This window comes from Xanthomonas hyacinthi, from assembly GCF_009769165.1.
Classification (GTDB): domain Bacteria; phylum Pseudomonadota; class Gammaproteobacteria; order Xanthomonadales; family Xanthomonadaceae; genus Xanthomonas_A; species Xanthomonas_A hyacinthi.
In genome coordinates this window covers 4,772,603-4,887,945 of sequence record NZ_CP043476.1, presented here as the reverse complement: position 1 = coordinate 4,887,945, position 115,343 = coordinate 4,772,603, and the positions used below count along the sequence as shown (strand labels likewise).

Genomic DNA, 115,343 nt, shown 5'->3' with positions numbered 1-115,343 from the left:
GCGGGGTGTCCATCCAGTAGAAGTGGAAGACGTCGTCGTCGTTTTCCGGCACCCGCTGCATCGCGCCGACGGCGTAGTAGGAGAAGCGCAGCAGGTCGGTCGGTGCGGTGGCGCGCTGCTCGCCTTCGCCGACGCTCCACACGCCGCGCGCGCCGGCCGGCAGTGCGCTCAGGTCCCAGCGCAGGTGGATCTGGCGCGGGGCCTCGCCCGGCGGCAGCGCCATGAAGTAGACGCCGGCGCCCATCAGGCCGCCGTCCTGCGCGCGCAGGTCGAACAACGGGCCGTTGCGGGTGTCGGCATCGACCTTGCGCGGCGGCGTGGCGTAGTCCACGTCGACATCGCCGACGCTGGCGCGGGTGGCGAGGTAGTTGCGGTAGGTGCCGGACGGGTCCGGTGCTTCGTCGATGGCGCGCAGCGGCAGGGCGCCGCGCGCGTCGCGCACCTGGATCTGCTCGGCGCGGTAGGCGGCGGTCGGCGTGGACACCAGTTCCACCGGCATGCGCAGCAATGGCGCGCCGGCAGCGACCCTGGGCGCGGGCAGGTGCAGGTGCACCTGCAGCGCGCCGATCCGGCCGGCGTCGGCCTTGGGCGTGAGCACCACGTCCAGCGGGATTGGGGCTTTTGGCGATTCGGCGGCGAGCGCGGCGCAGGCCGGCGCCAGGAGCAGGGCGAGGGGGAGCCAGCGGGAGGTGGGTGCGGTCATGGTTTGGCCTGGGGCAGGTAGGCGATGCATTCGATTTCCACCTTGGCGCCCAGCGCCAGGGCATTGGCGCCGATGGCGCTGCGTGCGGGCAGGTGGCCGGGTTTGAAGCGGCGCACGTACAGGGCGTTGAACGCGGGCCATTGCGCCATGTCGGTCAGCATCACCGTGCACTTGGCGATGTCGTCCATGCCGGCGCCGGCCAGGGCCAGGGCGCTGGCGACGTTGTCCAGCGCGTTGTTGGCCTGGGCGCTGAACTCCTCGGGCAATCCGCCCTGCGCGGCGCTGCCGATCTGGCCGGAGACGTAGAGCGTGTCGCCGGCACGCACCGCGGCCGAGAACGGCGCGCCGGGCGTGTTGCCGTAGTGGTGCAGCGTTGCCGGCGCGGCCTGTGCGGTCCACGGCAGCAGCGCGCACAGCAACAACGGGAGTCGCTTCATGACAGGGCCTCGATCAGGCGTTCGACATCGTCGCTGCCGTTGTAGAACGACGGCGACACGCGGAAGTAATTGCGGTACAGGGTGACTTCGACCCCGGCCGCCTTCAGCTTCGGCGCCAGCCGCTTGCCGACGTCGCGCTGGGCGAAGGACAGCAGCGCGGAGCTGGAGTTGGGCGGCGTCATCGGTTCGAAGCCGAGCCGCGGGATCGCCTCGTGCAGGCGCGCCAGCCGCGGTTGCCGCCATTGGCGGATGGCATCCACGCCGATGCGCTCGATCAGTTCCAGCGAGGTGGCCAGCGCGGCTGCGGCGGAATTGTTGAGTGTGCCGACCTCGATCTTGCCGGCCAGGCCGCCGATCGCCTGCGTCTGCAGCGGCGGCTCGCCAGGCGGGTCGAACGGCAGGAGGTGCGAGACCGTCTCGCCTTCCTGGCGATAACCCCACACGATCTGCTGCAAGGCTTCCTGGCTGGTGCGGCGCGCGTACAGCACGCCCAGGCCGAAGTCGCCCATCAGCCACTTGTAGGTGGCGCTGGCGGCGAAATCCACGCCGCTGCCGTGCAGGTCGATCGGGGTGTTGCCGGCGGCCTGGATCAGGTCGGCGTAGACCAGCGCACCGCGGCTGTGGGCCAGGTCGCAGACCGCCTTGAGGTCGTGCTGGAAGCCGTTGACGCTGGACACCAGGGTCAGCGCGACCAGGCGCGTGCCGGGGGTGATCGCCTTGTCCAGGTCCTCCAGGCGGATGCGGTTGTCGTGCGGGCGCACCACCTGCACGTCGAGGCCGCGCTTGGCCAGTTCCATATACATGAACAGCGAGCCGTTGAAGTGGTAGGCGTCGGTGACCACGCGCTGGCGGCTGTGCGGGATGCCAAGGCCGTTCAACACCAGGTTCTCGCCGAACATGGTGCTGGGAATCCACGCCAGTTCGTCGCGGTCGGCATGCAGCAGCCGGCCCAGCGCGGCCATCGCGCGCTCGCGGTCGCCGCCCATGTCGACCTTGTCGGCACCGGCGTTCATCAGCCGCGCGTCGAGGAAGCCGCGTTGCGCCTGCGCCGCGGCGCGGCTGACCGGATGCATGTAGGCGCCGTTGAGATAGCAGCCGGCGATCTCGAAGGCGCTGCCGAGGTCTTGCAGGCCGCGTGCGGGCATGGACGCGGCGGCCGTGGTCGCGTTGGTGGCGCCAGCGATGCTGGACAGCGCGGCGGACAGCGGCAGCGCGCCGGCGGCCGCCAGCAATTGCCGGCGGGTGAGGTCAAAACGGGGCGAGCGCGTGTCCATGGTGGCGTTCCGGCAGGCGAGGGTCAGTGCAGTTCGGCTTCGGCTTCGATCTCGACCGGGATGCCGAACGGAAGCTCGGCCATGCCGACCGCGCTGCGTGCATGTTGGCCCAGTTCCGGCCCCCACAGCGCCAGCAGCAGGTCCGAGCAGCCGTTGATCACGCTGGGCTGGCGCTGGAAGCCGGGCGCGCAGCGGACCATGCCGAATACGCGCACCCAGCGCTTGATCCGCTCCAGGCTGCCCAGGCTGCGCTCCAGGCTGGCCAGCATCGACAGCGCGGTGGCGCGCGCAGCGGCATAGCCCTGGGCTTCGTCCAGCTCGTCGCCGACGCGGCCGACGCCGCCGGCCATGCTGCCGTCGGCGTGTTGCGGGCCGTGGCCGGAGATCAGCACGCGGGTGCCGATCACGTGCACCGGCGCGAACGGCAGGATCACCCCGTCGGGCACGCGCAGCGGTGGCGGCAAGGTCATGCCGAGCGCACGCAGGCGCGCGCTCACGGTGTCGGATGGGGGGGCGTGCGGGGTTTGCATGGGATGGGGGATCGGGTTCATTGAAGTTTCTTTGGGGCCGGCGCGAACGGTGCCACGCCCAGGGCGCGGTAGATTTCGGCGGGCAGGTACAGGGACTGGTCCTTCACCACCAGCGCGGGCTGGCGGATCGCGGAGATATCGGTGGTCGGATCGCCGGACAGCAGCACGAAGTCGGCCTGTTTGCCCGGATGCACGCTGCCGAGCCGGTCCGTGCGGCCGAAATGCAGCTCGCTCTGCCAGGTGCCGGCGCGCAGCGCCTGCTGCGGGGTCAGTCCGGCGGCGACGTACAGCTCCAGTTCGCGGTGCACGGTGAAGCCGGTGCTGTCGTCGGTGCCGGGCAGCAGCACGGTGCCCTGCCGGTGCAGGCGGCCGATCAGTTGCAGGGTCTTGTCCAGCGCCTGGCGGTACTGCGCGTCGGTCTGCGCGTCGAGGTCGGGGACGAAGGTGCGCTGGCGGTAGCGCTGGTAGGCGATCGGCATGTGCGACAGGTACGGCGCATCGGCGGGCAGCACGCGGCCGGCGCGGCTCAGCATCAGCCGTTCCAGGATCACCTCGGTAGTGTCCAGGGCGATGTCGCGCTGGCGCATCAATTCCAGCGTATGGCGCACGTTCGGCGCATCGAGGTCGAGCGTGGCCACCCGCTGCATCGCGGTCAGCCGCAGCGGCGTGCGCGTGTCTTCCTCGGGGGACAGCACCCAGCCCAGCATCAGCTGGTTGATGTGGGTGATCTCGTCGTAGCCGGCGGCGATCATCGCGTCGGCGTTGGTGAAGGCCGGGATGTGGCCGGTGACGCTCATGCCCAGCGCATGCGCGCGTTCGGCGATCGGCGCCACCCAGGCCGGGTTCATCGAGTTGTAGAGCTTGATCTGCCAGTAGCCGTGGTCCTTGTACCAGGCGACGTCCTTCAGCGCGTCGGCCAGCGTGTCGACGACGAAGCCGTTGCGCGCCGAATACGGGCTGCGGCCTTCCAGGAAGCCATTGCGCACGATGCGCGGGCCGGCGATCTCGCCGCGTTCGATGCGCGCGGTCAGGTCGAGCAGGAAGGCGTTGTCGTTGCCCATGTCGCGGGTGTTGGTGACGCCCGCGGCGAGGTACCACAGCCCGGAGGACAGGGTGCTGTGCGAATGCATGTCGTGCAGGCCGGGGATCACCGTGCCGCCGTTGCCGTCATAGACGCTGTCGCCGGGCGCCGGCTGCCAGCGCGCGTCCATCGAGACGATGTGCCCGTCGGCGACGTGGAGGTTCAGCGCGTCGCTGCGCAGTCCGTTGACCGGATCGAACACATGCACGTTGCGCAGCCACAGAGCGTGCGCCAGCGGATGCGCGAGCTGGCGCTGCAATGCCTGCGCATGCGCGAACTGCTGCGCCTTCACTGCGTCGGCGATGGTCGCCAGCTGCGCCTGGTAGCCGTCGCGGATCGCCACGGCGTCGTCGTCGATATCCGCCAGCAGGGCGTCGTTGGCATCGACGGCGAGGTAGTGCGGTTCCAGGTCCAGGCCGGACAGCCGCAGCAGCCGTGCCTGCACGGGCGGCGCCCCGGCCTGGCCTTGCAGTGCGAGCGTGCCGACCAGCTCCAGTTGCATGCGGCCGGCGGGCAGCACGTCCAGGGCGTGCTCGGGCGCGGCCAGCAAGGCCTTGGCGTAGGTCCACATCGCCCAGGGGCTGCTGTCGTTGGTGATGTACAGCGCCGGTCGCGGCTGAGGGGTGCGGCCGCTGTCGGCCTGGCTGTTCCATTCGGCGATGCCGTCGCGCCATCGGTAGCGCTCGGCGACCTGGCCGCCCATCAGCGAGGTGCCGGCGATCGACCACGCCAGCGGCAGCGCATGCTCGCCGAGCACGATGGTCTCGTGGTGCTTGGGACCGCGGCCATTGTTGTCGACGTGGTAATCGACTTCGTAGGTGTTGCCGTCGGCCGTCGCCTTCAGGTAGCCGACGTTCTCGCCGTTGGCGATCAGCACCAGCGATTGCGGCGGGTTCGCGGCGCTGGCGGTGTGGCCGGCGCACGTGCAGGCAGCGGCGAGGGCGGCGGCCAGCAGCAGCGTGCGGGTCATCGCAGGAACTCCTTCAGCAGGTTGTGCAGTTGCGGGCGCAGCGCGTCTTCCGCGAACACGGCATGGCCGCCGGGCAGCAGGCGGAAATCGATGCGTGCCGGATCCAGGGCGCTGTGGTGCAGCGCGTACCAGGGGCCGAGCGCGGGTACGGCCAGGTCGTAATAGCCGTTGAGCGCGAGCACATGGAAGTCGGGGTTGGCCTGCGCCAGGCGCGCCAGGTTCGGGGTGGGATTGAAGCGCAGCGCGGTGCCGAACGGGCGCGCGCCGGCGCCATCGTCGGCGCTGAAGCGCCAGGCCATGGCGATATCGATGTCCAGGCTGACGTAGTTGCGCGGCAACGCAGTGCCGAACAGGCCATGCAGGTAGTCGGCCATCGCCGCGGAGGTGATCCGGTTGCTGCGGCCCAGGCCGAGCGCCGGATCGTTGGCGGCCGAGGGCCGGCCGTTGTCCGCCGCGTGCAGCGCCGGCAGCGGCGCGGCGACGCGGCTGTCGAGCCGGCCGATCTGCCGGCCGTCGGCGGCGAGCACGCCGAGGCGGAAGGTTTCCACGTCCGGACGCAGGTCGGCCGCCAGCAGCGCTTGCGGCGGCAGGCCCAGCAGCGCGGCCAGGCGCGCGGCCATGCGGCTGCGTGCGTCGGCCGGCAAGGCGCTGCCCTGCAGCAGCGCCTGCGCATAGTCGCCGAGCGCGAACGCACGCGCCTGCGCATAGACGTTTTCGACCGCTTGCCCGGCCAGGTCGCCCTTGCCGTGGGCGGCGGCGGCGACGACCAGCGAGGGCAGGTCGAACACCGCGCGCAGGTCGTTGCCGGGGCTGTCGTCGCCGCTGCTGGCGTCGAGCAGCGGCGAGACCAGCAGCACCCCGGCCGGGCGCAGGTCGGCGATGCCGGCGGCGAGCAGGGCGAGCCGGTAGCCGCCATAGCTTTCGCCGGCGATGTACAGCGGCGCGCGTTCGCGTCCGTGCGTCTTGAGCCAATGCCGGATCATCGATTCCACGGCCTTGGCGTCGCCATGGTCGGACCAGTAGCGTGCGCGCGCGGCGGCATCGGTCGGGGCCTGGCTGAAGCCGGTGCCGGGCGGATCGATGAACACCAGGTCGGCGACATCGAGAATGCTGTGCGGATTGGCGATCAGTGTCTGCCGTTTGCCGTCGCGCACGCGCAGCCGCGGACCGAGGCCTTCGACCTGCAATACCGACGATGCGCCTGGCCCGCCGTTGAAGGCGAACAGCACGGGTCGCGCGCTGGCGTCGGCGCGCTCGGCCAGGTAGCCGATGGCGCCGATCGAGGCGACACGGGCGCCGTTCGCGCCGACGAAATCGAGCTGGTCGAAGCTGACCCGATAGCGCAGCCGCTGCTCGCCGATGCGGGTCTGCTGCGGAGCGGACAGCAGGGTCGGGTGCGCGACCGGCGCCGCTGCGCCGTCGGCGGCAGCATCGTCGGCAACGGCGGCGAACGGCAACGCCGCACACAGCAGCAGCGCCAGGCCGTGGATCCATTTCATCGTGAAGTTCCGCAACTGGAATGAGGGCCGGCCGTCGCGTGGCGGCCGGCAATGCGCATCAATAGTCCCAGGCCAGGGTCAGGCCGAGCGTGCGCGGCTGGATCATCGTCGCGCCGAGCGTCGAGCTGGCCAGCGAGCCGCGGCGGTTGGCGTTGATGTAGCCGACCTCGTCGGTGAGGTTGCGCACGTACAACGTGGCGCTCCAGGCCTGGCCCTGCACGCCGGCGTTGAGGCCGAGCGTGGTGTAGCTGGGCAGGTGGATGCGCGGGATGCTGGCCGAGGTGGTGAACTCCATGTCGCGATCGCCCATGTAGGCCACGTCGGCGCCGGCGAAGCCCTCCAGGTTGTCGCCCAGCGCGAAGTAGCGCTTGAGCGAGGCCGAGGCGCTGTTGCGCGCCGAGTACGGCAGGCGATTGCCGTCCTTGCCGTAGGCGGAGGACCCCTCGGTGTAGCCGGGGATGTCCTGGGCCAGCGTGGCATCGGTGTAGGCGTAGCTGGCGCTGACCTTCCAGTCGGCCGACGGCACCCAGTTGACCGACAGTTCCAGGCCCTGGCTGGTGGCCTTGCCGGCATTGGTGGTGTAGCTGCTGCCCAGGGTCGGCTCGACCTGCGAGATCTGCAGGTCGCTCCAGTCGATGTGGAACAGCGCCGCATCCAGGCTCAGCGAGTGGTCCAGCAGCTGCGTCTTCAGGCCCAGCTCGTAGCTCCACAGGCTGTCGGAGTCGTAGGAGAACGGGACGTTGGCCACCAGCGTGCCGTTGCTGCCGCCGGCACGGTAGCCGGAGGCCACGCGCAGGTAGGTCATCAGCTCGTCGTTGAAGCGGTAGCGCGGCGAGAACAGGTAGGTGGTGGCGCTGTCCTTGTTGCTGTCGAAGCTCTGGTTCGGGTCCTGCAGCAGGCCGCCGGTGTCGCTGTTCTCGCGCAGGCTGTTGCGCGCGTAGCGGGCGCCGACCTGGATGTCGAACTGCGGGGTGAAATGGTAGGTGCCGTCGGCGTACACCGCCTTCTCGCGGTAGGTGCTGTCGCCCAGCGAGACCAGCAGCGGGAAGTCGCGGTAGATGGTGCCGCTGGACTTGTCGGCGATGTAGAAGTTCTGCGTGCTCTTGGCCTCCTCGTCGCTGTAGAACGCGCCGACCTGCCAGTCCAGCGCGCGCTCGCCTTGCGAGACCAGCCGCACCTCCTGGGTGGTGCGGTTGGTGTTGTAGCGGTTGTCGATCAGCGAACTGGGGTTGCTGCTGTCCAGGCCGAAGATGCCGGCGAACACCGGTGCGAGCCGGCCGATGGTGGTGTAACCCACATCCTGGTAGGCCATGCTGCGGTGCTGCGCATAGCCGCTGATGCTGTCCAGCGTGGCCCAGCCCAGATCCCAGCTGACCTTGGTGGTGTAGAAGCGCACCTGGCCCTTGAAGGTGTCGCCGCCGCTGATGCGGTCGTGGTTGTAATGGCCGTACAGCGGATGCAGCTCGGGGTCGGTATCGACCACCGAACTGGAGCCGGTCTCGGTGTCCTGGAACAGCGCCGAGGAGCGGATGGTCAACGTGTCGGTGACGTTCCACAGCGCCGAGACGCGGCCGCCGCGCACCTGGCTGTCGTTCTTGTCGTCGCTGTTGGTGTTGTGCACGAAGTCCGGGTCCTGGCGCTGGAACAGGCTGACCCGCAGCGCGAAGCGGTCGGAGAACGGCAGGTTCACCGAGGTGCGCGCGTTGTAGCCGGAGCCGCCGTGCGCGGCGCTGGAGCCGCCGGCCTCGACGCGGCCGAAGGTCGCGCTGGTGTCCGGATCGGTCATCACGTACTTGATCAGCCCGCCCATGCTGCTGGCGCCGTACAGCGTGCCTTGCGGGCCGCGCAGCACTTCGATCTGCTGCAGGTCGGAGGGGTCCAGGTCGGGGATCGCGCCGGTGCTCAGCGCCGAACCGTAGGGCACGTCGTCGATGACGATGCCCGAGGTCGGGCGGCTGCCGAGGCCGGAGTCGGTGGCGATGCCGCGCAGCACGATGTTGCTGCTCATCGGCGACTGGATGTAGGACAGGCCGGGCAGCTGCGCGAAATAGTCGGCCAGCTTGTAGCTGCCTTCGCTGCTCATCTTCTCGGTGTTGAGCACCTGCACCGACATCGGCACGTCCTGCAGCCGCTCGCTGCGCTTCTGCGCGGTCACGGTGATGGTGTCCAGCTGCTTGGCTGCGGCCGTGCCGTCGTCCTGCTGGGCGAGCGCGATGGACGGCAGCAGCAGGAGCGCGCTGGCCGGGCAGCACAGTGCGCACGAAATGACCTGGGAAAGACGGTTGCGGGCTACGGATGACATGGGCGGGACTCGTCTGGCGGGCGGTGGGCGGGATGGGTGGAGCGCGAACCACGGGTGCTGCGGGGACTGCGGAATGTCAGGTCACCAGGTGCGGCGGACCATCTGCCGGATGTCGTCGGCGAGGTCGGCGGCGCTGCGCTCGACCGTGTACATCATGTGTCCGCCGTTGTAGTAGCGCGTGCGCACCTGGTCCATCGGGAACCCCGATTGCGCGGCGAGATAATCCATCGCGCCGATCGTGGTCTGGCTGTCGTAGTAGCCGTTGCCGACCAGCAGCCGCATGCGCGGGTTCGACACCAGCAGCTCGCGCAGTTGCCCGACCCACGGGTAGTCGCCGAACGGCGATGTGTTCGCGTCCCAATCCCAGGCGTTGAAGTCGCTGGAGGTCGGCATCGCGGTGGAGTAGTGGCCCGCCTGCGCGGGCACTTTCAGCACCTGCCGGTAATAGCGCTCGGCGACGGCGTTGTAGTCGGGCACGCTGCTGGAATTGCCCTGCGCATCGAGCAGGTAGCGACCGTCGCTGGACGCCAGGATCTGGCCCGGAAACAGCTGGCGCGCGTAGGCGACCTTGGACAGCTTCAGATCGGCTTTCAGCCAGGCGTCCGCCGACAGGCCGGTGAACGATTGCAGCGCCTGCGCCACCTCTTCGCGTTGTTGCGCGCTGGCGCGGTTGCCGAGGAACAGGGTGCTCAGGTAGCGCTCGCGGCCGTAGGCGGAGGCGGCATCGACGAACTGCGCGAAGCTGTGTCCGCGGCGGTCGACCTTGCCGTGGTACCAGCCGAGCGCGGCCAGGGTCGGCAGCGACACCGCGTAGCTGATGATGTTGTCGCGGCGCTGGGCGTATTCGAGGATGTTGTCGGCCTGGCCAAGCAGGATGATGCCGTCCACCGCGGTGCCGGCGGCCTTCAGTTGCGTGGCTGCCTCCGGCGCGCGCAAGGTGCCGTAGCTTTCGCCCAGCAGGTACACCGGCGCGCCGCGCCGGCCGTGCCGGTCCAGCCACGCCGTCACCAGTTGCGCGAGCTGGCGCGCGTCGGCGCGGGTGGAGAACTGGCTAGCCGGCGCCACGCCGTCGGCGACGCGGCTGTAGCCGGTGCTGGCCGGATCGAAGATGACGATGTCGGCCACGTCCAGCGGCGCATGGCGGTTGTCCACCAGTTTGAAGCCGGTGGCATCGGCATGCAGGTCGTCGGGCACGGCCAGCCGCTGCGGGCCGAGCAGGCCGAAATGCAGCGGCGTGCTGGCGGCGATCGGGCCGCCGTTGAAGGCGAAGATCAGCGGCCGCGCGTTGTCGGCGGACGTGGCGATGTAGGCGGTGGAGACCAGGCGTGCGGCCGGGTGCCCGTCGGCGCCAGTGGTGGCATAGGTTTCCACCGTCGCGGCGTAGTCGATGCGCTGGCCGTTGAATACGCCGTGGTGCTGCGTGGTCACCGGCGTGGGCAGCGATACCTGGTCCAGCGTGGCCGGATCGACGAAGCCCGGCTCGGTGGCATGCACGCGGCCGGCGGGCAGTGCCATCGCCAGGGCCAGTGCCAGCAGCGGCTGCAGCAATCGGGTCTTCGGCGGCATAGGGCCGGGGCGTGCGGTCGCGGAGCGCATGGGCTAGTCCGTGCTGGGAAGAGAGGACGCGGCGGCGAGGGAGATCTCGAACGCGCGGCGGCGCTGGGCACGGCTGACGCGTTCGGAGTACCCCATGTGTCCGCCCTGCAGGCACAGGAGTGCCGCCGCGATCCCGAACGGGCGCAGCCAGGCAGTGGCGCGACAGCACGATCTGACGGACGGCATGGACGTCGACATGGTCTGCTTGGTTGTCCCCGGCGAAACGTGGCGTTGCGCCCGATGCGAGGGCGCGCTTGCGGCTGGCTGGCCCGCGGCACCCCCTTGGCGCCGCGGGCGTCGATGTTGCTTCAACAGTTTGTTGATATACAAAAATAATTTTCATGTCAAGACCGCGTCACATCTTCCTGTGCGGACCTGCGCCGGTGCGCTGCCGTCTCGACGCCCGCGGGCGCAGCCGGCAAGATGGCCGGTGCGCATGCGCCGGGCACGCCTCAGGACGGAACGATTCGATGGCAACAGCGAAACAGGGCGGGGTGCCGCAAAAGGGCGGGGCGGCCGCGGCCAAGCGCAAACGCGGGCAGTCGGTACCTGCGCCTGCGCCTGCGCAAGGGCTGGGGGCGGGGGTGCAGGTGCGCGACCTGTTCGAACTGCTCAAGCCAGTGGTGGCGCTGCTCGGCGGGGTGATCGGCGAGAACATCGAAGTGGTGTTGCACGACCTGTCCGCGCCCGGGGCCTCGGTGCTGGCGATCGCCAATGGCCACGTGTCCGGGCGCAACCTCGGCGACCCGATCCTCAGCGGCCCGCGCGAGGACGTCGGTTTCAGCGAGCTCTACCGCGACGTCGCGGGCACCGGCGCGATCAGCTGGGCGATCGTCGACGAGTACCAGACCACCAATGCCGCCGGCCGCCAGCTGCGCTCGGCCACGCTGCTGTTCCGCGACGGTGCCGGCCTGCCGATGGCCGCGCTATGCCTCAATGCCGACATGACCGTGTTCGAGATGGCGCATGGCTGGCTGGAGCAGATGCTGCACCGCAAGCCCAGGCCGCCGCGCAGCGAGGCGCGCACCGGCGAAGTCGGGCTGGAGGCGATGATGCAGGAGATCATCGACGACGCGGTCAAGCGCTTCATGAAACCGCCGGCGCTGATGAACAAGGAAGAGAAGATGTACGCGGTGGAGGCGATGATGCACCGCGGCCTGTTCCTGATCCGCAACAGCGTGGAGCAGGTGGCGGCGGCGCTGGGCGTCAGCCGCTTCACCATCTACAACTACATCGAGCAGATCAAGCAGAAGAAGGCGGCGACGCGGCCCTAGCGGCGCGCGCCGGGCTGGCCGGGCGCCTGCGCGCGCAAGGCGGTCGCCGCTGCGGCCGCGTGTTCTGGGATCGGGCCGGGTGGCGTTTCGGCGCGGACTGGCCGGGCTTGCGTTTCATCTCAAATCTTGGCGAGACGACGCCGCCCGGCGCGTGCCGCAGGCAGGCGCCGGCACCATGTCGCATGCAGGTGCGGCAATGTGTCGCACGCAAAAACACGCCTGTGCGCACCCTCGGCCTTGTCAATGGCTTTCGGAGATGCCGCAGGGCAGCATAAAATGCGTGGTCGATCGCGCATGCCGGCCAGGATGCCGCAGGAAGCGTGGAAACGCCCGTCCGGGCCGCTCCCGTTCGCCACTGCGCGGTCCGCATCCCCCAACGCAATTGGATCGTTCGATGATTCCGTTGAAACAACTCCGGCGCTCGCTGCGCTCCGCTCTGTCGCTCCTGCCCGCGCTGCTGCTGGCCGGGTGCGACGCGGCCATCCTCAACCCCAAGGGACAGATCGGCCACGACGAAAAGACGTTGCTGATCACCTCGGTGGTGCTGATGCTGCTGGTGGTGATCCCGGTCATCGTGATGACCCTGGCCTTCGCCTGGCGCTACCGCGCCTCCAACACCAAGGCCCGCTACGAGCCGAACTGGTCGCACTCCACCGCGATCGAGGTGGTGGTGTGGTCGATCCCGTGCATGATCATCCTGGTGCTGGCGGTGCTGACCTGGCGCTCCTCGCATGCGCTGGATCCGTACAAGCCGCTGGACTCCAAGGTCAAGCCGATCACCATCGAGGCGGTGGCGCTGGACTGGAAGTGGATGTTCATCTACCCGGAGCAGGGCATCGCCACGGTCAACGAGATCGCGTTCCCGGTGGATACGCCGCTGAACTTCAGGATCACCTCCGACACGGTGATGAACTCGTTCTTCATCCCGCATCTGGGCACGCAGATCTATGCGATGGCCGGCATGGAGACCAAGTTGCACCTGATCGCCAACGAGCCGGGCGACTACTTCGGCCTGTCGGCGAACTACAGCGGCCACGGCTTCTCGAAGATGGGCTTCACCGCCCGCGCCACCGACCAGGCCGGGTTCGACGCCTGGGTGGCCAAGGTCAAGGCCGCGCCGAAGGCGCTGGACCAGGCCGAGTTCCAGATCCTGGCGGCCAACCGCAACGACAAGGCGCAGTACCCGGTGACCTACTACGCGTCGGTGCAGGACGGCATGTTCAAGTCGTTGCTTGACAAATACATGATGGGCAAGGGCCACCACATGGAAGGCCACCACGACCATCCGGCATCGGCTGCTGAGCCGGTCGCCATGTGCACTTCTGGAGACAAGTGATGCTAGGCAAACTCACGCTCGAGGCGATTCCGTACCACGAGCCGATCATCATGGGCGCCCTCGGCGGCGCCGGCCTGCTCATCCTGCTGGTCCTGGCGGCGATCACCAAGTACAGGCAGTGGGGCTACCTGTGGCGCGAGTGGCTGACCTCGGTCGACCACAAGCGCATCGGCGTGATGTACATCGTGGTGGCGCTGGTCATGCTGCTGCGCGGCTTCGCCGACGCGGCGATGATGCGCACCCAGCAGGCGATCGCGCACGGCGGCAACGAAGGCATCTTCCCGCCGCACCACTACGACCAGATCTTCACCGCGCACGGCGTGATCATGATCTTCTTCATGGCCATGCCGTTCATGACCGGCCTGCTGAACCTGATCGTGCCGCTGCAGATCGGCGCGCGCGACGTGGCCTTCCCGTTCCTGAACTCGCTGAGCTTCTGGCTGTTCGTGGCCGGCGCGGCGCTGGTCAACATCTCGCTGGGCGTGGGCGAGTTCGCCCAGACCGGCTGGCTGGCGTACCCGCCGCTGTCCGGGCTGGAATACAGTCCAGGGGTCGGCGTGGACTACTACGTATGGGCGCTGCAGATCTCCGGCCTGGGGACGTTGCTGACCGGCATCAACTTCTTCGTGACGATCATGCGCATGCGCACGCCGGGCATGACCCTGATGCGCATGCCGATCTTCACCTGGACCGCGCTGATCACCAACATCCTGATCATCGCCGCGTTCCCGATCCTGACCGTGGCGCTGGCGCTGCTGGGCGCCGACCGCTACCTGGGCACGCACTTCTTCACCAACGACGGCGGCGGCAACGCCATGATGTACGTCAACCTGATCTGGATCTGGGGCCACCCGGAGGTCTACATCCTGATCCTGCCGGCGTTCGGCATCTTCTCCGAGCTGATCGCCACCTTCAGCAGCAAGCGCCTGTTCGGCTACACCTCGATGGTCTACGCCACCTCGTGCATCGGCGTGCTGTCGTTCATCGTGTGGCTGCACCACTTCTTCACCATGGGCTCGGGCGCCAACGTCAACGCCTTCTTCGGCATCACCACCATGATCATCTCCATCCCCACCGGGGTGAAGATCTTCAACTGGCTGTTCACCATGTTCCGCGGCCGCGTGCGCATGACCGCGCCGGTGCTGTGGACGATCGGCTTCATGATCACCTTCACCATCGGCGGCATGACCGGGGTGATGCTGGCGATCCCGGCGGTGGACTTCGTGCTGCACAACAGCCTGTTCCTGATCGCGCACTTCCATAACGTGATCATCGGCGGCGTGGTGTTCGGCTACCTGGCCGGCCTGACCTACTGGTTCCCGAAGGCGTTCGGCTTCAAGCTCAACGAGACCCTGGGCAAGGCCTCGTTCTGGTGCTGGATCGTCGGCTTCTTCGTCGCCTTCATGCCGCTGTACGTGCTCGGCTTCATGGGCATGACCCGGCGCATGAACAGCTACAACCACCCGGAGTGGGCGCCGTGGCTGATGGTGGCCGCGGCCGGCGCGGCGATCATCGGCATCGGCATCTTCCTGAACCTGGTGCAGATCGGCTACAGCCTGTGGAAGCGCAAGGACAACCTGGACCTGACCGGCGACCCGTGGGACGGGCGCACGCTGGAGTGGGCCACGTCCTCGCCGCCGCCGTTCTACAACTTCGCCGTGCTGCCGCACATCGACGACCGCGACCAGTTCTGGGAAGACAAGCGCAAGGGCAAGGGCTGGACGCGTCCGGCCAAGTACGAACCGATCCACATGCCGCGCAACACCGCGGCCGGGGTCTGGATCGGCGCCTTCAGCGTGGTCATGGGCTTCGGCTTGATCTGGCACATCTGGTGGATGGCGATCATCGGCCTGGTCGGCATGATCGGCAGCTTCATCGCGCGCAGCTTCGACGACGACGTCGACTACTGGGTCCCGGCGGAGGAAGTGGAACGCATCGAGAACGCGCGTTTCGCCCTGCTGGAGCAGCAACAGGCGGCGCATGCCGCAAAGGCGGTCTGAACCATGTCCTCCACGACGCTCGACAACCACCACGCCGTCCACGCCGACGGCCACGACGACCACGCCCACCACGACAGCGGCGGCAACACCGTGTTCGGGTTCTGGGTCTACCTGATGAGCGACTGCCTCATCTTCGCCGGCCTGTTCGCGACCTACGCGGTGCTGTCCGGCGCGACGGTGGACGGCCCCACCGCCAAGGAACTGTTCGACCTGAAGTTCGTGCTGGTGGAAACCTTCCTGCTGCTGTTCAGCAGCCTGAGCTTCGGCCTGGCGATGATCTCCGCGCACAAGCGCAGCCTGGGCGGCCTGTACGCCTGGCTGGCAGTCACCGCGGCGCTGGGCCTGGGCTTCCTGGGCATGGAAATCTACGAGTTCAACCACCTGATCCATGAAGGTGCCGGTCCCGGCCGCAGCGCGTTCCTGTCCGCGTTCTTCACCCTGGTCGGCACCCACGGCCTGCACGTGGCCTCGGGCCTGCTGTGGATGGCGGTGCTGGTGATCCAGATCGCCAAGAACGGCCTGACCCCGCGCAACACCACGCGCCTGGCGTGCCTGAGCCTGTTCTGGCACTTCCTGGACGTGATCTGGATCGGCGTGTTCACCATCGTCTACCTGCTGGGAGCGCTGTAATGGCCAACCACCCTTCCTCCGACGCACACGCCGAGCCGTCGCACAGCGGCGGTTTGAAGTCCTACCTGATCGGCTTCGCGATGGCGGTGGTCCTCACCGTGATCCCGTTCGGCATGGTCATGAGCGGCGCCTTCCCGAAGGGCGCGACCGTCATCGTCATCGCGCTGCTGGCCGCGGTGCAGATGCTGGTGCACCTGATCTACTTCCTGCACATGGACCGCTCCGCCGAGCATCGCTCCAACGTGCACGTGGGCCTGTTCTCGCTGCTGATCATCGGCATCGTGGTGGTCGGCTCGCTGTGGGTCATGCACAACCTCAACGTGAACATGATGCATTGAGGCGCGCACTGCCGCGCGCGCGAAGGCCGCCTCCGGGCGGCCTTTTGCGTTGCGGCGCTCGTATCGGCGCGAATGTTGGCCGCTGTCGCCGGCGTTGGCGTCGACGCATGACCAATGGCATGCAACGCCACGCGACGGCCGGCATAGGATCGAGGCTCGCTCGTCCGCCGTAGCCACTGGAGACCCATGACCAAGTCCACCGCCTGGATGGCGCCGCTGCTGCTGGCCGCCACCGCCGCCTTCCAGGCCACGGCGCAGACCGCGCCGCCGCAGGACGTGCCGTTCGCCGGCACGCTGAAGATCGATGTCGATGCCACCGACCTGGCGCACCGCATCTTCCGCGTGCGCACCACGATCCCGGCCACGCCGGGGCCGCTGATCCTGCTGTACCCGCAGTGGATCCCGGGCAACCATTCGCCGACCGGGCCGATCGACAAGCTGGCCGGGCTGGTGGTCAAGGCCAACGGCCAGGTGCTGCCGTGGAAGCGCGACCAGTTCGACGTGTACGCGTTCAAGGTCGAGGTGCCGCAGGGCGCCAGCGAGATCGTCGCCGAGTTCAAGTTCCTGTCCTCGCAGGGCGAGGGCCAGGGCCGGGTGATGATGACCCTGGAGCTGCTCAACCTGCAGTGGAACACCACCGCGCTGTACCCGGCCGGCGTCTATGCGCGCAACATCAAGGCGCAGGCCAGCGTGACCCTGCCGCCGGGCTGGAGCTACGCCACCGCGCTGGAGACCGCCGAGCGGGTCGGCGACACGGTGACGTTCAAGCCGATCGACTTCGACGACCTGGTCGATTCGCCGATGTTCGCCGGCAAGTACTACAAGCGCATCGCGCTGGATGCCGGCGCCAAGGCGCCGGTGTACCTGAACCTGTTCGCCGACGAGGCCAAGTCGCTGGAGGCCAAGCCCGAGCAGATCAAGGCGCACGCGGCGCTGGTGCAGCAGATGGACAAGCTGTACGGCGCGCGCCATTTCGACCACTACGAGTTCCTGCTGGCCTTGACCGAAAAGCTCGGCGGCATCGGCCTGGAGCATCACCGCTCCAGCGAGAACAGCGGCCCGCTCAACTACTTCACCGAGTGGGACAAGAGCTGGGCAGGGCGCGACCTGCTCGCGCACGAGTTCAACCATTCCTGGAACGGCAAGTACCGCCGCGGCGCCGACCTGGCCACACCGAGCTTCAACGTGCCGATGGGCGACAGCCTGCTGTGGCTGTACGAGGGCCAGACCCAGTTCTTCGGCGAGGTGCTGGCCGCGCGCTCGGGCCTGTGGACGCAGGCGCAGGCGCGCGACATGCTCGCCGACGTCGCCGCCAGCTACCAGCGCGGTCGCCCCGGCCTGGCCTGGCGCGCGCTGCAGGACACCACCAACGACCCGACCATGTCGCTGCGCCGGCCGCGCGCCTACCGCAGCTACCAGATGAGCGAGGACTACTATTCCGGCGGGCAGATGCTGTGGCTGGAGACCGATGCCAAGCTGCGCGAACTCAGCGGCAACAAGCGCTCCATCGACGACTTCGCCAAGGCCTTCTTCGGCATGCACGACGGCGCCTGGGAGGTGAATCCGTATACCTTCGAGGACATCGTCGCCACGCTCGACGGCGTGGCCAGGTACGACTGGGCGAGGTTCCTGCGCAGCCGCATCGACGGCCATGGCCCGCTGGTCGGCGGCATTGAGGCCAGCGGCTGGAAGCTGGTCTACAGCGACCAGCCGAACGAGGCGGTCAAGACCTACGAGGCAACCAAGAAGGGCATCGGCCTGACCTATTCGCTGGGCCTGAGCCTGGACGAGAAGGGCAGCGTGCAGGACGTGCTGTGGGACGGCCCGGCGTTCGACGCCGGCATCATCGCCGGCAACGGCATCGTCGCGGTCAACGGCCGCGAGTACAGCGCCGACACGATCAAGGACGCGATCACCGCGGCCAAGGGCGGCACCGCGCCGATCGAGCTGCTGGTCAAGCGCGGCAACCGCTACGACACGCTGCGCATCGCCTATCACGGCGGCCTGCAGTATCCGCACCTGGAACGCATCGCCGGCAAGCCGGACCGGCTGAGCGAGCTGTACAAGGCGCGTTGATCCAGGCGGCGGTCCGCCGCGTCGCGTCGGTCTCGTCCGCCGCGACGCGTTGCGTCTATCCTGCGCATTCCCCGCATTGAGAACCAACCCGATGGCCAAGGCCAAGACTGCCTATGTCTGCGGCGACTGTGGCGCCGAATACAGCAAGTGGCAGGGCCAGTGCGCCGAGTGCGGGGCGTGGAATTCGCTGAGCGAGATCGTGCTGGAAAGCGCGTCGGCGGCGAAGGCGCCGGCCGCGGCGCGGCGCAGCGGCTGGGCCGGCAAGACCGAGGCGCCGAAGATCACCGCGCTCAAGGACGTGGAGCATCGCGACCAGGCGCGCGTGTCCACCGGCATCGGCGAGTTCGACCGGGTGCTCGGCGGTGGCCTGGTCGAAGGCGCGGTGGTGCTGATCGGCGGCGACCCGGGCATCGGCAAGTCGACGCTGCTGCTGCAGGCGCTGGCGAAGATGGCCGGCACGCTGCCGGTGCTGTACGTGACCGGCGAGGAATCGCTGGCCCAGGTCGCCGGCCGCGCGGTGCGCCTGGATCTGCCGCTGGACGGCCTCAACGCGCTGGCCGAGACCGGCATCGAGCAGATCCTGCAGCACGCCAGTGCGGCGCGGCCCAAGCTGATCGTGGCCGATTCGGTGCAGACCCTGTGGACCGAGTCGCTGACCGCCGCGCCAGGTTCGGTCAGCCAGGTGCGCGAGAGCGCGGCGCGGCTGGTGCGCTACGCCAAGGAGACCGGCACCGCGGTGTTCCTGGTCGGCCATGTCACCAAGGAAGGCGGCATCGCCGGGCCGCGCGTGCTCGAGCACATGGTCGATGCGGTGCTGTATTTCGAGGGCGAGAGCGGCAGCCGCTTCCGCCTGCTGCGCGCGTTCAAGAACCGCTTCGGCGCGGTCAACGAGCTGGGCGTGTTCGCGATGGGCGAGAAGGGGCTGAAGGAGGTCTCCAACCCGTCGGCGATCTTCCTGTCCGGTAGCAGCGCCAACCAGCCCGGCAGTTGCGTGATGGTGACGCGCGAAGGCACGCGGCCGCTGATGGTGGAAGTGCAGGCGCTGGTCGATGCCTCGCCGCTGTCCAATCCGCGGCGGGTGGCGGTGGGCCTGGAGCAGAACCGGCTGGCGATGCTGCTGGCGGTGCTGCACCGCCACGGCGGCATCGTGGTCGGCGACCAGGACGTGTTCGTCAACGTGGTCGGCGGCATCCGCGTGCAGGAGACCGCGGCCGATCTGCCGGTGCTGCTGGCGGTGCTGTCCTCGCTGCGCGACCGGCCGCTGGCGGAGAAGACCATCGCCTTCGGCGAGGTCGGCCTGTCCGGGGAGATCCGCCCGGTGCCCAACGGCGAGGACCGGTTGCGCGAAGCGGCCACGCACGGCTTCAAGCGCGCCATCGTGCCCAAGGCCAATGCGCCCAAGACCGGCGTGGTCAAGGGCATGGAAGTGATCGCAGTGGAGCGCCTGGCGCAGGCGCTGGAGGCGGCGAGCGCGTAGCTGGAGGTGTTTCCATGCGGCAGGGTTTATGCCACCATGCCGCCCGCTGCAGTGAGGCAGCGGTTCGAAAAAAAGGAAACACAATGGATTGGATGTTGATGCCGCTCAAGCGCTACGCGGATTTTTCCGGGCGTTCGCGGCGCAAGGAATATTGGATGTTCACGCTGTTGAACATCGTGGTGATCACGGTGCTGATGGTGTTGATCGGTATCGGCGGCGGCTTCGGTGGCCAGAACGGCACCAGTGCGCTGTCGATGGCCGCGTTCGTGCTGGTGTGCCTGTATTCGCTCGCAGTGCTGGTGCCGTCGCTGGCGGTGCAGGTGCGCCGCTTCCACGACCAGGGCAAGTCCGGCTGGTACGTGCTGCTGGGCCTGATCCCCTACCTGGGCGGCGTGGTGGTGCTGGTCTTCATGTTCATGGAAGGCGCCAAGGGCGCCAATGCCTACGGTCCGGATCCGAAGCAGGCCTGACCCGCGATCCGATCCTGCAACGGCCGGGTCCTGCGGCCCGGCCGCCGTCGCTGCCGCACGGCGGTGGCCGCAGTGGTTATATGGCTCAGAAGCGCGCGCAGGCCGGCCTGGGGCCCTCCGTGGGCAGCGTGGGCGACTCCTGCGCCAATGCGCTGGCCGAGACCAGCAACGGCCCTACAAGGCCGAAGCGATCCATCGGAAATCGTCCTGGCGCACGCGCGACGAGGCCGAGTGGGCCATGCTCAACGGGGTCGACGGGTTCAACCACTGCCGACAGCTGGGGGCGATCGGAAACATCCCGCCGGCCGAGGCCGACTACGCTGCGCAAGTCCCGGAGTCCGCCATGTCGGCGCGACTCAACCCAAGCAGCCTTCGGGAACGCCGGGGTGGTTTCAGTCGCAGCCGGCACGCCTGGCACCAGCAGCGCCATGCAGTGCCGGTGGCCGCAGCCGCGCCGGGCGAGGAGCCATGAGCGTCGCTGCACGCGCACGCACGGCCGGCCGGCGTAGACTGCGGCCCCGCCGCTGTCGCGCTGCCTGCACGATGCCCACGCCGATGCCCACGCCGATGCCCATGTCGTTCCGCCTGCTGCCCGCACTGCTGTGCGCCGTCGTGTTTGCGGCGCTGGCGCAGACTGCACCGACGCCGCCTGCGACCACTCAGCCTGCGACTCCACCCGCAGCGCCCAAGCCGGTCGCCGCCAAGCCTGCCGCGTCCAAGCATGCGGACCCTGCCGCGCCGGGGCCGCTGTCCAAGCAGGACGCGCAGATGGCGCAGGCCGGCTTGCGCGCCGCGCAGCTGGTCGATGCCGGACGCAGCGGCGAACTGTGGGATGGCGCATCGGCGGTGGCGAAGAAGGCGGTCGCGCGCGAGGCGTTCGTGCGTCAGGTCGATGCCGACCGCGCGCTGCTCGGCGCGCTGCTCGGCCGCGGCGTCGCCAGCGTGGCGCGGGTGCAGTACGCGGCCGGTTCGCAGGTGCCGCCGGGGGTCTACGTCAACATCAGTTTCCCCAGCCGTTTCGCCAATGCGCCGCAGCCGGTGCGCGAGCTGGTCTCGCTGCGCCTGGACGAGGACACGACCTGGCGCCTGGTCGGCTACCACGTCGGTCCACCGAACTGACCCTGGCGCGCGCGTCGCGCTTCGTTTTCCACACTTGCCCGAGGTCCTGATGAGTATCGAAATCCGCATGCTGGCCTGGGCGATCCTGCTCGGGATCGTGCAGTTGCTGTTGGCCGCCGCGTTCGTCACCGCGCAGCGCGGCCTGAAGTGGAATGCCGGCGCGCGCGACGCGCCGCAGGCGCCGCCCGCCGGCGTGGCCGGGCGCCTGGAGCGCGCGCTGCGCAACTTTCTGGAGACCTTCCCGTTCTTTGCCGCCGCGGCGCTGGCGGTGGTGGCGATGGGCAAGGGCAGTGCGCATACCGCGCTGGCCGCGCAGCTGTATTTCTGGGCGCGGCTGGCCTACGTGCCGCTGTATGCGGCCGGCGTGCCCTACCTGCGCAGCCTGGTGTGGGTGGTGTCGCTGTGGTCGATCCTGCAGTTGGTGTGGGCGTTGTTCTGAAGCTGCATGGGCAGCCTTGCGCGATGGCGCGCGGCGCGGCGGCAGCGGCTGCCTGACGCACCGCGCTGCGACCCGTTGCCGCAGCGCTGATCCAGATCAATGCCGCACGCCGCGGCGGGTTTATGCTGGCCGCGTCTGATACGGGAAGCGCAGCAATGCATGTGGATATCGCCATCGTCGGTGCCGGTCCGGCGGGCCTGTGTTTCGCGCGTTCGCTGGCCGGCAGCGGGCTGTCGCTGGCGCTGATCGAGCCGCAACCGCGCACCGCCCTGGCCGAGGCCGCCTTCGATGGCCGCGAGATCGCGCTGACCCACGCCTCGCGCACGCTGCTGGAGCAATTGGACCTGTGGTCGCGGATCGATCCGGACGCGATCGCGCCGCTGCGCGATGCGCGGGTGATGAACGGCTCCTCGCCGTTCGCGTTGACCTTCGCCGCGAGCCAGGATCGCCGCGGCGACCTGGGCTGGCTGGTGCCCAACCACCTGCTCCGTCGCGCCGCGTTCGCCGCGGTGCAGGCGCAACCGGGCCTGCGCCTGCTCGACGGGGTGTCGGTGCAGGCGCTGCGCTGCGACGACAGCCAGGCGCAGTTGAGCCTGTCCAATGGCGACACCTTGCGCGCGCGTCTGGTGGTGGCGGCCGACAGCCGCTTCTCCAGTACCCGGCGCATGCGCGGCATCGGCGCGCAGATGCGCGATTTCGGCCGCAGCATGCTGGTGTGCCGGGTGCGCCACGAACGCCCGCACCACCACACCGCCTGGGAGTGGTTCGGCTACGGCCAGACCCTGGCGCTGCTGCCGCTGCACGGCAACCAGGCCTCGGCGGTGCTGACCCTGCCGCCGGATCGCGCGCAGGCGCTGCTGGACATGGACGCCGCCGCACTGGGCGCGGAGATCAGCGCCCGCTTCGAGCACCGGCTTGGCGCGATGACCCCGATCGTGCGGCCGCAGGCGTATCCGCTGGTGGCGGTGTACGCGCAGCGCTTCGTCGGCAAGCGCTACGCGCTGATCGGCGACGCCGCGGTAGGCATGCATCCGGTGACCGCGCACGGCTTCAATTTCGGCCTGCAGAGCCAGGCGCGGCTGGCGCGCGCGCTGCACGCGGCAGCCGCGCAGGGCCGCGATATCGCCGCGCCGGCGCTGCTGGCCGGCTACGAGCGCGGCCACCGCCTGGCCACGCGTGCGCTGTACGAGGCAACCAATGCGATCGCCGCGCTGTACACCGACGACCGCCTGCCGGCACGCGTGCTGCGCAACGCGGCATTGCGCGTGGCCGACCGGGTGGCGCCGTTCAAGCGCGCGATCGCCGCGCACCTGACCCAGCGCGGTGCGCTGCTGGGCGCGCGCTGAGACCGGAACGCACGCAGGATCCAGGAGGACGTATCTCGCTGCCCGGCGAGCCACAGCGGCAGCCGAGCCGCCGGGCCGGCGCCGCCACGTGCGCTCTTTCGCTCATCAGGCCTTACCGAGAAAGCCCGTCACGGAGTCCCCCCGGCTGTGCCGGGGAGGCAGTAGCCTCATGGGGTGGAAACAGCGCGAGGCTGCGTCCGGACCCTCACCCCCACCCCTCTCCCGGGGGGGAGAGGGGCTAGCCGGCGGTTCCTTCTCCCCGCGGGAGAAGGTGCCCCGCAGGGGCGGATGAGGGTGTGGGCGAAGCCTCATGGGATCGACACAGCGCGAAGCTTCGCTCCGTACCCTCACCCCAACCCCTCTCCCGGTGGGAGAGGGGCTGACCGTCGGCAGCCGAGGCGCCGCTGCATTTGCCAATCCCCAATCCCCAATCCCCGCCTCCCAGACATATGCCACGAGCTGGGCGCCGCGATGCTGGACTTGCCTGGGTCCAGACGCTAGCTTGGAAAACGTTTTTGCCGTTTCAGGGGTCACCATGAACAACGCTGCTGCGCCGCGTCAGCTCACTTTCCGCGCGGTCGTGCTGGCGATCGTGCTGGCCGTCGTGCTGTCGGCCGCCAATGCCTACCTGGGGCTGTTCGCCGGCCTGACCATCGCCACCGCGATCCCGGCGGCGGTGGTGTCGATGGGCGTGCTGCGCCTGCTCGGCGGCGGCACCATCCTGGAGAACAACATCGTGCAGACCGGCGCCTCGGCCGGTTCGTCGATCGCCGCGGGGGTGATCTTCACCATCCCGGCGCTGGTGATCATGGGCTACTGGCCGGACTTCAGGTACTGGTGGGTGCTCGGCATCGCCGGCATGGGCGGCCTGCTCGGGGTGCTGTTCTCGGTGCCGCTGCGGCGCTCGATGATCGTCGAGGACCCGCTGCCGTTCCCCGAAGGAAAGGCCGCCGCCGAGGTGCTCAAGGCCGGCGACAATCCGGGGCCGGGGCTGAAGATCCTGGCGCTGTCGGCGACCATCGGCGGGCTGGTCAAGCTCGCCGCGGCCAGCGGCCTGCGGGTGATTCCCGATACCTGGGCGCAGGCCACCTACCTGGGCAGCAGCAAGCTGGTCGGCTACGTCGGCACCAACCTGTCGCCGGCGCTGCTTGGCGTGGGCTACATCGTCGGGCTCAACGTCGGCATCGTGGTGCTGTCCGGTTCGATCCTGTCCTGGCACATCGCCATTCCGCTGTACCAGCAGTTCTTCATGGGCTCGGACCCGGCGCTGGCGCAGAGCCTGGCCAGTGCGCCGGCGGCCGCGGCCGCATTCGGCATCTGGGCTGCGAAGGTGCGCTACCTGGGCGTGGGCGCGATGCTGGTCGGTGGCGTGTGGACGCTGTTCTCGCTGCGCAAGTCGCTGCTGTCCGGGGTCAGGAGCGGCTTCGCCGCCGCGCGCAAGAGCACCGCCGGCACGGTGGTCGCCGAGACCGACCGCGACCTGCCGATGAAGTGGATGCTGGTGGCGCTGCTGCTGTGCACGCTGCCGCTGCTGGGCCTGTACCAGGCCATCGTCGGCCAGTGGCATGTCAGCATCCCGATGACCATCATCATGATCGTCGCCGGCTTCCTGTTCGTGTCGGTGTCCGGCTACCTGGCCGGCCTGATCGGCTCGTCGAACAATCCGGTCTCGGGCATCACCATCTCCACCATCCTGTTCGCCTCGGCGGTGCTGGTGCTGCTGCTGGGCAAGAGCGGGCTGGCACCGGTGGGCATCGGCGGTGCGCCGATCGGCGCGGTCGCGGCGATCATGATCGGCGCAGTGGTGTGCTGCGCTGCAGCGGTGGGCGGCGACAACCTGCAGGATCTGAAGACGGGTTACCTGGTCGGCGCCACGCCGTGGAAACAGCAGTTGATGCTGGCCATTGGCGCGTTCTCCTGCGCGCTCATCATGGCACCTGTGCTGAACCTGCTGGCAGAGGCCTATGGCATCGGCAGCAAGACCCTGCCGGCGCCGCAAGCGATGCTGATGGCTTCTGTCGCCAAGGGCTTGTTCGGCGGCGATCTGCCCTGGACGATGATTGCCATCGGCGGCGGCGTCGGCGCAGCGATCATCGCTTTTGACGAGTGGCTGAAAAAGTCGGGCAAGCGCTTCCGCGTGCCGGTGCTGGCCGCGGCGATCGGTATCTACCTGCCGCTGGAACTGATGGTGCCGATCTTCCTGGGAGGCCTGATCAGCCATCTGGTCGAGCGCTTCCACAAGATCCGTGCTGACGACGAAGACGGCCGCGACCGCGTGCACCGTCCCGGCGTGTTGTTCGCCGCCGGACTGATCACCGGCGAGGCATTGATGGGCATCGGCATCGCGCTTCCGATCGTGATTACCAATAACAAGGACGTGCTTGCGCTCCCTGAGGCCTACCATCTGAATCAGTGGTATGGCCTGGTGCTGCTCGCCTTCGTCGGCTGGCTGCTGTACCGCACCGGCAAGAAGGGCGAACCCACCGCGCCGCTGCCGCCGTCGGCGTAAGCGCCAACACACTCGGTAAGACACGAAGCCCGGCCTGCGCCGGGCTTCGTGTTTATGGTCGATCGCCCACAAGCGCAACACGCAGCCCGCTCCTGCGAATCCCCAATCCCGAATCCCAACTCCCGGCCCCTCCATGACTTCATGCCTTTGCACCGCGCCCACCCAGCCGCCTACCATCGACGTTTTGCCGTATTCCGGAGACGCCCGATGACCTTGCGCTACGCCTTGCTGCCCCTGTGCCTGCTGACCGCGCTGCCTGCGCTGGCGGCGACCCGCGGTTTCGATGTCCGCGACATGGTGGCGCTGGAGCGGGTGTCCTCGCCGTTGCTGACTCCGGATGGCGGCAGCGTGATCTTCGCCAAGCGGCAACTGGACAAGGCCAGCGACAAGGCCAGCACCGGGCTGTGGCTGCGCGACCTGCGCACCCGCGATGCGGCGCCGCCGAAGCGGCTGACCCCGGACGGCTGGAACGTCAATTCGCCGGAGCTGTCGGCCGACGGCAAGACCGTGTACTTCCTCAGCGCCAAGTCCGGCCGCCAGCAGTTGTACGCGCTGCCGCTGGCCGGCGGCGCGCCGCGCCAGCTCACCGACTTCGCGCTGGACGTGGACAGCTACCACGTCGCCCCGCAGGGCGACCGCGTCGCCTTCAGCGCCGGCGTGTTCCAGGACTGCGGCTCGGACCTGGGTTGCACGCAGAAGCGGCTGGATGCGAAGAAGAACGCCAAGGCCAGCGGCGTGGTGTTCGACCAGTTGTTCGTGCGCCACTGGGACACCTGGAACGACGGCCGCCGCAACAGCCTGTTCGTCGCGCCGCTGCCCGGCGACGCCAAGGCCAAGCCGGTGCTCGGCGCCTCGGCGATCAGCGTGACCCTGGCCGGCGACATTGCGTCCAAGCCGTTCGGCGGCAGCGAGGACTACACCTGGGCGCCGGACGGGCAATCGCTGGTCGCCAGCGTGCGTGTGGCCGGGCGCGAGGAGCCGTGGTCGACCAACTTCGACCTGTACCGGCTGGATGCGGCGGGCAAGGCGGCGCCGATCAACCTGACCGCGGCCAACCTCGCATGGGACGCCGGCCCGGTATTCTCCGCCGACGGCAAGACCCTGTACTACCGCGCGATGCAGCGTCCGGGTTTCGAGGCCGACCGCTTCGGGCTGATGGCGATGGATGTGGCCAGCGGCAAGACCCGCGAGATCGCGCCGCAGTGGGACCGCTCGGCCGGCGAGATCGTGCTTTCGCACGACGGCGCCACGCTGTACACCACCGCCGACGACCTCGGCCAGCATCCGCTGTTCGTGGTGGACGTGGCCAGCGGCAAGGTCGCGGCCGTCGTCGCCGACGGCCATGTCGGCGCGCCGGCGCTCGCCGGCAGCACCTTGGCCTACACCCGCAACAGCCTCAAGAGCGGCGACCAGGTGTTCGTCGCCGATGCCGATGGCCAGCATCCGCGTGCGATCACCGCCAGCGCCGGCGAACAGCTGCCGGACGTGGCCTTCGGCGACTACGCGCAGTTCCAGTTCAAGGGCTGGAACGACGAGACCGTGCACGGCTACGTGGTCAAGCCGTGGAACTACCAGGAAGGCAAGACCTATCCGGTGGCGTTCCTGATCCATGGCGGTCCGCAGGGCAGTTTCGGCAACGGCTGGAGCAACCGCTGGAATCCGCAGACCTATGCGGGGCAGGGCTACGCGGTGGTGATGGTCGATTTCCACGGCTCCACCGGCTACGGCCAGGCGTTCACCGATGCGATCAGCCAGCACTGGGGCGACCGCCCGCTGGAAGACCTGCAGAAGGGCTGGGCCGCGGCGCAGCAGCAGTACACATTCCTGGACGGCGACAAGGCCTGCGCGCTCGGCGCCAGCTACGGCGGCTACATGGTGTACTGGATGGCCGGCAACTGGAACCAGCCGTGGAAGTGCCTGGTCGACCACGATGGCGTGTTCGACAATCGCACGATGGGCTACGCCACCGAGGAACTGTGGTTCAGCGAGTGGGAGAACGGCGGCACGCCGTGGCAGAACCCGGCCGGCTACGAGAAGTTCAACCCGGTGCTGCACGTGGACAAGTGGAAGGTGCCGATGCTGGTGATCCACGGCCAGCAGGATTTCCGCATCCCGGTGGAGCAGGGCCTGGCCGCGTTCAGTGCGCTGCAGCGCAAGGGCATCGAATCCAAGTTCCTGTACTTCCCGGACGAGAACCACTGGGTGCTGAAGCCGCAGAACAGCATCCTGTGGCACGACACGGTGAATGGCTGGTTGAAGCAGCATATCGGGCAGTGATGCCGGGATTGGGGATTCGGGATTCGGGATTTGGACTCAGGACTCGGGACTGGTCTCACGGATGAGTGACCCATTCCATCCGCTGCGTCGATCGATGGCGCGGCGCTCGCGTTCGCGCCGTCCGGCTTTGCTCTTGCGAGTCCCGATTCCCCTGTCCCGAGTCCCGGCTTCCCAATGATCCACAACGACATCGTCATCTTCGGCCTGATCGCCGCCACGCTCGGCGCGGTGTTCTGGACCGCGGCGCGGCCGCGCGGATTCTGGAAGCGCTTCTACGGCGTGGTGCCCGCGTTGCTGCTGTGCTACCTGATTCCCGGCATCTACAACACCGTCGGCCTGATCGACGGGCAGCACAACCGCCTGTACGACCCGGTCGCGCGCGACGTGCTGCTGCCGGCGGCACTGGTGCTGCTGACCCTCACCATCGACCTGAAAGGCATCCTGCGCCTGGGTCCCAAGCTGGTGGCGATGTATCTGGGCGCCTCCTTCAGCATCATGCTCGGTGCGGTGGTCGCGTTCCAGCTGATGCAGTGGCTGCATCCGGCCACGGTGGCCGGCGATACCTGGGCGGGCATGGCCGCACTGGCCGGCAGCTGGATCGGCGGCGGCGCCAACATGCTGGCGATGCGCGAGGTGTTCAACGTCGATGCCACCACCTTCGGCCAGTTCGCGGTGGTCGATGTCGGCGTCGGTTACGTGTGGATGGCCTTGCTGATCTTCCTCGCCCCGCGCGCGGCGGCGATCGATGCGCGCAGCGGCGCCGACACCCGCGGCATCGACGATCTGAAACAGCGCATCGCGCAGTTCCAGGCGCAGCACGAGCGCGTCGCCAGCCTGACCGACCTGATGCTGATCGTCGGCCTCGCGTTCGGCGCGGTCGGCCTGGCGCACGCGATCGCGGCGCCGACCGCGGCGTGGTTCGCGGCCAACGTGGTCTGGGCCAAGCAGTTCAGCCTCGGCTCGCCGTTCGTGTGGGTGGTGGTGCTGTCCACCACGATCGGCCTGCTGCTGAGCTTCACCCGCGCGCGCACCCTGGAAGGCGCCGGCGCCTCGCGCATCGGCTCGCTGCTGCTGTATTTCCTGATCGCCTGCATCGGCATGCAGATGGACCTGCTGGCGCTGTTCGACCGGCCGTGGATCTTCCTGCTCGGGCTGATCTGGCTGTGCGTGCACATCCTGCTGTTGCTGGCGCTGGGCAAGCTGCTGCGGGTGCCGTTCTTCTATTTCGCGATCGGCTCGCAGAGCAACGTCGGCGGTCCGGCCTCGGCGCCGGTGGTGGCCGCGGCGTTCCATCCAGCGCTGGCGCCGGTCGGCGTGCTGCTGGGCACGATGGGCTATGCCACCGGCACCTATCTGGCGTATCTGGTCGGGATCGCCTTGCGCGCGATGGCGGGAGCGCCGTAGCGCACCGTCATGCCCCTGTAGGAGCGGCTTCAGCCGCGACGGGCGTTGCCGATACGTTCTGTCGCGGCTGAAGCCGCTCCTACAGGGGATTCGCCGCGGTCTATTGCTGAAGCGCGACCCGGCGCTGCTGCTCTTCCTGCTGCGGCGCGTTCGCCTGCAGGTTCTGCTGCTGCAACTGGCCGACATTGGCCTGTGCCGGTTCGCTCGCCGCCGCCGCGGTGTGCACCTGGCTGCGCAGATGCGCCGGGTCGTCGGCGCGGCCCTGCACCGCGAACAGGCGGTCGCCGTCGCGGCTGGGCATCAGCTGGTCGATCTGTTTCAGGCCATCGTGGCCGGCCTGCGCGGCGACGCTGGCGGCGGTGTTGAGAAACTGCGCATCGTCGCGCAGGCCGAGCCGCGCGCGCTGCCCGTCCAGCTGCACCACCGCATCGTTGAACAGGCGGCTACCGGTCGGCATCGCCCGTTCCTGGGTCTGCGTGTGGCTCTGCGATTCCAGTTCCTGCGCCTTGATCACCGAATCGATGCCGTGCAGGTCCAGGCGATGCTTGAGCATCATCCCCGGCACCAGACGCTGGCCGAACGACAGCGGATCCGGGTCGGGCAGCTGGATCTGCTGGCCGGCGGCGTCGGGCATCGCCCACTTCAGCGGGATGCTGTCTTCCTGCAGGTGGGTCAGCAGTTCGTTCTTGACGTGGTAGCCGCGGATCAGGCCGTCGGCGGCATAGGCCTTGGCCGCCGACGCATCCAGGCCTTCGCGCTCCAGGGTGCGGTCGTTGACCCCGGCGGCGTTGTAGGTGACCGCCGGCACGTCGTTGAGCATCGCCGCGGCCGCGGCCAGGCCGCCGCCGAGCGAATGCCCGGAGATCATCAGATCCTGGCCGAAGGCCTGCCTGGCCTGGCTGCCGAGCTGGATCGCCGAGGCGTATTGCGCGTCGGCAAAGCCCAGGCCCTGGCCGATGTTGTGCTTCCAGTCCTTGCCTTCGTCGGTGCCGCAGAACGCCAGCACCACGTTGCCCTGCGCGTTGCGGTAGAACGCCGCGTCGAAGCCGCTCTTGGCGTCGTGCAGCATGCTCGGGTCGATGCCGGCGCGCTGCACCGCGCCATCGTCCAGGCGGGTCCAGCCGTCGGGCAGCGTGGCGAAGCTTTCCGCGCCGCCGGCGCGGCGCTGGGCGGCGGTGCTGTAGAGGTCCTGCAGCAAGGTCGGAAGTTGCGTGTCCACCGGCTGCGGCTGCTGGCTGCGGACGGCCTCGGCAAAGGGGGCGGAGGCGGCGGTGTCGGGAAGATCGTTCGTGCTCATGCGCGGCTCCTTGCGTGTGCTGCGAACGCCCGCCTCAGCGGGCCGCTTCCAGGGGAATGGCGTGGGCGCTCAACCACTCGCGCACTGCCGTGCGGGTCTGCTGCGCAGTGCTGTTGAGCAGGCGCTCGGGCGTGGCGAAGAAATACGCCTGGAAGGTCTTCTGCTGCGCGTTGCGCAGGCCCGGATCGACCCCGGCCTGCAGCAGTTTCAGCACCCACGGATTGCCGGCGCTGCTCTGCGCGGCCAGGTGCAGCAGCGAGTTGCCGCTGGCATCGACCCGATGCGGATCGGCGCCGGCCTGCAGCAGCAATTGAATCTGTTCGTCGCGCTTGCTCTGCACCGCGCGGAACAGCGGCGTCCAGTTGCCGCGCGCGCTGACCGGATCGACCGGCGCACCGTGCTGCAGCAGGATCCTCAGGTAGTGCGGGTCCTTGGCCATCGCCGCCATGTGCACCACGGTTTCCTGGTCCATGCCCGGTTCGGCCGGGTTGGCGCCGGCGTCCAGCAGCGCGCCAAGCGCGCGCGGCTGTTCGTTCCAGATCGCGTATTCGAGCAGGGTGACGTTCTGATCGCCGTGCGCGGACAGGTCCACGCCCGGGGCCAGTGCGGCGATACGGGCGGCGTCGCCGCGCGCGACGGCGGCGGCGATGTCGGCGAGGTGGGGATCGCGGAACGCGACCGAGTGATCCTGCAGCGTGGCTGACATGGCAGATTGCTCCTTGGCGCCGGGCGGGGCGGCGCATGAGACCGAGATGGACATCGAGGTCGCAAGCGCGATCAGGACGGGGAACTGCTTGCGCATGGAGGGCTCCTTTTCCTGTTCGCGTTCCTGTTGCCGGTGACGACGATCCTTGCCACCGTGACCCATGCTAGCAGCTGTCCGACACCGGTTCGGTAAGGTTTTGTTACAGCGTTCGCGCGATCCGCGCACGGGCCAGGTGCGGTGGAGCGCCGATTCACTGGAAGCGAAGGTTTGCGCCGGGAGCGGGCGGCCGCCTGATTGCTGCGCAGCCCACGCGGCGCATGGCGTGCGCCGGCGCGCGTGGGCGCTGCCGCACGCAGGCGGCGTACATGCGCAGCTTGGCATAATGCGGGTTTCACCGAGGCCCCTGCGATGACCGCGACCACCCCCTTCGACCTGTTGATCAGCGACTGCGACGGCGTGCTCGTCGACAGCGAGGTGCTGGCCGACCGGGTCATGCTCGAGGCGCTGGGCGCGTACGTGCCGCGGGCCGCGTTGGAGGCCTTCCTGGCCGGCAGCTTCGGCCAGACCGCGCACGAGATCGTGGAGCGGGTACAGCGGCATTTCGCGGTGCGCTTGCCGCCTGGCCTGTTCGACCAGATCCGGCAGCGTTCCGAAGCGTTGATCGCCGCCGAGGTGCAGCCGATCGAGGGCGTCCGCGAGGCCTTGCTGGCGCTACCGCTACCGCTGGCGGTCGCCTCCAACAGCCAGCGCCACAGCGTGGTGGCCTCGGTGGCGCGCGCCGGACTCGCCGAGCGGGTGGGCGGCAATATCTTCAGCGCCGACATGGTGGCGCGGCCGAAGCCGGCGCCGGATGTGTACCTGCTGGCCGCGCACACGCTGGGCGCGGCGCCGTCGCGGTGCCTGGTGATCGAGGACAGCGCCACCGGCGCCAGCGCGGCGCTGGCCGCGGGCATGACCGTGATCGGCTTCACCGGCGCCGCGCACATCCCGTCGGGCCATGCCGAGACCCTGCGCCAACTCGGCGTGTCGGCGGTGATGGAGCAGATGCGGCAGCTGCCGGACACTTACGCTGCACTGGTGCGCGCGGCGGCGGCGTAGCGATCAGTCGCGACAAGCGTTACCGGTAACGCGCGTCGCGACTGAAGTCGCTCCCACAAAGGTTGTCGTCCGCGCCGAAACTGTGCGCGGCCGCGCTGCCACCAATCCCGAATCCCCACTCCCGGCCTTTCAACAACAGCGAAACCCGCTCTTGCCGCCATAGCGCGCTTCCTGGCGCTCGCGGAAGAAGGTCGTGTAGTCCATCGGCTGCCGGTCGGGATGCTTTTCCAGCACGTGGCGCACGTAGTTGTCGTAGTCGGGGATGCCGCAGCACAGCCGCGCGGTCTGCACCAGGCGCCGCCACAGCCGGCGGTGCGCCTGGTACTGGCCGACCGGAACCAGGTCGTTGCTCATCACAGGTCCGCCATCTGCTGCGGCTGCAGCGCCACGTACGCGGTTTCCTTGTCGCTGCGCTGCGGGTTGCGGCGCGCGGCGAGGATGGTCTTGACCGCGTAGATCAGGATCGAGAGCACCACGAACAGGAACAACGCGGTCAGCCCGGTGTTGACGTAGGCGTTGGTGACGATCTGCTGCATCTGCGCCACCGTCTTGGCCGGCGCGGTGATGCTGCCGCTGGCGATCGCGTCCTGGAACTTGTGCGCCTGCGCCAGGAAGCCCTGCGCCGGATTCGGATCGAAGATCTTGATCAGCCCGGCGTAGGTGGTGCAGATCAGCAGCCAGGTCGCCGGCACGATGGTGACCCAGGCGTAGCGGTCGCGCTTCATCTTGAACAGCGCCACCGTGCCCAGCATCAGCGCGATGCCGGCGAGCATCTGGTTGGAGATGCCGAACAGCGGCCACAGCGTGCGGATGCCGCCGTACGGATCCTTGACCCCGGTGTACAGCAGGTAGCCCCACAGCGCCACGCAGCCGCCGGTGGCGACGATGTTGGCGCCCCACGACTCGGTCCTCTTCAGCGCCGGCACGAAGTTGCCGAGCAGGTCCTGCAGCATGAAGCGCCCGGCGCGGGTGCCGGCGTCGACCGCGGTGAGGATGAACAGCGCCTCGAACAGGATCGCGAAGTGGTACCAGAACGCCATCATGTTCTCGCCCGGCAGCAGCTGGTGCAGGACCTGCGCGATGCCCACCGCCAGGGTCGGCGCGCCCCCGGCGCGGGCCAGGATGGTGGTCTCGCCGATGTCGCGGGCGGTGGCCTCGAGCAGCTCGGGGGTGATCGCGAACCCCCATTCGCTGACCTTGGCCGCAACCGCGACGACGTCGCTGCCGACCATCGACGCCGGTGCGTTCATCGCGAAATACACGCCCGGCTCGATGATCGAGGCGGCGACCAGCGCCATCACCGCGACGAAGGATTCCATCAGCATGCCGCCGTAGCCGATGTAGCGCATGTGGCCTTCGTTGGCCAGCAGCTTGGGCGTGGTGCCGGAGGCGATCAGCGCATGGAAGCCGGACACCGCGCCGCAGGCGATGGTGATGAACAGGAACGGGAAGATGCCGCCGGTCCATACCGGGCCCATGCCGTTGTGCGCGTATTGGGTCAGCGCCGGCATCTTCAGGTCCGGCATGACCACCAGGATGCCGATCGCCAGGGCGATGATGGTGCCGATCTTGAGGAAGGTGGACAGGTAGTCGCGCGGCGCCAGCAGCAGCCACACCGGCAGCACCGAGGCGACGAAGCCGTAGCCGATCAGCATCCAGGTGATCTGCACGTCGGTGAAGGTGAAGGCCGGGCCCCAGGTCGGATCGGCGGCGACCTTGCCGCCGAACCAGATCGCGGCCAGCAGCAGGATCAGGCCGACGATCGAGATCTCGCCGATCTTGCCGGGGCGGATGTAGCGCATGTACACGCCCATCAGCAGCGCGATCGGCATCGTCGCGATCACCGTGAACATGCCCCACGGACTCTCCGCCAGCGCCTTGACCACCACCATCGCCAGCACCGCCAGGATGATGATCATGATCAGGAACGCGCCGAACAGGGCGATGGTGCCGGGCACCTGGCCCATCTCCTCGCGCACCAGGTCGCCGAGCGAGCGGCCGTTGCGGCGGCTGGACAGGAACAGCACCACGAAGTCCTGCACCGCGCCGGCGAACACCACGCCGACCACCAGCCACAGTAGCCCGGGCAGGTAGCCCATCTGCGCGGCGAGCACCGGCCCGACCAGCGGCCCGGCGCCGGCGATGGCGGCGAAGTGGTGGCCGAACAGCACGTGCTTGTTGGTCGGCACGTAGTCCAGGCCGTCGTTGTTGAGCACCGCCGGGGTGGCCCGGGTGGGGTCCAGCTGCATCACCTTGGTGGCGATGAACAGGCTGTAGAAGCGATAGGCGATCAGGTAGATCGAGACCGCGGCGACCACGATCCACAGCGCGTTGATGTGTTCGCCGCGGCGCAGGGCGATGGTGCCCAGGCAGAACGCCGCCAGCACCGCGAGCGCGGCCCAGGCCAGTTTGGAAAACCCTTTCATGCAGATCGCTCCCCCACGAGATTCCTGCAAGGGTCGCCCCGATGGCCTTGGGGGTCAATGCCGGGACAGGTCTCGGTCCTAGTACTTTGGTCGTAGGCCGCGGCGTATTCGACGATCACGCGGGTCGCGGGGACGCATGCCTGGCCGTGGCGATGGGGTAGGCGGCGCGTCGAGACGGACTTTGCCTGATCGTTAGGTATCGCGCGGGGCGTCGGATGCGAGAGCGCGGCGGCGGGATCGTCGGGCCTGGTTGCAGTCGGGACTGAAGTCTCTCCCACAAGAGCGAGTATCGCCGGCAGGTGCACGTGTACCGGCATCGACACCTGCATCGCGCCACGCCGTGCCACGCCACGCCAGCGCACCCGGCGCACGGCCGGTCGGCGGCGCCGCGATGGAACGATGGGTTGCGCTGATCGCGATTGGCCGCCGGCAGCGGCACGCCCATATTCGGTGCTTCACCAGGAGATCGCCTGCCATGACCGACACTCTTACCGCCACCCCCGCGCGCATCGCGCGCACGATCCGTGGCCGCGCCACCGCCGACGGCGATGGGGTCAGGCTGACCCGCGTCATCGGCGGCGCCGAACTGCCCGAGCTGGATCCGTTCCTGCTGCTCGATGAATTCGGCACCGACCGCGCCGAGGACTACATCGGCGGTTTCCCCAGCCATCCGCACCGCGGCTTCGAAACCGTCACCTACATGCTCGACGGGCGCATGCGGCACAAGGACAACCACGGCAACGAAGGCCTGCTGACCCCCGGCAGCGTGCAATGGATGACTGCCGGCCGCGGCCTGGTGCATTCGGAGATGCCGGAGCAGGAGTCCGGGCGCATGCGCGGCTTCCAGCTGTGGGTGAACCTGCCGGCGCGCGACAAGATGACCGCGCCGCGCTACCAGGAGTTCGCGCCCGAGCGCATTCCGCTGGCGCAGCCGGCGCCGGGGGTGACGGTCAAGGTGATCGCCGGCCAGGTCGGCGATGTGCACGGGCCGATCGCGCAGCCGGCCACCGATCCGCTGTACCTGGACATCGTGCTCGATGCCGACGCGCGCTGGGACTACCTGCTGCCGGACGGGCACAACGTGTTCGCCTACGCCTACGAGGGCGCCGCGACGCTGGGCGAGGGCGAGGCCGCGCGCGCTGCCGGCGCAGACCCTGGCCGTGCTCGGCGGCGGCGATCTGCTGCAACTGCGGGCCGGCAACGCCGGCGCGCGGCTGATCCTGGTCGCCGGCCGGCCGTTGCGCGAGCCGGTGGCGCGGCACGGGCCGTTCGTGATGAACACCCGCGAGGAACTGATGCAGGCCTTCGTCGATTTCCAGGAAGGGCGGTTCTAGCGTTTTTCTGAGCTGCGGGTCTTCCCGGTAAAGCCCGTCGCGACTGAAGTCGCTCCCACAAGGGTTCATGCGCCGAAAGCCAGCCAGCCTCAGCGATCCAGCGCCACGCTGGTCGGGCGCATGTCCAGGCCCTGCACCAGCGACTGCAGCGATTGCAGTTCCTGCACGTCGCCGGCATCGATCCAGACCTGCGCGTAGCGGTTCTTGCTCAGCTCGACCACGGTGACCCGGCGCGAGGCCAGGCCCGGCGCATCGACCCCACCCAGATCGGGCCGGTACCAGTGCACGCTCTCGCCGGCGATGCTGCCTTTCTCTTCGCGTAGATTGCGCGCCAGCGGGATGTTCGGGTCGCGCGAGGTCAGCATCATGCCCAGCACCTGGCGGCCGTCGGCGGCCGTCGCGCGGCACACGATGAAGCCCTTGTCGCTGCGCTGGTTCCACTGCAGGTTGGCCTGCGGCGGCAGCGACGGGCAGTTCTGCGCCTGCTGCGCCATGGCCATGGCCGCCGCCAGCATGGCGGGCAGGAGCGACAGGCCGGTGAGCCGGTGTGCAACCCTCATTCGCGATGTCCCCATGCGCCGCCGCAACGCGGCGGCATCGATCTTCAGCGCACGCCGACGCAGGCCGGCACGGCACGTCACCCTCATTCCATTGCGGGATCCGCGTGCAGTGCATGCCCCTGCGCAATGCGTGTCCCGGTGTGCGGCTGCGTTGCCCGGCCGCTGTCGGAACCATAGCCCAGCGGGCGGCACTTGACAATTGGAATGCGGATCGAGGTGCGGCCGATCCGGCGCCCGTGCAGCAGGGGTTTGCCTGGATGCGATGCGGGCAGCGGCCCCGCGCGCCCAGCGGCATCGCGCCGGCGGGGCCTATTTGCCCGGCTCGGGCAGCGGGATGAATTCCTGGTCGTCGCCGGGGATCAGCCCGAAGCGGCCTTCGCGCCAGTCCTGCTTGGCCTGCTCGATGCGCTCGGTGGAGCTGGACACGAAGTTCCACCACAGGTGGCGCGGCCCGTCCAGCGGCTCGCCGCCCATCAGCATCGCCTTCAGCGGGGTCTTGGCGCGCAGCCGGCCGCGTGCGCCGGGTTCGGGCAGTACCAGGTAGCGTGCGGGGATGTCCACGCCGTCCAGCTGCGCCTCGCCTTCCAGCACATACAGCGAGCGCTGCACGTGGCCGCTGTCCAGGTCGATCTGCGCATCCGCGTCCAGGTCCAGCGCCACGTTCAGCGTGTCGGCGAACACCTTGACCGGCGATTCCTCGCCGTAGGCGCGGCCGGCGATCACCCGCAGCCACACGCCGTCGCGGCGCTGCTGCGGCAGGCTGGCGGCGGCGTGGTGGTAGAACGCCGGGGCGGTTTCCTCGGCCGATTTCGGCAGCGCCACCCAGGTCTGCATGCCGTGCAGCGGGTGCGGCTGCGCGCGCAGCGGCGTGGGCGTGCGCTCGGAATGGGCGATGCCGCGGCCGGCGGTCATCCAGTTGACGTCGCCGGCGCGGATCACCTGGTCCGAGCCGAGCGTATCGCGGTGGCCGATCTCGCCGGACCACAGGAAGGTCACCGTGGCCAGGCCGATATGCGGATGCGGGCGCACGTCCACGCCGCGGCCGGGTGCGAAGATCGCCGGGCCCATGTGGTCGACGAACACGAACGGGCCGACGCTGCGCGCCTGCAGGCTGGGCACCGCGCGGCGCACTTCGAAGCCGCCGATGTCGTGGACGCGGGGAGCGATCAGGGTGGGCATGCGCGGCCTCGCGGAGCGGGGAACAGGTGCACGAGCTTCGCATGCGCGGCCGTCGCGGTGGGAGCGCGGCGGCAAGACGGATTGTCCCGGACCGTGGCGTTTTCTTCTGTGAGACGGCGTGCTGCTGCGTGGTCCCGCAGCGCGCTGCGGGTCGCCACGGCGTCGGTGGTGGCATGCGATGCGCAAACGGCATGCGTGGCCGGCATGCAGGAGCGAAATCGCATAGTGCCGAAGAGCGCTCCTTTCTTGTCTGCAGTTTTGTAACTTTTGAATTCAATGATCGTCGGCGTATGGCAATAATCGAGCGCTGCGGCAAGGCCGGCACCGGCCTTGCCGCAGCATCGCAGCGCGTTCGCTGCATCCATCCCCTTGAAATGGAAAACATCCAGATGAACCACTCGTCGAAGCATGGCAACACCGTCAAGGCCATACTGTGGATCGTGCTGCCGCTGGCGTCGTTTGCTGCCGCGTTGGCACATGCGGAAAAAAATCCTGTTGACCATAGGGAATTGTTCCTCGTTGTCGACAATACCCTGTGGAATGCAGAAGCGCTGATGCTGGAGCATGAAGGGTCCAGGGATTGCTATGCCGCCAAATATGGAGTACCAACTTATTTCATATTACCGCCGCCGCCGCTGCCGCTTAACAATACGGATTATCTGGCGATCGGCATGTCGTCCAGAGATTGCGCCGAAGGAACCGGCATACCTGGCGTCAGCCTCCAGTTCACGATGAAGGCCAACGAGCCCGATAATGTAGCGGATATCACGATCGCCGCTGACGGCATCCAGGTCGCATACGCACACTTCATAGGCAACTAGAGTAAAAGCCGTGATCGACCGATGATACCGGCGGCCTGCACCGCCACCTCGCCGCGGCGCGAGGCCAGCCGGTCGGCCAGGCGGGTCGGCTCCGGCAGCCGGTAGCCGCGCAGGTAGCGCAGGGTCCAGTGCAGCGCGCTGTCCACCGCGACGCGGTGGCCGGGCGAGACGATCAACGGATTGCAGCGCGGCTTGCTGCGCAGCGCCCAGCCGACGGTCTCGCCGCGGTGCACGATCGGGCTGCGTTCGCCGGCCTGCGGCCCGGGTTCGTCATAGCGCCCGGCCAGCAACTTCTTGGCCACGCCGATGCTGGGCAGGCCGCTGACCACGCCGAAGTGCGCGGCGATGCCGAGCCGGCGCGGATGGGCGATGCCCTGGCCGTCGACGAACACCAGGTCCGGGCGCTGCCGCAGCAAGCCCAGCGCGGCCAGCAGCGCCGGCAGTTCGCGAAAGCTCAGCAGGCCCGGCACGTAGGGCATCGAGGTCGGCACGCGGGCGATCTCGGCCTGCTGCGGCTGCAAGGTTTCGGCGTCGATCAGCACCGCCGCGGCGCGGGTGATGCGGCCTTCGTCCTCGAAACCGACATCGAACCCGGCCAGCCAGCGCGGCGGGTCCGCCACTTCGTCCTGCAGCCGTACCTGCCTGGCCAGCGTGGCCTGCAGCGCCCGCGCCTGCATGAGGCTGCCGTCCCAGTCGCCGAAGACCTTGTGCGAAGGAGTGTCCATGTGGCGATGATCGCGCGGTGGTCGTGGCTGTGGCGTGGAGGAGCTGGGAATGGGGAAACGGGAATGGGGAATCGTTGAAGCAGGTTCCTGATCGATGCCTGGCGACGAGAGGTCGCGGTCTCGACAAGAGGGTGACGGTCGTCAGCGCCGATCCGCTTGCGTTCCGGCGTAGCGCCAGCCCGGCCCGCCTTTTAGGAGCGGCTTCAGCCGCGACAGATCGCCAGACGGCAAGGCGCGCTGGAACGCCAGGCCGTTTCCCATTCCCCATTCCCATTTCCCCATTCCCAGCCGTCACATCCCGCTACAATCCAGGGCCGCACGACCCACGCATTCCCCCCAACGGAGACCGTCGCAGTGACCCGCAAACTCGTACTGTTGCGCCATGGCCAGAGCCAGTGGAACCTGGATAACCGCTTCACCGGCTGGGTGGACGTGGATCTCACCGAGCAGGGCCGCCAGGAAGCCGCCGCCGCCGGCCGCCTGCTGCGCGAGGAGGGGCTGCAGTTCGACGTGGCGCATACCTCGGTGCTCAAGCGCGCCATCCACACCCTGCAGGGCGCATTGAAGGAACTGGACCAGGACTGGCTGCCGGTGCACAAGAGCTGGCGCCTCAACGAGCGCCACTACGGCGGCCTGCAGGGCCTGGACAAGGCCGAGACCGCGGCCAGGCACGGCGAGGAGCAGGTCAAGATCTGGCGCCGTTCCTACGACATTCCGCCGCCGCCGATGGACGCCGCCGATCCGGGCCATCCGCTGCACGATCGCCGCTACGCCACCCTCGACCGCAACGCGCTGCCGGCCACCGAGTCGCTGGCGACCACGCTCGAGCGCGTGCTGCCGTACTGGCACGATGCGATCGCGCCGCAGCTGAAGGCCGGGCAGACCGTGCTGGTCACCGCGCACGGCAACTCGCTGCGCGCGCTGTACAAGTATTTGAACGGCGTCTCGCGCGAGGAAATCCTGGAGCTCAACATCCCCACCGGCATCCCGCTGTTGTTCGAACTGGACGACGAATTGAAGGTGCAGTCCTACCGCTATCTCGGCGATCCGGAAGCGGCGAAGAAGGCGGCCGAGGCCGTGGCCAACCAGGGCAAGGCCAGGTAGCACGCCAGCAGATCCTGCCGGAGCCGTGAGCGCGCAAGGCGCCGTCAACCGTCGCCGCCCGCGTCCACCCACACCCGCATCTCGCCTTCGCCGCGGTTGGCCGCGGCGAAGCAGCGCACGAAGGCCAGGGTCTGCGCCTGCCGCGACGGCGGCGGCGCGTCGTCGCGGTACAGCGGCAAGGCGTCGGCCTGTGCCTCGTCGCGGCCGTGCAGGCGTTCGCCTTCGGCCTGCAGCAGCGCGGCCGCCGCAGACCTGGGAGCGCGAGCCGGAAGCGGGGATCTGGCGGCGTGCCGCGGCGCCAGATCGGCTGGTAGCCGGTGGAGTCGCAGGTGTAGCGGTGCAAGCTGCGCCAAGCTGCGCATTGTGCGACTTCAGTCGCGACGGGCCTTACCGATAAAGCCCGTCGCGACTGAAGTCGCACAAGTAACGGCAGCCTAACCCGAAACCGCGCTAGCCGAGCTACTGCACGATTTCGCGCGCCATCGATCCCAGCGGCAGGATCTTCTCCGCGCCGCCGCGCTTGATCGCTTCCTTGGGCATGCCGAACACCACGCTGCTCTGTTCGTCCTGGGCCACGGTGCGCGCGCCGGCCTGGCGCATCTCCAGCAGGCCGACCGCGCCGTCGTCGCCCATGCCGGTCATGATGATGCCCAGCGCATTGGCGCCGGCGGCGCGCGCGGCGGAGCGGAACAGCACGTCCACCGACGGCCGGTGCCGGTTCACCGGCGGCCCGTCCACCACCTCGACGAAATACTGCGCGCCGCTGCGGCGCAGCAGCATGTGCTTGCCGCCGGGCGCGATCAGCGCGCGGCCCGGGACCACGCGGTCGTTGTTGGCCGCTTCCTTCACCGAAATGTGGCACAGCGTGTCCAGCCGCGCGGCGAACGCGGCGGTGAACTTCTCCGGCATGTGCTGGACGATGACGATGCCGGGGCTGACCCGCGGCAGTGCGGTCAGCACTTCCTCCAGCGCCTGGGTGCCGCCGGTGGAGGTGCCGATCGCGATCACCCGTTCGGTGGTCTGCGCCAGCGGGCGTCCGCCCTGCGCCGGCAGGATCACGTCGGCGCTGTGCTTGACCTCCGCTTCCACCGGCGGCGCGGCGTTGCGTGCGGCCAGGCGCTTGACGTTGGCGCGCGCGGCGCTGCGCACCGTGGCCACCAGTTCCTCGGCCGAGTCGGTGAGGAACTGCTTCAGGCCGAGCTTGGGCTTGGTCACCACCGCCACCGCGCCGGCGGCCAGCGCGTCCATGGTCACCCGCGCGCCCTTCTCGGTGAGCGTGGAGCAGATCACCACCGGGGTGGGGCGCTCGCTCATGATCTTGCGCAGGAAGGTGATGCCGTCCATCTTCGGCATTTCCACGTCCAGCACGATCACGTCCGGCCATTGCTGGCGCATCTTGTCCATCGCCAGCAGCGGATCGGCGGCCGCGGCGATCACCTCGATGCCGGGCGCTTCGTTGAGCACCGCCACCAGCACCTGGCGCACCACCGCCGAATCGTCGACCACCATGGCCTTGATCGTCGTCGTCATCGGTCGTTCCTTTGAGTAGCGGCAGCGGTGCTCATGGCTTGCGGTACACCGCCGGCGCCACCTGCACGACCTCGTTGTTGACCTCGTTCAGGCTTTCCGAATGGCCGATGCAGAAGATGCCGCCGCGCTTGAGCGTGGACAGCACCCGCGCGACCACTTCGCGCTTGGTCTGGCCGTTGAAGTAGATCATCACGTTGCGCAGGAAGATCACGTCGAACTGGCCGAGGTTGGGCAGCGCGGTATTGAGGTTGGCATGCAGGAAGCGCACGTTGTCGCGCAGCTTGCGGTCGATCAGCAGGCTGCCTTCGTACTCGCCGCGGCCCTTCAGGCAGTAGCGCTTGAGCAGCGCCGGCGGCATGTGTTCGATGCGCTGCAGCGGATAGTGGCCGCTGCGCGCCTTGGCCAGCACGCGGGTGCTGATGTCGGTGCCGACCACTTCGTAGGGGCGGCCCTGCAGCGCGTCGTCCAGCACCATCGCCATGCTGTAGGCCTCCTCGCCGGTGGAACTGGCCGCGCTCCAGATGCGGAACGGCGCATTGCCCTTGTGCTCGCCGGCCAGCTTGCGCAGCAGGTCGAAGTGCTTGGGTTCGCGGAAGAAATAGGTTTCGTTGGTGGTCAGCAGGTCGATCGCGGTCTGCACCTCGGCGCCGCCTTCGCGGCTTTCCAGCAGCTTCAGGTACTGGGTGTAGGTCTGCAGCGAATGCGCCTTCAGGCGCTTGCCCAGGCGCCCGCACAGCATCGCCTTCTTGGCCGGGGAAATGGTGATGCCGGCGGCGTCGAAGATGAAGCGCTGGAACTTGCCGAATTCCTGCTCGGTGATGGTGTCGGTGCTGGTCATGGTGGTCCGGGAGTCAGTGATGCGGCGCTTGCGCCGCGGTGGGGCCGTGTTCGTGCAGCCGGGCCTGGTGCTCGAGCAGCCAGGTGGTCAGCGCGCCGCCGCCCATCGGCCGCGCCAGCAGATAGCCCTGGCCCAGGTCGCAGCCCAGTTCCTGCAGCAGTTGCCAGTCCTCCACCGTTTCGATGCCTTCGGCAACGGTGCTCAGGCCCAGCCGCTGGGCCATGCCCAGCGCCGATTCCAGCACGGTGCGCAGGTTGCGGCTGCGGTGCGCGTCGTGCACGAAGATGCGGTCGATCTTCAGTTCGGTGAAGGGGATGCGGGTCAGCTGTTGCAGCGAGGAAAAGCCGGTGCCGTAGTCGTCCAGCGACAGGCCGAAGCCCTGCAGCCGCAGCCGCGCCAGCATGCCCAGCGCGCTGGCCTGGACCAGCGAGCTTTCGGTGATCTCCAGGATCACGTCGGCCGGCACCAGCCCGTGGCGGCGCAGTTGGCTGTGCAGTTCGTCGAGCAGTCCCGGGTCCTGCAACAGGCACGGCGACAGGTTGATCGCCAGGGTCAGGCGGAAGCCGGACTGCTTCCAGGTCGCCAGCCGCGCCATCGCCTGGTCGGCGACGCTGGCGGTCAGCGCGTGGATCAAGCCTTCGCGTTCGGCCAGGGCGATGAAGCGGTCCGGTGCGATCTGCCCGTTCTGCGGATGCCGCCAGCGCGCCAGCGCTTCCACGCCGCTGACCTGGCCGCTGCGCATGTCCACCTTGGGCTGGTACGCCACTTCGATGTCGCCGCGGCGCAGCGCCTCGTGCAGCATCGCCGCGTCGGTCGCATCGCCCAGGCTGGCGTCGTTGCGCGCGGCCGGCGCGAGTTGCGGCGGGTGCGCCTGCAAGGCCGCGTCGAGTTCGGCCGCGCGCAGCGGTTTCTCCAGGCCGGCCAGCACCTGCAGGCCGCTGGCGCGGCCGACCTGCAGCACCGAGTCGATCAGCGCCGCGCCGCGCTGCGAGGCGACCACGATCGGCACCCGCAGGTTGCAGCGGGCCAGGGCGTCGAGCAACTGCACGCCGTCCATGCCGGGCATTTCCAGGTCCACGATCAGCAGCCCCGGCGGCGGCCCCTGGGCGATCCGCGCCAGCGCGGCATGGCCGTCGGCCACGCCTTCGACCGCCACCGCGCCCAGCCGCAGGCACAACGCCAGCGCGTGTTCGCGCTGGACCTGGCTGTCGTCGACGACCAGGACCGTGTCGAACTGGCGGAGCGTGGCGATTTCGTGGACGAGCGGCATGCGGATTCCGTCGGTGGACAAGGGCGGGCGCGGCGCGATGCGCCACGCCGTGCGGGGAACTCAGGCGGCCATGCCTTTCTCGACCCCCGACGCGATGCCGGCCATGGCGACGAACTCCTGGGTGGACAGCGCTGCATCGGCATCGAGCAGGATCACGAAGCGCTCGCCGACCTTGCCCATGCCGTGGATGAAGTCGCGGCGGATGCCGGCGCCGAAGGCCGGGGCCGGGGCGATGTCGGCGGCGGCGATCTCCAGCACTTCGCTGACCGCGTCCACCAGCAGCCCCAGCACCTGGCGCTCGCTGCCGTTGGCGACTTCGACGATGACGATGCAGGTGCGCTTGGTGATGTCGCTGGCGGCGCGGCCGAAGCGCTGCTGCAGGTCCACCACCGGTACCACCGCGCCGCGCAGATTGATCACCCCGCGCAGCGCCGGCGGCATCATCGGCACGTCGGTCGGCGTGCGGTACTCGATGATTTCCTTGATGCCGAGGATGCCGACGCCGAACATCTCCTTGCCGAGCAGGAAGGTCAGGAACTGGTCGGGGGCGAGATCGGCGGCGCCGAACGGTGCGGTCGATGGGTGAGCGGTCATGGCCTGTCCTCAGAAGCTGTCGAAGTGGAGTTCGTCCGGCGCCGCCACCAGCGCCAGTCCGGCCTCGCCGTAGCTGCGTGCCCGCGCGGGCGCCGCCTTCCTGCCGGCGCGCGGCACCGCGACCGGGCGCCGCGCCGTCGCCGCCTGGTTGGTGCGGAAGAAGCTCATCAGCTGCTGCAGCTGCTCGGCCTGGCCGCTCATTTCCTCGGCGGTGGCGGCCAGTTCCTCGGAGTTGGACGCGGCCTGCTGGGTGGTCTGGTTGAGCTGGCCGACCGCGGCATTGATCTGGCCGACGCCGGAGGTCTGTTCCTCGGAGGCGGCGGTGATCTCCTGCACCAGGTCGGAGGTGCGTTTGATCGAGGGCACCATCTGGTCGAGCAGCTTGCCGGCGTTCTCGGCCAGTTCCACGCTGGAGCTGGCGACGTCGCCGATCTCCTGCGCGGCGATCTGGCTGCGCTCGGCCAGCTTGCGCACTTCCGCGGCGACCACCGCGAAGCCCTTGCCGTGTTCGCCGGCGCGCGCGGCCTCGATCGCCGCGTTCAGCGCGAGCAGATTGGTCTGGTAGGCGATGTCGTCGATGATGCCGATCTTGTGCGCGATCTGCTTCATCGCCGCGACCGTGGAGCGCACCGCTGCGCCGCCCTCGATCGCTTCGCGCGCGGCCTTGCCGGCCATGCCGTCGGTGATCTTGGCGTTCTCGGTGTTCTGCGCGATGGAGGCGGTCATCTGCTCCAGCGAGGCGCTGGTTTCCTCCACGCCCGCGGCTTGTTCGCTGGCCGCCTGGCTCAGCGACTGCGCGGTGGCGCTGACTTCTTCCGAGGCGCTGGCCAGCGCCTCGGCATTGACGTTGACCTCGCCCACCACCTGCGCCAGGCGCGCGACGGTGGCGTTGATGCTGTCGCACAGTTCCTTCAGCTGGCCCTGGCAGGCGACGCCGGCGGTGCGGGTCAGGTCGCCGTCCTCGATCGCCTTGAGCACCTGGCGCGCTTCGTCGAGCGGACCGATCACCGCGTCCAGGGTCTGGTTGATGCCGTCGACGATGCGGCGGAAATCGCCGTGGTGCAGGCCGGCGTCGGCGCGCACGTCCAGGCGCCCGGCGCCGGCGGCGGTGGCCAGCAGGTTGGTGTCGCGGATCAGCGCGCGCAGATTGGCGCGCACCTGCTCGATGGTGTCGTTGATGAACGCCTTCTTGCCCGGGAAGCTGTCCAGCGGCGCATCGAAGTTGCCGCGGCCGAATTCGGCGATGCAGGCCATGGCCTTCTTCTTGACCGCGATATGGCCGCTGACCATGCGGTTGATGCCCTCGGCCATGCTGCGGAAATCGCCTTCGAAGCGCTGGCTGTCGATGGTCACGTCGATGTCGCCGGCGTCGTGTTCGGCGGACATGTGGTTCATCTGCGCGATCAGCCCGAGCAGGTTGCGACGCACCTGTTCGATGGTGTCGTTGATGAACGCCTTCTTGCCGGGGAAGCTGTCCAGCGGCGCCTGGAAGTTGCCGCGGCCGAACTCGGCGATGCAGGCCATGGCCTTCTTCTTGACCGCGATATGGCCGCTGACCATGCGGTTGATGCCCTCGGCCATGCTGCGGAAATCGCCTTCGAGGCGCTGGCCGTCGATGACCGCATCGATATCGCCGGCATCGTGCTCGCGCGACATGCGCTGGATCTCGTCGCCGACCTGGCGCACGCCGGTCTGCACCTGGCGCAGCGCCAGCAGGACCTCGCAGGCCTGGTCGTTGCGTAGCGTGGGCAGCACCACCTCGAAATTGCCGTGGGCGAAGCGGGTCAGGGTGGTGGTGGCGATCCGCAGCGAGCGGGCGGTGGCGAAGGCCGCGTAGCCGAGCACCGCGGTACCGACCGCCGCCGCGGCGATCGCCAGCGCCAGCACCTGGCCCGACGGCAGCGCCAGCGCGAAGCCGGTTGCGCTGGCCGCCAGTGGCAGCAGCACGGCGACGGCGGAGCCGATCCATAGCTTGGAAGAGAGCGAGAGAGAGTTGGACATGCCGGCGTACCTGTGCGTGGTTGAGTGGCGGGCACCCGGCGTCTGGCGACCGGTGCCGGGTGGAGTGGCGTTGGCTCAGACCGTGTCGAACATGGCCCGGACGATCCGTGCCGCCGCTGCCGGCGTGGTCGACGATGTGCGCTGGGACATGGCGGCGGTTGGTTCCTGGTTGGCGTCTGGGAGCGATGCGGTCGCCGAGCGGGGTCAGGCCGCCAGCGAATCGGTCGTGGGTTCGACTTGCGACAACAGCGAGGGCACGTCCAGGATCAGGGCGACGCCGCCGCTGCCGAGGATGCTCGAGCCGCTGATGCCCTTGACCCCGGCGAACACCTTGGCCAACGGCTTGATCACGGTCTGCCATTCGCCCAGCAGCGTGTCCACGACCAGGCCGAAGCGCTGCGCGCCCTGGCGGATCACCACGATGCTCTCGCGCGCCGGCGGCGCGCCGGCGATGCCGAACAGCGCGCGCAGGCGCACGTACGGCAGCACCCCGCCGCGCAGGTCGATGTAGTCGCTCTGGTAGTTCGGGGCGAATTCCACGCATTCCTCGACCACGTCCAGCGGCACCACGAACACCGACTTGCCGACCCCGACCTGGAAGCCGTTGATGATCGCCAGGGTCAGCGGCAGCCGCACCGAGATGGTGGTGCCGACGTCCTGCTGGCTGCCGATGTCCACGCTGCCGCGCAGCGCGGTGATGTTGCGCTTGACCACGTCCATGCCGACGCCGCGCCCGGACAGGTTGGTGACCGTCTCGGCGGTGGAGAAGCCCGGCTCGAAGATCAGCGCGAACACCTCGCGATCGGACAGGCTGCGGCCGGGCTCGATCAGCCCGCGTTCCAGCGCCTTGGCCAGGATCCGCTCGCGGTTCAGGCCGCCACCGTCGTCGCTGATCTGGATGACCACGCTGCCCGAATCGTGGAACGCATTCAGCCGCACCGTGCCGCGCACCGGCTTGCCGCGCGCCTGGCGCAGCTCGGCCGGTTCGATGCCGTGGTCCATCGCGTTGCGCACCAGGTGGGTCAGCGGATCGGCGATCTTCTCCACCACCGACTTGTCCAGCTCGGTGTCCTCGCCGTTGACCACCAGCACGATGTCCTTGCCCAGTTCGCGCGCCACGTCGTGGACCACGCGGTGGAAGCGGCTGAAGGTGCCGCCGATCTTGACCATGCGCAGCTGCAGCGCGCTTTCGCGCACGTCCTCGACCAGTCCGGCCAGGATCGAGGTGGATTCGAGCAGTTGCGCATCGCCGGTGCGCTGGGCATTGGCGCCGGTGCTGGCGACGGCGATGATCAGCTCGCCGACCAGGTCGATCATGCGGTCGAGCTTGTCGGCATCGACGCGGATCGAGCCGCCGTCCTGCGCGCGTGCGGCGGCCGCCGCCGCGGCAGCGGCAGGAGCGGTCGTGGCCTTGGCCGGCGCAGCGGGTGCCGGCGCGGCGGCCGGCGCCGGGCTGTCGAAGCCGGCGAAGTCGTCGGCGTGCGCATGGCTGCCGGCCTCGGCCACCAGCAGCGGCAGTTCCAGATTGGCGGCATCGCCGTGCGGGTCCACCGCGACCACCTGCAGGTCGCAGTCGTCGCGCACGAATTCGAAGATGTCCTCGATCGCAGCCTGCTGCGCGTTCGAGCGCAGCAGGATGTCGAAGCCCAGGTAGCAGGCTTCCGGGTCCAGTTCCGGCAGCGCCGGCACGCGTTCGTGGTCGGTGCGCACCGCCTCCAGCGTGCCCAGGCTGCGCAGGCAGCGGATCAGGTGCAGCGGCGAGTTGCCGAAGCGCAGCGCATCGCTGCACAGCTGCAGCGAGATCCGCCAGTAGCCGGTCTGCGCCGGGTCGGCGACGACGGCGGCAGCGGCAGCGGCGGCGGCCGGCGCGGCGGTCGGGTGCAGGTAGGTGTGCAGGCGCGCCAGCAGCGGCGCGCCGTCGGCGGCGAGCACCGCTTCGTCGGCCTCGGCACCGGCCGCCGCTTCCACCAGTGCGCGGATGTGGTCGCAGCAGGCCAGCATCAACTGGATCAGCTCCGAGTCCAGCGCCACCGCGTGCTCGCGCACCAGGTCGAGCACGCTCTCCACCACGTGGGTGAAGCCCACCAGTTGCGCCAGGTCGAACAGCCCACCGGAGCCCTTGATGGTGTGCGCGGCGCGGAAGATGGCGTTGACCGCGTCCGGGCCGGCTTCGCCGCGTTCGGCTTCCAGCAGGTTGCGTTCCATGTCCTCGAGCAGGTCGTGGCTCTCGGCGATGAAGGTCTGCAGCAGTTGCGCGAGATTCATGAGCTGGCGCCGCTCAGTGGACGGTGTCGCTGGCGCCGGGCGCGAGCGTGTCGCGCAGGCCGAGCAGGTCGAGCGCGTCGTTGACCGGCGCGCTGCAGCCGTCGAGCTGGAATGGCCGCCCCAGCGCACGCAGCGCGGCCTGGGTGGCGAGCAGCAGCTGCACCCCGGTGGCATCGATTTCGGTGACCGCCTGCAGCTGCAGCTGCAGGCCGCCGGGGTGCTCCAGCGCCGGCAGCAGCAGCGGCTTGAGTTCGCCGGCGCGGCGGATGGTCATGTCGCCGTCCAGGCTCAGTTGCAGCGGCAGGGGCGGGGAGTCCGGGAATTTCGAGCGCATGGCGTGTCTCCGATTCGGGCGGTGGGTACGTCGAAATCCCGGGCCGCGGCGCGGGTGCCGACCAGCCGGTTGGGACTGGCTGTAAGCAGATATCGGCGCCTTTTCGGAATATTTAGGCCGAACGGCGCATTTGTCTCGCAAATCCTTGAGCAGGATGAGCGGTTCAGGCCAGTGCGCGGCAACCCATCCCAATTGCGAACGGCGCCGCTCTTGGCCAGGAACCAGAGGCATGCGCCGTGCCAACGCCGTGCGGGCGCCGCCGCCGCAACAGAAAACGGCCGGGGACACCGGCCGTTTTCGGCAAGCCCGCGCTGGCGCGCAAGCCGCAGTGCGTGACCAACGGGATGGCGTGCCGCTGCGCGCAGGCGTCCTGCGCGTCGCTCGGGGCCTGGGTGTCAGCGCGGCGACAGCGCCGCCAGCAGGCCGCGGGCGGCGTTGAAGCGGTCCGCCGCTTGCGGCAGCGGCAGCTTCACCTTCAGCTTGTCCGGCCCGTCCATCGCATACAGCCTGGGCTGCTTCTGGATCATCTGGATGATGGTCATCGGATCGACGTCGGGCTTGGCCTCGAACACGATGCGCCCGCCGTTCTCGCCCAGTTCCAGCTTGCGGATGCCGAGTGTGATGGCCTGCAGCTTGAGTTCGGCGATCGCGAACAGGTGCTTGACCGCATCCGGCAGCAGGCCGAAGCGGTCGATCATCTCCACCTGCAGCTCGCGCAGCTGCTCGCTGTCGCGGGCGCTGGAGATGCGCTTGTACAGGGTCAGGCGGGTGTGCACGTCGGGCAGGTAGTCGTCCGGGATCAGCGCCGGCACGTGCAGCTCCACTTCGGCGCCGCGCGCGCCCTCGCCGGCGTCCAGGTCCGGCAGCTTGCCCTGGCGGATGCTGCGCACCGCGCGTTCCAGCAGCTCGGTGTACAGGCTGAAGCCGACCTCGGCCATCTGCCCGCTCTGGTCCTCGCCGAGCAGTTCGCCGGCGCCGCGGATCTCCAGATCGTGGGTGGCCAGGGTGAAGCCGGCGCCGAGCTCGTCCATCGAGGCGATCGCGTCCAGCCGCTTCTGCGCATCGCCGGTGATGCTGCGCCGGTCCGGTACCAGCAGGTAGGCGTAGGCGCGGTGGTGCGAGCGGCCGACGCGGCCGCGCAGCTGGTGCAGCTGGGCCAGGCCGAAGCGGTCGGCGCGGTTGATGACGATGGTGTTGGCGTTGGGGATGTCGATGCCCGATTCGATGATCGTGGTCGACAGCAGCACGTTGAAGCGCTGCTTCTGGAAATCCAGCATCACCCGTTCCAGCTCGCGCTCGGGCATCTGCCCGTGGGCGATGCCGATGCGCGCTTCGGGCACCAGCTCGCTCAGCTCGCGCTGCATGCGGCCGATGCTTTCCACGTCGTTGTGCAGGAAGTACAGCTGGCCGCCGCGCGCCAGCTCGCGCTGGAACGCCTCGCGCAGCAGCGCGTTGTCCCAGGCGGTGACGAAGGTCTGTACCGCCAGCCGGTTCGGCGGCGCGGTGGCGATGATCGACAGGTCGCGCAGCCCGGCCATGGCCATGTTCAGCGTGCGCGGGATCGGCGTGGCGGTGAGCGTGAGCAGGTGCACGTTGGCGCGCAGTGCCTTCAGCGCTTCCTTCTGGCGCACGCCGAAGCGCTGTTCCTCGTCGACCACGACCAGGCCCAGGTCCTTGAACTTCACGTCCGCCTGCAGCAGGCGGTGGGTGCCGATGATCACGTCGATGGTGCCGTCGGCGACCTTCTCCAGCTCGGCCTTGATCTCCTTGGCGCTCTTGAAGCGCGACAGCACCTCCACCCGTAGCGGCCAGTCGGCGAAGCGGTCGCGGAAGTTGCGGTAGTGCTGTTCGGCCAGCAGCGTGGTCGGCACCAGCACCGCCACCTGCTTGCCGGCGCTGGCCGCGGCGAACGCGGCGCGCACCGCGACCTCGGTCTTGCCGAAGCCCACATCGCCGCAGACCACGCGGTCCATCGGCTGGCTGCTGCCCAGGTCGCGCAGGGTGGCGTCGATGGCGGCGAGCTGGTCGGGGGTTTCCTCGAACGGGAAGCCGGCCGCGAACGGTTCGTACATGGCCCGGTCCACCTGCAGCGCCAGGCCGGCGCGGGCGCGGCGCCGCGCCTGGATCTCGAGCAGCTCGGCGGCCACGTCACGCACTTTCTCGGCGGCGCGGCGCTTGGCCTTGCTCCACTGCTCGCCGCCCAGCGAATGCAGCGGCGCGGTCTCGGCCGAGGCGCCGGAGTAGCGGCTGATCAGGTGCAGTTGCGCGACCGGCACGTACAGGCGGTCGCCCTTGGCGTATTCGATCTCCAGGAACTCGCCGGGCATGCCGCCGGCATCGAGCACGATCAGTCCGCGGTAGCGGCCGACGCCGTGGTCCTCGTGCACGATCGGCGCGCCTTCGGTCAGCTCGCCGAGGTCGCGGATGATCGCCTCCGGCTCGCGCCCGGCGCGGCGCGTGCGCCGCGGCTGGCCGGCGCGCTCGGGGAACAGCTGGCGCTCGGTGAGCACCGCGATCTGTGGATCGTCGAGCGCGAAGCCGTCGTCAAGCGGCGCTACCGCGATGGCGAAGCGTGCAGGCGCTACATCGGAGTCGAGCCCCTCTCCCCCCGGCGACCGAAGGGAGTCCCCGTGGGAGAGAGGGGTTGGGGTGAGGGTACGACCGCTCGCGACCTGCTTTTTCTGCGCAGCTGTGGCGGATGCGGACGAAGCAGCAGTCTTCTTCGATGAAGATGGCGCGAGCGCCGTACCCTCATCCGGCGCTTCGCGCCACCTTCTCCCGGAGGGAGAAGGGAGGAAGGCTGCGAAATTCGGGATCACCTCGGGCTTCAGCCCGGCTGCGGCCAGCACTTCCAGCAGCGCTTCGCGGCGGCCCGGCGAGTCGGCGGCGATCAGCACGCGGCCCGGGTAGCTGCCGAGGAAGCGCTTCAGCGCCTCCGCCGGCGCCGCGTCCTTGGCCGCCACCGGCAACGGCGGCAGCGGCTGGTCGCCCAGCGCTTGCGCTTCGCCGATGCGCGCGTGGTCGGCGGCCCACACCTCGATGCGCGGCAGCCCGTTGAGCTTCTCGCGCAGCGTGTCCGGCGCCTGGTACAGCTCCTCGGGCGCCAGCAGCGGGCGTTCCACGTCGTGGCGGCGCTGCTCGTAGCGGTTCTGGGTCTGCGCCCAGAACGCATCGGCAGCCGCGCCCACGCCCGGCGCGAGCAGCGGCAGCACCGCCTCGCCCAGATAGTCGAACAAGGTGGCGGTGGCATCGCGTGCCGGCGTGCCGGCGCCGCGCGCTTCCTGGAAGAACAGCGGCAGGTAGTACTCGATGCCCGCCGGCGCCAGCCGCGCCTTCAGGTCCTGGTACAGCGCGCTGCGCCGCGTGTCCACGTCGAAACGCTCGCGCAGCGTGGCCAGTACCCGCTCCACGCTGGCATCGTCCATCGGCACTTCGCGGCCGGGCAGCATCTTCACCGCCTGCACGTGGTCCAGCGAGCGCTGCGATTCCGGATCGAAGGCGCGGATCGAGTCGATGTCCTCGTCCAGCAGCTCGATCCGCAACGGCGTGTCCGCGCCCATCGGGTACACGTCGAGCAGGCCGCCGCGCACCGCGAAATCGCCCGGGTCCATCACCTGCGGCACGTTGCGGTAGCCAGCGCTTTCCAGGCGGCGCTTTTCCGCCTCCAGGTCCAGGCGCTGGCCCACGTGCAGGTCGAAACTGCCGCCGACGATGTAGCGCAGCGGCGCCACGCGCTGCAGCAGCGTCTGCACCGGCACCACCACGATGCCTTGCTGCAGCGTCGGCAGCCGGTGCAGCGCCGACAGGCGCTGGCTGACGATGTCCGGGTGCGGACTGAACTGGTCGTAGGGCAGGGTTTCCCAATCCGGGAACGGCACCACCGGCAGGCGCGCGTCGCCGGCCAGCAGCGTGTGCAGGTCGGCCTCGATCTGGTGCGCGCTCTGGTTGTCGCGTGCGACCACCAGCAGCGGCCCGCGATGCGCCGCGGCGGCGCAGGCGATATGCCAGGCCAGTGCGGTCGAGGACGCAGGGGCGCGCCAGAAGGCGCGGAGCTGGCCGGATTTGGGCAGCGGCGGAACGGGGAAGGAAAGAGGCGCCATGGACCGACTAGTCTAGCAAGCTCGGGACCTGGGACTCGGGACTCGGGAGAAGCGCAGTGCGGCGGGCGCGAGGGGTGGCGCCTGGTGAAGAGGCGTGTGGACTCAGTTGCCCAGTTCCAGCACCACGCGGACCAGCCCCGGGGTGTCCGGGTGCGGCATCGGCCGGAAGCCCAGCGATTCGGCCAGCTGCAGCATCGGCAGGTTGCTTTCCAGCACGTCGCCGTAGAGCCGGTCCAGGTACTTGCGCCGCGCCCACTTGACGAGCTTGCGCATCAGCTGCCGGCCCAGGCCCTGGCCGGCGACGAAGCTGCTGACCAGGATCGCGTACTCGGCCTCGCGGGTGCCGGGGGTGATCGCCGCGCGCGCCACCGCACCGACCACCGCTTCGCCCGGCGGCAGCGGTTCGGCCGCGACCAGGGTCAATTCCGTCTTCGGATTGGGATGGGTCAGCCGCTGCGCCATGTCCTCGGTCAGTTCCTGCACCGAATGCAGGAAACGCTCGCGGATCTCGGTCGGCCCGAGCAGGCTGAAGGCGCCTTGCAGCGGCGCGCTGTCTTCCGGCCGGATCGGCCGGATCAGCAGCTCGCGGCCGCTGGGGAGGGTGAAGTTTTCATGCCACGGAGGCATGCGGTTGCGGGTAGCCATGGCCGGATGCTCCTCGACGAAGCCTGGATTCTCGCATTACCCGGGGCCGCGGCCGTGAACGCTGCGCTGCGCTGCGCGTGGAGGGTTGCCGTTGTCCCGGAACAACCGCGGCCCTCGCCGCCGGCGTCGCCGTGCGGCGTGCTTCGCTCGCGCAACGCCATTGCTACGGTGGCGCCCGATCCACAGGCGCTGCCGGCAATGAAGACGTCTTGCGCGGTCGCCTTCTCCACCTTGCGCACCGTGCTGTTGGTCGCGTTGCTGGCAGCGCCGGTGGTGACGGGGCGTGGTGGCTGAAGCAACGGCAGCCGTCGCGCGCCGAGACGGGGCCGTTCGATCCGGCGCATCCGCGCGCGCTGCGTTTCGCTGGCGACAGCGGGACGCTCGGTGCCGACGCTGGCGCTCAGTCCTCGCGTTTCAGCCACTCCAGGCGGCTGGAGGCGCCGGCCTCGCCCAGATACTGCTTCAGCGCCGGCAGCGCGCTCGCCAGCGCCTGCTCGAACCGCCATGGCGGATTGAGCAGCAGCATGCCGCTGCCGTTGAGCCGCAGCGGCGAATCGTCGGGGCGCACCTGCAGCTCGGCCAGCAGCACCGACGTGGCCGGCATCGCCGCGGCCTTGCGCAAGAACGGCTGCAGGCTGCGGCGCTGCTTGATCGGATACCACACCGCGCACATCGCCTGCGGCCAGCGGGTCAGGGTCTCGCGCAGGGCCGCGGCGATCAGCGGGTATTCGGCGTCCTGCGCTTCGTAGGGCGGATCGATCAGGACCAGGCCGCGGCCGATCCTGGCCGCGCCGGTCTTCGGCGGCACGAATGCCTTGATCGCCGCATAGCCGTCGCCGGCATGCACCTGCACGCGGCGGTCGTTGGCGAACAGCGCCTTCAGCTCGGCCGCCTCCTCGGGCTGCAGCTCGCAGGCGGCGAGCCGGTCCTGCTCGCGCAGCGCCTGCGCGACCAGCAGCGGCGAGCCCGGGTAGTGCTTCAATTGAATCCCCGCACATGGACGTGCGGGCTTTTGCGCGGGACTGGCATCCTTCGCACCGACCGGGTTGTCGGCCTGCACCGCGCGCAAGTAGCGCTCCAGCACTTCCGGCAACGTGGGCTGGCCCATCAGCTTCAATACCCCGGCCGCGGCCTCGCCGGTCTTGCGGCTCTCGCTGGCGGCGAACAGGTAGCGGCCGCGTCCGGCGTGGGTGTCGAGCACGAAGAACGGGCTGTCCTTGCGCTTGAGCGCGTCGATCAGCGCAAGCAGCACGGTGTGCTTGAGGACGTCGGCATGGTTGCCGGCGTGGTAGGCGTGGCGATAGTTCATCGCGGCAGTGTACGGGCGGGCGCGGGTTGCGGCTATGCTGCGCGCCACGTCCGCGCCCGCCGCCCCTTGCGTCCTCGTCGTGGAGGACGAAACCGCCATCGCCGATACGGTGCTGTCCGCGTTGCGCAGCGACGCAGCGAGGGCTATCGGGCGCGGCACAACCTGCTCGACAACGCGGTCGCGTTCTCGCCCGCCGGCGGCGCCATCGTCCTGCGCGCCGGCAGCGCGCGGCGACTGTCCGAGAACGCTGCGGCGAGGCTGGATCGCCGCAGCGCGCAGGCTAGTAAGCGATCACCGCCTGTTTCACATCCTTGTTCACCACCCGCCAGGAGAGCTTGGCCATGCCATTTTTGCCCCACTCAGGGCCCCAGCTGTTCTCGATCAGCAGGCCCTCTTCGTCGTAACCGAGGGCGATGACTTCGTGACCTCCGATGATCGGGCTCTTGTCGTCGTAATCCACCGCGTTTTTGGGGCTGAGGTCACGGAAGCCCTGGCGCGGGTAGAAGCCGATGGCAACCGGCGTGTAATTGGCGATCGCAGCCTTGATCTGTTCGATCAGCGCCCGGCCGCCGCCCTTGCCGTTCCAGTTGGAGTAGATCACCCGATACTCGTAAGGCTGCCTGTGCTTGGCGGCGCTCTCGCGTTCCGCTTTGGTCGGCGGGGTCATGAAATCGTAGTTGCCCTGGACGTAACTTTTTTCTGTAGCGATGCCCTGGGCCAGCGCCACGTCCAACGGTGCTTCCATGGTGGAACCGTTGTCGCCTCCGCCGTTGACCTGCGTGTACAGGTACATCGGCGCGAACTTGGTGACATTGCTTCCCAGAAACTTCGCATACCAGCCGGACAGCGTATGCGCGGTCGCCCACGATGCGCAGGAGGAAACCTGTTTCTGGTCGCCTGCTTCAATCGCCCACCGGGTCAGGGAGAAGCGTTGGGGGAGTGGCTCGGCACGTTCCTGATCGGTGGCGAACAGCGGCTGCACCTCCTGCACCGTGGCAGAAGGCTTCAGGCCCATGCCATGCGACGACTGGGCGTGAGCGAGCGTAAACGCGGACAGGGTAAGCAGACCGAAAATGCCGGAAGCGATTGGGCGATGCAGGGACATGGGGTTTTCCTGGTAGTGGACCGGGGAGTGGAGTCGCGCGGTCTGCAGGCACGTACCGCCGCATCGACGCGCGCTGGGCGCTGGCGATGAGCCGGCAAAACCGCGTGAAATCGCTGGTGGAATGCAGCCTGAATGAGGTCGCATCCCGATCACAGCATCCATTGGCCGGCGGCGGCGGCGATAGCGCGAGCGTGAAAACGCGACATCGAATCGGAAGCGGCGAGTGGGCGCCTATCCCAGATCCGACTACGCCGCCGGCGAAGTGCCGACTTCGCCTTCGCTTCAAATTCGCCTCAAACCCCGCACACGCGGGCGCGGCACCCTGGAACAATAGGATCGGGCCGGGACGCCCACCGCCAGGGACGGCGACAGGCGCACACCGAGCAGGGCATCGCCAAGCCGGCAGCGGCACGGAAACGCCTGCGGTAGAGTTCACGGATGGACGCTCCGCTTCCCATCCAGCGCCTGCGCGGCGCGCAGATCGCCCCGTTCCTGGACGATGTCGCGCGGCTGCGCATCGCCGTGTTCCGCGACTGGCCGTATCTATACGCCGGCGACCTGGACTACGAGCGCGACTACCTGTCCGCCTACGCCGCCTCGCCCGACAGCGTGTTCGTGCTGGCGCGCGACGGCGAGCGCGTGGTCGGCGCCTCCACCGGGCTGCCGCTCGGCGACGATGCCGAGGCGTTCGGCGCGGCCTTCGCCGGCAGCGCCATCGCGGTAGCGGACGTGTTCTATTTCGGCGAATCGGTGCTGTTGCCGGCCTATCGCGGCCGCGGCGTCGGCCACGCCTTCTTCGATCATCGCCAGGCGCATGCGCGCGCGCTCGGCCGCTTCGCCCTGACCGCGTTCTGCGCGGTGGACCGCGCCCCCGACGATCCGCGGCGCCCGCCCGGCTACCGCGGCAACGACGCGTTCTGGCACAAGCGCGGCTACGTCCGCCAGCCGTCGTTGCGCATGCAACTGGCGTGGGACGAGATCGACCTCGGCGAGATCCTGCATACCCTGAGTTTCTGGACCCGTCCGCTGGAGCCTGCCGCATGAAGATCGCCGTGGCCAAGTACCCGATCGGCGCGCCGGCCGATTTCGCCGCCTTCGCCGACAAGCAGGCGGCCTTGATCGGCCAGGCCGCGCAGGCCGGCGCGCAGCTGGCGGTGCTGCCCGAATACCTGTCGCTGGAACTGGCCGCGAGCTTCGCTCCGGCCGTGGCCGAAGACCTGCCCGCCTCGCTGGCGGCGCTCCAGGCGCTGCACCCGCCGTATCTGGCGCTGTTCGCGCAGCTGGCGCAGCGGCATCGCCTGCATCTGCTCGCCGGCAGTTTCCTGCTGGCCAGCGGGGAAGGGCGCTATCGCAACCGCGCCTACTGGTTCGCGCCCGACGGCGGCCATGGCTGGCAGGACAAGCTGCAACTGACCGGTTTCGAGAAGGCCAGCGGCCTGATCGACGGCGGCGACGCGCTGAAGGTATTCGCCGCCGACGGCGTGCGCGCCGGCGTGGCGGTCTGCTACGACAGCGAATTCCCGCTGCCGGTGCGCGCCCAGTACGAGGCCGGCGCGCGCCTGCTGGTGGTGCCCAGCTGCACCGACACCGAGGCCGGCGCCAGCCGCGTGCGCATCGGCTGCCTGGCGCGCGCGCTGGAGAACCGCATCTTCGTCGCCCAGTCGGTGACCGCCGGGCTGGCCGAATGGAGCCCGGCGCTGGACGTGAACACCGGCGAGGCGGCGATCTACGCGCCGATGGACGCCGGTTTCCCGGCCGATGGCATCGTCGCGCAGACCCAGGGCGAGCAGGTCTGGGCGGTCGCCGAGCTGGACTTCGCCGCGTTCGAGGCCAGCCGCGCCCGTGCCCAGGTCGCCAACGACCGCGACTGGCGCGGCCAGCTGGCCCCGGCCATCGTGCGCGCGGAGCTGGCCGGCTTCGATTAGGGCGGCCGCACGCCTGGCGCCGCACGCGCGCGGCGCTGGCTGCCAATCGCGCACCGGTGCGCTTCCGGCGCGAGCTGGTCAAATCGCTGGTGCTGCCGCATGGCGAGGACAGCGACCGCGCCGAAGCGCTGTGCAAGCTGCCGCCGGCGGTGTGCCGAGCTGGCTGGTGCTGTACGACGCGCCGGGGCCGGCGCGCAGCGATGGCGAGTGCATCGTCCATGGCGACCTGCTGCGCTAGGTGCAGATCACGGGCATCCATGCTCTTTTGTGCGACTTCAGTCGCGACGGGGCGTTCCCGGTAACGCCCGTCGCGACTGAAGTCGCCCACATTGGAAACCGCCCGCCCCCGGCACCGCGCCGCCTCCGGGCAACGCACGGCAGGGCGGGGTAAAATCGCCCGATTCCCGTTTGCTCCGAGCGTTCCATGGCCTGCCGCACCCGTTTCGCCCCCAGTCCCACCGGTTACCTGCACATCGGCGGCGCGCGTACCGCGCTGTACTGCTGGCTGGAGGCGCGCCACCGCGGCGGCGCGTTCGTGCTGCGCATCGAGGACACCGACCGCGAGCGCAGCACCCAGGCGGCGATCGACGCCATTCTGGAGGCGATGGACTGGCTCGGCCTGGACTACGACGAAGGCCCGGTCTACCAGACCCAACGCATCGCCCGCTACCAGGACGTGGCCGAGCAGCTGCTCGCCGCCGGCAAGGCCTACTACGCCTACGAGACCCGCGAGGAGCTCGACGCGATGCGCGAGGCGGCCATGGCCAAGCAGGAAAAGCCGCGCTACAACGGCGCCGCGCGCGAGCAGAACCTGGCCTACCGCGACGACCCGAACCGGGTGATCCGCTTCAAGAACCCGGTCGGCGGCAGCGTGGTGTTCGACGACCTGATCAAGGGCCGCATCGAGATCGCCAACAGCGAGCTCGACGACATGGTGATCTTCCGCCCCGACGGCTACCCCACCTACAACTTCGCGGTGGTGGTGGACGACTGGGACATGGGCATCAGCGAGGTCATCCGCGGCGACGACCACATCAACAACACCCCGCGCCAGATCAACATCTACGAAGCGCTGGGCGCGCCGGTGCCGAAGTTCGCGCACATGCCGATGATCCTGGACGAGCAGGGCGCCAAGCTGTCCAAGCGCACCGGCGCGGCCGACGTGATGCAGTACAAGGACGCCGGCTACCTGCCGCACGCGCTGATCAACTATCTGGCGCGGCTGGGCTGGTCGCACGGCGACCAGGAACTGTTCGGCCGCCAGGAGCTGATCGACCTGTTCGATGTCAAGGACGTGAACTCCAAGGCCGCGCGGCTGGACATGGCCAAGCTCGGCTGGGTCAACCAGCACTACCTGAAGAGCGACGATCCGGCCACGATCGCCCCGCAGCTGGAGTACCAGCTGGCCAAGCTCGGCATCGACCCGGCCGCCGGCCCGGCCGCGGCCGACGTGGTGGTGGCGCTACGCGAGCGCGTGCAGACCTTGAAGGAAATGGCCGAGAAGGCGGTGGTCTGGTACCGGCCACTGGAGGCCTACGACGAGGCCGCGGTGGCCAAGCACCTCAAGCCGGGCGCCGAACTGGCGCTGGGCAAGGCGCGCGAGCTGCTGGCCGCGCTGGGGCAGTGGAGCGTGGACGCCGTCGCCGCCGCGCTGCACGCCGCCGCCGCCGCGCTGGAGATCGGCATGGGCAAGGTGGCGCAGCCGCTGCGCGTGGCCATCACCGGCACCCAGGTCAGCCCGGACATCTCGCATACGGTGTACCTGGCCGGCCGCGAGCAGGCCTTGAAACGCATCGACGCCGCGCTCATCAAGATCCCAGCGGGAAGCTGATTCCCCGGAGAAGCCCATGTCCAGCAAGAAGACCGCCTGCACCGAGCCGCACCACCACGTCCGCGACGCCGACGACTTCGTCAAGGTGGTGGAGCGGGTGAGCCGCGAACGTGGGCTGCGGCTGACCCCGATCCGCGCCAACGTGCTGCGCCTGATCGCCGAGGCGGGGCGGCCGGTGAAGGCCTACGACCTGCTGGAATGGGTGCGCGAGGGCAGGAGCGTGGGCGCCGACGCGCCGCCCACCGTGTACCGCGCGCTGGATTTCCTGATGGCCAACGGCTTCGTGCACAAGCTCGAGTCGGTCAATGCCTTCGTCGCCTGCCACCATCCCAGCAGTGCGCAGCACTCGGTGCCGTTCCTGATCTGCGACCGCTGCCACAGCGCGGTCGAACTGGAGGACCGCGACGTGGTCGCGCAGCTGGAGCAGCGCGCCAAGGCGCTGGGCTTCCAGCCGCAGGCGCAGACCCTGGAAGTGCACGGCCTGTGCGCCAGGTGCGCCGGCTAGCGACGCCGCCTGTCGGTGCGGACGCGGCTGCATCCTGTGCGCTGCGCGCGCTCGCAGCCGCGGCTGCCGCATGTCGCGGCCAAGCCGCTGGCCGGCGCAATCCGGCGCGCGAACGCGGCCCGGATCCAGCCCCGGGTCAGCCGGAATACGCCTTGTAGCCAACCCGATCGGCGCCGCTGGCCTGGTTTGCGCTGGGTACCAGCGCCTCGTACGGGGCATCCGCGGCCACGTCCTGGAAGGAAACCGTGGCGCCGGGCGCATCGGTGCGGAACACCGCTTCCTTCACGTTCTTGAAGCTGGAGTCGCAAATCTGCACGTGTGAATCCACCTCGCGGTGGTTGCCATTGGTGCGGAAGACCTTCCCCGCGCCATCCACGCAGACGCCCTTGAGCGTGACATCGGCCGCGCCGTTGTCCTGGATGACCTTGTCGTGCGCCTTATCGAAGGTGCAATTGTCGATCTCCAGCTTAGCCCGTGCCGGAAGCGCGGATACGGGGTAACCGGCGATCTTGGCATCGTGTGCGCGATTGCGCGCGTCGTCGATCGTCACCGCGTCTTCGCTTACGTCCTCGTTGATGCAATTGTGCATGCTTCCGTCTCCCAGGAAATGCACGCCGTCGCCGCCGCCGGTCATGCGCACGTTCTCGAGCCGGCCGCCGTTCTGGACGATGAACATCGGCTGCTGATGTTCGTTCTGGGAGCCGTCGCCCAGGCCGGGACCCCCTCGATACAGCTGGTTCCTGCCGTCGAAGACCTTGCCGGCGGGAACGATGATCGGCGCATTGACGATGATCGCATTGCCGTTGCCCGAAGGCGCCAGGTTGGCGCCGATGCCATGGCGGGTGGATGCATCGGCAGCAATGCCCCCCGCCGCGGCGGCGCCGTGGAAGTTCGCGCCAGTGCCGCCCGACGGCTTGCCGGCATCGGCGCCAGGCCCGATGGTGCCGGTGCCCGGGCCGCAGGAGGTTGCCGGAACGCCCGCGTTGGCTTGGTCTGCGCTCAGGCGCTGGCGCAGCAGCTGTTCGAACATCTGCATGAACATCGTCATCATCATCGGAGCGAAAGCAGGGCCGCCGACCTCGCTGCGTTCAATGAACGCTTCGGGTTGATGCGTGGTCAGATTTGAGCCGATGGAGATCGTCATGGCGTCGAACCCTTGCGGAAATTGGTGGTTGGTTCTGGCTGGACAAGTTTCCGGCGGCAGCGGCGCAGCAGGCGGCGGCATCGCGAAGAAGCGAGCGGCAAGGCGAAACCGTGCGGTTGGACGCCTGCCAGGCGCGTTGCGCGAAGCTGGTCTTTGTGCTTCAGCGCGCATCGAACAAACAGCATGTACAGCTCGCAGGCAGCGCTCAGCGGCAGTGCCGGCTTTCCCGCTGGCGCAGGTGGCGGTGCAGGACGTGGATGGCAGCGCGGCCGGCCAGCGCAGACCTGCGCGGTACGGTGCGCGGTGCGGTGCGACTCCCACACGATGCGCTCATTGGCTGCAAATACGCCGGTCGAGCGTGCTGCAACGGCCCAGCTAAATCCCATAACCCCCGAAGAACACCTGCAGCGCGCGGCGGGTCGCCTCGCGCAGGTAGTCCGGCGACGGGTTCCTCAGCGCGCCGAACAGGCAGGGCATCAGCGTTTCGGCTTCGAGCAGCCCGGCCAGGTGGCGGGCGGCGGTGGTCGGGTCGGCGCGGCGCAAGCGGCCCTGCTCCATCTGTGCCTGCAGGAACGTGCCCAGGCGGCTCATGCCCTCGTCGGGGCCGCTCTCGAAGAACAGCAGGCCGATGTCCGAGCGGCCGGAGACGCCGATGATGGTCTGCCACACCTGCACCGAATGCGCCGAACACAGGAACGTCAGGGTGTCTTCGCCCATGCGTTGCAACGCGGTCGGCAGGTCGTCCCTGGACTGGGTCAGCGTGGCCAGGATCGGATCCATGAACTGGACCGCGACGCTGTGCGCCACCGCCACGAACAGCGCTTCCTTGGAGGGGAAATAGCCGTACAGGGTGCGCTTGGAGCTGCCGGCGCGGGTGGCGATCTGGGTCATCGAGGCGCCCTCGAAGCCGGCTTCCAGGAACACCCCGGCAGCCGCTTCGACGATCGCTTCGCGCTTGGCTTCGGTCCTGACGCGCATCGCTTTGCCATGGGGAAAGGAACTTAAGTATACCGGGAGGGCAGAAATGATTGACGGCGCCGGATTGTGCGAATAGTATACCGAACCGTACCGTTTACATTCTTCCAGCCTACCTGCATTCCCTCCGGAGATTCCCTCGTGCGCCCTGTCCTGTCGTCCTCTCGTCTATCGCTGGCCATGGTCCTGGCCGTGGCGGCCACCTTGTTGCTGAGCGCGTGCGGTTCGCCCCCGGGCGGTCCGCCGCCGCAGGAGGGCACGCCGGAGATGGGCGTGGTCACCGTCGCCACGCGGCCGGTCGCCCTGACCACCGAATTGCCGGGGCGCACGCTGCCGTACCTGATCGCCGATGTGCGGCCGCAGGTGAACGGCATCATCCAGGTGCGCAAGTTCCGCGAAGGCGGCGAGGTCAAGGCCGGGCAGACGCTGTACCAGATCGATCCGGCCACCTATCGCGCCACCTACGACAGTTACGTCGCCGCGCTGGGCAAGGCCCAGGCCACGCTGCGCACGGCGCGGCTGAAGGCCGAGCGCTACCGCGAACTGGTCAAGGTGTCGGCGATCAGCAAGCAGGACAACGACGATGCCGACGCCGCGCTGGGCCAGGCCGAGGCCGACGTCGCCGCGGCCAAGGCCAACGTGGAAAGCGCGCGCATCAACCTGGCCTATGCGCGGGTGGATGCGCCGATTTCCGGGCGTATCGGCAAGTCCAGCGTGACCGCCGGCGCGCTGGTCACCGCCAGTCAGTCCACCGCGCTGGCCACGATCCAGCAACTGGATCCGATCTATGTCGATGTCACCCAGCCCAGCGCCTCGCTGCTGCGGCTCAAGCGGGCGCTGGCCAGCGGCGAGCTGGAAAAGGCCGATGCGAATGCGGCCAAGGTGTCGCTGCTGCTGGAGGACGGCAGCCCGTATCCGTTGCAGGGGCGGCTGGAGTTCTCCGACGTCACCGTCGATCAGAACACCGGCTCGATCACCGTGCGCGCGGTGTTCCCCAATCCGAACGCGGACCTGCTGCCCGGCATGTATGTGCGTGCGGTGCTGCAGGAGGGGGTGAAGGACGCTGGCCTGCTGGTGCCGCAGCGGGCGGTGTCGCGCAACGGCGCGGGCAAGCCGACCGCGTACGTGGTCGGCCGCGACCACAAGCTGCAGCTGCGCGTGCTGGAAACCGATCGCACGGTCGGCGACCAGTGGCTGGTGCGCAGCGGGCTCAAGCCCGGCGAGCAGCTGGTGGTCGAGGGCCTGTCGCGGGCGCAGCCCGGGGCGACGGTCAAGACCGTGCCGTGGCCGCCGAAGCCGGCGGCCGCGAGCGCGGCTCCTGCGGCCGCCGCCGCGTCCGCGCTGCGCGCGAACTGAGGCGCTAGACCGTCATGGCACGTTTCTTCATCGATCGTCCGATCTTCGCCTGGGTGCTGGCCATCATCGTGATGCTGGCCGGCATCCTCTCCGTCGTCACCTTGCCCATCGCGCAATACCCGAGCATCGCGCCGCCCGCCGTGGCGATCACCGCCAACTATCCCGGCGCCTCGGCCAAGACCCTCGAGGACACCGTCACCCAGGTCATCGAGCAGAAGATGAAGGGCCTGGACCACCTGAGCTACATGGCCTCCACCAGCGAGTCCAGCGGCCAGGTCACCATCACCCTGACCTTCGACAACGGCACCGACCCGGACACCGCGCAGGTGCAGGTGCAGAACAAGCTGTCGCTGGCCACGCCATTGCTGCCGCAGGAAGTGCAGCAGCAGGGCGTGACCGTGACCAAGTCGGCGACCAACTTCCTCAACGTGCTGGCGTTCACTTCCGAAGACGGCAGCATGAGCGATTCGGACCTGTCCGACTACGTTGCGGCCAACGTGCAGGAAACGATCAGCCGCGTCGAGGGCGTCGGCGACACCACCCTGTTCGGTTCGCAGTATTCGATGCGGATCTGGCTGGACCCCAACAAGCTGAGCAACTTCAGCCTGACCCCGCTGGACGTGAAGACCGCGGTCCAGGCGCAGAACGCGCAGGTCTCGGCCGGCCAGCTCGGCGCGCTGCCGGCCGCCGCCAACCAGCAGCTCAACGCCACCATCACCGCGCAGACGCGGCTGAAGACCGCCGCGGAGTTCGAGGACATTCTGCTGCGCACGCAGTCCGATGGCTCGCAGGTGCGGTTGCGCGACGTGGCCCGGATCGAGCTGGGCAGCGAGAGCTACAACAGCGTCGGCCGCTACAACGGCAAGCCCGCCGCCGGCCTGGCGATCAAGCTCGCCACCGGCGCCAACGCGCTGGACACGGTGAAGGCGATCGACGCCAGCATCGCCGAGCAGGAGAAGTTCTTCCCGCCCGGCATGAAGGTGCAAAAGCCGTACGACACCACGCCGTTCGTGCGCATCTCGATCGAAGAGGTGGTGCGCACCTTGATCGAGGCGGTGGTGCTGGTGTTCCTGGTGATGTACCTGTTCCTGCAGAACTTCCGCGCCACGCTGATCCCGACCATCGCCGTGCCGGTGGTGCTGCTGGGCACCTTCGGCGTGCTGGCCGTGTTCGGCTTCACCATCAACACGCTGACCATGTTCGCGATGGTGCTGGCGATCGGCCTGCTGGTGGACGACGCGATCGTGGTGGTGGAGAACGTCGAGCGGGTGATGAACGAGGAGCGGTTGCCGCCCAAGGAGGCCACGCGCAAGTCGATGGGCCAGATCACCGGCGCGCTGGTCGGCGTGGCCCTGGTGCTGGCGGCGGTGTTCGTGCCGATGGCGTTCTTCGGCGGCTCCACCGGGGTGATCTACCGGCAGTTCTCGATCACCATCGTGGCGGCGATGACCCTGTCGGTGCTGGTGGCGATGGTGCTGACCCCGGCGCTGTGCGCCACCTTGCTCAAGCCGGCCAAGCAGCACGGCATGGCCACGACCGGTTTCTTCGGCTGGTTCAACCGCATGTTCGATCGCGGCAACGGCCGCTACCAGGGCATCGTGCGGCACATGCTGGGCAAGGGCTGGCGCTACATGCTGGCCTACGCGGTGGTGCTGGCGCTGGTGGTGGTCGGCTTCATGAAGCTGCCGGTCGGGTTCCTGCCGGACGAGGACCAGGGCACGCTGTTCGTGCTGATGCAGTTGCCGCCGGGCGCCACTGCGGCGCGCACCGATGCGGTGATCCGCCAGGTCGAGCAGCATTTCCTGGTCGAGCAGAAGGACTCGGTGGCCGGCGTGTTCGCTGTGTCCGGCTTCAGTTTCGCCGGCAGCGGGCAGAACCTGGGCCTGGCCTTCGTCAAGCTGCGGCCGTGGGACGAGCGCACCGGCAAGGGCCAGAGCGTGACCGCGGTGGCGGCCAGGGCGGGCGCGTTCTTCGCCGCCATCCGCGACGCCAAGGTGTTCGCGTTCGCGCCGCCGGCGGTGTCGGAACTGGGCAACGCCACCGGCTTCGACTTGATGCTGCAGGATCGCGCCAATCTCGGCCACGCCGCGCTGATGCAGGCGCGCAACCAGTTGCTGGCCGAGCTGTCGCAGGACAAGCGGCTGGTGGCGGTGCGCCCGAACGGGCAGGAGGACACGCCCGAGTTCAAGCTGGACATCGATGCGCACAAGGCCGAAACGCTCGGCCTGTCGATCGCCGACATCAACGGCACGTTCTCCAGCGCCTGGGGCAGCACCTACGTCAACGACTTCATCGACAAGGGCCGGGTCAAGAAGGTGATGCTGCAGGCCGATGCGCCGTACCGCATGCTGCCGGACGACATCGACCGCTGGTACGTGCGCAACAGCGCCGGCACCATGGTTGCGTTCAGTTCCTTCGCCAAGGCCAGCTGGACCAACGGTTCGCCGCGGCTGGAGCGCTACAACAGCGTGCCGTCGGTGGAGATCCTGGGCATGGCGCTGCCGGGTGCGGCCTCCAGCGGGCAGGCGCTGGCCATCGTCGAGGCCGCGGCAGCCAAGCTGCCGCCGGGCATCGGCTTCGAGTGGACCGGGCTGTCGCGGCAGGAGAAGGCGTCCAGCGGCCAGACCGGCATGCTGTACGGGCTGTCGATCCTGATCGTGTTCCTGTGTCTTGCCGCCCTGTACGAGAGCTGGGCGATTCCGTTCGCGGTGATCCTGGTGGTGCCGCTGGGCGTGTTCGGCGCGCTGCTCGGTGCGGTGCTGACCTGGAAGATGAACGATGTGTACTTCCAGGTCGGTCTGCTGACCACGATCGGTCTGGCCTGCAAGAACGCGATCCTGATCGTGGAGTTCGCCCGCGAACTGCACGAGAGCGGCAAGAGCCTGCTGGAGGCGGCGCTGGAAGCGGCGCGCATGCGCCTGCGGCCGATCCTGATGACCTCGATGGCGTTCATCCTCGGCGTGATGCCGATGGTGCTGGGCAGCGGCGCCGGTGCCGGCGCGCAGCACGCGCTGGGCACCGCGGTGATCGGCGGCATGCTGTCGGGCACGATCCTGGCGATCTTCTTCGTGCCGCTGTTCTTCGTGCTGGTGTGCGGCCTGTTCAAGCGCCGTGCCGGCAACCCCGACGACCCGTCCGCCGCGCGCGTCGCGGAAGGAGCCTGACATGTCCCGTCCGACCCTCGCGCCGCTGGCGCTGACCGTGTCCGCACTGCTCGCCGGCTGCAGCCTGATGCCGGCTTACGAGCGCCCGGCGGCGCCGGTGCCGGCGCAGTTCGACGGCGCCGCTGCCGACACCGGCGCGCAGACCGGCGCCGTCGCCGTCGCCGACATCGGCTGGCGCGCGGTGTTCACCGATCCCAAGCTGCAGCAGGTGATCGCGCTGGCGCTGGACAATAACCGCGACCTGCGCGTGGCCGCGCTCAACATCGACCAGGCCTGGGCGCAGTACCGGGTGCAGCGCGCCGACCTGGCGCCGAGCCTGGACCTGGGCGGCAGCGGCAGCGGCTCGCGCACCCCGGGCGACCTGTCCGGCACCGGGCAACCGCTGGTCGCGCATAGCTACAGCGCCACGCTCGGCATCAGCGCCTACGAACTGGACCTGTTCGGCCGCATACGCAGTCTCAAGGAACAGGCGCTGCAGCAGTTCCTGTCCACCACCGAGGCGCAGCGCAGCACCCACATCAGCCTGATCGCGCAGGTCGCCACCGCCTACCTGACCCTGGCCGCCGACCAGGATCTGCTGCGCCTGGCGCAGGACACGCTGACCAGCCAGAGCGAGAGCTACCGGCTGCAGCAGCGCAGTTTCGAACTCGGCGCGGCCTCGGCGCTGACCCTGCGGCAGGCGCAGACCACGGTGGAAAGCGCGCGGGTGGACGTAGAGAGCTATACGGCGCAGGTGGCGCAGGACCGCAATGCGCTGCGCCTGCTGGCCGGCACCGACGTGCCGGCCGCGCTGCTGCCGACCGCGCTGCCGGACAGCGCCAGCGCCGACGCCAACGTGTTGGCCAGCATTCCGGCCGGATTGCCGTCGGAACTGCTGCAGCGCCGCCCGGACATCCTGGAGGCCGAGCGCACCCTGCAGGCGGCGAACGCCAATATCGGCGCCGCGCGCGCCGCGTTCTATCCGAGCATCAGCCTGACCGCCTCGGCCGGCAGCGCCAGCGCCGGCCTGTCCGGCCTGTTCAAGGGCGGCTCCGGCAGCTGGAGCTTCGCGCCCAGCATTTCGCTGCCGATCTTCGACGGCGGCCGCAACCGCGCCAATCTCGATGTCGCCAAGGTGCAGCGCGACATCGACGTGGCCAACTACGAGAAGGCGATCCAGACCGCGTTCCGCGAGGTCTCCGATGCGCTCGCCGAGCGCGCCACGCTGGGCCGCCAGCTGCAGGCGCAGCAGGCGCTGGTGGATGCGTCGGCCGACAGCTACCGGCTGTCGCAGGCGCGCTTCGAGCGCGGCGTGGACAGCTACCTCGGCGCGTTGGATGCGCAGCGCACGCTGTACAGCGCCGAGCAGACGTTGATCAACACGCGGCTGTCGCGCTTCACCAACCTGGCGACCTTCTACAAGGCGCTGGGCGGCGGCTGGGTGGAGATGGCCGCGTCCGCGGACGCGACGGCCTCGACGGGGCGCTAGCGGTGCCGCGGCAGATGCCTGCGCCCGCACGGGCGCGGCGGCGCGGCGAGCCGGGCGCGACGTGCGAAAAGCACGCCGCGGTCCTGGGTGCGGCGCGGCAGCTGTTTTCCCGCAACGGCTTCGACAGCACCAACATGGATGCCATCGCCACCTGCGCGGGCGTGTCCAAGGCCACGGTGTATGCCCATTTCGCCAGCAAGGACGCGCTGTTCCGGGCCACCGTGGACGCGATGGTCGGCGAGGTGCCGGATCGCTGGGAGGCGCTGCTCGGCGTGCACGCGCCGCTGCAGGCGCGGCTGGCGGCGGTGGCCCACGACATCGTGGCGATGGCGACCGGACCGCTGCTGACCGGCATCCACCGCATGTTGGCGCTGTCCACGCAGTTCTCCGTGCGCCACACCGAGACGTACTGGGACCTGTGCTTCGCGCGCTACGATCGCGCCATGCGCCAGTGTCTGCTCGTCGAAACCCGGCAGGGCACGCTGGCGGTGTCCGACGCGATGCAGGCGTCGGCGCAGTTCTTCGGCTTGATCGCCGGCGCGCCGGCGCTGCACGCGCTGCTGATCGGCGAGCCGTTCGCGCCGCCGCCGGCGGCGGCCAGCGTGGACAGCGCCGTGGCGTTGTTCGTGCGCGGCTATCGGCCGGGTACAGCGTCCGCGGCCGACACCGCCACGCCACCGGCCAAGCGCCGGCGCGGCGCGCGAACGCTGGCGGGCGCCACGCACGGAATGCCAGGCTGACCGGCGCCGCGCTCGGCGCCAGGCCGGCGTCGCGCGTCGCGTCGCGTCTTTTGGGGGCGTTGCTATGCTGTGCGTCGCCTTGCGCTTGCCGGAGTGCCGCAGCGATGCCGAAACCCCCTGCCGCCGCCGTCCCGATCGCCGCCGCGCGGGCGCGCGCGCTGTGGCTCGATGCGCAGCGGCTGAGCACGCCGGCGCCGTTCGGCGCGGGCGCCGACGCGGTGCGGCGCGCGACCGCGCATCTGGGCTACGTGCAGATCGACACCATCCACGTGATCGAGCGCAGCCACCACCACGTGCTGTACAGCCGCATCCCCGGGTATCGCAAGCAGGACCTGGAACAGGCGCAGGCGCAGGACAAGTCGGTGTTCGAATACTGGACGCATGCGCTGGCCTATGTGCCGATCGCCGACTACCGCATGTACGTGGCGCAGATGGCGCGCTACCGCGCGCAGGCAGACGCCGCGGGCAAGATCGATCCGGCCGATTACGCCAGGCTGCTGCGGCGCATCCGCAACGACGGGCCATTGTCGATCCGCGACATCGACGACGACGTACTGGTCGAGAAGACCCATCCGTGGGGTAGCCGCAAGCCGTCGCGCGCGGCATTGCGCTACGGCTTCTTCAGCGGCGACCTGGTGGTCGCCCAGCGCAGCGGCATGCTCAAGACCTACGAGCTGGCCGCGCGCCACTTCGGCTGGACCCGGCGCCCGCGTGCGGCCAGCGACGCGCAGTTCGCGCAGTACCTGCTGCAGCGCGCGCTGCGCGCGCAGGGCATCGTCGGCGTGGACTCGATCTGCTACGGCAACGCTGGCGCCAAGCCCGCGGTGCGCGCGCTGATCGCCGCCGCGGTCGCCGCCAGGCGCCTGGTTCCGGTGCAGTTGCAGGGACAGGAGCAGGCCGCGCTGTGGGCCGAGCCGGCGCTGCTGGAACACGCGCCGCCGCTGCCGGACGATGCCCTCGCGCAGCTACTGTCGCCGTTCGACCCACTGCTGATCCAGCGCAAGCGGCTGCAGCAGTTCTTCGGCTACGAACACCGCTTCGAGGCCTACGTGCCGGCGCCGCAGCGGGTGCTCGGCTACTTCGCGCTGCCGGTGCTGGTCGGCGACCGCATCGTCGCCGCGCTGGACCTGAAGATGGACCGCCAGGCCGGCAGGCTGCTGATCCAGAAATGGACCTGGCTGCTGCCGCAGCGGCCTGCGCTGCAGTTGGCGATCGATGCGGCGCTGCAGCGCTTCGAGCGCTTTCATCTGCAATAGCGCTGGTGCAGTGGCGCTGCGCGCGGCCAGCGCGCAGCGGCGGACGCGGTTCGCCGTCGCCACGCGATGGCCGGCGCAGACGCGGCGCGCGCCTGCGCCGGCAAGCGGATCAGGCCTTGAAGAAGGCCAGCAGGTCCTGGTTGATCTCGTCGGGGTGGGTGGTGCACATGCCGTGCGGGTAGCCCTTGTAGACCTTCAGCGTGGCGTGCCTGACCAGCTTGGCCGACAGCAGCGCCGAGTCGGCGATCGGCACGATCTGGTCGTCGTCGCCGTGCAGGATCAGCACCGGCACCTCGATCTGCTTCAGGTCCTCGCTGAAGTCGGTTTCCGAGAACGCCTCGATGCAGTCGTAGTGGGCCTTGGCGCCGCCCATCATGCCCTGCCGCCACCAGTTGTCCTTGATGCCTTGCGACACCTTGGCACCGTCGCGGTTGTAGCCGTAGAACGGCACCGGCACCTCCTGGTAGAACTGCGCGCGGTTGGCCGCGAGCTGCGCGCGGAAGCCGTCGAACACCTCCATCGGCAGGCCGCCCGGGTTGTGCTCGGTCTTGCGCATGATCGGCGGCACCGCGCCGATCAGCACCGCCTTGGCCACGCGGCCGGCGCCGTGCCTGGCGACATAGCGCGCCACTTCGCCGCCGCCGGTGGAATGGCCGACGTGGATGGCGTGCTTCAGGTCCAGGTGCCTGGCCAGCGCGGCCACGTCGGCGGCGTAGGTGTCCATGTCGTTGCCGGTCGCGGTCTGCGTGGAACGGCCGTGGCCGCGGCGGTCGTGGGCGATGACGCGGTAGCCCTGGGCGAGGAAGAACAGCATCTGCGCGTCCCAGTCGTCGGCGCTGAGCGGCCAGCCGTGATGGAACACGATGGGTTGGCCGTTGCCCCAGTCCTTGTAGAAAATTTCGGTTCCGTCTTGCGTGGCGATGTGTGGCATGGCTGTGTCCTGAAAGGCGTGCGGGCTGGCCGCAGGCGTGGGGGAAGGGCCGCTTCGGGCCGCTGCGGCGATGCCCGCCAGGGGCAGGGCGCTCAACGCGGTGGCGCCGAGCAGCAGGCGCCGCCGCATCGGATCGGCGCTGTCGGTGTGCGTCGTGTGAGCGTCCATTGCAGTTCCTGCGTCGAAAGCAGCGGTGCAGATGATGCGCGGCGCGGCGCACTGCCGATTGCATAATCCTGCTGGTTTGCCGCGCCGCGCCGCGAGCATGCGCGGGCGCGCCGTTGCGCTTTCGTCGCGGCCAGGTCACCTGCTCACCACAGGCCGCTGCTTAGGCTGTGAGTCCCTCTCCAGCCTGTGCCGCCGCATGTCCGCTGCCAGACACTGTCTCCACGAGGCCATCGTTGCCTGCCGGCAGCGCGCACCTGCCGTGCTGGCGGTGCCGATGGACACGGAAGGCTCCACCTATGCGCGTGCCGGTGCGCTCGCGCTGTTCGGCGCCGACGGCGCGCAGCAGGGCTGGCTCAGCGGCGGTTGCCTGGAGCCGGAGATCGCGCGTTGCGCGGCGGCGGCGGCCGCGGCCAACGCGCTGGCGTGGATGGACATCGACACGCGCGACGATGAGGACCTGCTGTCCGGGTCGGCGGTGGGCTGCCGTGGTCGCCTGCGCCTGGCCTTGCTGCCCTTGCGCGCCTTGCCCGGGTTCGAGCGCCTGGCGCAGGCCTGGCTGCAGCGGCGCGGCGGCCTGGCCCTGGCGCTGCAGGCCGACGGGCGCGTCGCGGCGGCGGTGGCCGGCGAGGCGCTGCAGTGGCGCCTGCCGTGCCAGGCCTGGCACGGCGCCGCGGCGCGCAGCGGCGCCGTGCAGGTGCCGCCGCCGCCGCGGGTCAGCGTGTTCGGCGCAGGCCCGGAAACCGCCGTGCTGCTGCCGCTGCTGCGGCAGTTGGGCTGGATGACCACGCTGGTGGAACAGCGTCCGCGCTGGGCGGCGCAGGCCGTGCTGGCCGACCAGGCCCTGGCCTGCACGCCGAGCCGTGCGCTGGCCGAGTGCGCCGACAGCGAGGCGGCGCTGGTGATGCACCATCACTTCGAACTGGACCGCGAGGCGCTGGATGCGCTGGCGGCGAGCACGATCCCGTTCCTGGGCCTGCTGGGGCCGACGCGCCGGCGCGAGGACCTGTTCCGCCTGTTGCGCCCGCAGCAGCACGCGCAACTGCTGCCGCGGCTGCATTCGCCGATCGGGCTGCGGCTCGGCGGCAGCGGCGCGGAGGCGATCGCGCTGAGCATCGCCGCGCAATTGCAGGGCATCCGCGACGTGCAGCAAGCCAGCGCCATCCCGGAACCGAACCGGTGCAGCGTGACCCGCTTGCATGGCGGCGATGCCGCAGCGGCTGCGCTGGCGCCGTTGCGCGCCGACAGCGGCGCACGCGGTGCGGCGCGATGAGCCACGCGCATGCCGCGCTGGTGCTCGCCGCCGGCGCCAGCCGCCGCCTCGGCCAGGCCAAGCAGGCGCTGACCCGCGACGGCGAGCCGTTGCTGCGCCGCGCCGCGCGGCTGGCGCTGGCGGCGTCGCCGGTACGCTGCGTGGTGGCGTTGGGCGCGCAGGCCGAAGCGCTGCGCCCGCTGCTGGACGGCCTGCCGGTGGAAATCGCGATCAATCCGGACTGGGCCAGCGGCATGGGCGGCAGCCTGGCCTGCCTGCGCACGGCGCTGCATGACGATGCGTCGATCACCCACAGCCTGGTGCTCGGCTGCGACCAGCCGGCGCTGGACGCGGCGCACCTGCAGGATCTGCTGGCGGCGGCCTACCGCGCCGCGTCCGGCTGCGCGGTCAGCGCCTACGCCGGCGTGCGCGGCATGCCGGCGGTGGTGGCGCAGGCGTGCTGGCGCGAGCTGCCCCTGCGCGGCGACCAGGGCCTGCGCGGGTTGTTCGATGCGATGGTGCTGGACAGCCTGGGCTGCATCGTCGCCCCGGCGCTGGCATTGGATCTGGATACGCCGCAGGACGTGCTGGCCGCGGTGGAACGCGGCTGGCTGGATCCGTAGCAGCCAGCGCACGCAACCGAACACCGCGCATGCCTGCGCGCGGCGCACCGATGCACAGCGCAGGGACTGCGAAGCTCAGCCGATCAGCTTGTCCGGGGTGATCGGCAGGTCGCGGATGCGCCTGCCGGTGGCATGGAACACGGCGTTGGCGATCGCCGCTGGAATGCCGACCATGCCCAGCTCGCCCATGCCCTTGACCCCGAGCGGGTTGACGATGGTGTCGTCCTCCTCGACGAACATGGTCTCGATCAGGTGCACGTCGGCGTTGACCGGCACGTGGTAGTCGGCCAGCGAGGCGTTGAGCATGCGCCCGTAGCGATGGTCGACCTCGGTGCCTTCGCTGAGCGCCATGCCGATGCCCATCACCACGCCGCCGATCTCCTGGCTGTGCGAGGTCAGCGGATTGATGATCCTGCCGCAGGCGGTGGCCTCGATGACCCGGGTCACCTGCACCATGCCGGTGTCCGGATCGACCTTGACCTCGATGAACTGCGCGCCGTGCGCGGCGGTGGCGTAGTTCTTGCGCTCGGCCGAGGGCTTGGAGGCGTGCACCACGTCCAGTTCCTGCAGACCGTGCTGGCGCATCAGCTCGGCCACGTCCAGGCCGGCCTCGGGCTTGCCGGTCGGGCGCAGTTGGCCGTCGGCCAGTTCCACCGCATCCACGTCCAGCCCGGCGAACGCGGCTTGCCCGTCCTGCCTGGCCAGGTCCAGCAGCTTGCCGCGGATCTCGCGCGCCGCGCCGTGGATCGCGCTGCCGACGCTGGCGGTGGTCCACGAGCCGCCCTGCGACGGCGCCTTCGGCAGGCGCGTGTCGCCGAGTTCGAACTGCACGCGCCTGGCGTCCAGGCCCAGGTACTCGGCGGCGATCAGGGTCATCACCGTGTAGGTGCCGGGGCCGATGTCGGCGGTGGCGCTGCCGACCGTGGCGCTGCCGTCGGCCTTGAGCACCACCCGCGCCAGCGCCGGCATCTGCATCGCCGCCCAGGTGCCGGTGGCCATGCCCCAGCCGACCAGCAGGCGGCCGTCGCGCATCGAGCGCGGCTCGGGCGTGCGCTTGCTCCAACCGAAGGTGTCGGCAGCGAGCCGGTAGCATTCGCGCAGCGCCTTGCTCGAGAACGGCTTGCCGGTCTCCGGATCGGTCTCGGCGTAGTTGGCCAGGCGCAGCTGCAGCGGGTCCATCTTCAGCGCGTAGGCCAGTTCGTCCAGCGCGCATTCGATGCCGAACATCTGGCTGATGGTGCCGGGCGCGCGCATCGCCTGCGGCGTCGGCAGGTCCGCTTCCACCACCTCGAAGCGGTCCTCGACGTTGGCGCAGGCGTATAGCGAGCGCGCGTTGCGGAAGATGGCCTCGTTGAACGCCTCGATGCGTGAGGTGTTGAGCACGTGCCGGTAGCGGATCGCCTGCAGCGTGCCGGCGGCGTCGGCGCCCAGGCCCAGTTCCACCCGGTAGTAGGGGCGGTAGCCATGGCCGCTGAACATCTGCCGGCGGGTGTAGACGATCTTGACCGGGCGCCCGACCGCCTTGGACACCGCGCCGAGCAGGAAGGTGTAGTAGTTCGGGCGCAGGCACGAGCCGAATGCGCCGCCGACGAACAGCGACACCACGTTGACCTGCTCGGGCGGGAGGCCGAAGTAACCGGCCAGCTGCTCGCGGTCCTGGTGCACGTTCTGGCTCTTGTTGACCACGGTCAGGGTGTCGCCGATCCAGTAGCCGATGCCGCCGTGCGGTTCCATCGGGTTGTGGTGCTCGATCGGCATCGTGTACGCGGCTTCCACCTTGACCGGTGCGGCGGCGAACGCGGCGGCCGGGTTGCCGCGCGGCTTCGGCGATTCCTCCGGGGTCGGATCGTGCGCCTGGCCGAGCAACGCATCGAAATCGGTGTGCGCGGTTTCGGCGGCGTAGTCCACCTGGATCAGCCGCGACGCATGCCGCGCCTGCTCGAACGTGGCGGCGACCACCACCGCGATCGGCTGCGCGCTGAAATGGATGCGCTCGTCGAGCAACGCGCGGAACGACAGGTCTTCGCCCTTCTTCTTGACCGCGTCGGACACCGGCTTGACCGAATTCAGATGGGTCAGCACCTTGATCACCCCGGGCGCGGCCTCGGCGGCGCGGGTGTCGATGCGCACGATGCGGCCCTTGGCGATGGTGCTGGTGAGGATGTAGCCGTGGGCCAGGTGCGGGATCTGGAATTCCGCCGCATAGCGCGCCTTGCCGGTGACCTTGGCGTAGCCGTCGACGCGGCGCATTTCCTTGCCGATGTAGTTCATTGCGGGTTCTCCGGTTCGGTGCTCACGCGGCGTCGCTGCCGCTGGCGCGGTGCAGGGCGCGGATCATCGCGTGCGTGCCCATCGGCAGCTTGTAGGCGTTGTGCGCCAACGGGCGCGCGGCGGCCATCTCCGCTTGCGCGGCGGCGGCGAAGGCGGCTTCGCCGACGCGCTGGCCGAGCAGCGCGCGTTCGGCGGCATGCGCGCGCCACGGCTTGTGCGCCACCCCGCCCATGGCGATGCGCGCCTCGCGGATGCGCCCGTCCGGTTCCAGCGCCAGCGCTGCGGCCACCGAGATCAGCGCGAACGCGTAGCTGGCGCGGTCGCGTACCTTCAGATAGTGGCTGTGCGCGGCGAAACGCTGCGCCGGCAGGGTGATCGACTCGATCAGCTCGCCGTGCGCCAACTGGTTGTCCAGGTCGGCGCGGGCAGCGGGCAGCAAGTGGAACGCGGCGAAGGGAATCTCGCGGCGCGTACCGGCCGGCGTGCGCACCTGCACGGTCGCATCCAGCGCGGCCAGGGCCACGCACATGTCCGACGGATGCACCGCCACGCAGTGTTCGCTGTGGCCGAAGATCGCATGGGTGCGGTTGAGTCCTTCGCGCGCGCCGCAGCCGCTGCCGGGATTGCGCTTGTTGCAGGGCAGGGCGGTGTCGTAGAAATAGCCGCAACGGGTGCGCTGCAGCAGGTTGCCGCCGTTGGTCGCCATGTTGCGCAACTGCATCGTCGCCCCGGCCAGGATCGCCTGGCTCAGCAGCGGATAGCGCTGGCGCACCAGCGGGTGGTTGGCGGTGTGGGTGTTGTTGGCCAGCGCGCCCAGGCGCAGGCCGCCGTCGGCGGTTTCGGCGATCTCGGCCAGGCCCTTGAGCCGGGTCAGATCGACGATCTCGTCGGCGCCGGTCACCCCTTCCTTCATCAGGTCGAGCAGGTTGGTGCCGCCGCCGAGGAAGCGCGCGTTCGGGTTGGCGGCGACGCGGCGCACCGCGTCCTCCGGCGAGCTGGCGCGCTGGTAGTCAAACGGCGTCATCGGCCACCTCCTTCGCCAGCGTCAGCGCGGTCAACTCGGACTGGTCGACGTAGCGCCAGGTCAGCGGCCGCGGCGCACCGCCGCTGTGCACGTCCTGGATCGCGGCGACGATCTTCGGATAGGCACCGCAGCGGCAGAGGTTGCCGCTCATGCGTTCGCGCACTTCCGCGTCGTTGAGTTCGGTGACTGGCTGACTGACGTCGGCGCTGACGTGGCTGGCGTCGCCGCGCTTGATCTCGTTGAGCAGCGCCACCGCCGAGCAGATCTGCCCGGGCGTGCAATAGCCGCACTGGAAGCCGTCGTGCTGCACGAACGCGGCCTGCATCGGATGCAGCCGTTCGCCGTCGGCCAGGCCTTCGATGGTGGTGATCTGCGCGTCCTCGGCCTGCGCCGCCAGGGTCAGGCAGGCCAGGCGCCGCTCGCCGTCGACGATCACCGTGCAGGCGCCGCACTGGCCGTGGTCGCAGCCCTTCTTGGTGCCGGTCAGCGCCAGGTGCTCGCGCAGCGCGTCCAGCAGCGTGGTGCGTGGATCCAGTTGCAAGGCGTGGCGCTGGCCGTTGACCTGCAGCACCACCGGCATCGCGTTCTGCGGCGTCGCCGTGCTGGCGGCCGGCGCGGCGAAGGCGGCGTCGCTGAAGACGATCTGCCCGCCCGCGCTGCTCAGGCCGGCGGCCGACAGCAGGGCGAGGAATTCGCGCCGCGACAGGCCGTTGATGCCGAGCCTGCGCGCGAGCGCGGCCTCGTCGTCGCTGAGCCCGGCATCGCGCGGCGCATCGGCGGTGCGGGGCGCGGCGGGGGAAGGGTGGGGATCGTGCTGCATCGGTCTCTCCTGCCTGGGGACCGCCGCATCGTTGCGCTGGCGCAAGCGAACAGGGACGGTACGACCTGGGTCGCGGTACCGCCATCGCGGCACCGGTGCACGGGCGCGCATCGGCGCCCGGGTCCGAGCATTGCAGCGGCGTCGCGAAGAGATTGCGAAGGGAGGGTGGCGGTGCGGTGATGTAGCCGGGATTGGGGATTGGGGATTGGGGATTTTCGCAAGGGTGCAGGATTTTGCTTTTCTGTAGGAGCAACTTCAGCCGCGACAGGCTCTATGGATAGAGCCTGTCGCGGCTGAAGCCGCTCCTACAACAGCGTGACTGTTGCGAGTACCCGCGCTGGAAACGTGCAGGCGCTACCAGCGGTACGCCACCGACACCTGGTATTGGCGGCCGGCGATCGGGCGGCCCATGAACACCCCGCCGGTGGCAGCGCCGGGCACGCGCACGTTGCCCTCGGTCAGGCCCAGCTCGTCGGTCACGTTGCTGCCGCTGGCGGTGACCTCCCAGTGTTCGCCGGCATGCAGGCTGGCGCCGACGTCGAGCATGTCGTAGGACGGCAGGCGCTGGCTGTTGGCCAGGTCGGCGTAGCGCTCGCCGATGTAGGAGTAGGTGGCGAACACGCGCAGGTCGCCGAACGGCAGCATCCAGTAATAGCTCGGGGTCAGCCGGAACTGGCGCTTGGGCTGGCGCATCACCTGGTTGCCGGTGTACTCGCGGTAGTTGCGGTACTTGGCGTCCAGCCACACCCCGGTGCCGGCCAGCTCGAAGCCGCCGAACGGACGGATCGCGCCTTCCACTTCCAGCCCGTAGGCGCGCGAATCGCCGACCGTGGTGAAGTTGCTGCCGTCGGCCAGGAAGGCCTGGAACGGCGAGTTCTTGAAGGTGTTGTAGAACGCGGTCAGGTACAGGTCGTAGGCGGCTGCAGCGGACTTCAATCCCAGTTCGTACTGGTCGATGTCCTGCACCTTGGTCTGCCCGTCGCGCAGGTTGTCGAAGCCGGGGAACTTGACCCCGGAATTGACCCGCGCGAACAGGCTGTTGTGCGCATCGAGCTTGAAGTTCAGGCCGGCGGTCCACGACAGCGCGTCGTCGTCCTGGTCGATGCGCCTGGCGCTCGGCAGCGAGATCGAGGTGGCGTTGTCGTACAGCGTGGCCGGATCGCCGTCCAGGTCCACGGTGTCGGTGTCGTGCACGGTGCCGGTGACGCGCTGGCGCTCGTAGCGCGCGCCCAGGTCCAGGCGCAGGCGTTCGTCCAGTTCCCATTCGTCGGCGACGAACACGGCGGTGTTCTCGCCGTCGTAGTGCGCGCGCAGGGCGAGGAACGCGGTGCTGGTGAAGCCGTCGCGGGTCGGTTGGCGGCCGTCGTCCAGGCTGACGTCGATGCGCCGCGCATGGTTCTGCGCGGTCAGCAGCATGCTGTTGCCCAGGTACCAGGTGTCGTTGGAGGAATACCTGGCGTAGTAGCTGCCCACCGTGAGCGTGTTGCCGGCGAACAGTTCGCGGCTCAGGCGCAGGTCGTTGGTGAAGGCGTTCAGGCGCTTGTCCACCGACCACCAACCGGCTTCCAGCACCTGCTGGTCCGGATCGACCGCGCCGCCGCCGTTGGTATAGCTGGCGCTGCCGGTGCTGCCGTAGCCGGCGATGAAATCGCCCAGGCGCTGCGGCGCATCGCCGGTGAACAACGCATAGGTCGGCGCGGTGCCGCCCATCACGCTGAAGCGGTCGGCGATGGTCCAGTCGCGCGCCTGCCAGTTCAGTTCGCCGCCGAACACGTCGATGTTGACCCCGCGGCCGTCGGCCAGGTCGCGCTGCACGGTCTCGCCGTTCGGCCCGACCGGCAGGGTGACGTTGCGGAAGTCGTTGCTGAGCAGGGTGCCGGTCTGCGCGTTGAGGCCGGGGAAGCTGGACAGGTCGCTGCCGTTGTTGCGCGAGCGCAGCGGGATCGCGGTGTAGAAGGCGTTGTTGTCGTCGGTGTGGCGCGCATAGAAGGACAGGTCGCCGCTGTCCCAGCGCTTGCTCAGGGTGGCGCTGAACTGGCCGCCCTTGTCGGCGGAGAATTGCGGGTCGCGCACGCCGTCGGTCTCGCGGAAGAAACCGCCGATGCTGTAGTACCAGCCGTTGCCCATCGGCCCGCTGTCGAACAGGTCGATGCGGCGCAGCGCGTCGCTGCCGCCGGTCAGGCGCACGCTGCCTTCCGGCTCGTCCTGGCCTTGCTTCTGGATGAAGTTGGCGGTGATGCCGGCCTGGCCGTTGGAGAAGATCGGGCTGGAGCCGCCGCGCAGCACTTCCAGGCGCTCGATCGTGTCGTCGGTGCGGAACAGCGTGGAGTTTTCCAGGAACGACAGCGTCGGCGGCGGGAACAGCGGCGAGCCGTCGAGCTGGAAGGTGACGAACGGCGCATCGCCTTCCGAAGGCATGCCGCGCACGAAAATGTTGGCGCCGGTGCCGCCGCCGCTGGGCTCGGCCCATACGCCGGGCACGATCTTCAGCAGGTCGGCGCTGCTCTGCGGCACCGCCTGCTGGATCTGTTCGGGCGTGGCGGTGGTGATCGAGAAACTGGCGTCGCGCTTGCGCAGGCCCTTGAAGCGCGCGGTGCCGCTGACCACCACGGTATCCAGGGTGGTGGCGTCGGATTGCGCGGCAGGCGTGGTGGGTGCATCGGCAGTCTGCGCCAGCGCCGGCGGCGCGAGCAGGACGGCGGCAACGGACAGCGGCAGCAGGCCGAGGGGCAGGGCAGGTTTCATGAAGAATCTCTCCTTTCTTCATCCGGAACGGTGCGCCGGCGTCGAGTGCGCACATGCGCTGCACGTGCTCGCTGCAGCGGCCGGCACAGCGCAACGCAGGGGGCATCGCGCCGCGCTCTTTGTAACGCCGTTGTGCGGCCAGGCTGTTGTGCAGCGCGGTAGAGGCACTGCTTGCGTGATGGGCTGCGCAGGCCGGTCGCCAGCGCTGCGCGTCGTCCGGCGTGCCGTGCGCAGCGCGACGCCGCGTTGTGTGCGACGCCAGGTGGCCTCGGGCCATCGGTCGCGACGGGCCCTGCCGCTGCCGCATGGCGCAGCCGATCGCGCCACCGTGCAGGGGTTGCATGCTTTCGAGATGTGCGCACCCGCGTGCTTGCGTCTTCCTGCGCCGCCAAAAATTAAAGAGGCCGCCCGAAGGCGGCCTCCACTGACGACGCGTGGGAGGGAACCGCGTCAGAAGAACAGGCGCACGCCGAACGCCGCGTTGCGGCCGGGAAGCATCACCTCGTCCTTCAGGAACGAGGTATGCACGCGCGCGTCCTGGTCGGTCAGGTTGTTGCCGTCCAGGAACACTTCCCAGGCGGTGGCGCCGGCGTCGACGTGATAGGCCAGGTGCGCATCGACCATGGTGTAGCCGTCGGTCGGGGTCTCGTCGACCGCGACCTTGTCCTGCTTCTGGTAGCGGGTGGCGCCGAGCGAGGCGCGCCAGTGGCTCGCATCCCAGCGCAGTTGCGCGCCGTAACGCGCCGGCGCGATGCGCGGCAGGTTGCCGCCATCCTTGAGCCGCGCGCGCACGCTGTCGCCGAACACGCGCAGGTCCCAGGCGCCGCTGTCGTTGTCGGCCAGGTGGAAGGTGGCCTCGCCCTCGAAACCATGGAAGATCGCGTCGGCCTGGGTCCACTGGCGGATCGGCAGGAAGTCGTTGTCCTCTTCGTGGAACCACTGCGCGCCGGTATCGACGAGGTAGATGAAATCGTCGTAGCGGTTGTAGTACGCCGCCACCTTGGCATCCACCCAGGCGTTCTTGAAGTTCAGCCCCAGCTCGGCCTGGTTGGCCTTCTCCGGCTTGAGGTCGGCATCGCCGATCTCGTAGGCGAGGGTGGCGATGTGCGGGCCGTCGGCGAACAGTTCCTCCTCGGCCGGCGCGCGCTCGGCGTGGTCCAGGTTGGCGGTCAGGCGCCACTGCTCGTTGAAGCGGAAGCCGCCGCTGAGCGAGAAGCTCTTCGGGGTGAAGTCGCGGTCCACGCCGGTGTCGGTCTCGTACTTGACCTTGTCCACGCGCGCGCCGACCTCGGCGGTGACGCGTTCCCAGTTGTTGCGGGCCACGGCGAACACGCCGATGGCGCGGGTGTCGGTCTTCGGCACGAACGCCTCTTCGCCGATCGCCTGGAAGGTGGAGTCGCTGCCCTGCACGCCGAACGCGGTCTGCCAGCCGCCGCCGACGCTGAAGGAGGCTTCGACGCGGCCTTCGTTGGCGCGCTTGTCGAACACCGTGCCCACGTCCTCGCCCTCGAACTCGGTGTGGCTGTAGGCGGTGTGGCCGACGCTGTAGCGCAGCGCGCTGCCGTCGCCCCACGGATCGGTCAGCCCGCCCTTGAGCTCGTAGCGGTCCTGGTGCATGCGCAGCGACACGCCGCGCTCGCCGGCAGCCGGGTCGCCGGGTTCGCCCGGATTGCCGTAGTTGTCGCGGAAGCGCGAGGCCGACACGCCGACGAAGCCCCAGTCGCCGGCCAGCGAGGCGCCGATCGAGCCGACCTTGGAGTCGAGGAAGGAATTGGCCTGGCGCCCCTGCGGGGTGTCGTAGTCGTTCTGGTTGCGGTATACGCCGTCGGCGTGGATCGACAGGCCGCTGCCGTTGCCGGCATCGACCCGGAACATGTCGGTGTTGCCGTCCTTGTCGCCGCCGTCGAAGCGCACTTCGGCGCGGCCGTGCACGCCGTCCACCGGGGTCTCGGCGATGCGCCCGTCGACCACGTTGACCACGCCGCCGATCGCGCCGGAACCGTATAGCAGCGTGGACGGCCCCTTCAGCACTTCGATCTGGTCGGCCAGGAACGATTCCACCGCCGGCGAATGGTCCTGGCTGACGGTGGACACGTCCTGGGTGGACAGGCCGTCGCTGAGCACCGCCACGCGCGGGCCGTCCAGGCCGCGGATGATCGGCCGGCCGACGCCGGGGCCGAAGTTGGAACTCTGCACGCCGGGCAGGCTGGCCACGGTCTCGCCGATGCTGGCGCCACGGTTTTCGTCCAGGCGTTCACCGGCCAGCACCTCCACCGGTTGGCTCAGGTTGCCGGCAGCGTCGCGCAGCGGACTGGCGGTGACCACCACCGCGTCCATGTCCTTCACGTGGCGGTCCTGCTTGCGGCCGTCGCCGTGGCGGCTGTCGCTGGCCGGCGGGGTGGCGTCGGTGCCGGCGGGCGCATCGGCGGCCAGCGCCAGGACCGGACTGAGCAGGCCGCCCAGCGCCAGGGACAGGGTGCTGCGACGGAGCAAGCGGGAGCGGGAGGAGGACATGGGCATACCGGTAGGAGGGAGAAGCTTCGCCAGGCAAACACAGGCGCTCGCTTCGCCGCGCAGGGCGGCGACAGGCACGGAGTAGGGCGCGCGACGGCGCTGGTCGTCGGCCGGGTAATGTTATATTATTCTATAACGCAATCACCACTGTGCTGGAAGCCATGACCCCCATCTCCGATCTGCGCGCATTGCTCGACCGCCTCGGCGCCACCGGTTCGCTGCTGTGCGCGGTGCATTGCGCGCTGCTGCCGCTGGCGCTGGCCTTGCTGCCGTCGCTGGGCCTGTCGGTGTGGCTGGGCGATGGCGTGGAACGCGCGCTGGTGCTGTTCGTAACCTGCCTGGGCCTGTTCAGCCTGGTCCTCGGCTACCGCCGGCACCGCGCCTGGCAGGCGCTGGGCCTGCTGCTGCTGGGCCTGTTGTCGTTGTGGGCCGGCATGCTGGTGCCGGCGCTGCACCATGCGGTGGCCCCGCACGCGGCGATCATGACCTTCGGCGGCACCCTGGTCGGGCTGGCCCATCTGCTCAATCTGCGTCTCAACCATGGTCACGTGCACGACGCCAGCTGCGCCCACTGAGCGCACGTGGTAGGCTTGCCGCCCTTGCGCGAGGGCGCTGACCGCGTTGGCCTCGCCAAACCCGTGCACCGCGCGGGGATTTTCGCACACACATTCAGGAGTCGATGAGCATGGGTAAGGGTGACCGCAAGACCGCCAAGGGCAAGCGCTACAACGCCAGCTATGGCAATTCGCGTTCGCACAGCGAGAGCAAGGTAGCCGTGGGCGCAGCGTCGCCGGTCACCAAGAAGTCGGTGGTCAAGGCCCCGGCGGCGAAGAAGGCCGTGGCCAAGAAGACGGTCGCCAAGGCCGGCTGAGCCTCGGCTCCAGCGGTACGGAAGAACGCGGCGCTTGCGCCGCGTTTTTTTTGCCCGCGCGATGGCCGCGTCCGCGGTGTCGAGTGGCGCGTTTAGCGCGGCGGATCGTCCTCGCCGCTGTCGCCGGCCAGGTCGGCGGTCAGCGGCGTCGGCTCGGGTTCGGGTTCGGCGACGCTTGGTACCGCCAGCAAGTGTTCGGCCAGGCCGCGATAGATCGGCGTGCGGCACACCAGTGCCGAGGCGCCGCGCGCGATCAGCACCGTGGCCAGGATCGGCAGCAGCATGTCGCTGCTGTCGGTGAGTTCCAGCGAGATCACCGCCGAGGTCAGCGGCGCCTGGGTGACTCCGGTCAGATAGGCGCACATGCCGAGCAGCACGAAGGTGCGCGGATCCACGTCCGGCATCAGCACCGCCAGGTTGTGGCCGACCCCGGCGCCGACCGCCAGCGCCGGCGAGAACAGGCCGCCGGGTATGCCGGCCACGTACGACACCAGGTTCGCCAGCAGCTTCATCAGCCCGAACTCGTGGCCGACGCTGGCGTGGCCCTGCACCAGGCTGCGCGCCTGCTCGTAGCCGGTGCCGAACGCACCGTTGCCGAAGACCAGGCCCAGCGCGACCAGAGCCAGGCCGCAGGCCGCGGCCAGCAGCACCGGATGGCGGCCGCGTAACGCGCCCAGCCAGCGCGGCTTGCCGGCCACGGTGGCCAGCACCATGCGGCTGAATGCGCCGCCGAGCAGGCCGGCGACCACGCCGCACAACACGATCGCCAGCCACGCCCGGCCCAGCGGCAGCGCCGCGGAGACCTTGCCGAAGTAGGTGTAGTTGCCGAGCAGGCCCAGCGAGATCACGCCGCCGACGATCACCGCGGTCAGCAAGGTGCCGGAGAAACGGTGTTCGAAACGGCCGCTGAGTTCCTCGATCGCGAACACCACCCCGGCCAGCGGCGTGTTGAACGCCGCGGCGATGCCGGCGGCGCCGCCGGCGAGCAGGAAATGCGAGGCCTGGCGCGGATCGCGGAAACCGAACCAGCGCCCGAGCACGTACATCAGGCTGGCGCCGACGTGCACGGTCGGCCCTTCGCGCCCGACCGAGGCGCCGCCGAGTAAGGCCAGCGTGGTCAGCAGCAGCTTGCCGGCGGACACGCGCAGCGACAGGTTGGTCTGCCGGAAGGCGTCGTCGGGCCGTTCCAGCGCGGCGATGACCTGCGGGATGCCGCTGCCGCGGGTGGGGCGCAACACCCCGTTGGTCAGCCAGGCGAGCAGCGCGAACACGCTGGGGGTGAGTAGCAGCGCCCACCACGGCGAGTGCGCGATGATGCGCTGGAACAGGTGGAAGGCCGCGTCGCTGGCCTTGGCGAACACGATCGCGACCAGTGCCACCGCGACCGCGCCGCCCCACAGCACCGCGCGCTGTTTCCAGCTCTCGTGCGAGAGCAACGGGCGTAGGCGATGGCGCATGCGCGGCGGCGGCACGGGATCGGGCGACTGCATGTGCCGATTGTCGCATGCACGCTAGGGCGCGGACCTGTCGCTGCGTCCACACGTTCATGAGCGACGCGGTGTGCATGCGCCGCTGTACCGTTCGGCAAGCCGCCCCGCAGAACGCGGGTGACCATGATTGCAGTCTGCAACATGGTGTGGGCGACTCCGGGCGGCCTCGTGCCATCCGCCGCGACACGCTTTATCGCGACTACGCGGCGCTCAGCGCAGCGCCGGCAGCAGCGTCTGCGGATCGCCGTCGTTGGGCGCGGCCGGAATGCCGAGCAGCCGGGCCAGCAGCGGATACACATCGACATTGTCGAACGGCGCCAGCGTGGCGCCCTGGCGGAACGCCGGGCCGCGCGCGACGAACACCGCACGCATCGACGGTAGCGCCGGATCGTAGCCGTGCGAGCCGCGCAGGTCGGTGTGCGATTTCTCAGCGGCGCGCTCGGCCGGCAGCGCGTCCCAGCCCTCGTGCATCTGGCACACGATCGGCGGGATGCGCGGATGGCTGCCGTAGTGCCAGCGCGGCGGCAGTTCGGCCTTGCGCCAGCAGTCGTACTGCGGATGCGCGCCGAGCAGCTTGGCTTCGACCCTGGCCTCCTGGCCCGGCCGCGGCGCGATCCCGATCGACTGGCCATAGCTGACCACCTCGGCCTCCTGCATCGACACCATGTCCTCGACGACGACGACCTGCTGCGCCGGCACCGTCGCCATGCCGTGGTCGGAGACGACGATCAGGTTGGTGCGATCCAGCTGCCCGCGCCGGGCCAGGCCGTCGAGCAGATGGCCGATTGCCGCATCGACCTGCTCGACCGCGCGCGCGTACTGCGCCGATTGCGGGCCGAACTCGTGGCCGGCTTCGTCGACCTGCTCGAAGTACAGGGTCAGTAGCTGCGGATGCGGCGCGCTGCTGTCGTCGAGCCAGCCCAGCGCCTGCTCGACCCGCGCGTTCGGCGCGATGTGTTCGTCGAAGGCCTGGCGGCGGCTCGGACGCACGCCCTGGATCGCCGCCTCGCTGCCCGGCCAGGCCCAGGTCGCCGCGTGCAGGCCGGCCTTCTCGGCGCCGACCCAGATCGGTTCGCCGCCCCACCAGCGGCCGTCGCCGGCCGCGTCGCGGTCGCTGAGCCGGAACGTGCCCAGCACTGGGTCGGTCATGCTGTTGTGGACGATGCCGTGGTGGTCCGGACGCAGCCCGGTGACGAGGGTGTAGTGGTTGGGGAAGGTCAGCGACGGATACGACGGCGACATCCATTGCGCACGCACGCCTTCGCGCGCCAGGCGGCTCAGGTTCGGCGCGATGCCGCGATCGAGCATGTCCGCGCGCAGGCCGTCGATGGAGATCAGCAGCAGCAACGGTCGTTGCGCCTGGCTGGACGCGGCCTGCGCTGCGATGGCCGCGGTGCCGGGAGCAGAGGGAGCGCCGGCGCAGGCGCCGAGCAGCAGCGCCGCGCAGGCGCTTGTCAGTCGTAGGGCGATGGAGGTCATTGGCGCATGATAAGACGCGCACGGTGACCTGGTGATGTCATTGAGTGGCGGTAGCGGAGAAGGGGCGCTGTCCGAGACGGTTGACTGATCGATCTGAACTTTCCCGGCAGACGCCGAGAAAGTCTGGGGCAGCTCGCGCATTCGCGCTAGGGCGTGTCATCCATTCCCGGGTAGGATGAGTAGATAGGCAAGAGTACCCGGGGACAGAGCCGTGGCGCGTTGCAAGATGCTCTCCAGGGCAGGGCATTCCGTACTTGGGGATGCAGGGCTGTCTGGCGCTGTCCCGCTGCCGCGATGCTGGGCATGCTTGCCGTCCCAAAGCCTTGACGTTTGCTTCAGCGCGTCTGGCATTTGTTATTAAAACGGTTCAGTCGGCGTGAACGAGCGTCCATCGAGAGTCGCTTGGGCTTCAAGCCGTTGCAGAGTCCAGGCAGACGTGTGGCAGCACAGCGGGCTTCATGAAGAAGCCCGTCAGACATGGAGGCCTGGGTCGGAATTGAACCGGCGTACGCGGATTTGCAGTCCGCTGCATAACCACTCTGCCACCAGGCCGGTGGACTGGATTCTAGCCGAAACCGCCAGCAGCGGTGTCCGACAAAACAAAGCCCCGCTGACGGGGCCCTGTCTGAATCTGGAGCGGGATAGGGGTGTGGGTTTCCCGTCGCTCCCTATCCATATTGATTCAACAAAGGTCTTTGGCACACCTCGTTGAACGAGGTCGAGTATTTTGTACTGGCCGGCGAAATTTGGCAAGCCTTCGGCTGCGGGAAGCGGCCTGCCCGGCCCGACACACGGGCTGCCGGCCTTGCGGTTTGATCGCTGCGAAGCGACCTCGGTTCGGATGTTGTGTCGCTACCCGGCCACGCGCCGATGCCATGAGGAACCCTGCCCAGCCAGTCCAGCCGCTCTACATGCACGCCGCCACACCCCGGACACTGCACCCGCCAGCGCTCGAACTCCACGTGCAGGCACCAGCCGGCCACCTGGGTGGCAGACCACGCCGCCCGGACCATTTATTTCTACCGCTCACGCTCCTGGACCTCGAGAATCACCTTTCCCACGTGCCGCCCTTGCTCGAAGTACCCGTGAGCGCGCGGCGCATCGGTCAAATCGAATCGCTTGTCGATGAGCACCTTGAACATGCCCTGCGCAATCCACGGCCAAACGACTCTTTCCACCTCCGCAGCGAGCCGTGCCTTTTCGTCGGGGCTGCGCGGACGCAACAGGGAACCCGTGATCACCGCCTGCTTGCGCATGACGTCCGCTATCGGCACGTTCAACGTCGCCCCTCCCTGAGTGGCGATGTAGACGATCCGCCCTCCAGGGTTGAGGACTTGGAGGGTATCGGCAAAGACTTCTGCACCCACCATGTCGAGAGATACGTCCACGCCTCCGCGATCCTTGGCATGGCCCACGAAAGACTCGGCACTGGTATCGACCGCCACGTCTGCCCCAAGCTCCAAGGCAGCCCGGGCCTTGGTCGCCGAACGTGCCGCTGCCAGAACCCTGGCCCCTGCTGCCTTGGCCATCTGAATCGCGGCCGCACCGATCCCGGAGGTGGCGCCATGCAGCAATAGCCACTCGCCCGGCACCAGGCGTCCGTGTTCGAACAGGTTGGCGTAAACGGTGAATACCGTTTCAGGCAGCGCCGCTGCTTCGGCAAAGCTCAGTCCGGGCGGAATCGGCAGCGCATGACGGGCATCGACGACCGCATACTCGGCGTACCCGCCCCCGCCGAGGAGGGCGCAGACCCGATCGCCGGCGTGCCAGCGCCCACCACCCCTCACCACTTCGCCGGCGACCTCCAGCCCAAGTGTCTCCGGCGCGCCTGGAGGCGGCGGATACGCACCGGAGCGCTGGAGGATGTCCGGACGGTTGATCCCGGCAGCCTTGACACGAACGAGAATCTGCCCGAGTCCCGGATCGGGTATTGGCAACGTGACGATATGCAGCGCGTCGGCATCGCCGCTACCGCCACGAATCCCTATAGCCATCATTGTCATGGTGCGAATACTCCCTTGATAAAAACGGCAACACTCTCACGACCTGCGGCGCAACGGCACGATGCAAATTCCGAAAACTACCAGGCCAAGTGCAACCCATTTAAGGGCAGCATAGGACCGCCCTTGAGAAATCTCGACGATCGCGAGCCAAACGAAAGACAGATTGGTCAACATCGAGACAATTGCCGAGTCCTTCGGACTCGATGCTGCGCTAGTTATTACATTTATTCGAACCGCGACAAACCCGCTGTGGGTCGTATACAGCCATAGAGGCTGCAGTATCGAGCGTCAGCAATGTACCGGACAGCCGCAGGGGTTCACTCCAGGGAAAAGCGGGTCAGTTTCAAATCGGCGTCGACAATTGCGCCGCCACCGACAACGCCAGCGCCGCGCCTTCGACGCAGGCGACCAGGCGTTCTCCCGCATCCAGCACCGGCGCCACGCCGGCAGTGAAGTGCGAGAACGCGGGCAGCACCGTCATCCGTTCGCGCAACCAGAATGCGGGCCAGCGCGGGCGTAGCCCGGGCAGCTTGGCCAGCGGATGCAGGTGCCCGCACAGCACATGCAGGTACGCGTGTGGCGCCGGATCGTGGCGTAGCGCGAACGGGCCGTCCTCGACCTGCTCGCCGAGCAGCGCGATGTCCAGCCCGGCGTTCGCCAGCGCGCGGTCGTGGTTGCCGGCGATCGCGGCCACGCGCAGTTGCGGATGCGCGTCGCGCCAGGCGTGCCAGTGCCGCTGCCAGGCGGCCGCGGGCGCGGCGCCGTGCAGCACGTCGCCGAGGATCCACAGTTCCTGCGCCGCCTGCGCCTGCAGTAGCGCCGCGAGGCGTTGCAGATCCAGCGCGGTGCCGCCGCTGGGCAGGCCGATGCCGGCGCGGCGGAACACGTCGGCCTTGCCCAGGTGCAGGTCGGCGATCAGCAGCCGCCGCCGCGCCGGCCAGTACAGCGCACGCTCGCCGAGCAGGGTCATCGGCTCGCCGGCCAGGGTCCAGGCCAGCTCAGCGCGCATGGCGCTGTTCCAGTTGCGCGGCGGCGCGCATCACCCGCGCCTTCCAGTCCTCGGTGCTGAGCTGGCCGCGGATGCTCTCGGCCCACAGCGGGAACGACAGCGGGGTCAGGCTGCGCGGCGTGTGCAGGGCCAAGGCGCGCCCGGCGCAGTCGTGCAGGGTGGCGGCGAGCCGGGTCAGTTCCATCTCGCCCTGCAGCACTTCGCGCTCGGCCTGCGCCAGCAACAGATGCTCGGGATCGAAGCGGCGCAGCACGTCGTACAGCAGGCCGCTGGAGGCCTGCAGCTGGCGCAGGCTGCGCGGCGTGCCGCCGGGCAGGCTCGGCGGCAGCAGTCCGGACACGCGCGCGATCTCGCGGAACTGGCGCCGCGCCAGTTCGCCGAGGTTGAGGCTTTCGCGCAGGTCCTCGAACAGGTGGTCGGGGCTGAGCAGTTCGCGCAGCAGCGTTGCGTCGGGGACCACCTCCTGCGCCGGCGACAGCACCAGCCCGTAATCGTTGGCGGCGAAACTGAAAGTATTGCGCTGGCGCCGGCCCCAGCGCAGCGCCAGCAGCGCGGCCAGGCCTTCGTGCACCTGGCGCCCGGCGAACGGATAGACGAACACGTGGCGGCCGTCGCGGGCGCGCACGCTTTCCACCAGCAGCCGCTGCGGCGACGGCAGCGCCGACAGGGCGCGCTGCAGGCCGAGCAGCGGCGCCAATGCGCGCAGTTCCTCCTCGCCGCGCGGCTCGGCGAACACCGCCTCCACTTCGTGGGCCAGCGCCGAGGACAGCGGCATGCGCCCGCCCATCCATTTCGGCACGCTGCCGTCGCCGCCCTTGGCCAGGCGCACGTAGGCGGTCATGTCTTCCAGCCGCACCAGCTCCAGCAGGCGCCCGGCGAACTGGAAGCGGTCGCCGCGGCGCAGGCGGCCGACGAACTGCTCCTCCACCGCGCCGAGCCGGCCGCCGCGCAGGAACCGCACCGCGACGCTGCCGTCGCTGGTGATGGTGCCGATCGACAGGCGGTGGCGCAGCGCGATGCGGCGGTCGTGCACGCGGTACACGCCGTCGTCGTCGCGCACCACCTTGCGGTAGTCCGGGTATTGCGCCAGCGCGCGGCCGCCCTGCACGACGAAATCCAGCACCGCGGCCCAGGTCGGCGCGTCGAGCGCGGCGAACGCGGCGCTGCCGCGCACTTCGGCGAACAGCGCGTCGGCGCGGAAGCCGCCGCCCAGCGCGCAGCTCACGCAATGCTGCGCCAGCACGTCCAGCGACAAGCGCGGTGATGGCCGCGATTCGACGCGGCCGTGGGCGATGGCGCGGCGCGCGGCGGCGTACTCGACCAGCTCCAATGCGTGCGAGGGCACGCACAGCACGTGGCCGGCCTCGCCGGGATGGTGCCTGGCGCGGCCGGCGCGCTGCAGCAGCCGTGCCACGCCCTTCGGACTGCCGATCTGCAGCACCTGGTCGACCGCGGGAAAATCCACGCCCAGGTCCAGGCTCGAGGTCGCCACCACACAGCGCAGGCTGCCGTCGCGCAGGCCGTGTTCGGCGGCGCGGCGCAGCGCCGGATCCAGCGAGCCGTGGTGCAGGGCCAGGCTCTGCGCGTCCTCGGGCCACACCGATTCCAGCGCCTGGTGCCACAGTTCGGCCTGCGCGCGGGTATTGGTGAACAGCAGGCTGGTGCGCACCGCGAACAGTTTTTCCAGCACCCGTGGCAGTTGTGCCAGGCCGAGGTGGCCGGCCCAGGGGAAGCGCTCGCCGCTGGCCGGGGCCAGCGTTTCCAGGGTCAGCGTGCGCGGCTCGACCCCGGCCACGATCGGCGCGTTCGGTACATGCGGCAGCAGCACGTCGCGCGCCTCGTCCAGGTTGCCGAGCGTGGCCGACAGCCCCCAAGTGCGCAGCGCCGGCGCCCAGGCGCGCAGCCGCGCCAGGCACAGCTGCAGCAGCACGCCGCGCTTGTTGCCGAGCAGCTCGTGCCATTCGTCGACGATCACGCAGCGCAGCGTCGCCAGCTGCGGCGCGGTGTCCGCATAGGACAGCAGCAGCGCCAGCGATTCGGGCGTGGTCACCAGCACGTCGAGCTTGCCGCTGCGCGCCAGGCGCTTGTCGCGCGCGCTGGCGTCGCCGGTGCGCAGGCCGATCTGCCAGTCCAGGCCCAGCGCCTGCGCCGGTTCGCGCAACGCGCGCAAGGTGTCGGCGGCGAGCGCGCGCAGCGGAGTGATCCACAGCACTTTCAGCTCGCGCTGTGCCTGTCGGCGGGCGCGTGTGGCCGGTGCCGACGCGCTTGCGTTGGCAGCGGCCTTGCTGCGGCGCGGCGCCTTGCGCGCGGATGCCTGCAGCGCGGCCTGTTCGCGCAGGCCTTCCAGCAGCGGGCCGCCGAACGCGGCCAGGGTCTTGCCGCTGCCGGTGGGCGTGTGCAGCAGGCCCGAGCCGCCGTCCAGATAGTGCTGCCACAGCGCGCGCTGGAACGGCAGCGGCTGCCAGCCCTGCGCGGCGAACCATGCGTACAGCGGCGCATCGGCCGGGCGCTTGCGCGCCTGCGCCGGCGTCATCGCGCCAGCGCCTGCAGCGTGGACAGCCGGTCGGCCTCGGCGAACGGTTTGTTGTGGCGCCAGCGCAGGATGCGCGGGAAACGCACCGCGATGCCGGACTTGTGCCGGCTGCTCTTGTTCACCGCCTCGAAGCCGAGTTCGAACACGTGGTACGGCGTCACCGCGCGCACCGGGCCGAAGCGTTCGGTGGTGTGCGCGCGGATCCAGCGGTCCAGGGCCAGGATCTCGCTGTCGTCCAAACCCGAATATGCCTTGGCCACCGGCACCAGCTGTTCGCCGTCCCACAGCCCGAAGGTGTAGTCGGTGTACAGCGTGCTGCGGCGGCCGTGGCCGGCCTGCGCGTACAGCAGCACCGCGTCGATGGTCAGCGGTTCGATCTTCCACTTCCACCAGTCGCCGCGGCGGCGCCCGGATTGGTAGGGCGACGCGGCGCGCTTGAGCATCAGCCCTTCCACGCCGCGCGCGCGCGCATCCTCGCGCAACGCCGCGGCCGCATCCCACGACGCGGCCTGCACCAGCGGCGACAGCACGATGCGCGGATCGGCGTGCGCGTCGAGCAATGCCTGCAACTGCGCGCGGCGCTGCGCCAGCGGCTGTTCGCGCAGGTCGATGCCGTCCAGTTCCAGCAAGTCGTAGGCGAGCACCCGCGCCGGCGTATCGGCCAGCGTCTTGGCGCCGGGCTTGCGCCGCTGGATGCGGGTCTGCAGCGCGGCGAACGGTAGCGGCGCGGCGTCGCCGTCGCGCCAGCCCAGCAGTTCGCCGTCGATCACCGCATCCTGCGGCAGCGTGGCCGCGGCGGTCTCGATCTCGGGAAAGCGGCCGTCCAGGCGTTCCTCGCCGCGCGACCACAGCGCCACTTCGCCGGCGCGGCGGATCAGCTGCAGGCGGATGCCGTCCCACTTCCATTCCAGTTGCCAGTCGTCGATCGCGCCCAGCGTGGCCACGTCGTTTTCCAGCGGCGAAGCCAGGAAGAACGGGTAGGGCTGCTGGCGGTCGCTGGCCAGCACCTCGTGCGACAACAGGTCTTTCAACGCGGCAGGGGTTGGCGACCAGGCGCCGAGCATGCGCTGGGCGATGCGTGCGATGCCGATGCCGGACATCGCCGCCAGCGCCTGCTGCACCAGCCGCTGCGACACGCCCACGCGCAGCGCGCCGGTCAGCAGTTTGTTGAACAGCAGGCGTTCGTCGAACGCCAGGCTGCGCCAGCCGGCCAGCACCGCGGCATGGCGCGCGGCCTCGTCCTGCGCGGCGACCGGCAACAAGCGTTCCTCGATCCAGTCGCGCAGCGGCGCCGGGTCGGAGGCTGCGGCCGGATCGTCGAGCAACAGGGTCAGGGTCTCGGCGAGGTCGCCGACGTGGTCGTAGCTGTCGTCCACCAGCCAGCCGGGCAGGCCGCTTTCCTGCGCGATCCACTCGCGCAGTTCGCGGGTATTGGCGATGCGTCGCAGCTTGCCGCCGCTCAGCAGCCAGATCGCCCATGCGGCATCGGCCGGCGGCGCCTGCTCGAAATACGCGACCAGCGCGGCGCGCTTGTCCAGCGTCGCGGTGCTCTGGTCCAGCTGCCGGTACAGCGCGGCGAAGCGCTTCACTCCTCGGCACCGTAGTCGGTGCGGAATGCCTCGGCGGCCACGCCGCGTTCGTTCAAGGCGCGGATGATCGCATCGGTGTTGCCGTGGGTGGCGATGACCCGTCGCGCGCCGGTGTCTTCGATGGTGCGCAGCAGGTCGGGCCAGTCCGCATGGTCGGAGACCACGAAGCCGCGGTCGTAGTTGCGTCGGCGCCGGTTGCCGCGCAGCCGCATCCAGCCGGAGGCGAAGCCGAGTTGCGCATGGCGGAAGCGGCGCAGCCACGGACTGCCCGCGGCCGACGGCGGCGCCAGCACCAGTTGCCCGGCGTAGTCGGCGCGCTTGTCCAGCTCGGCGACCGGACGCGTGTCCAGCATCGCCACGCCGGCGTCGCGGTACACCGCCACGCCGGCGGCGACCGCGCCGTGCAGCAGCGCCGGTTGATCGTCCCACGGCTGCAGTTCGGCCAGCACCCGCTGCGCCTTGCCCAGCGCGTAGCAGAACAGCACCGCGGCCTCGCCGTGCACGGCGCATTCGCGGCGCCAGGCCACGATCTCGCGCGCCACCGCGGCGGTGTCCGGCCAGCGGTACACCGGCAGGCCGAAGGTGGCTTCGGTGATGAAGGTGTCGCAGCGCACCACTTCGAACGCCGCGCAGGTCGGGTCGGGCTGGCGCTTGTAGTCGCCCGAGGCCACCCACACTTCGCCGTCCACGGCGATGCGCACCTGCGCCGAGCCGAGCACGTGCCCGGCCGGATGCAGCGACACCGTCGCTGCGCCCAGCGCGAAGCGTTCGCCATAGTCGTAGGCGCGGTAGGCCTGGTCGCCGAGGCGCCAGCGCAGGATCGGCAGGCCGGCGGCGGCGCAATGGTATTCGCCCATGCCGGCGCGGGCGTGGTCGCCGTGGCCATGGGTGATGACCGCGCGCGGCACCGGGCGCCAGGGGTCGATATGGAAGTCGCCGGCGGGGCAGTACAGCCCTTCCGGGCGCAGCACCACCAGGTCCTGGGAAGCGGGTTTCGGCATGGCCGTCACTGTGTCCAAGGCGGTGTGCAGGAGATGAGAATCCAGGCCGTGCGGTTCGCTGCGCGCGGAAGGATCGGCCACAATGCGGCACGCGCTTCTGGGAGGGAGATGCATGCAATCCGAACTGCCCGCCTTCGCCACGCACGTGGTCGACAACCAGCCGCCGCCGTTCGAGCCGCGCGACCTGTGGCGCGACGATGCGGTGCTGCGCGCCGCGGTCGCGCGCGAGGGCGGCGACGCGTTCGCCGCGCAACTGGCGCAGTACGGCGCGCTCGCCGGCGACACGCTGTACCGGCTCGGCTTCGATGCCAACCGCGACCGGCCGCGGCTGCGCACGCACGACCGCTACGGCCACCGCATCGACACGGTCGAATTCCATCCGGCCTACCACCAGTTGCTGGATGCGGCGAAACGCCACGGCGTGGCCGGCCTGTCCTGGCACACGCCGCAGCCGGGTGCGCATGTGGCGCGGGCGGCGCTGAGCTACCTGCACCACCAGGCCGAGGCCGGCACCAGCTGTCCGCTGACCATGACCCACGCCGCGGTCGCGGTGCTGCGCCAGGCCCCGGCGCTGCGTGACTGGGCGGACAAGGCCGCCGCGCCGCACTACGACCCGCGCGACGTGCCGATCGCCGACAAGGCCGGCATCACCCTGGGCATGGGCATGACCGAGAAGCAGGGCGGTTCGGACGTGCGCAGCAACGCCACCGTCGCCACGCCGCTGGGCCGCGAGGGCGAGTACGCACTGGTCGGGCACAAGTGGTTCTTCTCCGCGCCGATGTCCGACGGCTTCCTGGTGCTGGCGCAGGCGCCGGGCGGACTGAGCTGCTTCCTGCTGCCGCGGCGCCTGTCCGACGGCCGGCTCAACGCGCTGCGGCTGATGCGCTTGAAGGACAAGCTCGGCGACTGGTCCAACGCCTCCAGCGAAGTCGAATTCGCCGGCGCCTGGGCGCAGCGCATCGGCGAGGAGGGGCGCGGCGTGGCGCGCATCATCGGCATGGTGATGCTGACCCGGCTGGACTGCATGCTCGCCGCCGCCGCGCAGATGCGCATGGCGTTGGCGCAGGCGCTGCATCATGCGCGGCATCGCCTCGTGTTCGGCAAGCGCCTGGCCGAGCAGCCGCTGATGCGCAACGTGCTCGCCGACCTGGCGCTCGAGTCCGAGGCGGCCACCGCGTTCGCGTTGCGCGTGGCGCGCGCGGTGGATGCGGCCGAGCGCGATCCGGCCGCAGCCGCGTTCGCGCGCATCGCCACCGCGCTGGGCAAGTACTGGTTGTGCAAGCGCGCGCCGGCCTTCGTCAACGAGGCGCAGGAATGCCTGGGCGGTGCGGGCTATGTGGAGGAATCGATCCTGCCGCGGCTGTACCGGCAGGCGCCGCTGAATTCGATCTGGGAAGGCAGCGGCAACATCCAGTGCCTGGACGTGCTGCGTGCGCTGGCGCGCGAGCCGGCCAGCGCGGCGGCGCTGCTGGCCGAGCTGGACGCCGCGGCTGGCACCCACCCGGACTATGATGCGGCGCTGGATGCGCTGCGCGTGCCGCTGGCTGGCAACGGCGAGGTGGACGAATATGCCGCGCGGCGCATCGCCGAACGCATCGCGCTGGCCCTGCAGGGTGCGCTGCTGCTGCGCAGCGCCAGCCCGGCGGCGGCCGCGTTCGTGCGTAGCCGCCTGGCTGGCGCGCACGGGCTGGCGTTCGGCACGCTGGAGGGGGATGTGCCGGTGGAGGAGCTGTTGGCGCGCGCGCTGCCGTGACCGTGCGGCATGGCTAGGCGCCGCACCCTCACCCCAACCCCTCTCCCGGTGGGAGAGGGGCTACAGGCCTCAATGCCGCGTGCCGCGTTTGCCGCCGCCCTTGGCCTGGGTCGCTTCCACCGACAAGGTGAAACTGCGCTCCTCGCCGTCCAGCATCGCGCCGACGCCGACCAGCTGGCGCTTGATCTCTTCGCCGCGGCCGTTGCGGATCGTCACCACCACCGTGTACTCCCAGGCGGTGCCGTCGGCGGGGTGCTGGATGGTGCCCTGCACGCGCAGCGGTACCGTCGCGGTCGCTGCCGACTGCTGCAGCACCGCCGAGTCGAAGCGCAGGTGGTGCTTGCAGGCCGGGCACACGCTGGCGCTCTCCAGGATCGTGGCCTTGCAGTGCGGGCAGGTCCGGGTCGCCCCCGGGCTGCCGGGACGCGGCGTGCTCATGCGCCGGCGTCGGGCTCCGTCGCCTTGCCGCCCTTGCGGCCCTTGTCGTCTTCCCAGCCGAAATCGGCCTGGCCGCGCATCCGCGCGCCGGCGGCCACGGTCAGCGACCCGGCCTTGACGTCGCCGATCAGCGCGCCGGAGGCCAGCAGCTCCACCTGCGAGGCCGATTCGATATTGCCTTCCAGCTCGCCGGCGATGATCACCTTGTTGGCGCGCACGCCGCCGCTGAGCTTGGCTCCGGTCTCGATGGTCAGGTCGCCCTGTACGTTGACGTCGCCCTTGAACTTGCCGGCGATGCGGATATGGCCGGTGCCTTCGATCTTGCCTTCGATGGTGATGTCGGCGGCGATCAACGACTCCTTCGCCGCCGGCGCTGCGCCGCGTACGGGGGCGGGAGCGGCCGCGGCGACCGCGACGACGGACTCGCCGAGCGCCGGCTCGCCAGGCGGGCGCGGCTCGGGCGCAGCGGTGGCGCCGGGCGTGCCAGGCAGCGGCAGGCCATCCTTGCGCGGGGTACCCTGATCTTTCCAGATGGACATGCGCAGACGTCTCCAGTCGGGGGAAACCCGACTATCGCCGCTCTACTGCGTATTTTTTGTGACAGTCATCTCTAAAGTGCGCTCGGCGCGTCGCGACGGGGCGATCAACCCATCCCGTCCAGCACCGGGTCGAACTGCTGCACCTGGTTGCGGCCGCTGCGCTTGGCCCGGTACAGCGCCGCATCGGCCTTGCGCAGCAGGGTGGTGGCGACCACGCCGTCGCGCGAATAGCTGGCCAGCCCGATCGAGACCGTCACCCCCGGCAGCGCCTTGCCATCCAGCGTGGTGCCGATCTGTTGCGCGGCGTTGCGCAGCTGTTCGGCGATCGCCAGCCCGGTGGCCGCATCGGTTTCCGGCAGGATCACGGTGAACTCCTCGCCGCCGTAGCGGCAGGCGATGTCCTCGCCGCGCAGCCGCGACGCCAGCATCTGCCCGACCGCGGCGAGCAGGCTGTCGCCGCCGCCGTGGCCATGCAGATCGTTGAAGTGCTTGAAGTGGTCCACGTCCAGCATCAGCAGCGACAGCGGCATCGAACGGCGCGCGCAGCGCGCCAGTTCGTGGTTCAGCGACTCCTCCAGGTAGCGGCGGTTGAACAGGCCAGTGAGCGGGTCGCGGATCGACTGCAGGCGCAGCGATTCGCGCAGGCGCAGGTTGCTCAGCGCCAGCGACAGCTGCTCGGCCGCAGCCTCGGCGATGGCGATGCGCGGCAGCGGCCCGGTGCCGGGACCGGCAAGGAACACGAAGCCCAGCTGCGTGCCCTGCGCCGACAACGGAATGCAGGCGCTGCTGGCGCCGGCGGCCTGCGGATCGTCGAGCAGATGCGCGCAGGCGGAGTCGTGGCGCAGTGCGTGCACGAAATGCGCCTTGTCACGGCGCAGCGCCCAGCACTCCTCCGGTGCCACCGTCGGCTCGCTGCGCACCGGCGCCTGGCCCCAGGCGACGATGGACTCGGCACGATCCCTGGACGCGCGCAGCAGGTACACGCTGCCGCCGGCGTCGGGCATGAGCGCGGCGAGCAGGCGCGCGGTCACCGCCAGCGCTTCCTTGGGGTCCACGCAGCTCTGCAGCAGGCCGGTGTAGCGGCTGAGCGCGTTGAGGTCGGCGCTGGTGCGCTCCAGGTCCTGGACGCTGGCGGCCAGTTTGTCGTTGGCGACCGAGGCGGCCTGCTCGGCGCTGCTGCGGCTGCGCAGCTCGCGGAACAGCAACGCATAGACCACGCACACGCTGCCCAGGCCGAACGGGATGCCGGCCAGGGCCAGGGCCAGCAGCAGATCGGAACTGCGCTGGTTGGAGCGGTCGCGGCTCTGCAGCAGCTGTTGCTCCAGCTCGGTCATCTGCTGCACGTGATCGCGGATCGCGCTGGAGTCCTTGAACACGCTCGGCGCCATCGCGCGCTGCAGCGTGGCCAAGCCATCGCGCTGGTAGACGTCGAGCATCTGCTGCATCTGCGCCAGCCGTGCCTGTACCAGGCGCTGCAGGTTGTCCATGTTCGCGGTCTGCACCGGGTTGTCGGCGACCAGTGCACGCAGTTGCGCCAGGTGCAGCGGCACGCGTTCGGCGCTGTCGCGGTAGTTGCTCAGGTAGGCCTGGTTGCCGGTGAGCTCATAGCCGCGCGCCCCGGTCTCGGCTTGCAGCAGGGTCGACTGCACTTCGTCGATGCTGCGCAGCACCTGATGGGTACGGGCCACGCGTGCCGCGTCGGAAATCGAACGCTGCGCACCGGAGAACACCCCGAACCCGATCAAGACGAAGACCAGGGCGGAGAACAGAAGCGCCAGGCGGGTTCTGATCCGCACGCGGTGGAATGTCGGCATGGGGACAGTGTAACCAGGGAGCGGATCGGCCGAGCCTTGGCATGAAAAAAGAGTCCTGGTTCACGCCGTGGCGCTGCGAGCTTGCGGCATCGCAGGGTGCGGCGGGTGCCGGACTTGCATGGCTGGCGTGGCTGGCATGGCCGCGCGGGACGCGGCGGCGCCACGCCATCCGCTGCATCCCGCGCCGAGCACGGGTGCGGCGGGCATGGCCTCAGTGCTTTTCGCGGTCGCCGTTGTGCGGATCCTGGTGGGCGTTCTCGCGCGCCTTGTCGGCGAGCTTCCGCGCCGCGCTGGCGGTGGCCTCGGTGGCATCGGCCGCGGCTTCCTTGGCGGCCGCCGAGGCATCCTGCACGGCTTCGGAGTTGGCGGCGCGATGCGCGGCGTCGCGGGCGTCGGCGGCGACTTCGCGGCCGGTCTGCGCGGCCTGCTCGGCGGCTTCCTTGGCCGCTTCGCCGGCCTGCTCGGCGGCGACCTTGGCGTCGCGCTGCGCCTGCTGCGCTTCCGGGCCTTGGCAGGCGGCCAGCGCCAGCGCGCCCAGCAGTGCCGCTGCCGCGATCGGGGTCTTGTTCATGCGCGTTCTCCGTTGCTGGGTAATGCGGCGCAGCCTAGGCGGACGCGCATGCACTGCGCGTCAATGCCGGCGACCGGCGCGGGACGGCGTTCAGGAATGCCGGCCCGACGGCCGCGATGCTGCAGCCGGCCCATCGGATCGCAGGCAAAGAAAAAGCCGCTGGCGAACCAGCGGCTTCTTCAGACGTGCCTGAAGCGAGAAGGGATTACTTCTTGGCTTCTTCGGCAGTGTCCTTGGCCTTGTCGGCGGTGTCGTCAGCCGCCTTGGCGGTGTCGGCAGCCTTGTCGGCAGCGGCATCGGTCGGAGCAGCGGCAGCAGCGGCCGAAGCGTCGGCAGCGGTGTTGGCGGCGGTAGCGGCCGTGTCGGCAGCAGCCTGGGCGGAATCGGCGGTGGCGGCACCGGCGGCCGAAGCCTGGTCGGCAGCAGCCTGCGCGTCGGTGGCAGCTTCGTTAGCCGACGCAGCGGCGTCCTGCGCCTGCTCCTGCTTCGAGCACGCGGCCAGGGCCAGGCCCAGGGCCATTGCGATCAGCAGCTTGTTGATGCTCATGTGTGTCTATCCTCGTCGTTTAGTTAGGCAACGCGCTGTTGCGCGCCCTCAACATGATGACAAGCCAAAGTCGGCTGTCAAGCGCACGCGCATTCATTTTTGTGTTTCAAGGGTTAATCCCAATCAAATCAATTCGATGGCGATTGCCGTCGCTTCGCCGCCGCCGATGCACAGGGTCGCGATTCCGCGGCGTCCGCCGCGCATGCGCAACGCGTTTAGCAATGTCACCACCAGCCGCGCGCCGGATGCGCCGATCGGATGGCCGAGCGCGCAGGCGCCGCCGTTGACGTTGACCTTGGCCGGGTCCAGCCCGAGCTCCTTGATCGGCACCATCGGCACCACCGCGAACGCTTCGTTGATCTCGAACAGATCGACCTGGTCCAGGCTCCAGCCGACCTGCTCGAGCAGTTTCTTGATCGCGCCGACCGGGGCGGTGGTGAACCATTCCGGCGCCTGCGAGAAGGTCGCGTGGCCAGCGATCCGTGCCAGCGGCGCGATGCCGCGGCGGGCGGCATCGTCGGCGCTGAGCAGCACCGTGGCGGCGGCGCCGTCGGAGATGCTGGAGGAACTGGCGGCGGTGACCGTGCCGTCCTTCTTGAACGCCGGTTTCAGCGTGGGAATCTTGGCGATGTCGGACTTGCCGGGCTGCTCGTCGCTGGCGTACACCACCTCGCCCTTGCGGGTGGCCACGCGCACCGGAACGATCTCCGCATCGAAGGCGCCGTCGCGCTGCGCGGCCTGCGCGCGGGTCACCGACGCGATCGCATAGGCGTCCTGGTCCTGGCGGCTGAAGCCGAACTTCTCCGCGGTGGCCTCGCCGAACACGCCCATGGCCTGGCCGTCGTCGGGGTTGGTCAGGCCGTCCCAGGCCATGTGATCGACCGCCTGGAAGTTGCCGTAGCGGTTGCCGGTGCGCGAATTCGGCAGCAGGTGCGGGGCGTTGCTCATCGATTCCATGCCGCCGGCGACGACGATGCTGGCCGAGCCGGCCTTGATCAGGTCGTGGCCGAACATGATCGCCTTCATGCCCGAGCCGCAGACCTTGTTGATCGTGGTGGCGCCGGTGGCGTCGGGCACGCCGGCCGCGCGCGCGGCCTGGCGCGCCGGCGCCTGGCCGAGGTTGGCCGGCAGCACGCAGCCCATGATCACCTCCGACACGTCGGCGGCGGGGATGCCGGACTGCTCCAGCGCGGCGCGGATGGCGGCGGCGCCGAGTTCCGGCGTGGGCACGCCGGTGAACTGGCCCAGGAAGGCGCCGATGGCGGTGCGCTTGGCGGCGGCGATCACGATCTCGGTCATGGCAAACCCTTGTGAAAGACTGATTGCCGATTATCTGCCTCGGCGCCGCTTCTGCCAATCGCGGTGCGCTGGCGGGGATCGTGGCGGGGGCCGAATTCCGGTGTAGATCCGTGTCGATTCAGGCCGCCGCGTTGCGGCCGCTAACCAAACAACGTCAACGTGGACGATGTCGACGGTCACGGCACCACGGTCGCGCAGCTGGCCGCGGGCAAGGCGGTGGGTGCATGGCCCGGCGGCATCGCGCCCGGCGCGCAGATCGTGTCGGCGCGCATCATCGGCGACCCTCGCCCGACGACGACGGCAGCGGCGAGGGCAACCAGGCCAGCGGCGCGCTGGGCCTGGCCTCTGTCCACCAGGACCTGATCAGCGCCGGAGTCAAGCTGATGAACGTGGCGCCGGGCACGGCGGTGTTCGTCGATCCCAAGGCGACCACCTCCACCGCCAACCCGGACTACTACTACGGCAGCGGCACCTCCTACGCCGCGCCGCTGGTGTCCGGCGCGGCGGCGCTGGTGTGGCAGGCGTTTCCCTATTTCAGCAACGACCTGCTGCGGCAGACGCTGCTCGGTACCGCCACCGACCTGGGCACGCCCGGGGTGGATGCCACCTTTGGCTACGGCCTGCTCGATGTCGGCAAGGCGGTGCTGGGGCCGGCCCGGTTCGACTGGGGCGACGTCAGCGTGTCCTTCAGCGGCAGCTCGACCTGGGCCAACGACATCGCCGGCAGCGGCGGCCTGATCAAGCAGGGCAGCGGCAGCTTGACCCTGAGCGGTACCCAGAACAGCTACAGCGGCGCTACCCGGGTGCAGGCCGGCACGCTCAGCGCAGCCAGCCTGGACTCCAACGTCGCCATCAGCAACGGCGCCACCTTCATCGGCACCGGGCCGCTACGCGGCAACGTCAGCAATTCCGGCACCTTCCAGGTCGGCACCGCGACGCTGAGCCTGAGCGGCAACTACGTGCAGGACAGCACTGGCCGGCTGGCCTTGCTGGTCGGCGACAAGCTCGCGGTGACCGGCACCGCGACGCTGCAGGGCGGCGCGCTGTACGTGCTCGGCAAGCGCGACTACGTGGTCGACAACACCGCCTACAAGGTGCTCGAAACCAGCGGCGGGCTAGGCGGCACCTTCGCTTCGGTGACCACGCCGTCGAACGTGTTCCTGACCTCGTCGCTGTCCTACGACAGCAGCAGCGCCTCGATCACCGTGCAGGCGCTCAGCGTCACCGCCACGGCGGCGAGCTTTGGCAGCATCACTGCCGCCACGCTTGCCTCCGCCACGCGAGTGGACGCGGCGTTCGCGCAACTGGACGCGCAACTGAGCCGGGATCCGGCGGCGGTCGATGGGTCGCTGTTGAAGGCGGCCGGCGCGGTGCAGCAGTCGCCGAGCGCGGCCGCGGCGGCGGCGACGCTGCGCAGCCTGTCCGGCGAGGCGCACGCGGCGGCCACGGCGATGACCTTCGACACGATCAACCTGCAGCGGCGCGCGCTGTCCGGCCGCTTCGACAGCCTGATCGCGCAACCGCGTGCGATCGGCGCATGGAGCCAGCGCCTGGGCGACACCGGGCAGGGCAGCTTCGCCGGCAGCCAGTTCCAGCTCGACGGCTGGATGATGGGCCAGGATCTGCGCCTGGGCGAGCACGCGGTGGCCGGCTTCGCCTTCGGCGAGACCCGCGCCGACGGTGGCGGCGACGGCGGCCTGGACCACAGCCGCGATCGCCAGGTGCAGGGCCAGGCCTATCTCGGTGCGGTCGCCGGCAATGCCTATGCGCTGGCGCAGCTGGGCGCCGGGCAGTACCGGCGGCAGCTCGACCGCAGCCTGCTGCTCGGCGATACCGTCGCCGACGCGTCCAGCCGCTACGCCGGGCGCTTCCTGTCCGCCAGCATGGAGGTCGGCTACCGCGTCGGGTGCGGCAAGGCATCGCTGACTCCGTATGCCGGCGCCGATTACAGCCGCATCGACAGCGACGGCTTCCGCGAGCAGGGCGGCGACGGCTTCGGACTGATGGCCGCTGCGGCTTCTTCCTCGCGCAGCCAGGCCTTGGCCGGTGTGCGTGCCGGCTACGGCCGCCAAGGTTGGTCGCTGCAAGGCTATGCCGAATGGCAGCAGACCCTGGCCGCGCAGGGCTTGCAGCGCCAGGCCAGCTTCGTCGGCGTGGACGCGTGGGCGCCGCTGGTGGATCTGCAGCCTGCGCGTTCGGGCGGGCTGGTCGGAGCGAGCCTGGACCGGCGCTGGAACAGCAGTGCGCTGGGCATCGGCTACGACCGGCGCTTCGGCCCGCGCGGCGACGATCATGCGCTGTCGCTGCGGTATCGGCTGGGGTTCTGAGCCAGGCCGTGGTTTTTTGCAGGGGAGGCTTCGGCCCCGATGCTTTTGGACTGCGGCAGGATCCGGTCTTCGTTCGTCGCGGCTGAAGCCGCTCCCACAGAAGCATTTGGCCTGGCGATGCCGTGCCGGCTTTTGTGGGAGGGACTTCAGTCCCGACGCGCTGGGCGTCGGGAGCTTCTGCTCTGCGCTCGCCTACTCGCCGCGCAGATGCCCCATCGAGCGCGGGGCGGTGCGGCCCAGCGGCAGCTTGAGCTTGCCGATGGCGTGCATGCGCGCTTCGGCGATGCGGTCGGCAGCCTGCTGCGGCGGGATGTTGTCGCGCTCGGACAGGTCAAAGATCTTGCCGAGGTTGTGGTACAGGCTGCGGATCAGGCGCATCGCGCGTTCGCGGTTGTAGCCGTCGATCTCCAGCGACACGTTCATCACCCCGCCGGCGTTGACCGCGTAGTCCGGGGCGTAGAGGATGCCGCGGCGATGCAATTCTTCGCCCACTGCGGCATTGGCCAGCTGGTTGTTGGCGGTACCGCAGATGATCTTCGCCTTCAGCCGCGGCAGGGTGGCCTCGTCGATCGCGCTTTCCAGCGCGCACGGCGCCAGCACGTCGGCGGCCACGTCGTAGATCTCCTCCGGCTTGACCGCCTCGGCGCCGTATTCGGCGACCGCACGTTCGACCAGCGCCTGGTCCAGATCGGTGACGTACAGCTTGGCGCCGCGTTCCTTCAGCAGTTTCACCAGCTCCATGCCGATGTGGCCGAGGCCCTGCACGGCGATGCTGGCCTTGCCGATTTCCTCGTGGCCGAGCTTGCGCTGCAGCGCGGCCATCAGCGCCTGCAGCGCGCCGTAGGCGGTAAACGGGGCCGGATCGCCGGAGCCGCCGTGCACCTGGTGCACGCCGGTGACGTATTCGGTCTCCAGGTAGATCTGCTCCATGTCGTTGACGTCGGTGCCCACGTCCTCGGCGGTGATGTAGCGCCCGCCCAGCGAATCCACGTAGCGGCCGAAGGCGCGGAACAGCGCCTCGGACTTGTCGGCCTTGGGGTCGCCGATGATCACCGCCTTGCCGCCGCCGATGTTCAGCCCGGCCAGCGCGTTCTTGTAGGTCATCGTGCGGCTGAGCCGCAGCGCGTCGTGCAGCGCGGCCTCGGTGTCGGGATAGGGGCGCATGCGCACGCCGCCCAGCGCGGGGCCGAGCACGGTGTTGTGGATGGCGATGATCGCCTGCAGGCCCACGTCGCGGTTGTGGCAGAAGACGACTTGTTCGTGGCCGGTGGTGGCTAGCGTTTCGAAAAGCATGGGGGCTCCGCTGGCGTTGCAGGTGTAGGACACCTTAGGTTCCAGGAACTTCCTAGTGAGAGGCGTAAAACGAAAAACGCGACGGGTTCCGGAACGGGTCCTGATCGTCGCGATGGGCGCATTTTAAAGCAATTGTCGGTGTGCCGCGCAGCCTCCGCGGCCTTGGCGCCGAGCCATGCGTCGCGGGCATCTCGGTACCTTTTGCGACGCGGGAAGGGGCGCTGCGGCTGTCGTGCCGCCGCCGCATGGCCAGCGCGCTGCGGTCTGCACCGACAGTTCCACCACCGGGCGTGCTTGCGCGGGTGCGGCCAGCATGCCGCCGGCGCGCGCGCTGCCGAGCAGGGAGGCCCGCAACAAAGGACGAAGGGACAGGCGATTCTCCAGGACATCGGCGGTGCGCCGCCGCCCACGCAAATGCGACAGGCGCCGCCGCTGTTGACGCGCTGCGCCGCCGCATGTTGCAGCGCAACCTGCCCGCGCTGCGCGGCGCGCCTAGAATCGCGGCATTCTCTTGCCGATGTCTTCTCGATGAGCATTCCCGCGTCCCGCGTGCCGCTGCCGCAGGCCGACACCAGCCCGCTGCGCTTCGTCACCGCTGCCAGCCTGTTCGACGGCCACGATGCGGCGATCAACATCATGCGCCGGCTGATCCAGGCGCAGGGCGCGGAGGTGATCCATCTCGGCCACAACCGCAGCGTCGAGGACGTGGTGCGCGCGGCGCTGCAGGAGGACGCCGACGCGATCGCGCTGTCGTCCTACCAGGGCGGCCACGTCGAGTATTTCAAGTACATGGTGGACATGCTGCGCGAACGCGGCGCCGGCCATGTGCGGGTGTTCGGCGGCGGTGGCGGCACCATCACCCCGGAGGAGATCGCCGAACTGCAGGCCTACGGCGTGGAGCGCATCTACCACCCCAACGACGGCATGAAGATGGGCCTGGTGGAGATGATCGAGGATGTGGTGGCGCGCGCTGCGCGCGCGCGGGACGCGGGACCGGGAACTCGGGACCCGGAACAGGCCGGCGCCTCGCTTCCGGGCATCGACGATGAGATCGGCATCGGCAAGGTGTTGTCGGCGCTCGAGGATGGTGTGTTTTCCGAGTCCGAGCTGGCGCTGCTGCGCAAGCAGTGGCAATCCGGCCTGTCGGGCAATTCCGAGTCCCGAGTCCCCGGTCCCGCGTCCCGCGAGCGGCGCGCAGCGCCGGTCGTCGGCCTGACCGGCACCGGTGGCGCCGGCAAGTCGTCGGTCACCGACGAACTGCTCAACCGCTTCCTGGCCGGCTTCCCGCAGATGCGCATCGCGGTGGTGTCGGTGGACCCGAGCCGGCGCCGCACCGGCGGCGCGCTGCTCGGCGACCGCATCCGCATGAACGCCTTGCGCAGCCCGCGCGTGTACATGCGCTCGATGGCTACGCGGCGCCAGCATGCGGCCACCAACCGGGTGCTGAAGGACTGCATCGCATTCCTGAAAGGCATCGGCTACGACCTGGTGATCGTGGAGACCGCCGGCATCGGCCAGAGCGATTCGGAGATCGTCGATCTGGTCGATTTTCCGGTGTACGTGATGACCAGCGACTACGGCGCGCCGAGCCAGCTGGAAAAGATCGACATGCTCGACTTCGCCGAACTGGTGGTGCTGAACAAGTACGACCGGCGCGGCGCCGAGGACGCGCTGCGCGACGTGCGCAAGCAATGGCGGCGCAATCGCGTCGCGTTCCAGCTCGAGGACGAGGCGGTGCCGGTGTATCCGACCATCGCCAGCCAGTTCAACGATCCCGGCATCAGCTGGATGTTCGTCAACCTGTGCCGGCTGTTGCGCGCGAAGCTAGGTCTCGATGCGTCCGGCGCTGGAACCGAAACGGCCGACGCCGCCCGTCGCGCCGCGCCGTCGCCGCATTGCGATTTCCAGCCGCAGCTGGACACCACGCTGAAGGAACCGCGCGCCACCGTGCTGATCCCCGGCGCGCGCGTGCGCTACCTGGCCGAGATCGCCGAACAGGGCCGCGCGCTCAACGCCGGCGTCGAGCGCCAGGCCGAGGCCGCCGATCGCGCGCAGTCGTTCTGGCAAGCGCTGCACGAACTGCAGGATCCGCAGTTGCCGAAGCAGTTGGAACTTTACCCAGCCGAAGAGCTGCAGCCACCCGCTCGCGCCGCTGACGCGCCTGCCATGGCCGGCATCGCCGTCGATGCGACTCTGCTGCTGTTGCGCCAACGCTACAACGATGCGCTGCAGTCGCTGTCCAGCGAGTCGCTGAAGCTGCTGCGCGAGTGGCCGCAGCGGCTGAAGTCGATCACCGACCCGGTCACCGAGTACGAGGTGCGCGGCAAGGCGATTCGCGTGGAGAACTACCGCCAGTCGCTGAGCCACCAGCCGATCCCGAAGATCGCCGCGCCGCGCTACAAGAGTTGGGGCGAACTGCTGACCTTCCTCGGCAAGGAGAACCTGCCGGGCAGCTATCCGTACACCGGCGGCGTGTATCCGTACCGCCGCGCCGGCGAGGATCCGATCCGCATGTTCGCCGGCGAAGGCACGCCGGAGCGCACCAATCGCCGCTTCCACTATCTGAGCGTGGGCCAGCCGGCCGCGCGCCTGTCCACCGCCTTCGACAGCGTCACCCTGTATGGCGAGGACCCGGCGCCGCGCCCGGACATCTACGGCAAGATCGGCAATTCCGGGGTCAATATTCCCACCCTGGACGACATGAAGAAGCTGTACTCCGGCTTCGACCTGTGCGCGCCGACCACCAGCGTGTCGATGACCATCAACGGCCCGGCACCGATGATCCTGGCGATGTTCATGAACACCGCCATCGACCAGCAGGTGGAGAAATACCTCAAGGCCGATGCGCAGCGCTGGGCGCAGGCCGAGCAGACCCTGGAGACCTTGTTCGAGGGCCGGCAGCGGCCGCGCTATCACGGCGAACTGCCGCCGAGCAACGACGGCCTGGGCCTGGGCCTGGCCTTGCTCGGCGTCAGCGGCGATCAGTTGGTCGACGCACAGACCTATGCGCAGATCAAGGCGCAGACCCTGTCCAGCGTGCGCGGCACGGTGCAGGCCGACATCCTCAAGGAAGACCAGGCGCAGAACACCTGCATCTTCAGCACCGAGTTCGCGCTGCGCATGATGGGCGACATCCAGCAGTATTTCGTCGAGCAGAAGGTGCGCAACTTCTATTCGGTGTCGATCTCCGGTTACCACATCGCCGAGGCCGGCGCGAACCCGATCAGCCAGCTCGCCTTCACCCTGAGCAACGGTTTCACCATCGTCGAGTACTACCTGGCGCGCGGCATGCGCATCGACGATTTCGCGCCCAACCTGAGCTTCTTCTTCAGCAATGGCATGGATCCGGAGTACACCGCGATCGGCCGCGTGGCGCGGCGCATCTGGGCGCGGGCGATGCGCGAGCGCTACGGCGGCAACGAGCGCAGCCAGATGATGAAGTACCACATCCAGACCTCCGGCCGCTCGCTGCATGCGCAGGAGATCCAGTTCAACGACATCCGCACCACGCTGCAGGCGCTGTACGCGCTGTTCGACAACTGCAACAGCCTGCACACCAATGCCTACGACGAGGCGATCACCACCCCGACCGAGGAGAGCGTGCGCCGCGCGGTGGCGATCCAGATGATCATCAACAAGGAGCTGGGGCTGAACTTCTGCGAGAACCCGTGGCAGGGCAGCTTCATCGTCGAGCAGCTCACTGACCTGGTGGAGGAGGCGGTGTACAAGGAATTCGAGGCGATCAGCGAACGCGGCGGCGTGCTTGGCGCGATGGACACCATGTACCAGCGCGGCAAGATCCAGGAAGAGAGCCTGTACTACGAGCACAAGAAGCACGACGGCAGCCTGCCGCTGGTCGGGGTCAATACCTTCCTGCCCAAGCAGCACGCCGGCGAGACCGCGACCCAGATCGAGCTGATCCGCTCCACCGAGGAAGAGAAGGGCCAGCAGATCGCCAACGTGCGCGACTGGCAGCAGCGCCGCAACGGCATTGCGCCGGCGCAGCCGCTGCAAGCGGAACCGGCCGAAGCGGCCGGCACGCCGGCGCCTGGCGATGCGGCGGGCCTCGGTTATCTGCAGCGTGCCGCGCGCGAGCGCCGCAACGTCTTCGCCGCGCTGATGCAGGCGGTGAAGACCCACAGCCTGGGCCAGATCAGCCACGCCTTGTACGAGGTGGGCGGCGAATACCGGCGCAACATGTAGCCGTCGGCAGTGGCCAATGGCGGCTGCGGCGCGGGCGCTGACGGTGCCTGCGGCCTATGCCGTGCGCCGCTTGCCGCGGTCCCGCGCACCGCTGTGGCGCCGGCGCTGCCTGAGGTGGCTCATAGCTGCGCATCGACGAACGGGGCGGCGGAGGAAGGCATGGGGATCGCTACTGCTGCGGATGGCTTGCGCGGCCACGGCCGGCGCCGTGGCGCCGAGCGAGGAGGGCACTGCAGGGCCGCTGTTCGACACGGTCGCGGTGCTGGAGCAGCGCCTGTAGCGCGCTCACTGCGCAGCAAGCGCGCGCTGGCGGCTGCCGACATGTTGGCCCCTGTACGAGCGACAGCGCGATCCCGGCGCGCGCTGAAGCACGGTGGCAGGCGATTGAAGCGCAGGGCGACGTACGGCAACGCAACAGACAGCAGGCGCGCGGATAACGGTTTCTTTTGATGACGATGATGACTGGTGCGCCAGCCGGGTCCGGCGCCACCACGCGAAGCGCGGCAGCGCCAACCGCTTTGCGCAGCGCTGCAGGGTGCCGCTCAGCGCAGCGGCACGTCCGCGACCTTGTCCTGATAATCGCGCCTGGGGTCGATGCCCAGCAGCACCTTGATGCCGGCCACCAGGCTGGAGCCGTTGAGCCAGATTTGCGCATGGTCCGGATCCAGGCGCAGCAGCGCCAGCGTGGGATCGTCCTTGCCTTGATGTTGTTGCCCGGGACACAGCGCGGCTGCCGCTCCCGGCGGCGTCCGCGCCGTCCGCCGGCGCCACGCAGCGCCTGGCCTGCGCGCAGTCCTTGCGCTCGGCATGGCCGACAGATCGGTAGCGTTTCGCGCTCGCGCAGCATCGACGACCCGCGCGGGTCGAGCGCTGCGGCGCTGCAGCGAGCGGGTGGCATTCGGTGCCTCGGCACTTCGTCGCGCGGCCGCTCGGTCCATGCGCTGTCGGCCATCGACAGACCGGCATGTCGGGCGGCCGTCGGCATGCGAAGCGGCACGCGTTGGCGGGAGCCGGTGCGGAGCCGGTTCCGCCGGCGCTGCTCAGTTGCCGCTGTCGGGCGTCTTCGCTTCGGCGTCCGCTGCGGCCTTGGCCGCCTCGCGCGCTTCGCGCTTGCGCGCGTCCTTCTCGTCCTGCTGTTTCTTCTTGGCGATTTCGCGCTGACGTTTCTCGAAGGAGTAGTTGGGCTTTGCCAAGTGGATGCCTGCCGTGTGTGAGATGGGGCCCCCAGTGTAACCCCTGCGCGCCGGGGCAGTGGCGGGCCATACGGACAGGCCACGCGCGCGGCGTGGCCTGTCCAGATCCGCGAGTACGGCCCTCCCGGGCCTCGGCTTACGGGCTCAGGTAGGACTGGATGCTCGAATACACGTCGGAGAAGCGCGAGTAGTAGTCCGGGTCGCTGGGCGCGCTGCAGTACGAGCTGCCGCCGTACAGGCCGCCGCGCAGCTGATAGGCGCCGCTGCTGTTGACGGTGAACAGGCCCGAGCCGGAGGAGCCGCCTTCGGTGACGCCGGTGTTCCACACCACCTTGTACAGCGGCGACTTGCCGTCGATCGAGGACGACAGCGCGGTGACGCTGCCCAGCGAGTACTTCTTCACGTCGCCGGCGGGATGGTGGATGCCCTCGATCGCGGTGCCGGTGGAGCCGATCGCCGAACTGCTCCAGCCGGCGTAGAACGCGCCGCTGGGCGGGGCGGTCTTCAGTTCCAGCAGCGAGGTGTCGCGGGTGGTGTTGGTATGGCGCAAATAGGCGCCGCCGCTGAGTGTGGTATAGGACGAGCTGACCGTGGAGCCGTTGCAGGTGGTGGCGTCGTAGAACCAGTAGGTCTGCAGGGTGTTGGCCACGGTCTGGGTGCTGATGCAGTGCGCCGCGGTCCAGACCAGGTACTTCTTCGGCGAGTTGCTGTTGTTGAGCAGGGTGCCGGTGCACAGGTAGGAGTCGCCGCCGGTGCTGAACAACATCCGCGCCACCGACTTGGCGACCGAGGTGAAGCCGCTGCTGGGGCTGGCGCGGCAGACGATGTCGCGCTCGCACGAATCGCTCTCGCCGATCATCGGCCGCATCATTTCCTCGTTGGCGACGGGATGGATGTCCATATGCGAGACCTGCGGGATCTTCAGCGCGAAACCCTGCGGATACTGGCCGGCCGGCAATTCGATCTCCACCACCAGACGCGAGCCGGACACCGCCGCCGACCAGCCCGGTTCGCTGCCGGCGAAGTCGGCGCCGCTCTGTTCGAACACGCGGCCGTCGTCGCCGGCGAAGCGCAGCGTGGCCTTGCTCGGATCGCCCGGCTGCGCGCCGCTGCCGCTGAGCTGCAATGCCGCACGCAGCGCGGCCGCGTCGGTGGAGAGGATTTCGAAGCTGGTGACCTGCGCGCCGCTGGGCAGGCTCTGCCAACTGAGCCGGCGCAGGTCGATCGCCGGCTTGGCGACGTTGCGGGAGAAGCCGATCTGCAGCGGCTGGCCATGCTTGACCTGCTGGCCGCGCAGCTGCTTCATCGTCGCGGCCTGGGCGCTGTCGGGAGCACCTAGTTCGATCAGCTGCGGCGCATGCGCGCTACTGGTGGCGAGGCTGCGCAGTTCGGCGCCGCCGAGCGCGGCGGCGTTGGGGCGGGCTTCGACCGGAGCGGAGTCCATCTCGGCCGCGGGGGGATTGGCGGCCAGGGCGACGGGGGAAAAGCCGGAGATGCTGGCAAGCAAGGCCAGATACAACGCGTTCTTGCGATTCATGGAGCTTCCTTTTGCTAGAAGACGACTGGACCATCCGGCAGGGGCCGGATGCCGTTGCACCCATTTCCACGGTGCATGCCGAGGCTACGGGCGCCGACACGGCGGTAGCGTGCGGACTATCACGCGGACGTGGCCGATTTTGTAGACGCCTGGCGCTTGCTTGTCGTGTTCACGTGCGCACCGGCGCTGCACAGGCGCCATGGCCGTCGGCATCCGTTGGTGGCGCGATGCAGCCGATCGCCGCGGCGATCGTGCTCCGTCCACGCACAAAAAAGCCTCTCCTGCATGCGCAGGAGAGGCTATGGCGTACAGCTTGCCTGTTGCGCGATGCCGCGCGATCAGCGGCCGTGCGAGGTGGCCGGGACGAACTTGTAGAGCTTGTGTACGCCGGTGCCGAAATTGAAGCGGCTATAGCCCGCGCCCCAGTACACCGCGCCGTCCACCACGGCCGCTGCGCTGGACACCGAACCGCCGGCATCGAAGCTCCACAGCGTGGCGCCGGTTTCGGCATCGAGCACCGTCATCGCACCGGACATTGAACCCGCATAGACCAGCCCGGGCGAGGACGCGAGCGGGCCGCGGCCGCCGGCGCCGAACGTGGTCTGGATCGGATCGATGCCCGGCACCTTCACCTGCCACAGGATCTTGCCGCTGGTCGCGTCCAGCGCCGCCCACGAGCCGGCGTTCCAGGTCTCGGTGTTGGTGGGAGCGAGGGTGTAGCGGGTGTGGTTGTTGTTGTTGATGGCCACGTACACGCGCGACTTGAACGGATCCACCGACGAACCCCATTCGATGCCGCCGGCGGTGCCGCCCGGACCGACCTGGGTGGACCACACGGTGCGCCCGCTGTCGGCATCGAACGCCCAGTACACGCCGCTCTTCTGCCCGGCGCCGACCAAGGCCTGCGGCTTGCCGTCGCGGATCACCGTGAACAGGTTGGCGCCGCCGCCGCTGAAGTCGTAGTCCGGCCCCTGCGGTTGCTGGCACACGCCGGCGGTCGGCGCGACCAGGCACGACAGCGACCAGGCATCGGCGCCCTGCAGGCGGCGCGTCCACACCGGCTTGCCGCTGCGCATGTCCAGCGCCAGCACCGAGTCGACGTAGTTGTCCGGCGCCAGGCAGGCCAGCTGCGCGCTCTTGTCGCCGTTGGCGTTCTTGACGCAGGTGGCCACATCCAGCGGCACCGAGTAGTTGTTGCCGGTGGTGGCGTAGACGCGCTGCCGTTGCGGGTCGAGCGCCGGCGTGCCCCACACCGCGGCGCCGGTATAGCCTTCCGGCACGGTGCTGAAGCGCCACAGCAGCTTGCCGGTCTTCAGGTCGAGCGCGGCCACGCTGCCGCGGAAGGAAAATTTGTGGCCCGGGCTCAGCACGCCCCAGTCGCCGGACGACACGCCGACGTAGACGCGATCGCCGTACACCACCGGCGAGGCGGTGATGCGCGCCTGCGCATTGGCTTCGACCAGGGTCTTCCACAGCAGCTTGCCGCTGTTCTTGTCGATCGCGATGACGGTGCCGCTGGCCTGGTCGCCGACCAAAACGCTGTCGCGCGCGATCGCCGGGCTGTTGCGCGACAGCGAGGCGGCGTTGCCGGTGTAGTCGGACAGTTTCACTTGCCACACCGCCTTGCCCAGCGCGGTATCGATGCGATACAGCTGGCCGCCCCAGTCGGGCACGTACAGCGCGCTGTCCTGCACGGTCGGCGTGGCGGACACGTCGCCCTGGGTGGTGAAGGTCCAGGCGGTCTTCAGTCGCGCCGCATTGAGTGGATCGATCTGCCACTCGGCCGGCGCGAAGCGGGTGTTGAGATAGCCGCCACCGGCGTTTTCCCAGCTGCTGCGCGTGGCATATGGCGCGCCGCCGCCGAACGTCGTGCCATACCCACCGTCGCTGGCGCCGCCGGCAGCAGAACCGGTGCCTGAATTGTCGCCGTCGCTGCTGCCATTGCCCTGCTGGCTGGCGGACGCCGCGCTGTCGTTCGGATCTTGCGCCGGAGCAGTGCTTGCGGGCTGTGCCGCCGCCGCTGTGCCGAACATCAATCCCGGCGCCAAGGCGAGCCAAAGCAGAGAGAGTTTCCGGTGCGGGTAATGCCTGTTCATGCGGTGTCCTTCGGGGCTTGGAGTGGGGACCCCCCTTTACTACCGGCGCAATGGTAGGAAGGAAAAACAGCGTGTGTCATGTACGTACAAAAAAGTTAGGGCATGCGAAAAGGTTGCATAAATAGCGAAAAACAATCATTTGTGCGCGGCGCTGGGACTGCCGTCTGGACTCCCGCTTTCCGGCGTACAGCGGCGTACGCTGCGGTCCGTTCGGCGGCGCGCCTTGCCTGGCAAGGCGCGGCGCGTTCGGCAGGCGTCATGCCGGCGTGTGCGCTGGCCGGAGATCGCGCCAGCGCCGGCAGTCGCCGGCGCATGAGTGGTGGCTGAATCGCGGGGTGGCGTCGTAGCGACGCTTGGCGCAACCGCCCGATTGGACGTGGCTGTGTGGCGCACGCGTGACAGTTTGCGCATGGTGGCCTTCCGTCGGCGGCGCCAACCGCGGGCCACGGCGATGCTGCGCACGCGTGCCCGGCGCTGCCCAGGTCCTATCCCGATGGCGGTAACACGCCCTAGTCGCCACACGCATCGGCCGGCCCGCGCACGTTCGCACGATTTGGATTAGGGTGACGCGTTTTCCCTGACCTGGAGATGGATCGTGAAACAGTCGCCGCTCGTCGCGATGTTGTCGCTGTGCCTGAGTGTTGCCCATCCCGCGTTCGCGCAAACCGCCGCGCCTGCCGCCGATGCGCTGCAGGGCAAGGGGGATGCGCTGTACACGCAA

85 protein-coding genes, 1 tRNA gene and 5 pseudogenes (2 of these 91 running past the window's edge) are annotated in these 115,343 nt (G+C 69.4%); 37 read left to right on the top strand and 54 right to left on the bottom strand.

Annotation, left to right across the window (positions count from 1 at the left end):
• The 8 genes from FZ025_RS21405 to FZ025_RS21370 all read right to left on the bottom strand — a co-directional run.
• Positions 1 to 703: the 5' end (the start) of a M61 family metallopeptidase gene (locus FZ025_RS21405; protein ID WP_046980458.1), read on the bottom strand. 1,001 nt of this gene lie to the left of the window's left edge; only the first 703 of its 1,704 coding nucleotides appear in the window; its start codon is at positions 701 to 703; its stop codon lies beyond the left edge, outside the window.
• The gene (locus tag FZ025_RS21400) at positions 700 to 1,140 is read right to left on the bottom strand and encodes a RidA family protein (RefSeq protein WP_104558309.1); all 441 of its coding nucleotides are present in this window, start codon (positions 1,138 to 1,140) and stop codon (positions 700 to 702) included. The genes FZ025_RS21405 and FZ025_RS21400 overlap by 4 nt, the downstream gene beginning before the upstream one ends.
• Positions 1,137 to 2,414: an aminotransferase class V-fold PLP-dependent enzyme gene (locus FZ025_RS21395; protein WP_104558308.1), complete on the bottom strand. Its 1,278-nt coding sequence runs from the start codon at positions 2,412 to 2,414 to the stop codon at positions 1,137 to 1,139. The genes FZ025_RS21400 and FZ025_RS21395 overlap by 4 nt, the downstream gene beginning before the upstream one ends.
• A 23-nt stretch (positions 2,415 to 2,437) precedes the next feature.
• Positions 2,438 to 2,944, bottom strand: a complete 507-nt coding sequence (locus FZ025_RS21390; protein WP_104558307.1) for a RidA family protein — start codon at positions 2,942 to 2,944, stop codon at positions 2,438 to 2,440.
• A 17-nt stretch (positions 2,945 to 2,961) separates the two neighbouring features.
• Positions 2,962 to 4,995: an amidohydrolase family protein gene (locus tag FZ025_RS21385; RefSeq protein WP_104558306.1), complete on the bottom strand. Its 2,034-nt coding sequence runs from the start codon at positions 4,993 to 4,995 to the stop codon at positions 2,962 to 2,964.
• Positions 4,992 to 6,494 (bottom strand): S10 family serine carboxypeptidase-like protein, encoded by a 1,503-nt coding sequence (locus FZ025_RS21380; RefSeq protein WP_104558305.1) that lies wholly within the window; start codon positions 6,492 to 6,494, stop codon positions 4,992 to 4,994. The genes FZ025_RS21385 and FZ025_RS21380 overlap by 4 nt, the downstream gene beginning before the upstream one ends.
• Before the next feature lie 58 nt (positions 6,495 to 6,552).
• Positions 6,553 to 8,796, bottom strand: coding sequence for a TonB-dependent receptor (locus FZ025_RS21375; RefSeq protein WP_104558304.1), 2,244 nt, complete (start codon positions 8,794 to 8,796; stop codon positions 6,553 to 6,555).
• Positions 8,797 to 8,877: 81 nt separating this feature from the next.
• Positions 8,878 to 10,362, bottom strand: a complete 1,485-nt coding sequence (locus FZ025_RS21370; protein WP_104558303.1) for a S10 family serine carboxypeptidase-like protein — start codon at positions 10,360 to 10,362, stop codon at positions 8,878 to 8,880.
• Positions 10,363 to 10,862: 500 nt separating this feature from the next.
• On the opposite strand from FZ025_RS21370, the gene FZ025_RS21365 reads away from it, so the two are divergent.
• From FZ025_RS21365 to FZ025_RS21295, 15 genes and pseudogenes are all read left to right on the top strand, one after another.
• Entirely contained in the window at positions 10,863 to 11,666 is an 804-nt protein-coding gene (locus FZ025_RS21365) for a helix-turn-helix transcriptional regulator (RefSeq protein ID WP_053057268.1), read from the top strand.
• A 394-nt stretch (positions 11,667 to 12,060) separates the two neighbouring features.
• A complete protein-coding gene (cyoA, locus tag FZ025_RS21360) occupies positions 12,061 to 13,002 on the top strand; it encodes a ubiquinol oxidase subunit II (RefSeq protein WP_046979746.1) in 942 nt (313 codons plus the stop codon).
• A complete protein-coding gene (cyoB, locus tag FZ025_RS21355) occupies positions 13,002 to 15,002 on the top strand; it encodes a cytochrome o ubiquinol oxidase subunit I (RefSeq protein WP_104558300.1) in 2,001 nt (666 codons plus the stop codon). Before cyoA ends, cyoB begins: the two co-directional genes overlap by 1 nt.
• 3 nt (positions 15,003 to 15,005) lie before the next feature.
• Entirely contained in the window at positions 15,006 to 15,632 is a 627-nt protein-coding gene (gene cyoC, locus FZ025_RS21350; RefSeq protein WP_046979744.1) for a cytochrome o ubiquinol oxidase subunit III, read from the top strand.
• Complete coding sequence (gene cyoD, locus FZ025_RS21345; RefSeq protein WP_046979743.1) at positions 15,632 to 15,970, top strand: cytochrome o ubiquinol oxidase subunit IV; 339 nt, start codon at positions 15,632 to 15,634, stop codon at positions 15,968 to 15,970. Before cyoC ends, cyoD begins: the two co-directional genes overlap by 1 nt.
• A gap of 186 nt (positions 15,971 to 16,156) precedes the next feature.
• The gene (locus tag FZ025_RS21340) at positions 16,157 to 18,046 is read left to right on the top strand and encodes a M61 family metallopeptidase (RefSeq protein ID WP_046979742.1); all 1,890 of its coding nucleotides are present in this window, start codon (positions 16,157 to 16,159) and stop codon (positions 18,044 to 18,046) included.
• Between the two features lie 91 nt (positions 18,047 to 18,137).
• A complete protein-coding gene (gene radA, locus FZ025_RS21335) occupies positions 18,138 to 19,523 on the top strand; it encodes a DNA repair protein RadA (RefSeq protein ID WP_046979741.1) in 1,386 nt (461 codons plus the stop codon).
• A gap of 83 nt (positions 19,524 to 19,606) precedes the next feature.
• Complete coding sequence (locus FZ025_RS21330) at positions 19,607 to 19,993, top strand: DUF805 domain-containing protein (RefSeq protein ID WP_046979740.1); 387 nt, start codon at positions 19,607 to 19,609, stop codon at positions 19,991 to 19,993.
• An 86-nt stretch (positions 19,994 to 20,079) separates the two neighbouring features.
• A pseudogene (locus FZ025_RS22620) lies at positions 20,080 to 20,465 on the top strand (hypothetical protein); the annotation flags it as partial.
• A gap of 95 nt (positions 20,466 to 20,560) precedes the next feature.
• Entirely contained in the window at positions 20,561 to 21,112 is a 552-nt protein-coding gene (locus FZ025_RS21320) for a DUF4019 domain-containing protein (protein ID WP_104558299.1), read from the top strand.
• A gap of 49 nt (positions 21,113 to 21,161) precedes the next feature.
• A complete protein-coding gene (locus FZ025_RS21315; protein WP_046981942.1) occupies positions 21,162 to 21,551 on the top strand; it encodes an MAPEG family protein in 390 nt (129 codons plus the stop codon).
• A 155-nt stretch (positions 21,552 to 21,706) separates the two neighbouring features.
• Positions 21,707 to 22,897, top strand: a complete 1,191-nt coding sequence (gene ubiM, locus FZ025_RS21310; RefSeq protein WP_046981941.1) for a 5-demethoxyubiquinol-8 5-hydroxylase UbiM — start codon at positions 21,707 to 21,709, stop codon at positions 22,895 to 22,897.
• Positions 22,898 to 23,432: 535 nt separating this feature from the next.
• On the top strand, positions 23,433 to 25,406 hold the full coding sequence (locus tag FZ025_RS21305) for an OPT family oligopeptide transporter (RefSeq protein WP_104558298.1): 1,974 nt from the start codon (positions 23,433 to 23,435) through the stop codon (positions 25,404 to 25,406).
• A 207-nt stretch (positions 25,407 to 25,613) separates the two neighbouring features.
• Positions 25,614 to 27,683, top strand: coding sequence for an alpha/beta hydrolase family protein (locus tag FZ025_RS21300; RefSeq protein WP_046981051.1), 2,070 nt, complete (start codon positions 25,614 to 25,616; stop codon positions 27,681 to 27,683).
• Positions 27,684 to 27,857: 174 nt separating this feature from the next.
• The gene (locus FZ025_RS21295; protein WP_046981052.1) at positions 27,858 to 29,087 is read left to right on the top strand and encodes a DUF819 family protein; all 1,230 of its coding nucleotides are present in this window, start codon (positions 27,858 to 27,860) and stop codon (positions 29,085 to 29,087) included.
• A 100-nt stretch (positions 29,088 to 29,187) separates the two neighbouring features.
• On the opposite strand, the gene FZ025_RS21290 is transcribed toward FZ025_RS21295, so the two are convergent.
• Entirely contained in the window at positions 29,188 to 30,384 is a 1,197-nt protein-coding gene (locus tag FZ025_RS21290) for a Tle-like phospholipase domain-containing protein (RefSeq protein ID WP_046981053.1), read from the bottom strand.
• A 34-nt stretch (positions 30,385 to 30,418) separates the two neighbouring features.
• Complete coding sequence (locus FZ025_RS21285; protein ID WP_046981054.1) at positions 30,419 to 31,186, bottom strand: ankyrin repeat domain-containing protein; 768 nt, start codon at positions 31,184 to 31,186, stop codon at positions 30,419 to 30,421.
• A 312-nt stretch (positions 31,187 to 31,498) separates the two neighbouring features.
• On the opposite strand from FZ025_RS21285, the gene FZ025_RS21280 reads away from it, so the two are divergent.
• Positions 31,499 to 32,188 (top strand): HAD-IA family hydrolase, encoded by a 690-nt coding sequence (locus tag FZ025_RS21280; protein WP_046981055.1) that lies wholly within the window; start codon positions 31,499 to 31,501, stop codon positions 32,186 to 32,188.
• 129 nt (positions 32,189 to 32,317) lie between these two features.
• Here the strand turns inward: FZ025_RS21280 and FZ025_RS21275 are convergent, their stop codons facing one another.
• Both FZ025_RS21275 and FZ025_RS21270 read right to left on the bottom strand, forming a co-directional pair.
• Complete coding sequence (locus FZ025_RS21275; protein WP_046981056.1) at positions 32,318 to 32,542, bottom strand: YbdD/YjiX family protein; 225 nt, start codon at positions 32,540 to 32,542, stop codon at positions 32,318 to 32,320.
• Positions 32,542 to 34,614: a carbon starvation CstA family protein gene (locus FZ025_RS21270; RefSeq protein ID WP_046981057.1), complete on the bottom strand. Its 2,073-nt coding sequence runs from the start codon at positions 34,612 to 34,614 to the stop codon at positions 32,542 to 32,544. The genes FZ025_RS21275 and FZ025_RS21270 overlap by 1 nt, the downstream gene beginning before the upstream one ends.
• A gap of 475 nt (positions 34,615 to 35,089) precedes the next feature.
• On the opposite strand from FZ025_RS21270, the pseudogene FZ025_RS21265 reads away from it, so the two are divergent.
• Positions 35,090 to 35,948, top strand: a pseudogene (locus FZ025_RS21265) (pirin family protein).
• Positions 35,949 to 36,037: 89 nt separating this feature from the next.
• On the opposite strand, the gene FZ025_RS21260 reads toward FZ025_RS21265, so the two are convergent.
• Entirely contained in the window at positions 36,038 to 36,508 is a 471-nt protein-coding gene (locus FZ025_RS21260; protein WP_046981069.1) for a hypothetical protein, read from the bottom strand.
• A 309-nt stretch (positions 36,509 to 36,817) separates the two neighbouring features.
• The gene (locus tag FZ025_RS21255) at positions 36,818 to 37,687 is read right to left on the bottom strand and encodes a pirin family protein (protein WP_046981058.1); all 870 of its coding nucleotides are present in this window, start codon (positions 37,685 to 37,687) and stop codon (positions 36,818 to 36,820) included.
• A 41-nt stretch (positions 37,688 to 37,728) separates the two neighbouring features.
• On the opposite strand from FZ025_RS21255, the gene FZ025_RS21250 reads away from it, so the two are divergent.
• Positions 37,729 to 38,508, top strand: coding sequence for a hypothetical protein (locus tag FZ025_RS21250; RefSeq protein ID WP_146093516.1), 780 nt, complete (start codon positions 37,729 to 37,731; stop codon positions 38,506 to 38,508).
• Here the strand turns inward: FZ025_RS21250 and nfi are convergent.
• Entirely contained in the window at positions 38,505 to 39,233 is a 729-nt protein-coding gene (gene nfi / locus FZ025_RS21245) for a deoxyribonuclease V (RefSeq protein WP_046981060.1), read from the bottom strand. The two genes, FZ025_RS21250 and nfi, sit on opposite strands and share 4 nt — an antisense overlap.
• Before the next feature lie 354 nt (positions 39,234 to 39,587).
• On the opposite strand from nfi, the gene gpmA reads away from it, so the two are divergent.
• Positions 39,588 to 40,337, top strand: coding sequence for a 2,3-diphosphoglycerate-dependent phosphoglycerate mutase (gpmA, locus tag FZ025_RS21240; protein WP_046981061.1), 750 nt, complete (start codon positions 39,588 to 39,590; stop codon positions 40,335 to 40,337).
• Between the two features lie 44 nt (positions 40,338 to 40,381).
• Here gpmA and FZ025_RS22615 read toward each other — a convergent pair whose 3' ends face one another.
• The 12 genes from FZ025_RS22615 to FZ025_RS21180 all read right to left on the bottom strand — a co-directional run bounded on the left by FZ025_RS22615 (position 40,382) and on the right by FZ025_RS21180 (position 56,328).
• Positions 40,382 to 40,699 (bottom strand): hypothetical protein, encoded by a 318-nt coding sequence (locus FZ025_RS22615; protein ID WP_046981062.1) that lies wholly within the window; start codon positions 40,697 to 40,699, stop codon positions 40,382 to 40,384.
• Between the two features lie 97 nt (positions 40,700 to 40,796).
• The gene (locus tag FZ025_RS21230) at positions 40,797 to 41,867 is read right to left on the bottom strand and encodes a protein-glutamate methylesterase/protein-glutamine glutaminase (protein WP_046981063.1); all 1,071 of its coding nucleotides are present in this window, start codon (positions 41,865 to 41,867) and stop codon (positions 40,797 to 40,799) included.
• Positions 41,868 to 41,898: 31 nt separating this feature from the next.
• A complete protein-coding gene (locus FZ025_RS21225; protein ID WP_046981064.1) occupies positions 41,899 to 42,705 on the bottom strand; it encodes a CheR family methyltransferase in 807 nt (268 codons plus the stop codon).
• A gap of 13 nt (positions 42,706 to 42,718) precedes the next feature.
• Entirely contained in the window at positions 42,719 to 43,975 is a 1,257-nt protein-coding gene (locus tag FZ025_RS21220) for an EAL domain-containing response regulator (RefSeq protein WP_104558296.1), read from the bottom strand.
• Positions 43,976 to 44,035: 60 nt separating this feature from the next.
• Complete coding sequence (locus FZ025_RS21215; protein ID WP_046981066.1) at positions 44,036 to 44,569, bottom strand: chemotaxis protein CheW; 534 nt, start codon at positions 44,567 to 44,569, stop codon at positions 44,036 to 44,038.
• Between the two features lie 9 nt (positions 44,570 to 44,578).
• The gene (locus FZ025_RS21210; protein WP_046981067.1) at positions 44,579 to 46,570 is read right to left on the bottom strand and encodes a methyl-accepting chemotaxis protein; all 1,992 of its coding nucleotides are present in this window, start codon (positions 46,568 to 46,570) and stop codon (positions 44,579 to 44,581) included.
• A 204-nt stretch (positions 46,571 to 46,774) separates the two neighbouring features.
• The gene (locus tag FZ025_RS21205) at positions 46,775 to 48,835 is read right to left on the bottom strand and encodes a chemotaxis protein CheA (RefSeq protein ID WP_104558294.1); all 2,061 of its coding nucleotides are present in this window, start codon (positions 48,833 to 48,835) and stop codon (positions 46,775 to 46,777) included.
• Between the two features lie 13 nt (positions 48,836 to 48,848).
• On the bottom strand, positions 48,849 to 49,169 hold the full coding sequence (locus FZ025_RS21200; RefSeq protein ID WP_104558293.1) for an STAS domain-containing protein: 321 nt from the start codon (positions 49,167 to 49,169) through the stop codon (positions 48,849 to 48,851).
• Positions 49,170 to 49,564: 395 nt separating this feature from the next.
• Complete coding sequence (mfd, locus tag FZ025_RS21195) at positions 49,565 to 53,269, bottom strand: transcription-repair coupling factor (protein WP_104558292.1); 3,705 nt, start codon at positions 53,267 to 53,269, stop codon at positions 49,565 to 49,567.
• A gap of 102 nt (positions 53,270 to 53,371) precedes the next feature.
• Positions 53,372 to 53,914, bottom strand: coding sequence for a GNAT family N-acetyltransferase (locus FZ025_RS21190; protein WP_046981623.1), 543 nt, complete (start codon positions 53,912 to 53,914; stop codon positions 53,372 to 53,374).
• Between the two features lie 400 nt (positions 53,915 to 54,314).
• Positions 54,315 to 55,223 carry a 23S rRNA (adenine(2030)-N(6))-methyltransferase RlmJ gene (locus FZ025_RS21185; protein ID WP_046981621.1) on the bottom strand — a complete coding sequence of 303 codons (909 nt, stop codon included), beginning with the start codon at positions 55,221 to 55,223 and terminating at the stop codon, positions 54,315 to 54,317.
• Positions 55,224 to 55,503: 280 nt separating this feature from the next.
• On the bottom strand, positions 55,504 to 56,328 hold the full coding sequence (locus FZ025_RS21180) for a C1 family peptidase (RefSeq protein ID WP_046981620.1): 825 nt from the start codon (positions 56,326 to 56,328) through the stop codon (positions 55,504 to 55,506).
• Positions 56,329 to 56,766: 438 nt separating this feature from the next.
• Here FZ025_RS21180 and FZ025_RS21175 point away from each other — a divergent pair, with 438 nt between their 5' ends.
• The 5 genes and pseudogenes from FZ025_RS21175 to FZ025_RS21155 all read left to right on the top strand — a co-directional run bounded on the left by FZ025_RS21175 (position 56,767) and on the right by FZ025_RS21155 (position 60,589).
• Entirely contained in the window at positions 56,767 to 57,372 is a 606-nt protein-coding gene (locus FZ025_RS21175) for a GNAT family N-acetyltransferase (RefSeq protein ID WP_046981619.1), read from the top strand.
• The gene (locus FZ025_RS21170; RefSeq protein WP_046981618.1) at positions 57,369 to 58,253 is read left to right on the top strand and encodes a carbon-nitrogen hydrolase family protein; all 885 of its coding nucleotides are present in this window, start codon (positions 57,369 to 57,371) and stop codon (positions 58,251 to 58,253) included. Before FZ025_RS21175 ends, FZ025_RS21170 begins: the two co-directional genes overlap by 4 nt.
• Positions 58,238 to 58,491: pseudogene (locus tag FZ025_RS21165) on the top strand (DUF3616 domain-containing protein); the annotation flags it as partial. The gene FZ025_RS21170 and the pseudogene FZ025_RS21165, both read left to right, overlap by 16 nt.
• Before the next feature lie 186 nt (positions 58,492 to 58,677).
• Positions 58,678 to 60,084 carry a glutamate--tRNA ligase gene (gene gltX / locus FZ025_RS21160; protein ID WP_046981617.1) on the top strand — a complete coding sequence of 469 codons (1,407 nt, stop codon included), beginning with the start codon at positions 58,678 to 58,680 and terminating at the stop codon, positions 60,082 to 60,084.
• Positions 60,085 to 60,100: 16 nt separating this feature from the next.
• Positions 60,101 to 60,589: a transcriptional repressor gene (locus FZ025_RS21155; RefSeq protein WP_046981616.1), complete on the top strand. Its 489-nt coding sequence runs from the start codon at positions 60,101 to 60,103 to the stop codon at positions 60,587 to 60,589.
• 136 nt (positions 60,590 to 60,725) lie between these two features.
• Here FZ025_RS21155 and FZ025_RS21150 read toward each other — a convergent pair whose 3' ends face one another.
• The gene (locus FZ025_RS21150) at positions 60,726 to 61,733 is read right to left on the bottom strand and encodes a pectate lyase (RefSeq protein ID WP_046981615.1); all 1,008 of its coding nucleotides are present in this window, start codon (positions 61,731 to 61,733) and stop codon (positions 60,726 to 60,728) included.
• 375 nt (positions 61,734 to 62,108) lie between these two features.
• The gene (locus FZ025_RS21145; protein WP_046981614.1) at positions 62,109 to 62,711 is read right to left on the bottom strand and encodes a TetR/AcrR family transcriptional regulator C-terminal domain-containing protein; all 603 of its coding nucleotides are present in this window, start codon (positions 62,709 to 62,711) and stop codon (positions 62,109 to 62,111) included.
• A gap of 138 nt (positions 62,712 to 62,849) precedes the next feature.
• Between FZ025_RS21145 and FZ025_RS21140 the strand changes: the two genes are divergently transcribed.
• The 5 genes from FZ025_RS21140 to FZ025_RS21120 all read left to right on the top strand — a co-directional run bounded on the left by FZ025_RS21140 (position 62,850) and on the right by FZ025_RS21120 (position 70,692).
• The gene (locus tag FZ025_RS21140; protein ID WP_046981613.1) at positions 62,850 to 64,064 is read left to right on the top strand and encodes an efflux RND transporter periplasmic adaptor subunit; all 1,215 of its coding nucleotides are present in this window, start codon (positions 62,850 to 62,852) and stop codon (positions 64,062 to 64,064) included.
• Between the two features lie 14 nt (positions 64,065 to 64,078).
• On the top strand, positions 64,079 to 67,228 hold the full coding sequence (locus FZ025_RS21135) for an efflux RND transporter permease subunit (protein ID WP_104558291.1): 3,150 nt from the start codon (positions 64,079 to 64,081) through the stop codon (positions 67,226 to 67,228).
• A 1-nt stretch (position 67,229) separates the two neighbouring features.
• Entirely contained in the window at positions 67,230 to 68,696 is a 1,467-nt protein-coding gene (gene adeC, locus FZ025_RS21130) for an AdeC/AdeK/OprM family multidrug efflux complex outer membrane factor (RefSeq protein ID WP_046980082.1), read from the top strand.
• Between the two features lie 14 nt (positions 68,697 to 68,710).
• A complete protein-coding gene (locus FZ025_RS21125; RefSeq protein ID WP_104558331.1) occupies positions 68,711 to 69,436 on the top strand; it encodes a TetR/AcrR family transcriptional regulator in 726 nt (241 codons plus the stop codon).
• A 104-nt stretch (positions 69,437 to 69,540) separates the two neighbouring features.
• Complete coding sequence (locus tag FZ025_RS21120; RefSeq protein ID WP_046980083.1) at positions 69,541 to 70,692, top strand: winged helix-turn-helix domain-containing protein; 1,152 nt, start codon at positions 69,541 to 69,543, stop codon at positions 70,690 to 70,692.
• Between the two features lie 109 nt (positions 70,693 to 70,801).
• On the opposite strand, the gene FZ025_RS21115 is transcribed toward FZ025_RS21120, so the two are convergent.
• Positions 70,802 to 71,623, bottom strand: a complete 822-nt coding sequence (locus FZ025_RS21115) for an alpha/beta fold hydrolase (RefSeq protein ID WP_046980089.1) — start codon at positions 71,621 to 71,623, stop codon at positions 70,802 to 70,804.
• A gap of 364 nt (positions 71,624 to 71,987) precedes the next feature.
• On the opposite strand from FZ025_RS21115, the gene FZ025_RS21110 reads away from it, so the two are divergent.
• Positions 71,988 to 73,061 (top strand): XdhC family protein, encoded by a 1,074-nt coding sequence (locus tag FZ025_RS21110; RefSeq protein ID WP_104558290.1) that lies wholly within the window; start codon positions 71,988 to 71,990, stop codon positions 73,059 to 73,061.
• Complete coding sequence (locus FZ025_RS21105; protein WP_046980084.1) at positions 73,058 to 73,663, top strand: nucleotidyltransferase family protein; 606 nt, start codon at positions 73,058 to 73,060, stop codon at positions 73,661 to 73,663. The genes FZ025_RS21110 and FZ025_RS21105 overlap by 4 nt, the downstream gene beginning before the upstream one ends.
• A gap of 75 nt (positions 73,664 to 73,738) precedes the next feature.
• Here FZ025_RS21105 and FZ025_RS21100 read toward each other — a convergent pair whose 3' ends face one another.
• The 5 genes from FZ025_RS21100 to FZ025_RS21080 all read right to left on the bottom strand — a co-directional run bounded on the left by FZ025_RS21100 (position 73,739) and on the right by FZ025_RS21080 (position 83,037).
• Positions 73,739 to 75,934 (bottom strand): xanthine dehydrogenase family protein molybdopterin-binding subunit, encoded by a 2,196-nt coding sequence (locus FZ025_RS21100; protein WP_104558289.1) that lies wholly within the window; start codon positions 75,932 to 75,934, stop codon positions 73,739 to 73,741.
• A 22-nt stretch (positions 75,935 to 75,956) separates the two neighbouring features.
• Complete coding sequence (locus FZ025_RS21095) at positions 75,957 to 76,958, bottom strand: FAD binding domain-containing protein (protein WP_046980086.1); 1,002 nt, start codon at positions 76,956 to 76,958, stop codon at positions 75,957 to 75,959.
• Positions 76,945 to 77,778, bottom strand: coding sequence for a 2Fe-2S iron-sulfur cluster-binding protein (locus FZ025_RS21090; protein ID WP_104558288.1), 834 nt, complete (start codon positions 77,776 to 77,778; stop codon positions 76,945 to 76,947). Before FZ025_RS21090 ends, FZ025_RS21095 begins: the two co-directional genes overlap by 14 nt.
• Before the next feature lie 354 nt (positions 77,779 to 78,132).
• A complete protein-coding gene (locus FZ025_RS21085) occupies positions 78,133 to 80,523 on the bottom strand; it encodes a TonB-dependent receptor (protein WP_046981889.1) in 2,391 nt (796 codons plus the stop codon).
• Between the two features lie 450 nt (positions 80,524 to 80,973).
• A complete protein-coding gene (locus FZ025_RS21080) occupies positions 80,974 to 83,037 on the bottom strand; it encodes a TonB-dependent receptor (protein ID WP_104558287.1) in 2,064 nt (687 codons plus the stop codon).
• A 161-nt stretch (positions 83,038 to 83,198) separates the two neighbouring features.
• Between FZ025_RS21080 and FZ025_RS21075 the strand changes: the two genes are divergently transcribed.
• Positions 83,199 to 83,612 (top strand): MerC domain-containing protein, encoded by a 414-nt coding sequence (locus FZ025_RS21075; RefSeq protein WP_104558330.1) that lies wholly within the window; start codon positions 83,199 to 83,201, stop codon positions 83,610 to 83,612.
• A 110-nt stretch (positions 83,613 to 83,722) separates the two neighbouring features.
• Positions 83,723 to 83,908, top strand: a complete 186-nt coding sequence (locus tag FZ025_RS21070; protein WP_104558286.1) for a 30S ribosomal protein THX — start codon at positions 83,723 to 83,725, stop codon at positions 83,906 to 83,908.
• Between the two features lie 92 nt (positions 83,909 to 84,000).
• Here FZ025_RS21070 and FZ025_RS21065 read toward each other — a convergent pair whose 3' ends face one another.
• The 8 genes from FZ025_RS21065 to FZ025_RS21030 form a co-directional block, all read right to left on the bottom strand.
• On the bottom strand, positions 84,001 to 85,398 hold the full coding sequence (locus FZ025_RS21065; protein ID WP_104558285.1) for a chloride channel protein: 1,398 nt from the start codon (positions 85,396 to 85,398) through the stop codon (positions 84,001 to 84,003).
• A gap of 210 nt (positions 85,399 to 85,608) precedes the next feature.
• Positions 85,609 to 86,877: an alkaline phosphatase family protein gene (locus FZ025_RS21060; RefSeq protein ID WP_046978729.1), complete on the bottom strand. Its 1,269-nt coding sequence runs from the start codon at positions 86,875 to 86,877 to the stop codon at positions 85,609 to 85,611.
• A 478-nt stretch (positions 86,878 to 87,355) separates the two neighbouring features.
• A tRNA-Cys gene (locus tag FZ025_RS21055) sits at positions 87,356 to 87,429 on the bottom strand.
• Between the two features lie 467 nt (positions 87,430 to 87,896).
• Entirely contained in the window at positions 87,897 to 88,880 is a 984-nt protein-coding gene (locus tag FZ025_RS21050; protein ID WP_046978730.1) for an NAD(P)H-quinone oxidoreductase, read from the bottom strand.
• A 343-nt stretch (positions 88,881 to 89,223) separates the two neighbouring features.
• Positions 89,224 to 89,889, bottom strand: a complete 666-nt coding sequence (gene pdeM / locus FZ025_RS21045) for a ligase-associated DNA damage response endonuclease PdeM (RefSeq protein ID WP_046978731.1) — start codon at positions 89,887 to 89,889, stop codon at positions 89,224 to 89,226.
• Complete coding sequence (locus FZ025_RS21040; protein ID WP_046978732.1) at positions 89,879 to 92,422, bottom strand: ligase-associated DNA damage response DEXH box helicase; 2,544 nt, start codon at positions 92,420 to 92,422, stop codon at positions 89,879 to 89,881. The genes pdeM and FZ025_RS21040 overlap by 11 nt, the downstream gene beginning before the upstream one ends.
• Positions 92,419 to 94,011 (bottom strand): ATP-dependent DNA ligase, encoded by a 1,593-nt coding sequence (locus FZ025_RS21035; protein ID WP_046978733.1) that lies wholly within the window; start codon positions 94,009 to 94,011, stop codon positions 92,419 to 92,421. Before FZ025_RS21035 ends, FZ025_RS21040 begins: the two co-directional genes overlap by 4 nt.
• Entirely contained in the window at positions 94,008 to 95,012 is a 1,005-nt protein-coding gene (locus FZ025_RS21030; RefSeq protein WP_046978762.1) for a ligase-associated DNA damage response exonuclease, read from the bottom strand. Before FZ025_RS21030 ends, FZ025_RS21035 begins: the two co-directional genes overlap by 4 nt.
• 97 nt (positions 95,013 to 95,109) lie before the next feature.
• Here FZ025_RS21030 and FZ025_RS21025 point away from each other — a divergent pair, with 97 nt between their 5' ends.
• A complete protein-coding gene (locus tag FZ025_RS21025; RefSeq protein ID WP_386269900.1) occupies positions 95,110 to 96,765 on the top strand; it encodes an acyl-CoA dehydrogenase family protein in 1,656 nt (551 codons plus the stop codon).
• Between the two features lie 69 nt (positions 96,766 to 96,834).
• On the opposite strand, the gene FZ025_RS21020 is transcribed toward FZ025_RS21025, so the two are convergent.
• The 6 genes from FZ025_RS21020 to FZ025_RS20995 form a co-directional block, all read right to left on the bottom strand.
• Complete coding sequence (locus FZ025_RS21020; RefSeq protein ID WP_046978735.1) at positions 96,835 to 97,203, bottom strand: hypothetical protein; 369 nt, start codon at positions 97,201 to 97,203, stop codon at positions 96,835 to 96,837.
• Positions 97,200 to 97,742, bottom strand: coding sequence for a bactofilin family protein (locus FZ025_RS21015; RefSeq protein ID WP_046978736.1), 543 nt, complete (start codon positions 97,740 to 97,742; stop codon positions 97,200 to 97,202). The genes FZ025_RS21020 and FZ025_RS21015 overlap by 4 nt, the downstream gene beginning before the upstream one ends.
• A gap of 104 nt (positions 97,743 to 97,846) precedes the next feature.
• Positions 97,847 to 99,556, bottom strand: coding sequence for a diguanylate cyclase (locus tag FZ025_RS21010; RefSeq protein WP_046978737.1), 1,710 nt, complete (start codon positions 99,554 to 99,556; stop codon positions 97,847 to 97,849).
• 211 nt (positions 99,557 to 99,767) lie between these two features.
• Positions 99,768 to 100,127, bottom strand: a complete 360-nt coding sequence (locus tag FZ025_RS21005) for a hypothetical protein (protein WP_046978738.1) — start codon at positions 100,125 to 100,127, stop codon at positions 99,768 to 99,770.
• A gap of 205 nt (positions 100,128 to 100,332) precedes the next feature.
• Positions 100,333 to 100,674 (bottom strand): hypothetical protein, encoded by a 342-nt coding sequence (locus tag FZ025_RS21000; RefSeq protein WP_046978739.1) that lies wholly within the window; start codon positions 100,672 to 100,674, stop codon positions 100,333 to 100,335.
• Between the two features lie 123 nt (positions 100,675 to 100,797).
• Complete coding sequence (locus FZ025_RS20995) at positions 100,798 to 101,973, bottom strand: thiolase family protein (protein WP_046978740.1); 1,176 nt, start codon at positions 101,971 to 101,973, stop codon at positions 100,798 to 100,800.
• Positions 101,974 to 102,120: 147 nt separating this feature from the next.
• Here FZ025_RS20995 and FZ025_RS20990 point away from each other — a divergent pair.
• A pseudogene (locus FZ025_RS20990) lies at positions 102,121 to 104,300 on the top strand (autotransporter outer membrane beta-barrel domain-containing protein); the annotation flags it as partial.
• A gap of 192 nt (positions 104,301 to 104,492) precedes the next feature.
• Here FZ025_RS20990 and FZ025_RS20985 read toward each other — a convergent pair.
• Positions 104,493 to 105,593 carry a Glu/Leu/Phe/Val dehydrogenase dimerization domain-containing protein gene (locus FZ025_RS20985; RefSeq protein ID WP_046978741.1) on the bottom strand — a complete coding sequence of 367 codons (1,101 nt, stop codon included), beginning with the start codon at positions 105,591 to 105,593 and terminating at the stop codon, positions 104,493 to 104,495.
• Positions 105,594 to 106,121: 528 nt separating this feature from the next.
• On the opposite strand from FZ025_RS20985, the gene FZ025_RS20980 reads away from it, so the two are divergent.
• The gene (locus FZ025_RS20980; RefSeq protein WP_046978742.1) at positions 106,122 to 109,796 is read left to right on the top strand and encodes a methylmalonyl-CoA mutase family protein; all 3,675 of its coding nucleotides are present in this window, start codon (positions 106,122 to 106,124) and stop codon (positions 109,794 to 109,796) included.
• A gap of 542 nt (positions 109,797 to 110,338) precedes the next feature.
• On the opposite strand, the pseudogene FZ025_RS20975 reads toward FZ025_RS20980, so the two are convergent.
• The 4 genes and pseudogenes from FZ025_RS20975 to FZ025_RS20965 form a co-directional block, all read right to left on the bottom strand.
• Positions 110,339 to 110,497: pseudogene (locus tag FZ025_RS20975) on the bottom strand (pyridoxamine 5'-phosphate oxidase family protein); the annotation flags it as partial.
• 339 nt (positions 110,498 to 110,836) lie between these two features.
• On the bottom strand, positions 110,837 to 110,989 hold the full coding sequence (locus tag FZ025_RS21930) for a hypothetical protein (protein ID WP_164914505.1): 153 nt from the start codon (positions 110,987 to 110,989) through the stop codon (positions 110,837 to 110,839).
• A 136-nt stretch (positions 110,990 to 111,125) separates the two neighbouring features.
• Positions 111,126 to 112,526, bottom strand: coding sequence for a trypsin-like serine peptidase (locus FZ025_RS20970; RefSeq protein WP_046978744.1), 1,401 nt, complete (start codon positions 112,524 to 112,526; stop codon positions 111,126 to 111,128).
• 338 nt (positions 112,527 to 112,864) lie between these two features.
• Positions 112,865 to 114,622: an outer membrane protein assembly factor BamB family protein gene (locus FZ025_RS20965; RefSeq protein ID WP_046978745.1), complete on the bottom strand. Its 1,758-nt coding sequence runs from the start codon at positions 114,620 to 114,622 to the stop codon at positions 112,865 to 112,867.
• 595 nt (positions 114,623 to 115,217) lie between these two features.
• Here FZ025_RS20965 and FZ025_RS20960 point away from each other — a divergent pair.
• Positions 115,218 to 115,343 carry the beginning of an SGNH/GDSL hydrolase family protein gene (locus FZ025_RS20960; protein WP_046978746.1) on the top strand. The gene runs 675 nt beyond the window's last position, so only the first 126 of its 801 coding nucleotides appear in the window; it begins with the start codon at positions 115,218 to 115,220; its stop codon lies beyond the right edge, outside the window.

Excerpts from the sequence above, each read along its gene's own strand:
- FZ025_RS20985 (WP_046978741.1), bottom strand. The coding sequence starts at position 105,593 with ATGCTTTTCGAAACGCTAGCCACCACCGGCCACGAACAAGTCGTCTTC.
- FZ025_RS21380 (WP_104558305.1), bottom strand. The coding sequence starts at position 6,494 with ATGAAATGGATCCACGGCCTGGCGCTGCTGCTGTGTGCGGCGTTGCCG.
- FZ025_RS21040 (WP_046978732.1), bottom strand. The coding sequence starts at position 92,422 with ATGACGCCGGCGCAGGCGCGCAAGCGCCCGGCCGATGCGCCGCTGTAC.
- FZ025_RS21385 (WP_104558306.1), bottom strand. The coding sequence starts at position 4,995 with ATGACCCGCACGCTGCTGCTGGCCGCCGCCCTCGCCGCTGCCTGCACG.
- FZ025_RS21120 (WP_046980083.1), top strand. The coding sequence starts at position 69,541 with ATGCCGAAACCCCCTGCCGCCGCCGTCCCGATCGCCGCCGCGCGGGCG.
- FZ025_RS21375 (WP_104558304.1), bottom strand. The coding sequence starts at position 8,796 with ATGTCATCCGTAGCCCGCAACCGTCTTTCCCAGGTCATTTCGTGCGCA.
- FZ025_RS21105 (WP_046980084.1), top strand. The coding sequence starts at position 73,058 with ATGAGCCACGCGCATGCCGCGCTGGTGCTCGCCGCCGGCGCCAGCCGC.
- FZ025_RS21315 (WP_046981942.1), top strand. The coding sequence starts at position 21,162 with ATGAGTATCGAAATCCGCATGCTGGCCTGGGCGATCCTGCTCGGGATC.
- FZ025_RS21330 (WP_046979740.1), top strand. The coding sequence starts at position 19,607 with ATGGATTGGATGTTGATGCCGCTCAAGCGCTACGCGGATTTTTCCGGG.
- ubiM (WP_046981941.1), top strand. The coding sequence starts at position 21,707 with ATGCATGTGGATATCGCCATCGTCGGTGCCGGTCCGGCGGGCCTGTGT.
- FZ025_RS21400 (WP_104558309.1), bottom strand. The coding sequence starts at position 1,140 with ATGAAGCGACTCCCGTTGTTGCTGTGCGCGCTGCTGCCGTGGACCGCA.
- FZ025_RS21155 (WP_046981616.1), top strand. The coding sequence starts at position 60,101 with ATGTCCAGCAAGAAGACCGCCTGCACCGAGCCGCACCACCACGTCCGC.
- mfd (WP_104558292.1), bottom strand. The coding sequence starts at position 53,269 with ATGGCGCCTCTTTCCTTCCCCGTTCCGCCGCTGCCCAAATCCGGCCAG.
- FZ025_RS21340 (WP_046979742.1), top strand. The coding sequence starts at position 16,157 with ATGACCAAGTCCACCGCCTGGATGGCGCCGCTGCTGCTGGCCGCCACC.
- FZ025_RS22615 (WP_046981062.1), bottom strand. The coding sequence starts at position 40,699 with ATGCGCAGCTTGGCGCAGCTTGCACCGCTACACCTGCGACTCCACCGG.
- FZ025_RS21145 (WP_046981614.1), bottom strand. The coding sequence starts at position 62,711 with ATGCGCGTCAGGACCGAAGCCAAGCGCGAAGCGATCGTCGAAGCGGCT.
- FZ025_RS20965 (WP_046978745.1), bottom strand. The coding sequence starts at position 114,622 with ATGAACAGGCATTACCCGCACCGGAAACTCTCTCTGCTTTGGCTCGCC.
- FZ025_RS21030 (WP_046978762.1), bottom strand. The coding sequence starts at position 95,012 with ATGCCGAAACCCGCTTCCCAGGACCTGGTGGTGCTGCGCCCGGAAGGG.
- FZ025_RS21225 (WP_046981064.1), bottom strand. The coding sequence starts at position 42,705 with ATGACCAGCACCGACACCATCACCGAGCAGGAATTCGGCAAGTTCCAG.
- FZ025_RS21180 (WP_046981620.1), bottom strand. The coding sequence starts at position 56,328 with ATGTCCCTGCATCGCCCAATCGCTTCCGGCATTTTCGGTCTGCTTACC.
- FZ025_RS21295 (WP_046981052.1), top strand. The coding sequence starts at position 27,858 with ATGATCCACAACGACATCGTCATCTTCGGCCTGATCGCCGCCACGCTC.
- FZ025_RS21275 (WP_046981056.1), bottom strand. The coding sequence starts at position 32,542 with ATGAGCAACGACCTGGTTCCGGTCGGCCAGTACCAGGCGCACCGCCGG.
- nfi (WP_046981060.1), bottom strand. The coding sequence starts at position 39,233 with ATGGACACTCCTTCGCACAAGGTCTTCGGCGACTGGGACGGCAGCCTC.
- FZ025_RS21000 (WP_046978739.1), bottom strand. The coding sequence starts at position 100,674 with ATGAGCATCAACAAGCTGCTGATCGCAATGGCCCTGGGCCTGGCCCTG.
- pdeM (WP_046978731.1), bottom strand. The coding sequence starts at position 89,889 with ATGCGCGCTGAGCTGGCCTGGACCCTGGCCGGCGAGCCGATGACCCTG.
- FZ025_RS21390 (WP_104558307.1), bottom strand. The coding sequence starts at position 2,944 with ATGCAAACCCCGCACGCCCCCCCATCCGACACCGTGAGCGCGCGCCTG.
- FZ025_RS21115 (WP_046980089.1), bottom strand. The coding sequence starts at position 71,623 with ATGCCACACATCGCCACGCAAGACGGAACCGAAATTTTCTACAAGGAC.
- FZ025_RS21290 (WP_046981053.1), bottom strand. The coding sequence starts at position 30,384 with ATGAGCACGAACGATCTTCCCGACACCGCCGCCTCCGCCCCCTTTGCC.
- cyoB (WP_104558300.1), top strand. The coding sequence starts at position 13,002 with ATGCTAGGCAAACTCACGCTCGAGGCGATTCCGTACCACGAGCCGATC.
- FZ025_RS21260 (WP_046981069.1), bottom strand. The coding sequence starts at position 36,508 with ATGAGGGTTGCACACCGGCTCACCGGCCTGTCGCTCCTGCCCGCCATG.
- FZ025_RS21110 (WP_104558290.1), top strand. The coding sequence starts at position 71,988 with ATGTCCGCTGCCAGACACTGTCTCCACGAGGCCATCGTTGCCTGCCGG.
- FZ025_RS20970 (WP_046978744.1), bottom strand. The coding sequence starts at position 112,526 with ATGAATCGCAAGAACGCGTTGTATCTGGCCTTGCTTGCCAGCATCTCC.
- FZ025_RS21300 (WP_046981051.1), top strand. The coding sequence starts at position 25,614 with ATGACCTTGCGCTACGCCTTGCTGCCCCTGTGCCTGCTGACCGCGCTG.
- FZ025_RS21060 (WP_046978729.1), bottom strand. The coding sequence starts at position 86,877 with ATGACCTCCATCGCCCTACGACTGACAAGCGCCTGCGCGGCGCTGCTG.
- FZ025_RS21305 (WP_104558298.1), top strand. The coding sequence starts at position 23,433 with ATGAACAACGCTGCTGCGCCGCGTCAGCTCACTTTCCGCGCGGTCGTG.
- FZ025_RS21070 (WP_104558286.1), top strand. The coding sequence starts at position 83,723 with ATGGGTAAGGGTGACCGCAAGACCGCCAAGGGCAAGCGCTACAACGCC.
- FZ025_RS21395 (WP_104558308.1), bottom strand. The coding sequence starts at position 2,414 with ATGGACACGCGCTCGCCCCGTTTTGACCTCACCCGCCGGCAATTGCTG.
- FZ025_RS21090 (WP_104558288.1), bottom strand. The coding sequence starts at position 77,778 with ATGCAGCACGATCCCCACCCTTCCCCCGCCGCGCCCCGCACCGCCGAT.
- FZ025_RS21050 (WP_046978730.1), bottom strand. The coding sequence starts at position 88,880 with ATGACAATGATGGCTATAGGGATTCGTGGCGGTAGCGGCGATGCCGAC.
- FZ025_RS21210 (WP_046981067.1), bottom strand. The coding sequence starts at position 46,570 with ATGTCCAACTCTCTCTCGCTCTCTTCCAAGCTATGGATCGGCTCCGCC.
- FZ025_RS21150 (WP_046981615.1), bottom strand. The coding sequence starts at position 61,733 with ATGACGATCTCCATCGGCTCAAATCTGACCACGCATCAACCCGAAGCG.
- FZ025_RS21075 (WP_104558330.1), top strand. The coding sequence starts at position 83,199 with ATGACCCCCATCTCCGATCTGCGCGCATTGCTCGACCGCCTCGGCGCC.
- FZ025_RS21175 (WP_046981619.1), top strand. The coding sequence starts at position 56,767 with ATGGACGCTCCGCTTCCCATCCAGCGCCTGCGCGGCGCGCAGATCGCC.
- FZ025_RS21080 (WP_104558287.1), bottom strand. The coding sequence starts at position 83,037 with ATGTCCTCCTCCCGCTCCCGCTTGCTCCGTCGCAGCACCCTGTCCCTG.
- FZ025_RS21020 (WP_046978735.1), bottom strand. The coding sequence starts at position 97,203 with ATGAGCACGCCGCGTCCCGGCAGCCCGGGGGCGACCCGGACCTGCCCG.
- FZ025_RS21320 (WP_104558299.1), top strand. The coding sequence starts at position 20,561 with ATGCCCATGTCGTTCCGCCTGCTGCCCGCACTGCTGTGCGCCGTCGTG.
- FZ025_RS21205 (WP_104558294.1), bottom strand. The coding sequence starts at position 48,835 with ATGAATCTCGCGCAACTGCTGCAGACCTTCATCGCCGAGAGCCACGAC.
- radA (WP_046979741.1), top strand. The coding sequence starts at position 18,138 with ATGGCCAAGGCCAAGACTGCCTATGTCTGCGGCGACTGTGGCGCCGAA.
- FZ025_RS21095 (WP_046980086.1), bottom strand. The coding sequence starts at position 76,958 with ATGACGCCGTTTGACTACCAGCGCGCCAGCTCGCCGGAGGACGCGGTG.
- FZ025_RS21365 (WP_053057268.1), top strand. The coding sequence starts at position 10,863 with ATGGCAACAGCGAAACAGGGCGGGGTGCCGCAAAAGGGCGGGGCGGCC.
- FZ025_RS21270 (WP_046981057.1), bottom strand. The coding sequence starts at position 34,614 with ATGAAAGGGTTTTCCAAACTGGCCTGGGCCGCGCTCGCGGTGCTGGCG.
- FZ025_RS21230 (WP_046981063.1), bottom strand. The coding sequence starts at position 41,867 with ATGACGACGACGATCAAGGCCATGGTGGTCGACGATTCGGCGGTGGTG.
- FZ025_RS21200 (WP_104558293.1), bottom strand. The coding sequence starts at position 49,169 with ATGCGCTCGAAATTCCCGGACTCCCCGCCCCTGCCGCTGCAACTGAGC.
- FZ025_RS21085 (WP_046981889.1), bottom strand. The coding sequence starts at position 80,523 with ATGAAACCTGCCCTGCCCCTCGGCCTGCTGCCGCTGTCCGTTGCCGCC.
- FZ025_RS21255 (WP_046981058.1), bottom strand. The coding sequence starts at position 37,687 with ATGCCCACCCTGATCGCTCCCCGCGTCCACGACATCGGCGGCTTCGAA.
- FZ025_RS20980 (WP_046978742.1), top strand. The coding sequence starts at position 106,122 with ATGAGCATTCCCGCGTCCCGCGTGCCGCTGCCGCAGGCCGACACCAGC.
- FZ025_RS21220 (WP_104558296.1), bottom strand. The coding sequence starts at position 43,975 with ATGCCGCTCGTCCACGAAATCGCCACGCTCCGCCAGTTCGACACGGTC.
- FZ025_RS21170 (WP_046981618.1), top strand. The coding sequence starts at position 57,369 with ATGAAGATCGCCGTGGCCAAGTACCCGATCGGCGCGCCGGCCGATTTC.
- FZ025_RS21065 (WP_104558285.1), bottom strand. The coding sequence starts at position 85,398 with ATGCAGTCGCCCGATCCCGTGCCGCCGCCGCGCATGCGCCATCGCCTA.
- FZ025_RS21100 (WP_104558289.1), bottom strand. The coding sequence starts at position 75,934 with ATGAACTACATCGGCAAGGAAATGCGCCGCGTCGACGGCTACGCCAAG.
- cyoA (WP_046979746.1), top strand. The coding sequence starts at position 12,061 with ATGATTCCGTTGAAACAACTCCGGCGCTCGCTGCGCTCCGCTCTGTCG.
- adeC (WP_046980082.1), top strand. The coding sequence starts at position 67,230 with ATGTCCCGTCCGACCCTCGCGCCGCTGGCGCTGACCGTGTCCGCACTG.
- FZ025_RS21135 (WP_104558291.1), top strand. The coding sequence starts at position 64,079 with ATGGCACGTTTCTTCATCGATCGTCCGATCTTCGCCTGGGTGCTGGCC.
- gltX (WP_046981617.1), top strand. The coding sequence starts at position 58,678 with ATGGCCTGCCGCACCCGTTTCGCCCCCAGTCCCACCGGTTACCTGCAC.
- FZ025_RS21250 (WP_146093516.1), top strand. The coding sequence starts at position 37,729 with ATGCGCGGCCGTCGCGGTGGGAGCGCGGCGGCAAGACGGATTGTCCCG.
- cyoD (WP_046979743.1), top strand. The coding sequence starts at position 15,632 with ATGGCCAACCACCCTTCCTCCGACGCACACGCCGAGCCGTCGCACAGC.
- FZ025_RS21280 (WP_046981055.1), top strand. The coding sequence starts at position 31,499 with ATGACCGCGACCACCCCCTTCGACCTGTTGATCAGCGACTGCGACGGC.
- FZ025_RS21125 (WP_104558331.1), top strand. The coding sequence starts at position 68,711 with ATGCCTGCGCCCGCACGGGCGCGGCGGCGCGGCGAGCCGGGCGCGACG.
- FZ025_RS21010 (WP_046978737.1), bottom strand. The coding sequence starts at position 99,556 with ATGCCGACATTCCACCGCGTGCGGATCAGAACCCGCCTGGCGCTTCTG.
- FZ025_RS21005 (WP_046978738.1), bottom strand. The coding sequence starts at position 100,127 with ATGAACAAGACCCCGATCGCGGCAGCGGCACTGCTGGGCGCGCTGGCG.
- FZ025_RS21015 (WP_046978736.1), bottom strand. The coding sequence starts at position 97,742 with ATGTCCATCTGGAAAGATCAGGGTACCCCGCGCAAGGATGGCCTGCCG.
- FZ025_RS21285 (WP_046981054.1), bottom strand. The coding sequence starts at position 31,186 with ATGCGCAAGCAGTTCCCCGTCCTGATCGCGCTTGCGACCTCGATGTCC.
- FZ025_RS21215 (WP_046981066.1), bottom strand. The coding sequence starts at position 44,569 with ATGACCGCTCACCCATCGACCGCACCGTTCGGCGCCGCCGATCTCGCC.
- FZ025_RS20995 (WP_046978740.1), bottom strand. The coding sequence starts at position 101,973 with ATGACCGAGATCGTGATCGCCGCCGCCAAGCGCACCGCCATCGGCGCC.
- FZ025_RS21370 (WP_104558303.1), bottom strand. The coding sequence starts at position 10,362 with ATGCCGCCGAAGACCCGATTGCTGCAGCCGCTGCTGGCACTGGCCCTG.
- cyoC (WP_046979744.1), top strand. The coding sequence starts at position 15,006 with ATGTCCTCCACGACGCTCGACAACCACCACGCCGTCCACGCCGACGGC.
- FZ025_RS21185 (WP_046981621.1), bottom strand. The coding sequence starts at position 55,223 with ATGAACTATCGCCACGCCTACCACGCCGGCAACCATGCCGACGTCCTC.
- FZ025_RS21190 (WP_046981623.1), bottom strand. The coding sequence starts at position 53,914 with ATGGCTACCCGCAACCGCATGCCTCCGTGGCATGAAAACTTCACCCTC.